The sequence below is a fragment of the Pseudorhodobacter sp. genome (assembly GCF_034675685.1).
Taxonomy (GTDB): domain Bacteria; phylum Pseudomonadota; class Alphaproteobacteria; order Rhodobacterales; family Rhodobacteraceae; genus Pseudorhodobacter.
The window spans coordinates 115,344-229,994 of sequence record NZ_JAUCDA010000019.1 but is presented as its reverse complement, the minus strand read 5'-3'; the positions used below and the strand labels follow the sequence as shown (position 1 = coordinate 229,994).

General features: G+C 59.2%; 105 protein-coding genes, 2 tRNA genes, 5 pseudogenes and 1 riboswitch (2 of these 113 running past the window's edge). Of the genes and pseudogenes, 57 read left to right on the top strand and 55 right to left on the bottom strand.

What is annotated here, in order from left to right; all coding sequences use genetic code 11:
• Positions 1–208 carry the 3' portion of a LysR substrate-binding domain-containing protein gene (locus VDP61_RS17710; protein ID WP_323008181.1) on the top strand. The gene continues 680 nt to the left of window position 1, outside the view, so 208 of the gene's 888 nt are visible here — the last part of the coding sequence; the start codon falls outside the window, past its left edge; the stop codon is at positions 206–208.
• A gap of 84 nt (positions 209–292) precedes the next feature.
• Here the strand turns inward: VDP61_RS17710 and VDP61_RS17705 are convergent, their stop codons facing one another.
• A complete protein-coding gene (locus tag VDP61_RS17705) occupies positions 293–1,294 on the bottom strand; it encodes a hypothetical protein (RefSeq protein WP_323008200.1) in 1,002 nt (333 codons plus the stop codon).
• 559 nt (positions 1,295–1,853) lie between these two features.
• On the opposite strand from VDP61_RS17705, the gene VDP61_RS17700 reads away from it, so the two are divergent.
• From VDP61_RS17700 to VDP61_RS17665, 8 genes are all read left to right on the top strand, one after another.
• Positions 1,854–2,597, top strand: coding sequence for a DsbA family protein (locus VDP61_RS17700; protein ID WP_323008180.1), 744 nt, complete (start codon positions 1,854–1,856; stop codon positions 2,595–2,597).
• Positions 2,598–2,911: 314 nt separating this feature from the next.
• Positions 2,912–3,796, top strand: a complete 885-nt coding sequence (locus VDP61_RS17695) for an SPOR domain-containing protein (protein WP_323008179.1) — start codon at positions 2,912–2,914, stop codon at positions 3,794–3,796.
• Between the two features lie 42 nt (positions 3,797–3,838).
• Entirely contained in the window at positions 3,839–4,993 is a 1,155-nt protein-coding gene (locus VDP61_RS17690) for a D-alanyl-D-alanine carboxypeptidase family protein (RefSeq protein ID WP_323008178.1), read from the top strand.
• Positions 4,971–5,642: a dTMP kinase gene (gene tmk, locus VDP61_RS17685; protein WP_323008177.1), complete on the top strand. Its 672-nt coding sequence runs from the start codon at positions 4,971–4,973 to the stop codon at positions 5,640–5,642. Before VDP61_RS17690 ends, tmk begins: the two co-directional genes overlap by 23 nt.
• On the top strand, positions 5,639–6,778 hold the full coding sequence (locus VDP61_RS17680) for a DNA polymerase III subunit delta' (protein ID WP_323008176.1): 1,140 nt from the start codon (positions 5,639–5,641) through the stop codon (positions 6,776–6,778). The genes tmk and VDP61_RS17680 overlap by 4 nt, the downstream gene beginning before the upstream one ends.
• A gap of 4 nt (positions 6,779–6,782) precedes the next feature.
• Positions 6,783–7,586, top strand: a complete 804-nt coding sequence (locus VDP61_RS17675) for a TatD family hydrolase (protein WP_323008175.1) — start codon at positions 6,783–6,785, stop codon at positions 7,584–7,586.
• The gene (locus VDP61_RS17670; protein ID WP_323008174.1) at positions 7,583–8,389 is read left to right on the top strand and encodes an MBL fold metallo-hydrolase; all 807 of its coding nucleotides are present in this window, start codon (positions 7,583–7,585) and stop codon (positions 8,387–8,389) included. Before VDP61_RS17675 ends, VDP61_RS17670 begins: the two co-directional genes overlap by 4 nt.
• The gene (locus tag VDP61_RS17665; protein WP_323008173.1) at positions 8,386–9,321 is read left to right on the top strand and encodes an AEC family transporter; all 936 of its coding nucleotides are present in this window, start codon (positions 8,386–8,388) and stop codon (positions 9,319–9,321) included. Before VDP61_RS17670 ends, VDP61_RS17665 begins: the two co-directional genes overlap by 4 nt.
• A gap of 178 nt (positions 9,322–9,499) precedes the next feature.
• On the opposite strand, the gene VDP61_RS17660 is transcribed toward VDP61_RS17665, so the two are convergent.
• From VDP61_RS17660 to VDP61_RS17630, 7 genes are all read right to left on the bottom strand, one after another.
• Positions 9,500–10,411 (bottom strand): ABC transporter permease, encoded by a 912-nt coding sequence (locus VDP61_RS17660; RefSeq protein WP_323008172.1) that lies wholly within the window; start codon positions 10,409–10,411, stop codon positions 9,500–9,502.
• A gap of 7 nt (positions 10,412–10,418) precedes the next feature.
• A complete protein-coding gene (locus VDP61_RS17655; protein WP_323008171.1) occupies positions 10,419–11,681 on the bottom strand; it encodes an ABC transporter permease in 1,263 nt (420 codons plus the stop codon).
• 121 nt (positions 11,682–11,802) lie between these two features.
• Positions 11,803–12,873, bottom strand: a complete 1,071-nt coding sequence (locus VDP61_RS17650; RefSeq protein WP_323008170.1) for an ABC transporter substrate-binding protein — start codon at positions 12,871–12,873, stop codon at positions 11,803–11,805.
• Positions 12,874–13,013: 140 nt separating this feature from the next.
• Positions 13,014–14,090: an ABC transporter substrate-binding protein gene (locus VDP61_RS17645; RefSeq protein ID WP_323008169.1), complete on the bottom strand. Its 1,077-nt coding sequence runs from the start codon at positions 14,088–14,090 to the stop codon at positions 13,014–13,016.
• 58 nt (positions 14,091–14,148) lie between these two features.
• On the bottom strand, positions 14,149–15,258 hold the full coding sequence (locus VDP61_RS17640) for an ABC transporter ATP-binding protein (protein WP_323008168.1): 1,110 nt from the start codon (positions 15,256–15,258) through the stop codon (positions 14,149–14,151).
• 415 nt (positions 15,259–15,673) lie between these two features.
• Positions 15,674–15,759, bottom strand: a tRNA-Leu gene (locus VDP61_RS17635).
• Positions 15,760–15,918: 159 nt separating this feature from the next.
• Positions 15,919–17,253: a peptidoglycan-binding domain-containing protein gene (locus VDP61_RS17630; RefSeq protein WP_323008167.1), complete on the bottom strand. Its 1,335-nt coding sequence runs from the start codon at positions 17,251–17,253 to the stop codon at positions 15,919–15,921.
• 136 nt (positions 17,254–17,389) lie between these two features.
• Between VDP61_RS17630 and lipB the strand changes: the two are divergent.
• From lipB to VDP61_RS17610, 4 genes and pseudogenes are all read left to right on the top strand, one after another.
• Positions 17,390–18,052 (top strand): annotated as a pseudogene (gene lipB / locus VDP61_RS17625) (lipoyl(octanoyl) transferase LipB); the annotation flags it as partial.
• A 263-nt stretch (positions 18,053–18,315) separates the two neighbouring features.
• Entirely contained in the window at positions 18,316–18,735 is a 420-nt protein-coding gene (locus VDP61_RS17620; RefSeq protein ID WP_323008166.1) for a cytochrome C, read from the top strand.
• Between the two features lie 156 nt (positions 18,736–18,891).
• Positions 18,892–20,565, top strand: a complete 1,674-nt coding sequence (locus VDP61_RS17615) for a cytochrome c oxidase subunit 1 (protein ID WP_323008165.1) — start codon at positions 18,892–18,894, stop codon at positions 20,563–20,565.
• Between the two features lie 129 nt (positions 20,566–20,694).
• Positions 20,695–21,195 carry a DUF2244 domain-containing protein gene (locus VDP61_RS17610; RefSeq protein WP_323008199.1) on the top strand — a complete coding sequence of 167 codons (501 nt, stop codon included), beginning with the start codon at positions 20,695–20,697 and terminating at the stop codon, positions 21,193–21,195.
• A 192-nt stretch (positions 21,196–21,387) separates the two neighbouring features.
• On the opposite strand, the gene VDP61_RS17605 is transcribed toward VDP61_RS17610, so the two are convergent.
• Positions 21,388–21,846 (bottom strand): GatB/YqeY domain-containing protein, encoded by a 459-nt coding sequence (locus VDP61_RS17605; protein ID WP_323008164.1) that lies wholly within the window; start codon positions 21,844–21,846, stop codon positions 21,388–21,390.
• Between the two features lie 180 nt (positions 21,847–22,026).
• On the opposite strand from VDP61_RS17605, the gene carA reads away from it, so the two are divergent.
• Together carA and VDP61_RS17595 are read left to right on the top strand one after the other, a co-directional pair.
• Complete coding sequence (carA, locus tag VDP61_RS17600; RefSeq protein ID WP_323008163.1) at positions 22,027–23,193, top strand: glutamine-hydrolyzing carbamoyl-phosphate synthase small subunit; 1,167 nt, start codon at positions 22,027–22,029, stop codon at positions 23,191–23,193.
• A 148-nt stretch (positions 23,194–23,341) separates the two neighbouring features.
• Positions 23,342–25,276, top strand: a complete 1,935-nt coding sequence (locus VDP61_RS17595) for a glycosyltransferase (protein WP_323008162.1) — start codon at positions 23,342–23,344, stop codon at positions 25,274–25,276.
• Here the strand turns inward: VDP61_RS17595 and VDP61_RS17590 are convergent.
• Positions 25,273–25,908: a GntR family transcriptional regulator gene (locus VDP61_RS17590; protein WP_323008161.1), complete on the bottom strand. Its 636-nt coding sequence runs from the start codon at positions 25,906–25,908 to the stop codon at positions 25,273–25,275. The genes VDP61_RS17595 and VDP61_RS17590 overlap by 4 nt on opposite strands.
• Before the next feature lie 129 nt (positions 25,909–26,037).
• On the opposite strand from VDP61_RS17590, the gene VDP61_RS17585 reads away from it, so the two are divergent.
• Together VDP61_RS17585 and VDP61_RS17580 are read left to right on the top strand one after the other, a co-directional pair.
• Complete coding sequence (locus VDP61_RS17585; RefSeq protein ID WP_323008160.1) at positions 26,038–26,685, top strand: pyrimidine 5'-nucleotidase; 648 nt, start codon at positions 26,038–26,040, stop codon at positions 26,683–26,685.
• Positions 26,686–26,856: 171 nt separating this feature from the next.
• Entirely contained in the window at positions 26,857–28,056 is a 1,200-nt protein-coding gene (locus VDP61_RS17580; protein WP_323008159.1) for a UbiH/UbiF family hydroxylase, read from the top strand.
• 76 nt (positions 28,057–28,132) lie between these two features.
• Here the strand turns inward: VDP61_RS17580 and VDP61_RS17575 are convergent, their stop codons facing one another.
• The 3 genes from VDP61_RS17575 to VDP61_RS17565 form a co-directional block, all read right to left on the bottom strand.
• Positions 28,133–29,260 (bottom strand): aminotransferase class V-fold PLP-dependent enzyme, encoded by a 1,128-nt coding sequence (locus VDP61_RS17575; protein ID WP_323008158.1) that lies wholly within the window; start codon positions 29,258–29,260, stop codon positions 28,133–28,135.
• Between the two features lie 63 nt (positions 29,261–29,323).
• A complete protein-coding gene (locus tag VDP61_RS17570) occupies positions 29,324–29,782 on the bottom strand; it encodes an Lrp/AsnC family transcriptional regulator (protein ID WP_323008157.1) in 459 nt (152 codons plus the stop codon).
• Positions 29,779–30,237: an Lrp/AsnC family transcriptional regulator gene (locus VDP61_RS17565; RefSeq protein WP_323008156.1), complete on the bottom strand. Its 459-nt coding sequence runs from the start codon at positions 30,235–30,237 to the stop codon at positions 29,779–29,781. The genes VDP61_RS17570 and VDP61_RS17565 overlap by 4 nt, the downstream gene beginning before the upstream one ends.
• 142 nt (positions 30,238–30,379) lie before the next feature.
• Between VDP61_RS17565 and ilvC the strand changes: the two genes are divergently transcribed.
• Both ilvC and VDP61_RS17555 read left to right on the top strand, forming a co-directional pair.
• Positions 30,380–31,402 carry a ketol-acid reductoisomerase gene (ilvC, locus tag VDP61_RS17560; protein WP_323008155.1) on the top strand — a complete coding sequence of 341 codons (1,023 nt, stop codon included), beginning with the start codon at positions 30,380–30,382 and terminating at the stop codon, positions 31,400–31,402.
• Positions 31,403–31,463: 61 nt separating this feature from the next.
• Entirely contained in the window at positions 31,464–32,333 is an 870-nt protein-coding gene (locus VDP61_RS17555; RefSeq protein ID WP_323008154.1) for a DMT family transporter, read from the top strand.
• 5 nt (positions 32,334–32,338) lie between these two features.
• Here VDP61_RS17555 and folP read toward each other — a convergent pair whose 3' ends face one another.
• The 8 genes and pseudogenes from folP to VDP61_RS17515 all read right to left on the bottom strand — a co-directional run bounded on the left by folP (position 32,339) and on the right by VDP61_RS17515 (position 41,740).
• The gene (gene folP, locus VDP61_RS17550) at positions 32,339–33,349 is read right to left on the bottom strand and encodes a dihydropteroate synthase (RefSeq protein WP_323008153.1); all 1,011 of its coding nucleotides are present in this window, start codon (positions 33,347–33,349) and stop codon (positions 32,339–32,341) included.
• Entirely contained in the window at positions 33,349–34,245 is an 897-nt protein-coding gene (locus VDP61_RS17545; protein WP_323008152.1) for a dihydroneopterin aldolase, read from the bottom strand. Before VDP61_RS17545 ends, folP begins: the two co-directional genes overlap by 1 nt.
• Positions 34,246–34,366: 121 nt before the next feature.
• Positions 34,367–35,011: a cell wall hydrolase gene (locus VDP61_RS17540; RefSeq protein ID WP_323008151.1), complete on the bottom strand. Its 645-nt coding sequence runs from the start codon at positions 35,009–35,011 to the stop codon at positions 34,367–34,369.
• 183 nt (positions 35,012–35,194) lie between these two features.
• Positions 35,195–37,748 (bottom strand): annotated as a pseudogene (locus tag VDP61_RS17535) (putative PEP-binding protein).
• Between the two features lie 140 nt (positions 37,749–37,888).
• Positions 37,889–38,413, bottom strand: a pseudogene (locus VDP61_RS17915) (DALR anticodon-binding domain-containing protein); the annotation flags it as partial.
• Between the two features lie 333 nt (positions 38,414–38,746).
• Positions 38,747–40,235, bottom strand: a pseudogene (gene glyS / locus VDP61_RS17910) (glycine--tRNA ligase subunit beta); the annotation flags it as partial.
• Between the two features lie 3 nt (positions 40,236–40,238).
• Positions 40,239–40,757, bottom strand: a complete 519-nt coding sequence (locus VDP61_RS17520; protein WP_323008150.1) for a DUF6446 family protein — start codon at positions 40,755–40,757, stop codon at positions 40,239–40,241.
• 26 nt (positions 40,758–40,783) lie between these two features.
• Entirely contained in the window at positions 40,784–41,740 is a 957-nt protein-coding gene (locus tag VDP61_RS17515; protein ID WP_323008198.1) for a glycine--tRNA ligase subunit alpha, read from the bottom strand.
• A 215-nt stretch (positions 41,741–41,955) separates the two neighbouring features.
• Between VDP61_RS17515 and VDP61_RS17510 the strand changes: the two genes are divergently transcribed.
• Positions 41,956–43,848, top strand: a complete 1,893-nt coding sequence (locus tag VDP61_RS17510; RefSeq protein ID WP_323008149.1) for a serine protease — start codon at positions 41,956–41,958, stop codon at positions 43,846–43,848.
• A gap of 125 nt (positions 43,849–43,973) precedes the next feature.
• Here VDP61_RS17510 and VDP61_RS17505 read toward each other — a convergent pair whose 3' ends face one another.
• The 8 genes from VDP61_RS17505 to VDP61_RS17470 all read right to left on the bottom strand — a co-directional run bounded on the left by VDP61_RS17505 (position 43,974) and on the right by VDP61_RS17470 (position 53,100).
• Entirely contained in the window at positions 43,974–45,428 is a 1,455-nt protein-coding gene (locus VDP61_RS17505; protein ID WP_323008148.1) for a TrkH family potassium uptake protein, read from the bottom strand.
• A gap of 57 nt (positions 45,429–45,485) precedes the next feature.
• The gene (locus tag VDP61_RS17500; protein ID WP_323008147.1) at positions 45,486–46,934 is read right to left on the bottom strand and encodes a TrkH family potassium uptake protein; all 1,449 of its coding nucleotides are present in this window, start codon (positions 46,932–46,934) and stop codon (positions 45,486–45,488) included.
• 79 nt (positions 46,935–47,013) lie between these two features.
• Positions 47,014–48,102, bottom strand: a complete 1,089-nt coding sequence (folE2, locus tag VDP61_RS17495; RefSeq protein WP_323008146.1) for a GTP cyclohydrolase FolE2 — start codon at positions 48,100–48,102, stop codon at positions 47,014–47,016.
• A gap of 200 nt (positions 48,103–48,302) precedes the next feature.
• Entirely contained in the window at positions 48,303–49,484 is a 1,182-nt protein-coding gene (gene metZ / locus VDP61_RS17490; protein ID WP_323008145.1) for an O-succinylhomoserine sulfhydrylase, read from the bottom strand.
• Between the two features lie 48 nt (positions 49,485–49,532).
• Positions 49,533–49,610: riboswitch (SAM riboswitch) on the bottom strand.
• Between the two features lie 103 nt (positions 49,611–49,713).
• Positions 49,714–50,322 (bottom strand): inner membrane-spanning protein YciB, encoded by a 609-nt coding sequence (locus VDP61_RS17485; protein ID WP_323008144.1) that lies wholly within the window; start codon positions 50,320–50,322, stop codon positions 49,714–49,716.
• Between the two features lie 3 nt (positions 50,323–50,325).
• On the bottom strand, positions 50,326–51,225 hold the full coding sequence (locus VDP61_RS17480; protein ID WP_323008143.1) for a DMT family transporter: 900 nt from the start codon (positions 51,223–51,225) through the stop codon (positions 50,326–50,328).
• A 100-nt stretch (positions 51,226–51,325) separates the two neighbouring features.
• Complete coding sequence (gene ftsY / locus VDP61_RS17475; protein WP_323008142.1) at positions 51,326–52,405, bottom strand: signal recognition particle-docking protein FtsY; 1,080 nt, start codon at positions 52,403–52,405, stop codon at positions 51,326–51,328.
• Positions 52,406–52,467: 62 nt separating this feature from the next.
• Positions 52,468–53,100: a lysoplasmalogenase gene (locus VDP61_RS17470; protein ID WP_323008141.1), complete on the bottom strand. Its 633-nt coding sequence runs from the start codon at positions 53,098–53,100 to the stop codon at positions 52,468–52,470.
• Positions 53,101–53,202: 102 nt separating this feature from the next.
• On the opposite strand from VDP61_RS17470, the gene VDP61_RS17465 reads away from it, so the two are divergent.
• On the top strand, positions 53,203–54,237 hold the full coding sequence (locus tag VDP61_RS17465) for an alkane 1-monooxygenase (RefSeq protein ID WP_323008140.1): 1,035 nt from the start codon (positions 53,203–53,205) through the stop codon (positions 54,235–54,237).
• Positions 54,238–54,299: 62 nt separating this feature from the next.
• Positions 54,300–54,695: a hypothetical protein gene (locus VDP61_RS17460; RefSeq protein WP_323008139.1), complete on the top strand. Its 396-nt coding sequence runs from the start codon at positions 54,300–54,302 to the stop codon at positions 54,693–54,695.
• Between the two features lie 320 nt (positions 54,696–55,015).
• Here VDP61_RS17460 and xseA read toward each other — a convergent pair whose 3' ends face one another.
• On the bottom strand, positions 55,016–56,608 hold the full coding sequence (xseA, locus tag VDP61_RS17455) for an exodeoxyribonuclease VII large subunit (RefSeq protein WP_323008138.1): 1,593 nt from the start codon (positions 56,606–56,608) through the stop codon (positions 55,016–55,018).
• A gap of 70 nt (positions 56,609–56,678) precedes the next feature.
• Between xseA and purD the strand changes: the two genes are divergently transcribed.
• From purD to lhgO, 7 genes are all read left to right on the top strand, one after another.
• Positions 56,679–57,950 carry a phosphoribosylamine--glycine ligase gene (gene purD / locus VDP61_RS17450; RefSeq protein ID WP_323008137.1) on the top strand — a complete coding sequence of 424 codons (1,272 nt, stop codon included), beginning with the start codon at positions 56,679–56,681 and terminating at the stop codon, positions 57,948–57,950.
• Between the two features lie 137 nt (positions 57,951–58,087).
• The gene (locus VDP61_RS17445) at positions 58,088–59,338 is read left to right on the top strand and encodes an aspartate kinase (protein WP_323008136.1); all 1,251 of its coding nucleotides are present in this window, start codon (positions 58,088–58,090) and stop codon (positions 59,336–59,338) included.
• Between the two features lie 31 nt (positions 59,339–59,369).
• A complete protein-coding gene (gene ptsP, locus VDP61_RS17440; protein WP_323008135.1) occupies positions 59,370–61,616 on the top strand; it encodes a phosphoenolpyruvate--protein phosphotransferase in 2,247 nt (748 codons plus the stop codon).
• 159 nt (positions 61,617–61,775) lie between these two features.
• Complete coding sequence (locus VDP61_RS17435) at positions 61,776–62,732, top strand: TAXI family TRAP transporter solute-binding subunit (RefSeq protein ID WP_323008134.1); 957 nt, start codon at positions 61,776–61,778, stop codon at positions 62,730–62,732.
• Between the two features lie 78 nt (positions 62,733–62,810).
• Positions 62,811–64,895 (top strand): TRAP transporter permease, encoded by a 2,085-nt coding sequence (locus VDP61_RS17430; RefSeq protein WP_323008133.1) that lies wholly within the window; start codon positions 62,811–62,813, stop codon positions 64,893–64,895.
• Positions 64,892–65,248, top strand: a complete 357-nt coding sequence (locus VDP61_RS17425; protein ID WP_323008132.1) for a DUF1850 domain-containing protein — start codon at positions 64,892–64,894, stop codon at positions 65,246–65,248. Before VDP61_RS17430 ends, VDP61_RS17425 begins: the two co-directional genes overlap by 4 nt.
• Before the next feature lie 120 nt (positions 65,249–65,368).
• On the top strand, positions 65,369–66,580 hold the full coding sequence (gene lhgO / locus VDP61_RS17420; RefSeq protein ID WP_323008131.1) for an L-2-hydroxyglutarate oxidase: 1,212 nt from the start codon (positions 65,369–65,371) through the stop codon (positions 66,578–66,580).
• A gap of 25 nt (positions 66,581–66,605) precedes the next feature.
• Here lhgO and VDP61_RS17415 read toward each other — a convergent pair whose 3' ends face one another.
• Positions 66,606–67,445, bottom strand: coding sequence for an EcsC family protein (locus VDP61_RS17415; RefSeq protein ID WP_323008130.1), 840 nt, complete (start codon positions 67,443–67,445; stop codon positions 66,606–66,608).
• Positions 67,442–67,930, bottom strand: a complete 489-nt coding sequence (locus VDP61_RS17410) for an N-acetyltransferase (protein WP_323008129.1) — start codon at positions 67,928–67,930, stop codon at positions 67,442–67,444. Before VDP61_RS17410 ends, VDP61_RS17415 begins: the two co-directional genes overlap by 4 nt.
• 163 nt (positions 67,931–68,093) lie before the next feature.
• On the opposite strand from VDP61_RS17410, the gene VDP61_RS17405 reads away from it, so the two are divergent.
• Together VDP61_RS17405 and VDP61_RS17400 are read left to right on the top strand one after the other, a co-directional pair.
• The gene (locus VDP61_RS17405; protein WP_323008128.1) at positions 68,094–68,954 is read left to right on the top strand and encodes an S-methyl-5'-thioadenosine phosphorylase; all 861 of its coding nucleotides are present in this window, start codon (positions 68,094–68,096) and stop codon (positions 68,952–68,954) included.
• A 312-nt stretch (positions 68,955–69,266) separates the two neighbouring features.
• On the top strand, positions 69,267–69,800 hold the full coding sequence (locus VDP61_RS17400; RefSeq protein ID WP_323008127.1) for an adenine phosphoribosyltransferase: 534 nt from the start codon (positions 69,267–69,269) through the stop codon (positions 69,798–69,800).
• Between the two features lie 393 nt (positions 69,801–70,193).
• Here VDP61_RS17400 and VDP61_RS17395 read toward each other — a convergent pair whose 3' ends face one another.
• The 8 genes from VDP61_RS17395 to dapF all read right to left on the bottom strand — a co-directional run bounded on the left by VDP61_RS17395 (position 70,194) and on the right by dapF (position 76,638).
• Positions 70,194–70,994: a substrate-binding domain-containing protein gene (locus VDP61_RS17395; RefSeq protein WP_323008197.1), complete on the bottom strand. Its 801-nt coding sequence runs from the start codon at positions 70,992–70,994 to the stop codon at positions 70,194–70,196.
• Positions 70,994–71,710 (bottom strand): ABC transporter ATP-binding protein, encoded by a 717-nt coding sequence (locus VDP61_RS17390; protein WP_323008126.1) that lies wholly within the window; start codon positions 71,708–71,710, stop codon positions 70,994–70,996. The genes VDP61_RS17395 and VDP61_RS17390 overlap by 1 nt, the downstream gene beginning before the upstream one ends.
• Positions 71,704–72,408 (bottom strand): ABC transporter permease, encoded by a 705-nt coding sequence (locus VDP61_RS17385; RefSeq protein WP_323008125.1) that lies wholly within the window; start codon positions 72,406–72,408, stop codon positions 71,704–71,706. The genes VDP61_RS17390 and VDP61_RS17385 overlap by 7 nt, the downstream gene beginning before the upstream one ends.
• Before the next feature lie 241 nt (positions 72,409–72,649).
• On the bottom strand, positions 72,650–73,339 hold the full coding sequence (locus VDP61_RS17380) for an amino acid ABC transporter permease (RefSeq protein ID WP_323008124.1): 690 nt from the start codon (positions 73,337–73,339) through the stop codon (positions 72,650–72,652).
• A 10-nt stretch (positions 73,340–73,349) separates the two neighbouring features.
• Positions 73,350–74,042: an amino acid ABC transporter permease gene (locus tag VDP61_RS17375; RefSeq protein ID WP_323008123.1), complete on the bottom strand. Its 693-nt coding sequence runs from the start codon at positions 74,040–74,042 to the stop codon at positions 73,350–73,352.
• A 96-nt stretch (positions 74,043–74,138) separates the two neighbouring features.
• Positions 74,139–74,939, bottom strand: a complete 801-nt coding sequence (locus VDP61_RS17370) for an ABC transporter substrate-binding protein (protein ID WP_323008122.1) — start codon at positions 74,937–74,939, stop codon at positions 74,139–74,141.
• Positions 74,940–75,004: 65 nt separating this feature from the next.
• Positions 75,005–75,745 carry an amino acid ABC transporter ATP-binding protein gene (locus VDP61_RS17365; RefSeq protein WP_415233732.1) on the bottom strand — a complete coding sequence of 247 codons (741 nt, stop codon included), beginning with the start codon at positions 75,743–75,745 and terminating at the stop codon, positions 75,005–75,007.
• Positions 75,746–75,753: 8 nt separating this feature from the next.
• A complete protein-coding gene (gene dapF, locus VDP61_RS17360; RefSeq protein WP_323008120.1) occupies positions 75,754–76,638 on the bottom strand; it encodes a diaminopimelate epimerase in 885 nt (294 codons plus the stop codon).
• A gap of 345 nt (positions 76,639–76,983) precedes the next feature.
• On the opposite strand from dapF, the gene VDP61_RS17355 reads away from it, so the two are divergent.
• Both VDP61_RS17355 and VDP61_RS17350 read left to right on the top strand, forming a co-directional pair.
• Positions 76,984–77,682 (top strand): CoA transferase subunit A, encoded by a 699-nt coding sequence (locus VDP61_RS17355; protein WP_323008119.1) that lies wholly within the window; start codon positions 76,984–76,986, stop codon positions 77,680–77,682.
• A 2-nt stretch (positions 77,683–77,684) separates the two neighbouring features.
• Positions 77,685–78,314 carry a 3-oxoacid CoA-transferase subunit B gene (locus VDP61_RS17350; protein WP_323008118.1) on the top strand — a complete coding sequence of 210 codons (630 nt, stop codon included), beginning with the start codon at positions 77,685–77,687 and terminating at the stop codon, positions 78,312–78,314.
• A gap of 235 nt (positions 78,315–78,549) precedes the next feature.
• On the opposite strand, the gene VDP61_RS17345 is transcribed toward VDP61_RS17350, so the two are convergent.
• A complete protein-coding gene (locus VDP61_RS17345) occupies positions 78,550–79,428 on the bottom strand; it encodes a lytic transglycosylase domain-containing protein (protein ID WP_416236556.1) in 879 nt (292 codons plus the stop codon).
• Between the two features lie 379 nt (positions 79,429–79,807).
• On the opposite strand from VDP61_RS17345, the gene VDP61_RS17340 reads away from it, so the two are divergent.
• From VDP61_RS17340 to VDP61_RS17255, 18 genes are all read left to right on the top strand, one after another.
• Positions 79,808–80,020: a hypothetical protein gene (locus VDP61_RS17340; RefSeq protein WP_323008116.1), complete on the top strand. Its 213-nt coding sequence runs from the start codon at positions 79,808–79,810 to the stop codon at positions 80,018–80,020.
• Positions 80,021–80,238: 218 nt separating this feature from the next.
• The gene (locus tag VDP61_RS17335; protein WP_323008115.1) at positions 80,239–80,430 is read left to right on the top strand and encodes a hypothetical protein; all 192 of its coding nucleotides are present in this window, start codon (positions 80,239–80,241) and stop codon (positions 80,428–80,430) included.
• 38 nt (positions 80,431–80,468) lie between these two features.
• Positions 80,469–81,314 (top strand): Flp pilus assembly protein CpaB, encoded by an 846-nt coding sequence (gene cpaB, locus VDP61_RS17330; protein ID WP_323008114.1) that lies wholly within the window; start codon positions 80,469–80,471, stop codon positions 81,312–81,314.
• A 254-nt stretch (positions 81,315–81,568) separates the two neighbouring features.
• A complete protein-coding gene (locus VDP61_RS17325) occupies positions 81,569–82,990 on the top strand; it encodes a type II and III secretion system protein family protein (RefSeq protein WP_323008113.1) in 1,422 nt (473 codons plus the stop codon).
• A 4-nt stretch (positions 82,991–82,994) separates the two neighbouring features.
• The gene (locus VDP61_RS17320; RefSeq protein ID WP_323008112.1) at positions 82,995–83,636 is read left to right on the top strand and encodes an OmpA family protein; all 642 of its coding nucleotides are present in this window, start codon (positions 82,995–82,997) and stop codon (positions 83,634–83,636) included.
• A 277-nt stretch (positions 83,637–83,913) separates the two neighbouring features.
• Positions 83,914–85,197 (top strand): AAA family ATPase, encoded by a 1,284-nt coding sequence (locus VDP61_RS17315; RefSeq protein WP_323008111.1) that lies wholly within the window; start codon positions 83,914–83,916, stop codon positions 85,195–85,197.
• 36 nt (positions 85,198–85,233) lie between these two features.
• Positions 85,234–86,691 carry a CpaF family protein gene (locus tag VDP61_RS17310; RefSeq protein ID WP_323008110.1) on the top strand — a complete coding sequence of 486 codons (1,458 nt, stop codon included), beginning with the start codon at positions 85,234–85,236 and terminating at the stop codon, positions 86,689–86,691.
• 9 nt (positions 86,692–86,700) lie between these two features.
• Positions 86,701–87,669, top strand: coding sequence for a type II secretion system F family protein (locus tag VDP61_RS17305; RefSeq protein WP_323008109.1), 969 nt, complete (start codon positions 86,701–86,703; stop codon positions 87,667–87,669).
• A gap of 13 nt (positions 87,670–87,682) precedes the next feature.
• Positions 87,683–88,657, top strand: a complete 975-nt coding sequence (locus VDP61_RS17300) for a type II secretion system F family protein (RefSeq protein ID WP_323008108.1) — start codon at positions 87,683–87,685, stop codon at positions 88,655–88,657.
• 12 nt (positions 88,658–88,669) lie between these two features.
• Entirely contained in the window at positions 88,670–89,236 is a 567-nt protein-coding gene (locus VDP61_RS17295; RefSeq protein ID WP_415233416.1) for a tetratricopeptide repeat protein, read from the top strand.
• A gap of 36 nt (positions 89,237–89,272) precedes the next feature.
• Entirely contained in the window at positions 89,273–90,130 is an 858-nt protein-coding gene (locus VDP61_RS17290; protein WP_323008107.1) for a tetratricopeptide repeat protein, read from the top strand.
• Positions 90,130–90,621 carry a prepilin peptidase gene (locus VDP61_RS17285; protein ID WP_323008106.1) on the top strand — a complete coding sequence of 164 codons (492 nt, stop codon included), beginning with the start codon at positions 90,130–90,132 and terminating at the stop codon, positions 90,619–90,621. Before VDP61_RS17290 ends, VDP61_RS17285 begins: the two co-directional genes overlap by 1 nt.
• Positions 90,622–90,690: 69 nt before the next feature.
• On the top strand, positions 90,691–92,007 hold the full coding sequence (locus VDP61_RS17280) for an ATPase (RefSeq protein ID WP_323008105.1): 1,317 nt from the start codon (positions 90,691–90,693) through the stop codon (positions 92,005–92,007).
• 218 nt (positions 92,008–92,225) lie between these two features.
• Complete coding sequence (locus tag VDP61_RS17275) at positions 92,226–94,403, top strand: OmpA family protein (RefSeq protein WP_323008104.1); 2,178 nt, start codon at positions 92,226–92,228, stop codon at positions 94,401–94,403.
• A gap of 225 nt (positions 94,404–94,628) precedes the next feature.
• A complete protein-coding gene (locus VDP61_RS17270; RefSeq protein ID WP_323008103.1) occupies positions 94,629–94,922 on the top strand; it encodes an SH3 domain-containing protein in 294 nt (97 codons plus the stop codon).
• Between the two features lie 167 nt (positions 94,923–95,089).
• Positions 95,090–96,439 carry a glutamine synthetase family protein gene (locus tag VDP61_RS17265; RefSeq protein ID WP_323008102.1) on the top strand — a complete coding sequence of 450 codons (1,350 nt, stop codon included), beginning with the start codon at positions 95,090–95,092 and terminating at the stop codon, positions 96,437–96,439.
• Positions 96,439–97,749, top strand: coding sequence for an FAD-binding oxidoreductase (locus tag VDP61_RS17260; RefSeq protein WP_323008101.1), 1,311 nt, complete (start codon positions 96,439–96,441; stop codon positions 97,747–97,749). The genes VDP61_RS17265 and VDP61_RS17260 overlap by 1 nt, the downstream gene beginning before the upstream one ends.
• Before the next feature lie 230 nt (positions 97,750–97,979).
• A complete protein-coding gene (locus VDP61_RS17255; protein WP_323008100.1) occupies positions 97,980–98,480 on the top strand; it encodes a nuclear transport factor 2 family protein in 501 nt (166 codons plus the stop codon).
• A 219-nt stretch (positions 98,481–98,699) separates the two neighbouring features.
• Here the strand turns inward: VDP61_RS17255 and VDP61_RS17250 are convergent, their stop codons facing one another.
• The 3 genes from VDP61_RS17250 to rpe are packed head-to-tail and all read right to left on the bottom strand — an operon-like array spanning position 98,700 to position 100,841.
• Entirely contained in the window at positions 98,700–99,494 is a 795-nt protein-coding gene (locus VDP61_RS17250; protein WP_323008099.1) for an arginine deiminase family protein, read from the bottom strand.
• Between the two features lie 4 nt (positions 99,495–99,498).
• Complete coding sequence (gph, locus tag VDP61_RS17245; RefSeq protein WP_323008098.1) at positions 99,499–100,155, bottom strand: phosphoglycolate phosphatase; 657 nt, start codon at positions 100,153–100,155, stop codon at positions 99,499–99,501.
• Entirely contained in the window at positions 100,152–100,841 is a 690-nt protein-coding gene (gene rpe / locus VDP61_RS17240) for a ribulose-phosphate 3-epimerase (protein WP_323008097.1), read from the bottom strand. The genes gph and rpe overlap by 4 nt, the downstream gene beginning before the upstream one ends.
• 397 nt (positions 100,842–101,238) lie before the next feature.
• Between rpe and VDP61_RS17235 the strand changes: the two genes are divergently transcribed.
• A complete protein-coding gene (locus VDP61_RS17235; protein ID WP_323008096.1) occupies positions 101,239–101,397 on the top strand; it encodes a hypothetical protein in 159 nt (52 codons plus the stop codon).
• A 69-nt stretch (positions 101,398–101,466) separates the two neighbouring features.
• Here VDP61_RS17235 and VDP61_RS17230 read toward each other — a convergent pair.
• The 5 genes and pseudogenes from VDP61_RS17230 to VDP61_RS17210 all read right to left on the bottom strand — a co-directional run bounded on the left by VDP61_RS17230 (position 101,467) and on the right by VDP61_RS17210 (position 106,827).
• Positions 101,467–102,865, bottom strand: a pseudogene (locus VDP61_RS17230) (aspartate aminotransferase family protein).
• A 160-nt stretch (positions 102,866–103,025) separates the two neighbouring features.
• Positions 103,026–103,700, bottom strand: coding sequence for a GntR family transcriptional regulator (locus tag VDP61_RS17225; RefSeq protein WP_323008095.1), 675 nt, complete (start codon positions 103,698–103,700; stop codon positions 103,026–103,028).
• A 110-nt stretch (positions 103,701–103,810) separates the two neighbouring features.
• On the bottom strand, positions 103,811–105,190 hold the full coding sequence (locus tag VDP61_RS17220) for an oligosaccharide flippase family protein (RefSeq protein ID WP_323008094.1): 1,380 nt from the start codon (positions 105,188–105,190) through the stop codon (positions 103,811–103,813).
• A 160-nt stretch (positions 105,191–105,350) separates the two neighbouring features.
• Positions 105,351–106,463, bottom strand: a complete 1,113-nt coding sequence (locus VDP61_RS17215; RefSeq protein WP_323008195.1) for an S-(hydroxymethyl)glutathione dehydrogenase/class III alcohol dehydrogenase — start codon at positions 106,461–106,463, stop codon at positions 105,351–105,353.
• 280 nt (positions 106,464–106,743) lie between these two features.
• Positions 106,744–106,827, bottom strand: a tRNA-Tyr gene (locus tag VDP61_RS17210).
• A 161-nt stretch (positions 106,828–106,988) separates the two neighbouring features.
• Here VDP61_RS17210 and rlmB point away from each other — a divergent pair.
• Together rlmB and VDP61_RS17200 are read left to right on the top strand one after the other, a co-directional pair.
• Entirely contained in the window at positions 106,989–107,774 is a 786-nt protein-coding gene (rlmB, locus tag VDP61_RS17205; RefSeq protein WP_323008093.1) for a 23S rRNA (guanosine(2251)-2'-O)-methyltransferase RlmB, read from the top strand.
• A 161-nt stretch (positions 107,775–107,935) separates the two neighbouring features.
• Entirely contained in the window at positions 107,936–108,361 is a 426-nt protein-coding gene (locus tag VDP61_RS17200) for a CoA-binding protein (protein ID WP_323008092.1), read from the top strand.
• Positions 108,362–108,364: 3 nt separating this feature from the next.
• Here the strand turns inward: VDP61_RS17200 and VDP61_RS17195 are convergent, their stop codons facing one another.
• The 3 genes from VDP61_RS17195 to hisA are packed head-to-tail and all read right to left on the bottom strand — an operon-like array spanning position 108,365 to position 110,205.
• Complete coding sequence (locus tag VDP61_RS17195) at positions 108,365–108,676, bottom strand: phosphoribosyl-ATP diphosphatase (RefSeq protein WP_323008091.1); 312 nt, start codon at positions 108,674–108,676, stop codon at positions 108,365–108,367.
• Complete coding sequence (hisF, locus tag VDP61_RS17190) at positions 108,673–109,434, bottom strand: imidazole glycerol phosphate synthase subunit HisF (protein WP_323008090.1); 762 nt, start codon at positions 109,432–109,434, stop codon at positions 108,673–108,675. The genes VDP61_RS17195 and hisF overlap by 4 nt, the downstream gene beginning before the upstream one ends.
• A gap of 51 nt (positions 109,435–109,485) precedes the next feature.
• Positions 109,486–110,205, bottom strand: coding sequence for a 1-(5-phosphoribosyl)-5-[(5-phosphoribosylamino)methylideneamino]imidazole-4-carboxamide isomerase (hisA, locus tag VDP61_RS17185; protein WP_323008089.1), 720 nt, complete (start codon positions 110,203–110,205; stop codon positions 109,486–109,488).
• 153 nt (positions 110,206–110,358) lie between these two features.
• Here hisA and VDP61_RS17180 point away from each other — a divergent pair, with 153 nt between their 5' ends.
• Together VDP61_RS17180 and VDP61_RS17175 are read left to right on the top strand one after the other, a co-directional pair.
• Positions 110,359–110,742, top strand: coding sequence for a DUF2147 domain-containing protein (locus VDP61_RS17180; protein WP_323008088.1), 384 nt, complete (start codon positions 110,359–110,361; stop codon positions 110,740–110,742).
• A gap of 72 nt (positions 110,743–110,814) precedes the next feature.
• The gene (locus tag VDP61_RS17175) at positions 110,815–111,729 is read left to right on the top strand and encodes a DMT family transporter (RefSeq protein WP_323008087.1); all 915 of its coding nucleotides are present in this window, start codon (positions 110,815–110,817) and stop codon (positions 111,727–111,729) included.
• A gap of 88 nt (positions 111,730–111,817) precedes the next feature.
• On the opposite strand, the gene hisH is transcribed toward VDP61_RS17175, so the two are convergent.
• From hisH to VDP61_RS17160, 3 genes are all read right to left on the bottom strand, one after another.
• Positions 111,818–112,465 (bottom strand): imidazole glycerol phosphate synthase subunit HisH, encoded by a 648-nt coding sequence (gene hisH, locus VDP61_RS17170; RefSeq protein WP_323008086.1) that lies wholly within the window; start codon positions 112,463–112,465, stop codon positions 111,818–111,820.
• Positions 112,466–113,053 carry an imidazoleglycerol-phosphate dehydratase HisB gene (gene hisB / locus VDP61_RS17165; RefSeq protein WP_323008085.1) on the bottom strand — a complete coding sequence of 196 codons (588 nt, stop codon included), beginning with the start codon at positions 113,051–113,053 and terminating at the stop codon, positions 112,466–112,468.
• A gap of 164 nt (positions 113,054–113,217) precedes the next feature.
• Positions 113,218–113,691, bottom strand: coding sequence for a lytic transglycosylase domain-containing protein (locus VDP61_RS17160; RefSeq protein WP_323008084.1), 474 nt, complete (start codon positions 113,689–113,691; stop codon positions 113,218–113,220).
• A gap of 248 nt (positions 113,692–113,939) precedes the next feature.
• Between VDP61_RS17160 and VDP61_RS17155 the strand changes: the two genes are divergently transcribed.
• Positions 113,940–114,651, top strand: partial view of an O-acetylhomoserine aminocarboxypropyltransferase/cysteine synthase family protein gene (locus VDP61_RS17155; protein ID WP_323008083.1) — the 5' portion only. The gene runs 575 nt beyond the window's last position; the window shows 712 of its 1,287 coding nt (coding positions 1–712); it begins with the start codon at positions 113,940–113,942; its stop codon lies beyond the right edge, outside the window.

Below are 114,651 nucleotides of genomic sequence, written 5' to 3'. Positions count from 1 at the left end.
TGTCGCCTCGGGGGCCGGGGTCGGGTTTGTATCGGCTGCCGAATTCGGCGATGACCCCCGGCTGCGGCGCATCCCGCTGGAAGACGAGGCCCAGATGATGATGGACGAAACCCTGATCTGCCTGCGCGAACGCCGTGGCGGCAAACTCGTCAGCGCGTTTCTGGCCATTGCCCAAGAGCAGGCCAACGAAATGGAGAGCGATGGGTAGGGGTTTGCGCCTTGGCGCATGGCGTGTTTTCTGTGTCTGCCCTGCCACCGATCCGTGAACACGGCGGGTTGGTGGCGCGGGCGCTTAGCGCACCCATAGCCCTTGGCGTTTGATCTGGTTGCGGATCATCTGCTCTTTGCGCGGTAAATCATTGCGGTCAAACATCGCGCGCACCGCGTGGCCCTTGCCCTGATAGACCATCTTTTTGAATGGCAGATAGTCTTTCAACACTTTTTTCACCGCTTGCGGGGCCAGAACCTGTTCCACCACCGCCACCGCGCGGTCACTTTCGCGGGCATAAAACAGCGGCATCAGGCGCCAATGGCAGGTCACATCGCCATCAAGCCCCGCCAGCGCAGCACCCGGACGCCCGCCGCCAAAACTATGGATCACCAAGGGCAGCGCCACCTGATCAAGCCAGGGGGTCAACGGCTGACAGACCAATTCACGCGGCGCATCATCACGGATCACGCGCGCATATTCGGCAAACCGCTGCCCGAACGCCTGCGGGCTGGCATGAAAAAACCAACCCGCGTTGAAATACAGGTAGCGCTTCCAGTATTCATCGGGTTGGCTGGTATCAAGGCTGCTGGCAAAATCCAGAGCGAAACGATCATAAAGCGATTTCCAGATCTGGGTATAGCCGGGGCCATATAGCTCCAGCACAGGCCAAGTGCCTTCACGCTTCATCGAAGCCGAGGGCCGCGCGAAATCAAACCCCACGTCGGACAGCGGGCCGATGAACACCGTGTCAGTATCGACAAATAAAAACGGCTCATCCGGCAGGGCTGAAAGACACTCTATCTTGTTGCCATAGGGGTAATCGGACCCAAAGATCCTTAACTCAAACGGCAAGATCTCGGCCCCGAACGCCGCCAGCAGGCCAAGGATGGCTGCATCGTGGATCACTGGGTCCTCCCGCCAGAGTGGCCCGTTTTGCGGCACGGCGATATACAAGCGGCCCTGAAAGTCGGGGTTGGTGGCGCGCAGGCTGGCTGCAAGCAGCACCGCCTCATATTGCAACCGACCGGATTGCCCCACCGCGACAATATTAAACCGTTGATTGCCCGACCTGCCTTGCACCATAATCATACCGCCCAGTCTGCTTGTGAAACCCGCTACCCGTTTTGAAATCACTATAGGGGGGCCGCAGGCATTTGAAAACATGGGGACAGGCCAGAGGCATAAATCCCTTTTTGCCGTGACTTTTCTTGCCAATCGCCCCGTCATGCAACGCCCGACAGCCTGCAACTGGTCTTTGATGCACAAAACCACCAGGCCGCCCGATACTGCGCCGCTCTGGCGCATAGGCCAAGCCCCCGGACGCCAAGCAAAAGCTACGCTATATTCAGTCTGGCATGGTTTCGGTCTGGCATGGTTTCAGTCTGGCACTGGCTTTTTGCAATCCACGCCGCAGCCACGCATTGCCCCGAAAGGCGCCCCCTTGGCAGCCCAAGCAAACCCCGCACGGACAAGCCGCAAAACCCCAAACCCGGCGACCACCTGCTGCAAGAGGCCCGCCTTATCCTTGGCTGTCACGGGGGCGGTCACGGGCAATTGGGTTGCCCTGCCCCCCTGCAATCGGGCATGAGGGGGAAAAGATCAACCACACAGGTCACGCAGCCCGTGACAATGGAGCAGATGCATGAAGAACCTTATCGCCACAACCGCCCTTGTCCTGGCAATCGCCAGCCCAGCCTTTGCGCAAAGCAAACTTTCAGATGCCGAGCGGGCGGATTTTCGCGCCGAAGTGCGGGCCTATCTGTTGGAAAACCCCGAGGTCTTGATGGAGGCGATCAGCGTGCTGGAGGATCGCCGGACGGACGATGCCGCTGCCAGCGATATCGCCCTGCTGCAATCCAACGCGGATGAGATTCTGAATGACCCGGCAAGCTGGGTCGGTGGAAACCCGGATGGCGATATTACGGTTGTTGAATTCATGGATTACCGCTGTGGCTATTGCAAAAAGGCGTTTGAAGATGTGGCGGAATTGATCGAATCGGATGGCAATATCCGCTTTATTGTCAAGGAATTTCCGATTCTGGGACCGCAGTCTGAATTGGCGTCGCGTTTTGCCGTGGCCGTATTGCAGATCGAGGGGGCCCAAACCTATGAAACCGCGCATGATGCTTTGATGGGGATGAAGGTTGATGTGACGGAGGCAAGCCTTGCAGCCCTTGCAGCAGAGATCGGGATCAAGGACATGGCGGCAGTGACCGAGCGAATGAATGCACCAGAGGTCACAAGCGTGATCGAGGCCAATCGGGCTTTGGCACAGCGCCTTGATATCAACGGCACGCCAACCTTTGTAATAGACCAGACTTTGGTGCGTGGCTATGTGCCGCTGGAGGGAATGCGCCAGATCGTGGATGGCCAGCGCAAAGGGTGATGTAAAGACGCTCTGCCCATGGCCGCGGCCCCCCAGAGGGAACCGAAAGCCGGGGGGCCAGCGCCCCGGACCCCCCGGGATATTTGTGCCGAAAAGAAAGCGCTGCCGGGTTTTGACAATTTGCATCGGCTTTGCGGGCCTGGCCAGGACGCAGGAGTGCCAATTTTTGCCGAATAAAGGCCGGGCACTTCCCACCGGGCGGCCGTCGCGATATGATGCGAAAGAGCGATCTTCCGCTTGAGAGGCAGAGTGCCGTCAAACTGGCGGCAAAGGGAAAGCGCGGCATAGAATTCGCGCGGCAACAAGGGCAGACAATGGCACGGGCAACGCTTGAGATTCTTCTTTTGGCAACAACTGCATTTTTGGGGCTTTCGGCGTGCCAAAGCACATCCAACCCGTTTTCGACAAAGGATAATCCTGCCACATCCGAGCAGCGCGTTTCCAGTGAAACATCAACCCGTTTGATTGACCGCGATGTCGAGGCACCGCAGGTCTTTCAGGTCAGCGATGACGCATTGTGGGATGGTCGCCCCTCGCTTGGTGGTGTTTGGGTCGCATCGCCCGATGCCCAGGACCCCGAGCGGGTTATCCTGCGCAACCCCACAAATGGCAAATTTGTGATCGGCGCGTTATTTCGGCGTGAACGCAACAACCCCGGCCCGACCTTGCAGATTTCATCTGATGCGGCGGCCGCTTTGGACATTCTGGCTGGCCGCCCGACCAAGATCAATGTCACTGCGCTGCGGCGCGAGGAAGTACAGGCCGAAACCCCGAATGCCGCGCGCCCGATCCTTGATGCGAACGAGGCAGTCATGACCACGGCGCTTGACCCGGTCGCAACCGCAAGCGCCGCGTTGGACAAGGCCGCTACCCCGCCCATGCCGCCGCCACAAGCAAGCGCCGCCCCGCGCGCGGTAAACGCCACAGGTAATCCCACAGGTAATCTTGCTGCGAAACCGGCGGCGGTTGCTGGCAAAGACCTGATCCAGATCGGCATCTTCAGCGTCGAGGCAAATGCCAACCGCGCCGCTGGCACCCTGACCAAGGCCGGCATCCCGGCAACCGTGTTCAAAGACAGCAGCCAGGGCAAGGCCTTTTGGCGGGTTACGGCTGGCCCTGCACCCGCCAATGCCCGCAGCGCCACCCTGACCAAGGTCAAGGGGCTTGGCTTTACCGATGCCTATTTCTTGTCACGATGACCGCACGCCACCAGCCAAAGACGTAATCTGAAGGAGCCTTCGATGTTGTTCAAACGTTTTTTATGCCTGCTTGTTCTCTTGCCATTCATTGGCCAGGCACAGGCCTTTGAAACGCGGGCATCGGCGGCTTGGGTCTATGATATGGCGACCCAGACCGTTTTGATGGATAAAAACGCCGATACGCCGCTGCCCCCTGCCTCCATGTCCAAACTCATGACCTTGAACATGCTGTTCGAGGCGTTGCGCGATGGGCGCGTGACGATGGATACCGAATTCAATGTCTCGACCCGCGCCAAGGAAATGGGCGGGTCTACCATGTTCCTGAATGAGCGTGACCGCCCGACGGCGCGCGACCTTCTGCACGGAATCATCATCAATTCAGGCAATGATGCCTGCGTGGTGGTTGCCGAGGGGCTTGCCGGTACCGAAGAAGCATTTGCGCGGCAAATGACAGAACGTGCGGTGGCACTGGGGATGACAAATTCCCAGTTTGCCAATGCCTCGGGTTGGCCCGACCCGATGCAACGCATGTCAATGCGCGATCTTGGCATTCTTGCCCGCCGCCTGATCGAGGAATTTCCAGAATATTACCCCATCTTTTCGGAAACCGAATTCAACTATGCAGACCGTGCCGCCGCGAACCGCCACAACCGCAACCCGTTGCTTAAACTTGGGGGCGGGGCCGATGGGCTGAAAACCGGCCATACGACCGAGGCGGGCTATGGGCTTGTCGGCTCGGCCAAGCAGGGGGATCGCCGGGTGATTTTTGTCATCACCGGGCTGACATCTGAAAAAGAGCGCGCCGAAGAGGCCGACCGCATGATGAACTGGGCCTTTCGCCAATTCGTTCTGAAAACCGTTGTCAAAGCCGGCACACGGCTGGCCGAGGCGGATGTCTGGCTGGGGGCAACCAAGACCATCGGCCTTGTGGCCGCGCAAGATGTGTCAATGCTGGTGCCCGCGCTGGTTCAGGACGGGGTCAAGGCCGAGGTCAGCTATACTGGCCCTTTGAAGGCCCCATTGGCAGCCGGGGCCGAGGTGGGTCACCTTGTCATCACGGTGCAAGGCCTGCCCGAACGCCGCATCCCGCTGCTGACGGAAATGGCTGTGGAACCGGGCGGCGTCATGCAACGTCTGCAGCAGGCTGCTTTGGTCTTGTACACACGCTTGCGCAATGATGCAGAGCCGACCGGTTGACATGCGCCACGAAACCGGACTTTTCATCAGCCTTGAAGGCATCGACGGCTCTGGCAAAAGCACACAGGCGCAGTTGCTGGCCGAGGCCTTGCGCGGGCTAGGCCATCGCGTTTTGCTGACGCGCGAACCGGGTGGCAGCCCCGGCGCCGAGGAAATCCGCCGCCTTGTGCTGGAAGGGGACGCCGAGCGCTGGTCACCCGAAACGGAAATCCTTTTGTTCACCGCCGCGCGCCGCGACCATCTGGAAAAAACCATCCGCCCGGCCCTTGCGCGTGGTGACGTGGTGATAACCGACAGGTTTGCCGATAGCACCCGCATGTATCAAGGCATCCGCCGTGGCACCGGCGCCGACCTGCGCGCCATGGTTGATGATCTGCATACCCGCATGATCGGGGTGGAACCGGACCTGACGCTGCTTATTGATATTGATGCCGAAACCGGCCATTCTCGCGCGGTCAGCCGTGCGGCTTCCTGTGCTGGCGCAGAACAGCGATTTGAAGATATGGGAACAGCCCTTCAAGCCCGGATGCGCGCAGGTTTCCTTGCCCTTGCCCGCCAAGAGCCGCGCTTTGCCGTGATTGATGGTGCCCGCAGCCCGGCAGAGGTTGCCGCCGATGTCCTTGCCACAACGCTGACGAAACTGGCATGAGCCGGGCACCGAAAACCGCCATCGAGGACCGCCCCGAACCTGACCGGGTAACAGGGGCGCCGCACCCGCGCGAAACCACAAGCCTGATCGGCCACCATGCCGCCGAGCAGACCTTTCTTGATGCCTACCGCGCCGGAAAGCTGCACCACGGCTGGATGATTACCGGCCCGCTTGGCCTTGGCAAAGCCACCCTGGCCTGGAAAATTGCCCGTTTCTTGCTGGCCACACCACAGAGCAATGGCACGATCCTTGCGGCCCCGGCACCTGAAACATTGGATATTTCGCCAGATCATCCCGTCTCGCACCGCCTTGCCGCCTTGTCCGAGCCCCGGCTGTTCCTGCTGCGCCGTAGCTGGGATGATACCGCGCGCAAACTGCGCTCCATGATCACGGTCGATGACCTGCGCAAAATGAAAACCTACTTTTCGCTGTCTGCGGCCGATGGCGGCCACCGCGTCGCGATCATCGACGCCGTGGATGAGATGAACGTCGCCGCCGCCAACGCCCTTTTGAAACTGCTGGAGGAGCCGCCGCCAAACGTGACGTTGCTGCTGGTCAGCCATCAACCGTTCCGCCTTTTGCCGACCATCCGCTCTCGCTGTCGGGAATTGCGGCTGTCACCCCTAAGCGCCGATGATATGGCCACGGCCCTTGCGCTGACGGGCGATGCCCCCGAAAATCCGCTGCCCCTGGCAGAGCTTTCAGGCGGCTCGGTTGGTGAGGCGATCCGCATCATGAACCTTGACGGAATGAAGCTTTACGCCAGTCTGATCACCCTGTTCGCCACCCTGCCCCGACTGGATCGTAGCCGCGCCCTGGCGCTGGCCGACCTTGGCGCTGGCCGCGGCAATGAAGAAAAATTCGACCTGATCTTGATGTTGATCGACCTTTTTCTTGCCCGCCTCGCCCGGGCCGGCACCCTTGGCTATTGCCCGACCGAGGCGGCAAAGGGTGAAGCGGAACTGATAGCGCGGCTCTCACCCCATCCCCAAGCGGCCCGCCAATGGGCCGATTTGGCGCAAGGTCTGGCCACCCGCGCCCGCCGGGGTCGGGCAGTAAACCTTGACCCTGCCGCCCTTCTCATGGATATGGTCCTGAAGATTGACGAGACGGCGGGATTGCTCGCCCAGAGGTGAGCCTATGACCATCCCCCCCAAGACCATCGCGGCCGACATCGTAGACAGTCATTGCCATCTGGATTTCCCGGATTTTGAGGGGGAGCTGCCCGACCTCATCGCGCGGGCCCATGCCGCAGGCGTGACCCGCATGGTCACCATCTGTACCAAGTTGAAAAATGAGCCCGCCGTTCGCGCAATTGCCGAGACCTATCCATCGGTGTTTTACGCCGCAGGCACCCATCCAATGAGCGTGGCAACCGAACCCCTGGCCCGGATTGACCAACTGGTCGCCCTTGCCCAGCACCCGAAATTCATCGGCATTGGCGAAACCGGGCTGGATTACCATTACACCGCCGACTCGGCAGCGGCGCAGCGGGAAAGCCTGCGCATCCATATCGGCGCCGCGCGTGAAACCGGGCTGCCGCTGATCATTCACGCCCGCGCTGCCGATGATGATATGGCCGAGATCTTGACCGAGGAGTACCGCAACGGCGCCTACAGCTGTGTCATGCACTGTTTTTCCTCGGGTGCCGAACTAGCGCGCGCCGCCCTCGACCTGGGGTTTTATCTGTCAATGTCCGGCATTGTCGCCTTTCCAAAATCGACCGAATTGCGCGCGATTTTCGCCGCCGCCCCGGTTGACCGGATTTTGCTGGAAACCGACAGCCCCTATCTTGCCCCGCCGCCCCATCGCGGGCGGCGCAATGAACCTGCCTATACCGCCCACACGGCCCGCGTCGGTGCCGATATCTTTGGCCAGTCTGTGCCAGAGTTCGCCGCCACCACCAGCGCCAATTTCGACCGCCTGTTCTGGAAAGCAAAATGACTGCGAAACTGCGCTTCACCATTCTCGGCTGCGGCTCATCGGGCGGGGTGCCGCGTCTGGGCGGGTATTGGGGCGATTGCGACCCCGCCAACCCCAAAAACCGCCGCCGTCGCTGTTCCTTGCTGGTTGAGCGTATCACCGGGGCTGGCACCACCCGCGTCTTGATAGATACCTCGCCCGATATGCGCGAGCAATTGCTGGATGCCGGTGTCGGCTGGCTTGATGCCGTGGTGTTCACCCATTCCCATGCCGATCATACCCACGGCATTGATGATCTGCGCCAGATCGTTTTCAACATAAAGGGCCGCTTGCCAGTTTGGGCCGACCTGCCCACACAGGCCGCGTTGCGCGACCGTTTCACCTATGCGTTTGAACAGCTTCCCGGATCGTCTTATCCGCCGATATTGGACATGCATTTGATCGACGGCCCTGTCACCGTGCCGGGGATGGGGGGCGATTTGGTGCTTCACCCCTTTTTGGCCCATCACGGCGCGATGGATGCGCTTGGCTTTCGGGTCGGTGGCCTTGCCTATCTGCCCGACGCTGTCTCTATTCCTGCGCCAGGCTGGGAGATGCTGAAAGGGCTGGAGGTCTGGGTGGTCGATGCGCTGCGCCGCAGGCCGCACCCCACCCATGCCCATCTGGCGCTGACGCTTGAATGGATCGCCCGCGCCAACCCCAAACGCGCGGTGCTGACGAATATGCATATCGACCTTGATTATGAAACCCTGGCCGCCGAGACGCCCAACCACATCACACCCGCCCATGACGGCATGGTAATCGAGATCGACGCGCCTGCATGAACGCGCTGCTTGATGTCATATTGCCGGTTTTTCTGATTCTGGGGGCCGGCTATTTCGCAGCCTGGCGCAAGATTGTAGATGCGGCGGCGATTGATGGGGTGATGAAATTCGCCCAGAATTTTGCGGTTCCTTGCCTGCTGTTCCGTTCGATGAGCACGCTGGATCTGGCGCAGAGCTTTGACCCGGCGCTGCTTCTCAGCTTTTATATCGGGGCGCTAAGCGCGGGGGCGCTTGGCTATTTCGGGGCGCGTCTCATATTTGCCCGCCCCCCTGCCGATGCGCTGGCGATTGCCTTTGTCGCAAGCTTTTCCAATACGCTGCTGTTGGGCCTGCCCATCACGGAACGCGCCTATGGGGCGGCGGCTTTGGCGGGGAATTACGCGATCATCGCGATTCATTCGCCGCTTTTATACGCCATCGGAATCAGCCTGATGGAGATTGTGCGCAGCAAGGGCCAAGGCCTGCCCAAGCTGGCGCTGACCCGCCAAGTCTTGAGTGCGATTTTACGCCAGCCTTTGGTGATCGGGATCGTGGCGGGTTTTGCGGTCAATCTTTCGGGCCTGACCCTGCCGGGGGCGATGTCTTCGGCGGTGGATATGATGGTCAAAGCGGCAATTCCGGCGGCGCTGTTCGGACTGGGTGGGGTGTTGCTGCGGTATCGGCCTGAAGGGGATATGAAAACCATAACCTTCGTTTCCCTGCTGACACTGGTTGTACATCCGATGATCACCTACGGGCTGGGCAAGCTGTTCGGGCTGACTGTGGATCAGATGCGGTCGGCGGTGTTGACGGCGGCAATGGCACCGGGCGTCAATGCCTTTCTCTATGCCAATATGTATGGCGTGGCGAAAAGGGTCGCGGCATCAACGGTGTTGCTGGCCACGGCGGCAACGGTTGTAACCGCTTGGGGCTGGCTGCATATTTTGCCCTGAAACGGTTTCTGCCTGCGGCACTGGTCTTTTGCCAAGCTGATGCGGGCGGTTCCGGGACAGAACCGCCCGCAAAGCGCCAGCGCTATAGCGTTTCACTTGCAACACGCCCTATCACATAACGCGTTGAAATCTTTGATTTCAGGCAGTGATCTGTGGGGCAGGTTCAAGGCGAAACGCGTTAAGCCGGGGTAACACCGCGCAAGCGTTCGGACCGGCGGCGCAGCAGTTCAACCACAGCCAGCAGGCAAACCGAGAAAATCACCAGAATTGTCGCTACAGCCAGGATAGACGGGCTGATCTGTTCGCGAATCCCGTTCCACATCTGGCGCGGGATGGTTTGCTGTTCATGGCTGCCGATGAACAGCACCACCACCACCTCATCAAACGAGGTGACAAAGGCGAATAGCGCCCCCGAAACGACGCCCGGCGTGATCAGCGGCAGTTGTACCTTGAAAAACGTGGTCACCGGCCCTGCCCCCATATTCTGCGCCGCCCGTATCAGCGAGCGGTCAAACCCCATCATCGTCGCGGTGACCGTGATGATGACAAAGGGAATCCCAAGCGTGGCATGCGCCATCACAAGGCCGAAATAAGTACCGGACAGGCCGATATCGGAATAAAAGAAAAACAATCCTGTCGCGGTGATGATGATCGGCACGATCATCGGTGAAATCAGGATCGCCATGATCAGCTTGCGAAACGGCATTTCGGGGCGCGACAGGCCCATGGCGGCAATGGTGCCCAGCACAGTGGCAACAATGGTCGCAAAAAAGCCAACGATGATCGAGTTTTTAGCCGCCTGCACCCATTTCGCATTGTGCCAGACATCCGACCACCAACTGCTGTCGCGCAGCGCATCGGGGGCAGCCATGCCAAAGGTAAGCAGGTTTTCATACCAGCGCATTGAATACCCCGCCGGGTCAAACCGCAGCATGTCCTTGGTAAAGGTAAAATAGGGTTCCGCGTTGAACGAAAGCGGCATGATGATCAGGATCGGGGCGATCAGAAAGACAAAGATAATCGCACAGATCACCCGGTAGGTATAATACCAGATGCGTTCCAGCGGGTCTGCATAGATGGGAAGTGCCATGTGTCGATTACCCCAGCTTCATGTTGTCGATGCCAATGATACGGTCATAGGCCCAATACAGGATAAGCACAGCCGCCAGCAGCATCGCCGCCAGGGCTGCGGCCAATGACCAGTTCAGCGATTTTTGCATGTGGAACGCGATCTGATTGGAAATCAGCGTACCATCTGCGCCACCGACCAAGGCCGGCGTGATGTAATAACCCACCGCCAGGATGAAACACAAAATGCCCCCGGCCCCGATGCCCGATACGGTTTGCGGCAGGTAGATGCGGCGAAAAGTGGTCCAGGACGTTGCCCCAAGGCTGCGCGCGGCGCGGGCATATGACGGCGGAATGGTTTTCATCACTGAATAAAGTGGCAAGATCATGAAAGGCAGCAAGATATGCGTCATCGCGATGATGGTGCCGGCCTGATTGTACATCAACTGAAGGCGGCCATCATCGGACACAATGCCAAGGGCCACAAGCACATCATTGATCACGCCCTGACTTTGCAACAGTACCATCCAGCTTGTGGTGCGGACCAAAAGCGACGTCCAGAACGGCAGCAGCACAAGAATCATCAGCAGGCTGGCATGGCGCAGCGGCAAAACCGCCAGCAGATGCGCAATCGGAAAGCCCAGAATCAGGCAAAGCCCGGTGATCAGGATCGAAAGCACAAAGGTACGGATAAAAAGTTTGACATAGATCTGCGATTCTACGGGGGCGGCCTCAAAGCGGCCATCGGCCCCGATTTGCCGGTCAAGCGCGGCTTGGTAAAAATTCAACGTGGCGGCGGCAGAGGCAGAGCGCATGGCCGCCCAGAGATCGGCGCGCGCCCAGTCTTTATCCAGGGCGATGATCGCCTCTTTATAGGGCGGCTCCAGCGATTGTGCTTTGCGCGCGGCCGAGGTGAACAGCGACCGGGTGCCGGGCAGCTCATAGTTGATACGGGTGCCGATACTGCCCGCCGTCCGTTCCTCAGAGGCGGTTGCAAGATCGGCGACAAGGGCCGCATAGGCCGCCTCATCGGGGGCGGCCTTGCGATTGGCGTCAAACCACCGTCCCAGCTCAACCATATTGCCCGAGAATTTATCATCGGTGAAAGAGCGCGCCAGCATTTGCCCGATCGGGACAGCAAAGGTCAGCAGGACAAAGATCAAAAGCGGCACAACCAGAAAGAAAGCGCGGATGCGGGCGCGGCGCGAGGCCACAGCCAATGCAACCTTTAGCGGCACACCATCAACGGTGCGCAACACTTCGGTTTCGGCGGGCAGATGAGGAGAGGCCATGTCGGTTCGTCCTGTCGGTTGGAGTCTTGTCGGGTGGCGTTTTGGTGGCCCTCTGGCGGGGCTTTGGCAAAGCGTCTGGGAAAAGGGGGCGCCAGATTTGCGCCCCCTTTGTTGGGTTGGATCAGTTCAGCAGCCAAGCGTTGAAACGCTCATTCAACTGGATGCTGTGGTCTGCCCAGAATTCAACATCGGACGCCAAAGCGTTTGTAAGGTTCGCTGCCGATGTCGGCATATAGGGGGCCATCTCGGTTTTGCCGTCTTCATACAGACCAACCAGCGGGCCCGAGGATTTGCGAGCCGGGCCATAGCTGATGTATTTGGCCTGATCCGCAAGCGCCTGGGTTGACGTGGCGAAAGTTAGAAACTTCTTTGCGTCTTCCATATTCTTTGCCCCTTTGGGAATGGCAAAGCCATCATATTCGTAAACCTGACCGTCAAAGATGGATTTGAAGGGCATACCCTCTGCCACGGTCGCCGCAAAAATCCGGCCATTATAGGCGGTGGTCATCGCCACTTCGCCATCGGCCAAAAGCTGCGGTGGTTGCGCGCCAGCCTCCCACCAAACGGTTTCAGCCTTGATTTCATCCAGCTTGGCAAAGGCGCGATCAACGCCAGCGTCGGTCGCCAGAACACTGTAGACATCTGCCGCAGCAACCCCATCGGCCATCAAGGCCATCTCCAGATTGACTTTGGCAACCTTGCGCAAACCGCGCTTGCCGGGGAATTTTTCGAGGTCGAAAAAATCCGAAATCCGTGTCGGCCCGTCAGGGAACTTGGTGCTATCATAGGCGAACATGGTTGAGAAAACGATGGTAGCGACAAAGCAATCCGTTATCGCGCCGGGCAAGAAATCATCTGCCGCAGCTGTACCGTCAGGCGCTGGCGAAAGGATGGATGTATCCAGACGCTCCAGCAGGCCCTCATCACACAGGCGCAGGGCATCAGCATATTCCAGGTCAACCACGTCAACGGTGACATTATTGGCCTGAACCATCGCCTTGACGGGGGTGGCGGGATTATCGGTATCAACCATCGTCATCTTGACGCCGGTCTTTTCGGTGTAGGGCTTCAAATAGGCTTCGTTCTGGCTTTTGCCATAGGCGCCACCCCAGGACATCACCACAACCTCTTGCGCCGAAGCGGCGAAAGCGAAAGTGGTGAGCGCGGTGGTCAGACTAAGAAGTTTCATCATAAGTTCCTGTTGAACCTTTTTATGTGGCGGCGTTATTTGTGCCGCCTTGGGTTTTGGCACAGCCCCGTTGCAACCGCATCGGGACCGTGCCGGCGTCAGAGCCCTTGGGTGCCTGCGTCAGACGCCGACACCCAGAGAGATCATTTCAAGAGCCAGGCGTTGAAACGCTCATTCAGATCACTGTCACGATCTGCCCAGAACTCCAGATTGGAGAACAGCGCATTGGTGAGGTTTTCCGGGCTCGTGGGCAAGTTGGGGCCCATTTCTGTTTTGCCATCCTGATACATGCCAACCAACGGGGCCGAAGATTTGCGCGGCGGGCCATAGCTGATCCATTCCGCAGCTTTTGCCAGCGGTTCTGTTCCCGTGGAATAGGTGATGAAATCCATGGCGTTTTGCAGGTTCGGCGCGCCTTTTGGCACAACCCAGCCTTCAACGTCATAGACCTGACCATCCCAGATGATCTTGAAGTCTTTACCTTCTGACACATTCGCATTGAAAATCCGGCCGTTATAGGCAACCGTCATTGCAACTTCGCCATCAGCAAGCAGTTGCGGCGGTTGCGCACCAGCTTCCCACCAGACCATCTGCGCCTTGATCGTATCAAGCTTGGCAAAGGCACGTTCTACGCCTTCGGGCGTTTCAAGCATTGCATAGACATCGGCGGTCGGCACGCCATCCCCGATCAGCGCCATTTCCAGCAACACTTTGGCGTTCTTGCGGGCGCCACGTTTGCCGGGGAATTTTTCAAGATCAAAGAAATCGGCCATCATGGCCGGGGCCTCTTTGCCTTCATATTTTGCGCCGTCAAACGCGATGACAGTGGCAAACACATCGGTCGCCACAAAACATTCGGTCACGGTGCCGGGCAAAAAGTCATCCATCGCCGCGGTGCCGTCGGGGGCAGGTGTCAAGATTGCCGGGTCAATGGTTTCCAGCAACCCTTCATCACAAAACCGCACGGCATCGGCAAATTCAACCGAAGCAACGTCAAAAGTGACATTGCCGGCCTCAACCTGCGCCTTGATCGGGGTTGCAGGGTTGTCGCTGTCAATCGAGACAACCTTGATCCCGGTCTTTTCCGCGAAAGGTTTGTGATAGGCTTCAATCTGGCTGGTGGTATACGACCCACCCCACCCCATGATATTTACTTCCTGCGCCATGGCAGGCAGGCCAAGGGCCCCCAATGCCGTGGTCAAAATCAGCAACTTCTTCATCGAAGGTTCTCCCTTTAGGTTACGTGTGTTTTGATCTTTTCCGTTTAAGGAAAGCTAATCAAGCAGATTGAGGCTGAAGCGCGCGCGCATCTGCGGGCGCCCAGCCGATCCTGATCTTTTCACCGGGGCGCAACATGGTTTGCCCCTGCGTGTTGCGCGATTTGATCACGAAATCATCATGCCCTGCGACACGAAGCCGCGTGCGGAACAGATCGCCCATATAGATGAATTCCAGCACTTCGGCCTCGATCATATGGGCGCCTTTCGGCATCATGGATTCTTTGAATTCGACCCGTTCGGGGCGAATGGACACAAGGGTTTTTTCGCCCTTCTTGCCCACATTCACCGCGGTCGCGGCGATAAGCTCGCCGGTGCCAAGCCGCACCATCGCCTCATTGCCTGAAATGCTTTCGATAATTCCGTCCAGCTTGTTGTTTTCACCGATGAATTGCGCGACGAATGCATTGTCGGGGCGCTCATACAGCTCATTCGGGGCGGCAAGCTGCTGGATGCGACCATCATTGAACACGGCCACGCGGTCGCTCATCGTCAGCGCTTCGCCCTGATCATGGGTCACATAAACCACGGTGATGCCAAGGCTTTCATGCAGGTGCTTGATTTCAAACTGCATATGCTCGCGCAATTGTTTATCCAGGGCACCCAGCGGTTCATCCATCAACACCAGACTGGGGTCAAACACCAAAGCGCGGGCCAGCGCGATGCGCTGTTGCTGACCGCCCGAAAGCTGGGCAGGACGGCGGTTGATGAAGCTGTACATCTGCACCATATCCAGCGCGCGCTTGATCTTGGTTTCGCGTTCAGTCTTGCCCATGCCGCGCACTTCCAACGGGAAGGACAGGTTTTCGCCAACGGTCATATGCGGGAACAGCGCGTAATTCTGAAAAACCATGCCGATACCGCGTTTATGGGGCGGAACGGAATTGATCGGCCGCCCATCAAGACGGATATCGCCACTGGTCGCGGTTTCAAACCCCGCCAGCATCATAAGACACGTGGTTTTGCCCGACCCCGATGGCCCGAGCATGGTCAAAAACTCGCCCTTGCCGATCGAAAGGTTCAAATCTTTGACAACAAGCGTTTCCCCGTCATAGCTTTTTTGCACATGATCGAAGACGACGAAACCGTCGTTCTGGGGTTGTGTAACCACCCTTTTCTCCCTGATCGTTCCGGCAGGTGACCTGCACTTTATTGTTTGTGACTAAAGCGAAATGTCAGTCACTTTGCAACCGCTTGACGTCGATCAACAGGAATTCCCTGCAAATGCAGGAATATAAAGGGCAATCACCGCCTTTTTCAGCCAAAGCGCCTTTTATCCGACGATTGTGCAATAGTATGGTAGCGACCCAATGGCGCCCGTTACCGCCCCCCAAGGCCACCAAAGCGATTCTTGGGCAGATCATTTTACACAAGCGCGCCCGATAGATTTGGCGAGGCACGAGTTTGGATGCAGATGCAGGCCGCAGCCAAAGGTCAACGCAAGCTGCGGCTGCGAGCCTGTATCTGCGTGTAAGGTGATTGACGGTCTGTGACCCGCGCAAAGACCCGTAGTCATGCGCAAAAAATGGTGCGGTCGGGGGACTCGAACCCCCACTCCGGTTAAAGAACAGCGACCTCAACGCTGCGCGTCTACCAATTCCGCCACGACCGCACGGTCTTGACTAAAGCGGGTCTTAGCGAAGGCTGCTGCAGACCTCAAGATGAATTTTGCTGCATTGGGGGGAATTCCGTTTTGGGTGGGGCAAATAAGAAACCGCCGGGTGATGGCCCGGCGGTTTGATGGCACTTGCGCACAAAGCAGGGCGCAGGTTCAGGGGTTTGCAGCGGCGCTTGGCACGCCAAAAGACGGCAGCGTCGCGGCGGGAATCGGTGCGCCCGGCACGGTGCCCCCCGGCAAGTTGCGCCCGGCGGCAGAATAGGCCGCAAGCCGGATCAACGACGCACGATCAGCCATGCCCGGCGCAAAGACCTGCACCGTACCGTCCGACCCTGCGGAATAGCCATGATCGAACCACGGCAACGCCAAATCCAGGCGCTGCGCGGCACCGATGCCCGAGGCAAGATGATGGCCGATAAGTTCGGCATAGGCAGCCTCGCCAACCGTGGTCAGGATCAGCGCCGAACCAATGGCGACATCCATGTTATCCGTGACATAGCCCACGCCAAGACAGATTTTGGCGGTGCCGGCCAATTGCGCTGGCGCCATGCCGGAAGACAGCACAAAGCCCGACACGCCCTGCATCACCTCTTCACGCGATTTCAGCGACAGCGCCGAGACATGCTCTTGCATCACGGGGCCAAAGCCTTCGCATTGCTGGGAAATCTGCTGCGGGGTGAAGCCGGAAACCTTGGAAACCAGCTCTTCTCCTTGCGCGATGGCATAGGTGCGCGCCAGGCAGAACTGTTCTGACAGCGCAAAGGCCGGGTCTTTCATGGTGACCTGCGTAACAAAACCGCCGTTGGAATTTGTGACAAGTGACACCTTGTTGCAATGGCTGGCAAGCGAGACTTGCGCCGCCCCCTGCCCCATGAAGGACGGCAGCGTCGAGGCTGCGGGTGCGCCGAATTGCGGAACCGAGGCGGCAACTGCCGAGGGTCCGGCGGGTGCAAAGCCGGCCTGCGGCGCGGCCGAGGCCATTTGCCCACCCGGCGCCGCAACCCCCAGCTTTTCATCGCGATAGGTGAACAACAGGCCTTTGGTGCCGCGCGGATCGGTGGCAACCTGCTGCGCCGTCAACGGGCCGCCCGCCTGTGCGCGATAATAGGATTGCACCAGCAATTCCTGTTCCCAGCTATTCAGCGCGCCGGTTGGGGCAAAGCCCAGCAACGCCTGATATTGCGAAATCGCGCTGCGCGATTTGGGGCCAAGCGCCCCATCGGGCGTACCCACCGGAAAGCCGAAGTAATTCAGCGCGACCTGCACCTCGCGGTTGGCCTCGCGCTGCCCCGAAGATACCGTGGACTTGCGCTGCGTGGATTTGCGCGTGGTGGTAGCGCGCCGATTGTTGTTCGCACCGTTTACAATCGCACCACCGATGATGCCGCCAATAATACCGCCCACCAATCCGTCACCGGCGCTGGCGGCCACGGGGGTTATGACCAAAGCCGTCGCAATAAGGGCCGTGGAAATATGTTTGAATACCATTTGAAAACTCCGTCTTCAGGGAATAAGTCGACTCTATCCATTTTAAAGTATCACACGTTCGGGATGTGTCTAAGCATTATTGACTTGAATGCCGGACATCCCGGCCAAATATACAAAGGGGCGAGGTTTGGACGAATTGACGCAGACGCAGCCAAATGCCGTCGAATGGCGTGTGCTGGACGGTTTGGCCCCCTACGCCCAGACGCTTGCCGCGATGGAGGCCCGCGTGGCCGCGATTGCGCAAGGCAGCGCCCCCGAGGCGGTCTGGCTGCTGGAACATCCGCCGCTTTACACCGCAGGCACCAGCGCCAAACCCGTTGATCTGGTGCAGCCTGACCGCTTTCCCGTTCATCTGGCCGGGCGCGGTGGGCAATACACCTATCATGGCCCGGGGCAGCGCGTGGCCTATGTGATGCTGGATCTGAACAAGCGCGGGCGTGATGTGCGCAAATTTGTCTGCGCGCTGGAAGATTGGGTTATCAAGACCTTGGCAGAGTTCAATATAAAGGGCGAACGCCGCGCGGGCCGCGTTGGTGTTTGGGTTGTGCGGCCTGATCGTGCCTTGGGCAGCAATGGCCAACCCGCCGAAGACAAGATTGCAGCAATCGGGATAAAACTGCGCAAATGGGTCAGCTTTCATGGCATCTCGATCAACCATGAACCCGATCTGAGCCATTTTGACGGCATTGTGCCCTGCGGTATCGCCGACCATGGGGTGACCAGCCTTGTTGATCTGGGCTTGCCGGTAACAATGGCTGATCTGGATCTGGCCCTGAGACGGCAATTTGATGCCGGGTTTGGTGCCGGGGGGGGCGCTGATGCCGGCACCAGCGGGCCGGCCCTGCGCCGAACATGCCAAGCCGCAGAACCATGGCAGACGATGCGCGCCACCCACCCCTTGTGACACGGATATTCAACCGTTTCTCGACATCGTGATTGTCTGGCCTATGTCAAGTTTGGCACAATCAGGTTATAAAAGCGCATTGCGTTGTAACGCCGAAAAAATCTGCTAAAAGGCAGTGCCAAGACCAACAGACCAAGCCAAACTGACAAGGAAAGACAATGAAACTCAGCCTTATCGCAACCGCAGCCCTTCTTGCCCTTACCGCGCCCGCATTCGCCGGTGACGCCGTAAAAGGCGAAAAAGAATTCAAGAAATGCAAAGCATGCCATGAAATCGTTGCCGATGACGGCACCGCAATTGTCAAGGGCGGCAAAACTGGACCTAACCTGTATGGCATCATTGGCCGTCACGCCGGCGCTGTCGAAGGTTTCAAATATTCCGACGTGATGCGGGAAGCGGGCGAAAAAGGCCTTATCTGGGAAGAAGACGTGATGGCGGAATACCTGCCCGATCCGACCAAATTCCTGGAAGATTTTTCCGGCGACCCCAAGGGCAAGTCCTTGATGACCTTCAAGTTGAAAAAAGGCGGCGATGACGTTGCTGCTTATCTGGCATCGGTTGTCCCTGCGGCCAATTGACACGCTAAAATGTGGCTTTGACGTAGATTTTCTTGATCTATGTCAAAGTCAGCAATTGCCGCCGCCGCTTGGGCATTCTAGAACAGGAATACAAGTGGCGGCGGGATTCTGTTTATCCCCGTGCGCTGGAACGTATAACGCAAACGGGAGGCAGGCATGGCCGACGCAGCCATTCATGGCCACGAGCATGACAAACGCGGATTCTTTACCCGCTGGTTCATGTCAACCAATCATAAAGATATCGGTATTCTATACCTGTTCACCGGCGGCCTTGTTGGCCTGATTTCGGTTATCTTCACCGTATACATGCGCATGGAGCTGATGCACCCCGGTGTACAGTATATGTGTATGGAAGGCGCGCGGTTCTTTGCCGCAGGGGCAGGTGATGCCTGTACCCCGAACGGCCATTTGTGGAACGTGATCATCACCGCGCATGGCATCTTGATGATGTTCTTTGTGGTGATTCCCGCGTTGTTTGGCGGCTTTGGCAACTACTTCATGCCGTTGCAGATCGGTGCGCCGGATATGGCGTTTCCGCGGATGAACAACCTTTCGTACTGGATGTATGTTGCGGGCACCTCGCTGGCTGTGGCTTCGGTTATCTCACCGGGCGGCAATGATCAGATGGGGGCGGGCGTCGGTTGGGTTCTGTACCCGCCACTCTCGACCAATGAGGGTGGCTATTCGATGGATCTCGCGATTTTCGCGGTGCACCTGTCGGGGGCCTCGTCTATCCTTGGCGCGATCAACATGATCACCACCTTCTTGAACATGCGCGCACCGGGCATGACCCTGCACAAGGTGCCGTTGTTTGCCTGGTCGATCTTTGTGACCGCCTGGATGATTCTGTTGGCGCTGCCGGTTCTGGCAGGTGCAATCACCATGCTGCTGACCGACCGCAATTTTGGCACCACCTTCTTTCATGCGGCTGGTGGCGGTGACCCGATCTTGTATCAGCACATCTTGTGGTTCTTTGGCCACCCGGAAGTGTATATCATCATCATCCCCGGTTTCGGCATCATCAGCCAGGTTATCGCAACCTTCTCACGCAAGCCGATCTTTGGTTACCTGCCAATGGTTTACGCGATGGTGGCCATCGGCGTTCTGGGCTTTGTTGTCTGGGCGCACCACATGTATACCGTTGGCATGTCGCTGACCCAGCAATCCTATTTCATGCTGGCCACGATGGTTATCGCGGTGCCGACCGGCGTTAAAATCTTCTCATGGATCGCAACCATGTGGGGCGGCTCGCTGGAAATGAAGACCCCGATGTATTGGGCCTTTGGCTTTATCTTCCTGTTCACCGTTGGCGGCGTGACCGGCATCGTGTTGTCACAGGCGGGTGTGGACCGTGTGTATCATGACACTTACTATGTGATCGCGCATTTCCACTATGTAATGAGCCTTGGTGCCGTGTTTGCGATCTTTGCCGGTATCTACTTCTGGCTGGGTAAAATGTCGGGGCGTCAATACCCGGAATGGGCTGGCAAGCTGCATTTCTGGATGATGTTCATCGGCGCAAACCTGACCTTCTTCCCGCAGCACTTCCTTGGCCGTCAAGGCATGCCGCGCCGCTATATCGACTATCCCGAGGCGTTCTCGCAGTGGAACTATTGGTCGAGCCTTGGTGCGTTCCTGTCCTTCGCGTCTTTCCTGTTTTTCATTGGTGTGCTTGTTTACACCCTGCGCTACGGCAAGCGTATTACGGAAAACAACTACTGGAATGAATACGCGGATACGCTGGAATGGACCCTGCCCTGCCCGCCGCCCGAACATACGTTTGAGCAGCTTCCAAAACAGTCGGATTGGGATAAAGGCCACAGCCACTAACCCCGTCCAATGAATGATAAAACGGCCCCGGATTGCTTCGGGGCCGTTTTTCTTTGGGCGCAGGGCTGACATCGCCTTTTGTGCAAAATTACCCTTTCCTGGCTGCAGCGCCGCGTCTATCCTGACGCCATGCCCTATGAATGGACCCAAACCAACAGCGGAAATGTGCTGCACTTGTGGCCCTATCGCTCTTTGCCCCGGCGCGGGTTTGTGGCGTTTATCGGCGGTACGGCGCTGCTGTTCGCGCTGCCCTTGCTGGCGGTGCTTGGCTCTCCCGTGCTTTGGGGGTTACTGCCGTTTTTGATTGTTGCGGTGTCGGCGCTTTACTGGGCCTTGCAGCGCAGCTACCGCGATGGCGAAATCATCGAGACACTGACCCTTCAGCAAAACCGCCTGCATCTGACCCGCCTCGGCCCGCGCGGCAAACGGCAAGAGTGGGAGGCAAACCCGCATTGGGTGCGCGTGGACCTGCATGCCAAGGGCGGGCCGGTGCCGGATTATATCACGCTGTCGGGCGGCAAGCGCGTTGTGGAATTGGGGGCATTTTTATCGGAGGAGGAGCGCGTGGCGCTGGCCGCTGAACTCCGCCAGGTGCTGCGCAACCATAACACACCGCAGCTGACGCAATAGGCCGGGCCAAACCCATGATGACATGCGCTTAGCGGCGCAAGCCGGACCCCATGCAGCGGCCCGAGCACCCAACCTGCGTTTCGGTTGCGCTATAGCGTTTCGCCTTTGGTTTGAAACAAGGCTTATCACCTAACGCATTGAAACCTTGGGTTTCTGGCTGCAATATGTCAGCCAGGTTCAAGGCAAAACGCTTCAGCTCAACTGTTCTTTCACCCGTGGGCCGACCGCGCCAAAATCCATCTGGCCGGTATGCTTGCCTTTCAGCACCGCCATCACCTTGCCCATATCACGGATCGAGGAGGCCCCCGCCTCGGCAATCGCGGCTGCAATCGCGGCATCCACCTCTGCACCGTCCAACTGGCGGGGCAAGAATTCTTCAATCACCTTGATTTCGTTCAGTTCCTTCTCGGCCAATTCAAGCCGCCCGCCCTCTTCATAGACGCGCGCGCTTTCTTGCCGTTGCTTGACCATCTTTGACAGAATCGCGGTGATCTCGCTATCCGTCACGACGGCCTCACCACCCTCACCGCGCAGGGCGATTTCGCGGTCTTTGATCGCGGCATTGATCAGGCGCAGCGTCGAAAGCCGCTCCGCTTCCCGTGCCCGCATCGCATCTTTCAGGGCCGTTTGCAGCCGATCGCGCAAAGTCATACTGTGATCTTTCCCATGGGTTTAGCAACTGCCCACAGTAGCGCGAAGCCAAAGCCGAGGCAACCGAGGATGATTTTTGCAAGCCCTTGAAATAACGTGAAATTCCATTTCAGCCCTTCCCTTGACCCCGGCCCCTATGGCCCGTAATGTCCCCCAAATCCGGCCAGAGAGAGTCGTACCATGCCCAAAATCGCACATATGACAGATAAACCAACCGCCTGCCTTGCGCTGGCCGATGGAACAATTTTTTACGGTCGCGGCTTTGGCGCAACCGGGCAAACCGTGGCCGAGCTGGTGTTCAACACGGCGATGACCGGCTATCAGGAAATCATGACCGACCCGTCTTATGCAGGGCAAGTCGTCACTTTCACCTTTCCGCACATCGGCAATACCGGCGTGACCCCCGAGGATGACGAAACCGCCGACCCTGTGGCCGCCGGCATGGTGGTGAAATGGGACCCGACAGAGCCTTCGAATTGGCGCGCCACCGCCGAGTTGACCGAATGGCTGACCCAAAAAGGCCGCATTGGCATTGGTGGTCTGGATACCCGGCGCTTGACCCGTGCAATCCGCCAGCAAGGGGCGCCGCATGTGGCGCTTGCCCATGATCCTGACGGCAATTTCGATATTGAGGCGCTGCTCGCCTCGGCCCGTGCCTGGCAAGGCCTTGAGGGTCTGGACCTTGCGCGTGAGGTGTCATGCACGCAAAGCTATCGTTGGGATGAAATGCGCTGGGCCTGGCCCGATGGCTATAGCAAACGCAGCGGTGCAGGCTTGCGCGTTGTTGCCGTGGATTATGGCGCAAAACGCAATATTCTGCGCTGCCTGGCCTCCGCAGGTTGTGATGTCACCGTGTTGCCCGCAACCGCCACTGCGGCGGATGTGCTGGCCTTGAACCCCGAAGGCGTATTCTTGTCAAATGGTCCGGGCGACCCGGCGGCGACCGGTATCTATGCCGTTGACATGATCAAGGGGGTGCTGGCGGCCGACCTTCCCGTTTTCGGAATTTGCCTTGGGCATCAGATGCTTGCGCTGGCTTTGGGGGCAAAAACCGTGAAGATGAACCACGGCCATCACGGCGCCAACCACCCGGTGAAGGATTACGACACCAACAAGGTGGAAATCACCTCGATGAACCATGGCTTTACGGTAGATGCGCAAAGCCTGCCTGCTGGCGTGCGCGAAACCCATGTCAGCCTGTTTGATGGGTCCAACTGCGGCATAGCCCTGACCGGCAAGCCCGTGTTTTCGGTGCAATACCACCCCGAAGCAAGCCCCGGCCCGCAAGACAGTTATTACCTGTTCGAGCGATTCGCCGATGCAATGAAGGCCCGCCGCGCCGCCTGATTTCCCTTGGCTGGATGACCTATATGTAGTGGGGGGGCCGGCCAAGGCACCCACAGCTATCAGGCTTTTTCAGAAAATTCATTTAAAGTCCAATGGTTAACCCCCTGTTAACCTCGTCTTGCCAAGGCTTGGTTCGACAGGGGGGACCATGACCGCACCGCTTCGCTTTCTTGCTGCCGAGATCAAGCCTTCAAAGGTCGAAAACGATATTATCGGCTGGCCCGCCGAAAGTGCCAAGAACCGTCCGGGCGGGCGTTGGATCGCTGTTACAGCCCCATCCATCCACAGCCTTGGCCTGTCTTTATTGCAAGAGGGGTTGCTGTCATCCGACGATTTACTGACGGCGCTGGCGGTACAAAAGCGGCACCGCGGGCGGTTGTGCGATATCTTGCTGTCGCGGCAAATGGTAGACGAGTCGCGGCTTTATGCCGCTCTTGCGCGGCATTGGAATGTCCGGGTGATTGATCCGATGGCAAGGCAAGCCGATCCGCGATTGATCGACCGTTTCGGGGCCTCCACCTGCCTGCGCGAGGGGCTGATGCCCTGGCAACGGGTCGGGCAAGCGGTGGTTGTGATCACCGCTTATCCCGAAGAATTTTCAAAACATTACAAGCATTTGAAAGAGATTTTTGGGTCGGTGGTGATGGCAATGGCCCCCGCCTCACAAATTCAGACAGCCGTGATGAAGGCCCGCTCCAGGGTGCTGATCCATGCGGCCGAAAACCGGGTGCCCGCCTCTGAAAGTTGCCGCGATTGGGGAAGCGAGCGGAGGAACATCAAGGTCGCACTTTGCTGTACGATTTTCGGCCTGGGGCTGTGGGTTTCTCCTGGTGGCATGGCGCTGGCCTTTACGTTTTGGGCAACGCTGACCCTTGCCTTTTCAACCGCGCTGCGCGTCGGCGCGGCCCTCATGGCGCTACAACAGCCAAAACCGCAGTTACCCCCGGAAAATACCCCGTGCCTTCCCGTCGTGTCGATCATGGTCGCCTTGTTCAAAGAGCCTGAAATCGCTCATCGCCTGATCAGGCGTTTGGACCTGCTGGAGTATCCGCGCGATTTGCTCGACATTCTGCTGCTGGTCGAGGAGCAAGACACCGAAACGCGCGATGCGCTGAAAGCCGTTGAAATCCCGCCATGGATGCGGGTTGTGGCGGTGCCTGATGGGCCGCTGAAAACCAAGCCGCGCGCACTGAATTTCGGGCTGGATTTGTGCCGGGGGTCCATCATCGGGATTTATGATGCCGAAGACGCGCCCGAACCAAGCCAGATCCAAAAAGTGGTGGCACGGTTTGACCAGCGGCAAGACGACGTGGCGTGCCTGCAAGGCGTGCTGGATTTTTACAATCCCGAAACCAACTGGCTGTCACGCTGTTTTACCATGGAATATGCGGCGTGGTTTCGGATCATTCTGCCAGGCTTGCAAAAGCTTGGCCTTGCCATACCGCTTGGCGGCACCACCCTTTTCTTTCGCCGCGCCGCGCTGGTGGAATTGGGCGGATGGGATTCACATAACGTGACCGAGGATGCCGATCTTGGGATGCGCCTTGCCCGGCATGGCTACCGCGCCGAACTGCTTGACACCGTGACCGAAGAAGAGGCGAATTGCCGCGCCCTGCCTTGGATCCGGCAACGCTCACGCTGGCTAAAAGGCTATATGATGACTTGGTCGGTGCATATGCGCGACCCGGTTTTGTTGTGGCGTCAACTCGGCGCCTGGAAGTTTTTCGGGTTTCAGGTCTTGTTCCTCTGCACCCTGTCGCAGTTTATGCTGGCGCCGCTGCTGTGGTCCTTTTGGCTGGTGCCGCTGGGGGTGCCACATCCAGTGGCCGCCGCTTTGCCACCGATCATCATGTTTGGGCTGATCGGGCTTTACATGTTCACCGAGGCGGTCAATGTCACGTTGAATATCATGGCGTTGCGCAAAACCCGGCACCGTATCAGCCCGCTTTGGGTTCTTAGCCTGCACTTTTACTTTCCACTTGGGGCGCTGGCGTCTTACAAAGCGGCGTGGGAACTGGTGGCAAAGCCGTTTTACTGGGACAAAACCAGCCACGGCCATTTTGACAAATCCGCACCGGATTAGCGGGTTTTCACCTCGCCGGCATCAATCCGCAGCCGTGTCTCAAACGCTTTGGAAATATGCCCACGCAGCGCTTGATAGGCAGCCTCGCTATCGCGGGCCTCAATCGCTGCAACAATCGCCTCATGTTCAGCCAGCCCAACCGAATCGCGGCCCTCGGCGGCAAAGGATGTCGTCGCCATAAGCGCCATTGAGCGATGCACCAAATCAAGCTGCTGCACCAAAAACCGATTGTGAGAGGCCAGGTGGATCTGCTTGTGAAACCGCTTGTTCGCCCGGCTAAGCGCGCGCGGGTCCCCCCCCAACAGCGCCCGATCTTCAATGACCATGGCGCGCAGCACCCGCATTTCTTCCTCGGTTGCATGCCGGGCCGCCAATCGGGCCGCAAGCCCCTCAAGCTCTGTCCTCACAGCATACAGCTCGGCGAGTTGGTTGTGGTCAAGCGAGGCGACGATCAGGCTACGGCCATCGCGCGTCAGCATGGATTGGGTTTCCAACCGTTGCAGCGCCTCGCGCACCGGGGTTCGCGAGACGCCAAAGCGATCAGCCAACTCCGATTCGACCAGCCTGTCGCCGGGTTTGTATACTCCGGCATCAATCGCCTCGAGAATCAGGGTATAGGCATCTTTTTGCACAGGCCGCGCCTTTCGTGTCATCCGGGGGCAAGGGTAGCGGGCTGGTGGCGGCACCTCAACCGTAAACGCACCTGAAATCGGGCCTGCGACCACATTGTCAAATATCGCGCGGTCCTTTAACTTAGGGCCATGCCAGCACAAGATTTCTCACACGTTCGCGCCTGGGTTTTTGACCTCGACAACACGCTTTACCACCCGTCAGCCCGTCTGTTTGATCAGATTGAGGTCCGTATGACCGCTTGGGTCATGCAAAGCCTGAAGGTGGATCGCGCCGAGGCAGACCGCCTGCGCCGCCATTATTGGGCGCAATATGGCACCACGCTTGCCGGGCTGATGCATGAACATGGCGTCGATCCGGCCCCCTATCTGACCGATGTGCATGATATATCGCTTGCCCATCTGGAGCAGGACCAGCTTCTTGCCGCCCGAATCCGCGCCCTGCCCGGCCGCCGGATCGTGTACACCAATGGCTCTGGGCCCTATGCGGAACGGGTTTTGGCCGCACGCGGCCTTTCCGGGATATTCGATGCGGTTTACGGCGTTGAGCATGCAGGTTTTCGGCCCAAACCGGAACGCCTTGCTTTTGAAGCCATTTTTGCGATTGATAAGCTTGACCCAATCATCGGCGCCATGTTTGAGGATGACAGCCGCAACTTGACGGCGCCACATGAAATGGGGATGCGCACGGTGCATGTCACCCCAACGGCCGCACCTGCCGATCACATTCACCATCACACCGATGACCTTAGCGGATTTCTGGCCAAGCTGATCGGGTAGGCCCACCGCACTGAAAACGGCCGGTCGCAAGGGGAAATCACCAAGAATTACACTGCAAACCAGCAGCTTGCATGATACCAAACGGCACGCACCGCGGTTAGGGGGCATCGCTTTGCCCCTTGGACCTGCGCCGCCAAATAGCCTATTCAGACAAAAATGCATGAGGCAAAAATGATCCGTCAAACTGTAGATATCCTGATTTCTGGCGGCGGTGTTGCCGGGCTTGCGGCTTCCATTGGCTTTGGCAGCGCTGGCTTTTCGGTTCTGTGCGTCGATCCGGCGGCACCTGTGACCGATCGCCTCAGCGCTGGCGCTGATCTGCGAAGCACTGCGTTCTTGATGCCATCGGTAACGCTTTTGCAAGAAATCGGCTTGTGGGACAGGCTGTCCCCTTTTGCTGCCGCCTTGCAAATCATGCGCATCGTCGATGCAGGCGGCGCTGCGGGTGAGGCGCGGCTGTCGCGTGATTTCGACGCAGCCGACCTCTCTGAACACCCTTTCGGCTACAACCTGCCCAACTGGCTGCTGCGCCGGGAAATGCTGGCGCATCTGGATAGTCTGCCCAATGTGCGCTTTCGCCCCGGCCTTTCAACCACCCAGCTCATAACCCGAGAGTCCGAGGCGCTGGTTGGCCTTTCTGATGGCAGCAATTGGCGCGCGCGGCTGGTGATCGGGGCTGATGGCCGCAACTCTGCTGTGCGTCAAGCGCTTGGTATTGATGTGAAAACCACGCGCTACGGGCAAAAGGCGCTGGCCTTCACCACCACCCATCCCATCCCGCATCAGAATATCTCAACCGAGGTGCATCGCTCGGGCGGCCCTTTCACCATGGTGCCGCTGCCCGACCATGAAGGCCAGCCCGCTTCGGCCGTGGTCTGGATGGAAAAGGGGGCCGAGATTGCGCGGCTTGCCGCCCTGCCCCAACCCGCATTTGAGGCTGAAATGACCCTGCGGGCCTGCCATATTCTGGGGCCAATGACCCGTATCAGCCCGCTGACCATCTGGCCGATCATCAGCCAGATCGCCACCCGCATGTCCGGCCAACGCACCGCCCTGATGGCCGAGGCCGCGCATGTCGTGCCGCCCATTGGCGCGCAGGGTTTGAATATGAGCCTGGCTGACCTGACAACATTGCGCGCGCTGGCCGTAGCCGACCCAGCGGCGCTTGGCTCGGCCAAAATGCTTGCGGCTTACCACGACCGCCGCCACCGTGACGTGCAGATCCGCGTCGCGGGGATCAATGCACTGAACCGCGCGTCGATGATGGGCGCGCCGATCTTGCGGGATTTGCGGGCCTCAACTCTTGGGGCGCTTTACTCTGCCGCGCCAATCCGCAAAACCTTGATGAAGGCGGGGCTTGGCTTGCGCTGACCCTACCTTCATCTTGGTATAAGAATGCCTATGGCGTTTCGACGTCAGGGCAAGGCGCCCTGGTCAAACGCCGGGGCTAAAAAACCGCCTCGACCGCCCGTTCCAACCGGGCAACCGTTGCCGGAACATCGGCCAGTTTATCCAATCCGAACAACCCGATACGGAAGGTTTTGAATGCGGCCCCCTCGCCCACCTGCAAGGGCACACCGGCGGCGATTTGCAGGCCTTCCTCTCGGAATTTCGACCCGTTCTGCACGCCCGGATCATCGGTATAACACACAACCACACCCGGCGCGCCAAAGCCCTCAGCAGCAACAGACATCACCCCACGCGCCGCAAACAACGCGCGCACCGCCGTTCCCAGGGCCCATTGCGCGGCTTTTGCCTTGGCAAACCCCATGGTCTTCGTCTCGCGCAGCGCCTCAAGAAAGCCGACCAACGCATCTGTAGGCATCGTCGCGTGATAGGCGTGGCCGCCCCCCTCATAGGCCGCCATGATGCTGCGCCATTTCTTCAGATCCAGCGCGAAACTGTCCGAAGTTGTCGCCTCCAACCGCGCTACGGCAGCGGGTGACAGCATCACCAACCCCGCCGAGGGAGAGGCCGACCAGCCCTTTTGCGGTGCCGAAATCAGCACATCGACGCCGGTTTCCACCATATCAACCCAAACACAGCCGCTGGCGATACAATCAAGCACCAACAGCGCGCCCACGTCATGCGCGGCCTGCGCCATCTGGCTGATATACGCATCCGGCAAGATAATCCCGGCACTGGTTTCCACATGCGGGGCGAAAACCACCTCGGGCTTGACCTCATGGATACGGGCGACCACTTCGGCAATCGGCGGCGGCGCATAGGGGGCACGCGCATCATTGCCGGTTTGCCGCGCCATCACCACATCGACCCCGGCCGCAAAACCGCCGGCCTCAAAAATCTGGCTCCAGCGATAGGAAAACCAGCCATTGCGCACGACCATCACCCGCGCCCCGCGTCCAAATTGCCGCGCCACCGACTCCATCGCATAGGTGCCGCCACCCGGCACCACAGCTACGGCTTCGGCGTTATAAACCTCACGCAAGGATTCTGAAATTTCGCGCATAACAGCTTGAAATTTCGCAGACATATGGTTGAGTGATCGGTCGGTAAAAACCACCGAAAATTCTTCCAATCCCCCCGGATCGACGGTGCTCAGATATGACGCCATGATAAAACTCCCATAATTGCTTGCCCTATGGTTAGTCTGTTGGCGCGCCAAATGCAAAATGCTTTATCCCAAAGGGCCGGGCCGCGCCTCTTCGGTCAGCAACACATTCGCCTCTACCTGCCCCACGCCCGGCAGCGTCATGATGCGCCGCCGCAAAACGCGCTCAAAATCAGCGATGTCGCGGGCGACAACCCGCAGGCGATAATCAAACATGCCAAGCACATGCTGCACCACCTGCACCTCGGGTATCGCCGTCACCGCGCGCTCAAAATCCTCTAATGAAACCCGGCCCTTGGTCGCCAGCTTTACCCCCAAGAACACCGTCACCCCAAAGCCAAGGGCAGGGCGATCCACCGCGACCCGACGGCCTGCGATGATCCCCGCCTCCTCCAGCCGCTTTATCCGCCGCCAGGTTGCAGGCTGGCTCAGGCCAAGGCGGCGTCCCAAAGCACCGGCGCTGGTCGTCGCATCGCGCGACAAGGCGCGCAGCAAAGCGCGATCCAGATCATCCAGATCAATCATAATGGCAACGCGCTTTCCTCTTTGATGGTGGCGATCAACATCAATGCCTCAATATCGGCGATATGCGGCAGGGTCAGAATCCGTTTGCGGTAAATTTCCTGATACTGCGCCATATCGCGGGCAATCACGTTCAGCCGCAGGTCCACTCGGCCCAAAAAGGTTTCAATCCCAATGACTTCCGGCACCTCTCGCGCGGCTTCGATAAATTCATCAAAGGCGCGGGGTTCGGTTTTATCCAGGTTGAAACGCAAGCTGACCTCGACCTCATACCCCAGCGCCCGCCAGTTGATCACCGCCACAGGGGCCGAGAGGATGCCAGCCGCCTGCAAACGCTCCAACCGCCGCCAGCACGTCGCCGCCGTTACGCCTGCACGTTCGGCAAGCTCGGCGTTGGGCAAAGAGGGGGCGGCCAACAACTGCCGCAAGATCCGCCTATCGGTATCGTCTATTTGCATGAATTTTTCACTTACCAGACATATTGCAAATGATCTTTTGCACAGCAGTACTAAAACGTCAAATAATGCACGCGATACGCCACCGCAGCCCCTATTATGCCCTCATCCCTGGCCACTGGCCTGTAACCCGAAAGGACCTATCATGCGCGTGTATTATGATCGTGATTGCGACATCAACCTGATCAAAGACAAGAAAGTCGCCATTCTTGGCTATGGCAGCCAGGGCCACGCCCATGCGCTGAACCTGCGCGATTCTGGCGCGAAAAACCTTGTTGTGGCGCTGCGTGAAGGCAGCCCTTCGGCGAAAAAGGCCGAAGGCGAAGGCCTGAAAGTGATGGGCATTGCCGAGGCGGCCGCCTGGTGTGACCTGATCATGTTCACCATGCCCGATGAATTGCAGGCCGAAACCTATAAGAAATATGTGCATGACAACCTGCGCGAAGGTGCTGCGATTGCGTTTGCCCACGGGCTGAACGTGCATTTCGGCCTGATTGAGCCGAAACCCGGCGTTGATATCATCATGATGGCCCCCAAAGGCCCCGGCCACACAGTGCGCGGCGAATATACCAAGGGCGGCGGCGTGCCGTGCCTTGTGGCCGTGCATCAAGATGCGACCGGCAAAGCGATGGAGCTGGGCCTGTCCTATTGTTCGGGCATCGGTGGCGGTCGCTCCGGCATCATTGAAACCAACTTCCGTCAGGAATGTGAAACCGACTTGTTTGGTGAGCAAGCGGTGCTGTGTGGCGGCTTGGTCGAGCTGATCCGTATGGGCTTTGAGACGCTGGTCGAGGCGGGCTATGAGCCGGAAATGGCCTATTTCGAATGTCTGCACGAAGTAAAGCTGATCGTCGATCTGATCTATGAAGGCGGCATCGCCAACATGAACTACTCGATCTCGAACACTGCTGAATATGGTGAATATGTATCCGGCCCGCGCATTCTGCCCTATGCTGAAACCAAGGCCCGTATGAAAGAAGTGCTGGCCGATATTCAATCCGGTAAATTCGTGCGCGACTTCATGCTGGAAAACGCGGTTGGTCAACCGTCGTTCAAAGCCACCCGCCGCATCAATGACGAGCATCAGATTGAAAAGGTCGGTGAGACCCTGCGCGCCATGATGCCGTGGATTTCCAAGGGTAAGATGGTCGACAAGGCCCGCAACTAAATTTGCATAAATCGAACATCAAGGGGGCCAAATCGGCCCCCTTTTGCATCGGAATTGACAAATGCCAACACCAACCCGCCGCGACTGGCTCTCTATCCTGTTTCTTGGTGTCATTTGGGGTGGCACCTTTATGGTGGTGTCCTTCGCGCTGCAAGGCTATGGCCCGGTAACGGTTGCCACCGCGCGGGTGGTTTTGGGCGCCGTGGCACTGGCCGCTTTGGCCGCCGCGATGGGCCGCAGCCTGCCCGCATGGGACGCGCGACTTTGGGCCTACCTGGTGCCGATCGGGCTTTTGGGGTCTACCCTTCCGTTTACGCTGCTCAGCTGGGGGCAAAGCCATGTGCCATCGGCTTTTGCCGGCTTGTCCATGGCCTCGGTTCCCTTGTTCGTGCTGCCGCTGGCCTATCTGCTTTCAGCCGAGACTTTGACCAAGCACAAGGCGATGGGGTTCGGGCTTGGCTTCATTGGCACGCTGATCTTGCTTGGGCCAGAAATCCTGACGGGCGGCGCGCTTTTGATGCCGCGCCTTGCCTGTATCGCTGCCGCGCTGTGTTATGCGTTTTCATCTATCCTGACCCGGCGCTGCCCAAAGATTGACCCGATTACGCTGGCCGCCACCTCGCTGGTGATCGGTGCGATCCCCCTTATTCCCCTCATGCTGCTGACCGAAGGCTTCCCCACCTGGCAAGGCACCACCCCCGGCACGGCGATTGTGCTTCTTGGCCTGATCCCGACGGCGCTGGCCGCCTATCTGCGCGTGTCGGTAATTCGCAGCGCAGGATCGGGTTTCATGACGCTTACCAGCTATCAAGTCCCGGTCTGGTCAGTCATTTTCGGTGGGCTGGTTTTAGGGGAAACGCTTCCCCTGCGGTTTTTCGCGGCACTTTTGCTGATTCTGGCCGGGTTGTTGCTGTCGCAGCGCAAGCCCTGATCTGTTCACTCCGCGCGATGTATCGCCTGCCACAGCGCCAGCGCCTGCGCTGTCTCGGCGACATCATGCACCCGCAAAATCTGCATCCCCATCGCAGCCCCGTGCAGCGCCACGGCAAGCGATCCGGGCATCCGATCCTTTGCCACGCCGGCCCCGCCGATCGTGCCAATGAATTTCTTGCGCGACGCGCCCAGCAGCACCGGCAGGCCCAGATCATGCAGTGCCGCCAAAGCCTTTAACAAGGTAAGGTTATGCGCCTGGGTTTTGGCAAAGCCGATGCCCGGATCAACGACAATCCTGTCGCGCGCCACACCGCGCCCACAGGCAAAGGCCACCCGCTCGGCCAGATGCTCCAGCACCTCATGCATCACATCACCGTAGCGCGGATCTTGTTGCATCGTCGCCGGATCGCCTTTGGAATGCATCAGACAGACCGGCACCGCGCGCGCCGCAACCAGATCGGCCAATTCCGGGTCATAGCGAAACCCCGAGACATCATTGACCATATCCGCGCCCGCCTCCAACGCCGCCTCGGCGACAGCGGCCTTGCGGGTATCAATGCTGATCGGGGTGGTTATCCCCGCCTCGCGGATCGCAACGATCACCGGGACGATGCGACGGATTTCTTCGGCGACGGCCACAGTTTCTGCCCCCGGCCGGGTACTTTCGCCGCCAATGTCCAAAATATCCGCCGCCTGCATCGCCTGCGCCCGCGCAACCGCGCCCCGCACGGTCGTCACATCACCGCCATCGGAAAAGCTGTCAGGCGTGACATTCACAATTCCCATGATCCGGGGCCGGTCAAGTGCCAGGCCACACAGCAGCGCGCGCGGGGCCGAAAGCCGGGCGCGATCGGGTTCGGAAAGGCTGGACGCCCGCAGCACATCGCCCCCTTGCCCGTCTTCAGTCTGGGTCACGGCATCAAACCGCACATAGGCGCTGCCCGCCAGCGCGTAGTCATCTTCGCTTGCAACGCGCGGCCCAAGCCGCGCCAGGGGGCAATATCTGACCGTCATCACCCCAACACCCGCACCGGAACCCCGGCCTTTGGCATATCGGCCCCGATCACCAGCAGTTCGACAGCCTGCATCTGCTCGGCCAGCCAAACCGCCAACGCCACCCCACCACCTTGCGGGCCGTTCACCGCATCCATCACCATACGCGACGGTGCCCAGATGCTGATCTGGTCGTTCTTCATCGCCCAATCCAGTTCGGTCCGCGTTGCCACCACAAAGCAGCGCGCATCCTGCGAGGCCAGCCCCCAGGCCGCCTGCTCTATCGCCAGCAGGTCAATCCGGCGTTGCGCCTCTGGCGTCTGCGCGTGCGGGCGGGGCAAAAGCGGGGGGCCCAGCGCCAAGATCAAAGGCGAATCGGTGCCCAGCTTTTCTATCCAGGCGCGCGCATCCCCCGCCATCTCTGGCGCCAGATACACCACCCGTGGGCGCGGTGCAGACTGCGCCTGCGCCCGTGTGACGGCGGCCTTTGACCGAACAATCTCTACCCCCAGATCATAGGGGCCGCGATCAATCTTTTCGATCCGCACAAAGACCCGCATCGCCTGACGCTCTTGCAAGATCCGCAAGGCCACCCGTTCGGCCAGGGTTTCCAGCAGGTTGATACGCTCGGCCTGCAGCTCATGGCCCACCGCTTCGGTCAAACGATCATAGGACAGGATCAGATCAACATCGTCATCCAATGGCTGCGCAACCGGCGCAACCTCTGCCACGATGTTGAAACGCACCTTTTGCAGCAGGCCCCGCTCTTGCGCAAAAGCACCGATTTCCACCTCGACCACATAATCGCGCACCGAAATGCGGTCAAACGGGTCGGCACCGGCCATTGCGGCTGCGCGGTCTGTCAACGGACCAAAGACGGGCAACTGGCCAAAGGCGGGGCCGGTTTCAGGTGTCATAACGTCTCCACGGGCCTCGGGTCGGGCTTTGCGGCAAATAGCACGCAATCCGCCCCCCGGCCAAGCCCCATAGCGACGCCTGAGGCCAAGGGTTCGACATCCCCGCTTTTACGCCAGAGACTCAGGAAGGTTGACGGTAAAACAAGTGGCTGCCGATTTTCGCTGTATTGGGAAAGCGGCGGGCCCAACCGGGCCGAACATTGGTGGTATGGAAATGCGTGGCCCCGCCGGTCAGCGCCCGAGGTGCGCCGTCGATCATCAAACGCGCAATCTTGCCGGCATCGGAAAAGGCCGCCTTTTCGCCGACAGTGTCCGCCCGACCATCGCAGGCAAAGGAAAACTGGCACCCTTTGACCCGATCATTGGCCCCTTGATTGACCACAGCACAAACCGAGTTGGGGTAGGCGCGGCTGTCAACGCGGTTCAAGATAACTTCGGCCACTGCAAACTGACCCTTCACGGTTTCGCCACGCGCCTCGAAATACAGCGCTTTGGCAAGGCAGGCCCACTGTTCGCCGCCTTGGGCGCCGGGCTGTGCGGCAATCCAGCTTGGGTCATAAGAAACTGGAACAGGCGTGCCTGTCTGGCGCAGGTTGACAAGAAGTGCCTCGGGCAGCGCATCGAGGGCCTGCTGTTCGGCACCGATCAAAGACCCAAGCTTTTCGGTTGGGTTGTTGGAGCGGCTTACCGATGTTTCGGCAGCCCCGGCCCCAGCCAAAGCAACCAAAAAGGCAAACCCGCCCAAGCAGCTTAATCGCACGTTCATTGCTATCGTCCCGGTATCATTTCATCACTGCCACCCTGCGCCGGAACCTCCGACGCCTGTGGGCAACAGGGCGGACTCATAGACAAAATATTTCCGCAAGTCTACTCGCTGTTGCATTTTTGCAACTAAACTAGGCGGAAAATGGAGCATGCCTTGCAGCCAAAGCAAGCAAGCCATTGATTATTATTGATCTTCTTCAACGCGGTCCAACAGTGCCAAATGCGCTGCAGCAAGCCGTGCAAGGGGCACCCGATAGGGTGAGCACGACACATAGTCAAAGCCCGCCTTGCGGCAAAAGGCGATTGATTTGGGGGTTACCGCCATGTTCACCACAGATCGAAAGGGTCAGCTTTTCGCGCGTTTGCCGCCCGCGCTCTGCCCCGATCAACAGCAATTCGCCGACGCCATCCACATCCAGAATATGAAACGGATCTTCGGGGTACACGCCTTGCTGAACATAGGTGTTCATGAACCGCCCCGCATCATCGCGCGACAGGCCATAGGTCATCTGTGTCAGATCATTGGTTCCGAACGACAGGAACGCCGCGTGCTGCGCAATTTCCCCCGCCCGCAACGCCGCGCGCGGGGTTTCCACCATCACCCCCAGCTTGAAGCTGAAATCCACGCCATTCGCGGCACGGACCCTGGCCGCAACCGCGTCCATCCGGGCCTTCACCAGCTCCACCTCACGCTTGGCCGACACCAGCGGAATCATGATTTCGGGCACGATTGCACCGCCGCGCCGCATCACCTCTACCACCGCCTCAAAGATCGCCTGCGCCTGCATGTCGTAAATTTCAGGCAGCACAATGCCCAGCCGTACACCGCGCATGCCCAGCATCGGATTGAACTCGGCCAGGGCCTCGGCGCGGCGCGTGACCTCGGACAACGGGCGGTCAAGCGCCTCGGCCAATTCGCGCATCCCCTCACGGGAATGGGGCAAAAACTCATGCAAAGGTGGGTCGAACAGGCGAATACACACAGGTAAACCCTGCATGATTTCAAATATTTGCACGAAATCGGCGCGTTGGATCGGCAATAGGCGCGCCAGTGCCGTGGCCCGATCGGCAGGCGTATCGGCAAAGATCATCTCGCGCATCACCACCAGGCGGGCTTCTTCGAAAAACATGTGTTCACTGCGGCACAAGCCGATGCCCTGCGCCTCAAAATCGCGGGCGGTCTGGGCATCGGCCGGTGTGTCGGCATTGGCCCGGATGCCAATATCGCGCACATCATCGGCCCAGGACAGCAAGGTCCGAAACGCCTCATCCAGGGCGGGGGGCAACATTTCTGCCGCCCCGGCCAGCACCTCACCCGTGGTGCCATCCACCGTGATCAAATCGCCTTCCACAAAAACGCGACCAGATTTCGTAACGATTCTAAGGTCTTTCGGCTCAAAGCTAAGGTCCGACGCGCCCACGATGCAGGGCAGGCCCAACCCTCGGCCAATCACCGCCGCGTGGCTGGTCATACCGCCTCGTTCGGTCAAAACCCCCACCGCCGAATGCATGCCGCGGATATCCTCGGGGGCCGTTTCGCGCCGCACCAGAATGCAGGGCTCGCCCCGCGACGCGCTGGCCTGGGCCGCAGCCGAGGAAAACACGATCCGCCCCGTCGCCGCCCCCGGGCTGGCCGCGATACCACGCGCCACCACGTCACGCGGGCCGCGCGGGTCCACTTGCGGATGCAAAAGCTCTGACAACGCGCGGGGCTCCACCCGCAAAATCGCCTCCTCGCGGCTGATGATGCCATCCTTGGCCAGATCCACCGCGACCCGCAAACCGGCCCGGCTGGAACGCGGCACCCGCAGCGCATCAATCACCGCCAACCGACCGTCATCAATGGTAAACTCTATCTGCATCTCTTCGCGCAGTTTTTCCCGGCAGGCCGCGCCCTGACGCGCAAGGTTTTCAAAAATCTCTGGCGCGATATCTTCCAGCGAGGGGCCACGTTGGTCACGCGTCAGGTAGATCGCATCGGCGCCGCGCGATTTGAAATCGCTGCCTTGGCTTTGGCCCAGAAAGCGGCCTGTCACCTGTTCCAGCCCCGTCACCGGGTCGATGAATTGAATCATGCCGCTGCCCGAAATACCTTGGCCGAAGCCCTGCGCCATTTCCTGTACGACAAGGCCCAAGGCCGCATCCTCGGGCGCGCCTTTGGATTGGCGCAGCAGGCGGGCCGAGGTGCCCTCCCATGCGCGCGCCATCGAGCGCAGCACGTCTGCAAGCTGCTGGGCCGGGCTTTCGGGGAAATCGGCGTCCATTTCATCGCGGTAGGCGCGCAGGGCATCGCGCAGCGCCTGCGCGGAAGGCTCGGCAATTTCGAACATATCCGGGTCCAGCCGGGCCACGTTTATGGCGTATCCTTGCACAAATCGAAGATAAAGCGCATCAGCGGCAGCTAGGCCCTGGGTTTTCACCAAATCCGCATGGCGGGCCGCATTCATCCCGATGTTCAACACGGTGGAGGGCCCGCCCCATTCCGGTTGCGCCGGGCTGGGCCGGACGGAAACCAAAGGCGCGTTGCCAAAATGCGTCAAAACCCCCGGACAATCCAACGCCCGCCCCGCAGCAATCCCCCGCACCGCCGATACCGGAAGCGCCACCGTGCGCGGCACCGGCATGTCAAGCCTTATCAGCCGTTGCAGGCATTTCGCCCGCCAGCCATGGATGGGCGTGGCGATATCTGCCGAAGGTGTGATCTCGGTAAAATCGGTGATCGGGTCGAGTTTCTGCACTGCGGCACCTTTTTGGTTTCAGGCGCAGCATACGCAGATCGGGGTGTCACGCAAGGGATAGGATGCGCGCGTGGCCAACGGCCGGGGGTTTCACACCCCCGGACCCCCGTGGGATATTTGGGCCGAAAAGAAAGCGGGGGTCAGCCTTCGATTTTGGTCAGGTCGGCCACGGGGGCGCAGGCCGCGCGGATGCGGTGGAGCAGGTTCAGGCGGTTGCGGCGGATGATTTCTGACTCGGCGTTGACCTGCACGGTTTCGAAAAAGGCGTCGATGGGGGCGCGGAGTTTGGCCAGCGCGGCCATGGCGCCAGCGAAGTCTTCGGCGGCCATCGAGGGTTGAATGGTTGTTTCGGCGGCGTCGAGGGCGGCAAACAGCGCGCGTTCTTCGTCGGTTTCGGCGAATTTGATATCGGCCCCGTAGGAATATTCGACGCCATCCTTGGTTTCGGCCTGGGTCAGGATGTTGTTGGCGCGTTTAAAACCTTGGAGCAGGTTGGTGCCATCGTCGGATTGGATGAAGGTATTGAGCGCGCGGGCGCGGTTGACCAGCAGTGTGAGGTCATCATTGCCGGGCATTGCGATGCAAGCGTCGATGATGTCGTGGCGGATGCCTTCGTCGCGCAGGAAGACTTTTAGGCGGTCGTGGAAGAAGGCGAGGAGGTCGGAGGCAACGCCCATGGCAGACCGAATTTCGTGGATAGTTTCATCAAAATATTCAACGATACCAGACTATTTTGGAGCATGTAATGCCTCGAAATCTTTCCGAAAGACAAGTCCGTAAAGAAAATACCTCTCTACCGCCAAGGCTATCGGCTCCCATCGCTTGAGTAATCATCGTAGGAAGAGGAAATATGGCCACTCCCCTGATTCCTATTCAGACGACCCCGCTCTACGGAAAGAGTTCCTCGCCATTAAGCCAACCTTATGCGCCAAGGCCCACTGGGAAACGAACTCTTTAAGATTGTTATTTATTAGGAGCAAGAACATGCCGTCAGCAAACCGCACCCCATTCCCCAAAATCAACCGAATAACACCCAGCGCCGCCCTCCGCAGCGCATAGGGGTCCTTTGACCCCGTAGGCTTTTCGTCAATCGCCCAGAAGCCGGTCAGCGTGTCGATCTTGTCGGCCAGTGCCACGGCCACCGAAACCGGATCAGTCGGCACATCATCGGTGGGGCCAAGGGGGGCGTAATGGGCTTTGCAGGCCGCCGCTACGGGTTCGGGCAGGCCCGCCGCGCGGGCGTAATAGCCGCCCATGGTGCCTTGCAATTCAGGAAATTCGCCGACCATCGCCGATTGCAGATCGGCTTTGGCCACGCGGGCGGCCTGTTCGGCCAGATCGGCATCCGCGCCGACCATCGGTGCGATTTCACGCGCAAGGGCGGCGATGCGGGTGATGCGGTCGGCCTGAGAGCCCAGCTTGTTGTGGAAGGTCACGTTTGCCAGCCCCGCGCCCATGCCATCCAGCCCCTTGGCCGCAACCACGCGCAAATCATTCTCCCAAAAGAATTTCGCATCCGACAGGCGGGCCGACAGCACCTTGTTGTTGCCCGCCAGAATTGTCGCACCCTGATCGGCGGTTTCACGGTTGGCCACGGTCACAAAGCCTTCAATCCGGCCGGTTTTCGGGTTGCGCACCGAGAAAAACTTCTGATGTTCGCGCATCGAGGTTTGCAGCACCTCGGCAGGCAGGCCCAGAAACGCCGCGCCAATCCGCCCCATCAGCACGACCGGCCATTCGACCAGCCCCGCCACTTCCGAAAGCAGCCCCGCATCCGGCACAATTTCCAGCCCTGCCGCAAAGGCCTGATTTTGCGCATCCTGCCAGATGGCGGCTTCACGTTCTGCTGGGTCCAGCATCACGAAGGCGCGGCGCAGTTTGGTGGTATAATCCTCAAACCCGTTCACGGCAAAGCGACCGGGGGCCATGAAACGGTGGCCTTCCGTGCTGTTACCGGATGTCAGATGATCGACGGTCAGCGGCACAACCTCGGTGCCGCCCTCATCCGACAGGGTGCACAGGATCGAATGCAAGGGCCGCACCCAACGCAAAGACCCCTTGCCCCAGCGCATCGACTTTGGCCAGGGGAAGTTGCGGATAGCCGCTTCGACCACTTCGGCGATAATCGCGGGGGCGGCACGCCCCGGCTTTTCGATCACGGCGAAAAACACCTGGCCCTTTTTTATCGTCGCGCAGTTGCAACTGATCGCGCGTCAGCCCGGTTGACCGCAAAAACCCCTGCAAGGCTGCATCGGGCGCGTCGGCTTTTGGGCCTTTGCGTTCCTCGCGCACAGGTTTGCTTTCCCCCAGCAGCCCCTCAACCGTCAGCACCAAGCGGCGCGGCGTGGAAAACACCCCGGCGCTGGCATAGGTCAGCCCCGCCTCTACCAGCCCATCCGTCACCAGCTTTTTCAGATCGGCGGCGGCACGGGCCTGCATGCGGGCCGGGATTTCTTCGGAAAACAGTTCAAGCAGCATATCGGGCATGGCTTATTCCTTAGGCTGTGCAACAGGCGGCACGACTGGTAGTGGCGGGCAGCCTTCGGGTGCAGGCTGACCGTTGAAGACGACAGCGCCGCAAGGGTTGATCTGATTCCAGGCATAGGCGCGGCCATCATCCATGATGGCGATCACGCGGTCGATGCCGTATTCAATGTTTTTCTCGCCCAGATAGGCCACAGCGCGGCCCTGCTCCAGCGCCTCACCGATCGCAGCCGCATCAAAGCAGCCAAACCAGCCGGGCGCGACCAGCGGCGTTGCCCCTTCATAGACGCGGTAGGTTTCGGTCAGCATTGCCATGCTTTGGGGGGTGCGGAAACAGGCACGAAAGCGGATGGGCGAGCTGTCAGCGTCAATCCCCTCGAACGCTTCGATCAGCAGCGGTTCGGCCACGCCTTCCACGGTCGTCATCCTGATCTCGGCGGCAGGCGAGCTTGCCTCTAGCGTTTGATAATAGCCGTAGATTTGCAGATAATAGATGGCAGCGCCTGCCAGTAATGCCGATATCACGATAGCCCCTACAAAGATTTTACCCGTCACTGGTGCGCGACCTCAGGCGCGTCGGCCAAAGGCCTGGCCCCCGCCGCTTCGGTCTGCACAAAGGCATCGGCGCAGGCGCGGGCCAAGCTGCGCACCCGGCCAATATAGGCTTGGCGTTCGGTAACCGAGATTACCCCGCGCGCATCGAGCAGGTTGAACAGGTGGCTGGCCTTGATGCATTGATCATAGGCCGGATGCGCCATGATGATATGCCGCCCCGCCGCGTCCACCGGATCCGCGGCAAGGATGCGGCCACATTCGGCCTCGGCATCGACAAAATGCTGGAGCAACATGGCCGTATCGGCCTGATCGAAATTCCAGCGGCTATATTCCTGTTCGGTCTGGCGAAACACATCGCCATAGGTCAGCGCAATGTCAGCATCCGGGTCGTTATAGGGCATGTCCATTACATGATCGACACCAAGGATATACATTGCCAGCCGCTCCAACCCATAGGTCAATTCGCCGGACACGGGGTGGCAATCATGGCCGCCAACCTGTTGGAAATAGGTGAATTGGCTGACTTCCATACCATCACACCACACCTCCCAGCCAAGACCCCAAGCGCCAAGCGTCGGGCTTTCCCAGTCATCCTCAACAAAGCGGATATCATGCAGGCCCATGTCAATGCCAATGGCCGCCAGTGACCCCAGATACAGCGCCTGCAAATTCGGCGGGCTGGGTTTGATCAGCACTTGATATTGGTAGTAATGCTGCAAACGGTTCGGGTTTTCACCATAGCGCCCATCGGTCGGGCGGCGTGAGGGCTGCACATAGGCTGCCGCCCATGGTTTGGCCCCCAAAGACCGCAATGTGGTGGCCGGGTGAAAGGTGCCCGCCCCCACTTCCATGTCATAAGGTTGCAGCACGGCGCAGCCTTTGGACGCCCAATAGCTCATCAAGCGCAAGATGATTTCCTGAAAACTGCGTGGGGCGTCGGGCGATATGGTCATGCATCCCTCTGGGGCTTGGGCGTCGGGCTTGGGTTTGCGCTTTGCATAGGCAAAGGGGCGCAAAGGGTCAATGGACCGCTTGCGCCAAAGATGCACCGCCATGCAGCACCCCGCCCATCGAAATCACGTCAAAAACGCGTGATACTCTGGTAAACTGTGCGGATTTGTGGTTTCGAAAACCGATTGCCGATTGATTTCACCAAAACGGGATGCCCATGCGACATTACCTTTCACTTTTCACCCTGCTGTTTGTTTTTGTGTTCGGGGGTGTCGCTGCGGCGCAAGACCGCGCCTGGGTTCAAATAGAGGCACAGCCAACGCTTAATCAGGCCCAGGAACGGGCCCGCGCCTATGCAGCCGCCTTTCTTGATGTTGCCGGGTTTCGGATGGCCTCGGGTTGGTATGCCATCGCCCTTGGCCCCTATGGCCCCGATGCCGCCCTTGCGCGGCTGCGCGAATTGCGCCGCGACAACCTGATCCCGGCCGATAGTTTCATCGCAGGCGGTGAACAGTTTCGGGATGCGTTTTGGCCAATCGGCCTAGACCCGGCGACCGGGCCAGTTCTTGATGCGACCGCCCAAGCAAGCGCAGACATGATGGCCGGGCAAACCGCAGCGCCGGGCAGCGTAATGCCCGAAACGGTGACGACAGCGCCCTTGGCACCGCAACCCCCGGCACAGGCGGCCCCGATAGCGCCGCTGCAAGATATGGCTGCAGCCGCACCATCCGTGGTTGAACCCGTTGCCGAACCCGTCATCACCCTTCCGGCACCAGAGCCAGAAGAAACCCTTGCCGAGGCACAACGCAGCGAAACCGCCCTGTCGCGGGATGAGCGCAAAGACCTGCAAACCGCGCTGCAATGGTTCGGTTATTACGATTCCGCCATCGACGGCGCCTTTGGCCGGGGAACCCGCGCCTCCATGGCGGCCTGGCAAGAGGCAATGGGCCATGAGCCCACCGGCGTCATGACGACCAGACAGCGCGCCCAGATCATTGCCGAACGCGGCGCAATCATTGCCGAACTTGGCCTTGAAACCATCACCGAGCAAGAGGCCGGGATTGAGGTCACCCTGCCCCTGGCCCTGGTCAGTTTTGACCATTACGAGCCGCCTTTCGTGCATTTCGAAGAAAAGAACAATTCCGGCCTGCGTGTGGTGCTGATCTCGGAGCCAGGAGATCGCGCCACCTTGCGCGGGCTGTATGACATTTTGCAAACGCTGGAGGTGATGCCCCGCAGCGGTGAGCGCGCGCTTTCAGACAGTGGCTTTACCATCAATGCCGCCAATGCAGAGGGGGCCGCGCATGCGTTTGCGGAACTTAGTGGCGGGTTGATCAAAGGCTATATGCTTGTCTGGCGGCCAGAGGCGGCCGCCAAGGCGGCCAGGGCGCTGGCCGCCATCCAATCCAGCTTCAAGACCATCGGTGGGCGCGCATTGGACCCGGGGCTGGTATCGCTGAATGACGCACAGCGCCGCAGCCTGCTGGCCGGGATGGAAGTGCGCAAACCCTTGCTGTCACGCAGCGGATTCTTTGTATCCGGCAGCGGCGCGGTGCTGACCACGGTTGAGGTGCTGCATTCGTGCCGCCGCATCACCATCGACCGCGACATCGAGGCGACAATTGCCGCCCAAGACCCCGCAACCGGGCTTGCAGTACTGACCCCCGCCCGGCCGCTTGCCCCGCGCCATATCGCCGCCTTTGTCGGCGACAGCTTGCGCATCGGCACCGAGGTGGCGCTGGCAGGCTATAGCTATGAAGACGCCCTGCCCTCACCCACCCTGACCTATGGCGCGGTAGAAGATACCAAGGGTTTGGCCGGCGAGGTGGGCATTGCGCGGCTGTCGCTATCTTCATTGCCAGGGGATGCCGGCGGGCCGGTGGTTGATGGCACGGGGGCGGTGCTGGGCATGTTGATACCCGCAACGGCCAATGCTGGCCGGGTGCTGCCAGGAGAGGTTTCGTTTCTGGCCGATGCCGCCAGCATCAAGACCATGCTGGCCACCGCAGGCATCACGCCTGAAACCGCCATTCGCCAAGGGGCCTTGCCGCCCGAAGATTTGACCGATCTGGCGACATCCATGACGGTTCTGGTATCGTGCTGGGAATAAAGGCATAGTGCAGGGGTTGGGCAGGGCTGGGGCGTGCCCCCGGCCCCATGCCTGAACCTGCGCCCTCTGACCGGCGCCTTGGCTTCAGGTATTCATGTCAAGATGAATGGCGGGCCTTGCCCCTGTCAGTTCCGCCAAAAGCGGGCAAGAAACAGCACATAGACCGACAGCAATTCCAACCGCCCCACCAACATGCCCGCAATCATGATCCAGCGGGCGGTTGCGGGAAACGCATCCACCGCCCCCGTCGGCCCGACCTCGGCCCCAAAGGCCGGGCCGATATTGGCCACCGCCGTCCAGGATGCCGTAAAGGCGGTTTTGGTTTCAAGCCCGGTCAGGGACAGGGCCACGGCCACCACGCCAAAGGTCAGGATGAACAGCGTGAAAAACACGATGACCGAGTTGATCACATCATTCCCGACGCGCCGCCCTTCATAGCGCACCTCAAGGATCGCAGACGGGCTGTGCAACCGGCGGATCTGTACGCGAATCGCCTCAAACAGAATGAGATATCGAAACACCTTGACCGAACAGCCGGTAGAAGAGGTGCAGCCCCCGATCAGCCCCACCATGATCAGCAAGACAAAAGGAAAAGGGCCCCAGGTTGACAGATCAATCGAGGCGTAACCGGTGCCCGAAAAAGTAGAGACAATGTTGAAACTGCTCTCACGCAGGGATTCCAGAAACGGGCGGTTGAAGTGATACATTTCATAGGCTGTCACCCCCAGCGCTGCATAGGCATTCCAGCGCAGATAGGCCCGCACCTGCGGATCGCGCCACAGCGGCGTAAAGTTTCCCTGCGTCACCTGCACAAAACGAATGAACGGCATCGACGCCAGCAGCATGAATATGATCGCCACAATCTCCATCGAATGGGCGAATTTGCCAAACGAGATATCAGAGCTGGAAAAACCACCCGTGGAAACGGTGGTCAATGCGTGCACCACCGCGTCAAACCCGCTCATTCCCAGCGCGAAATAGCTGGCCGCACAGGCAATCGTCAGCACGATGTAGATCTGGATCAGCGCGCTTGAAATATCCAGCGCGCGGGGCAAGATTTTTCCCAAGGTATCAAAGCCTTCGGACCTGAAAAACTGCATCCCGCCGACCTTCATCACCGGCAAAAAGATCAAGGCGACAATAACAATCCCAAGCCCCCCCAGCCATTGCAGAATGCCGCGCCACAGATTCACCCCCGGCGGCAGCGCATCCAGCCCGGTAAACACCGTGGTTCCCGTGGTGGTCATCCCCGAAACCGCTTCAAACATCGCGTTGGTCACGGTTGCATCCGGCATGCCCAGAATGAACGGCAAGGCCCCGAATGCCGGCAAGGCCACCCATGTTCCCGTCGTCAGAACAAAGCTTTGGCGCAGCGTGATACCATCGCCCTTTTTGGTGCTGTTGGCACAAGACAAGGCCAGCAATGCCCCCGCAAGACAGGTCACGACCGAGGCTTCCAGAAAGGCCATCCAGTTGCGATCCCCTGACATATAATCCAGCGCCATGGGAAACAACATCATCGCCCCCAAGGTGGCAAGAAGCAGACCGATGATATATCCGACGGGGCGAAGATCCAGCATGTCGCAGACTTGAAGCGCCAACGCGCGGCTGTCAACTGCTTGCCGCATATCAGGCGCTCAGCTGCGGTAAAAGCTGGGCAGCACGATCACCAGAATCGCCAATAATCCCAACCGCCCCAGCAGCATCGCCACCGTCATGATCGCAATCGCGCCTTGCGGAAAATCAATGAACGTCCCGGTGCGCAACACCAGGGGGCCAAACCCGTACCCCACATTCCCCAATGTGGTCCAGGCCGCAAACAGCGCCGATACGGTATCGACCCCACTTAGCGAGATCCCCACAGTCATTATCCCCATCAGCAAGATATACCCGGTAAAAAACAGGATCAGCCCGTTCAGCACGTCATTTTCCACGCGCCGCCCATCATATTTCACCGATGCAACCATGTTTGGGCTGGTGATCTGTGCCAGATGCACGCGCAGGGCTGCCAAAGCAACCTGCACCCGAAACACGCTTAACCCCGCAGCCGATGACCCCGAACACGCGCCGATCGTGCCAATCACAAAGGCAACGATCATCATGAACCCGCCCCAGGCGGGAAAAGACCCCGAAAAGAACCCGGTGCTTGACATGATCGAGGTCAGGTTGAACAAGGATTGGCGAAACGCCGGTTCCCACGCCATGCCGCTATGGGCGATCTGCCACAGCGTCACCACGCCGACCGCCAGTGCAAGCCAGCGCAGATAGGCCCGCGCTTGCGCATCCCGCCACAGCGGCTTGGCATCGCCCTTTATCAACTGCACATAGCGCAGATAGGGCAGCGACCCCAACAGCATGAACACCGTACCAACATATTCGCCCGCCCCCGAATATTTCTCAAATGACAGGTCAGACGGCGAAAAACCACCCGTGGCTATCGTCGCCGCGCCGTTTACAATCGCATCCAGCGCGGTCATGCCGACAAGCCCATAACTGATCATACAGGCGACGGTCAGCAGCATATAAACCCGCGCCAGCTCTACCGCCAGGTCAGTCGCACGGGGCAGCTCTTTGCCAAAGGTTTCAAACCCTTCGGTGCGAAAAAACTGCATACCGCCCACGCGCATCAGCGGCAGAAAAATCATCGCGATAAAGGCAATCCCCAACCCGCCAAGCCAATTGAGCATACCCCGCCACAGGTTCATGCCGGCAGGCAGCTCGTCCAGCCCAAAAATCACCGTGGCCCCGGTGGTCGTAATCCCTGAGACTGCTTCAAAATACGCATCACTGAATTGCAGATGCGGCGCGCCCAGATAAAACGGCAAGGCCCCGAATGCGGGCACCACGGTCCAGATGCCCGTGGTCAACAGATAGGCTTGTTTCACGGAAAGGGTGGTTCGCAAGGCGTTTTGCGTGGTCATCACCACACAAACCCCGACAAATCCGGTGACAAGCGCAGCCTCACAAATCCGCCAGCCATTGCGCAGGCCATCGTATAAATCAACCAACGCCGGCGCCATCATCAAAATGGCCAAGACGATCAGGATACGCCCGATCACATAGGCAACGGGACGTATTTCTATCATGATGCGCCAAGCGGTAGCGCTGCGCCATCAAAACGTCAATTGGTCAATTTCGGCATGATCAGCCGACATGAAACCCCGATCAACCGATATGAAACAATGTCGTGAACAGCTTGGGGTCAAGACTGGTGGCGGCGAACGTTTCTCCGATCGTCAACACGCTGACGGCGTCATGGCTGTGCAGGCTTTCCTGGTGGCTGGCGACAATCCGAAAATCGCCAACGCGCGGATCGGCCTGCAACTGGGCGCAAAAACTGCGCGCGGCGTCTTCGACAAAAATCGGATGGGCGGCGTTCAACTCGGCAAAGGCCTGTTCGTCCTCACGCTTTACCATCACTTGCGTTTCCGTCGGAACCCCTGCCCGCGCCAGATCAATAAGGTCTTCGAACCACAAGCATTTATCCCCCACCAACTCGACCGAGATCCGCGCGACCGACCGTTGGCTGTGCGGCGTGGCAAGCTGGCCCCGTGTCCGGCGCGCATGTTCCGACAGTTCCAGCGAACAGGGACATGTGCTGGAATACACATAATCCAGATGCATGATGGTTTTGCGCGTGCCCCCCACATCGACCAATTCCAGCGCAATATCGTAATACTGCCACCCCGACAGGCCCGAACGCAGGCTTTCAATCTTCATCGGAAAGGAAAATCGCATCTGGATTCGGGCATCAAAACTGTCAAGATCCCGCTTGTAATCCTCCAAAGCGCGTTCTATCACTTTGTAACTAAATGATTTTTCAGCATAGACATAAAACGACCGCATGATGCGGCTCATGTTTATGCCCTTCTTTTCTGCTTCAAGGCTGACCGTCCCTGTAACGCTGGTTTCCAGCATCACATCGGCCCCATCGCGGGTATGGTAACGGATCGGCAAGCGAAAATTGGAAATGCCGACATGCTGGATCAAGGTTTTCTCGCCAACAATCAGGCTGGACGGGCCATTCTGCAAATCCGGCAAATCGGCCTTATAGGCTGCGTCAACCTTGAAATCCTCTGGATAGACCGAGCAAAGCGCCGGGTAACTGCCCCCCAATAGCGCGCGCGCCGCAGGGCCCATGGCCGCGATATCGGCGGCGCTGGCCCGGCCGGCCCAAGCCCGCAGCACCGCCAAAGCGGCCTCTGCCGCGTCACGGCTTGGCGTTTGCTCTGCCTCAGGCACCTGAATGTTCATGGCATCCCCCAACCGGATTGCGGCCCAATAGAAAGCCCTGTCGTGACGACTTAGGTTCGCTTCGTTGAAATTGCAAATCAAAGTCCTGAATTCGGCCCGCAAACGCGGCACATGCAAAACACCGGGCCCCGCACGCTTTCACCATAGCAGGCCGCGCCCTGCAGCGAAAGAAAATCAGCCCATCGCCCGCAATGCCCCGCTCACACCGCCGCCAAACCCTGCATCAGATCACTGATCAGATCCTCCGGGTCCTCCAACCCGACCGACAGCCTGATAAGCCCCGGCGAAATGCCCAGATCAGCCTTTTGCGCCGGGGGCAGGCGTTGATGGGTCGTCGTGTAAGGATGCGTCACAATCGTTTTGGCATCGCCCAGGTTGTTGGAAATCTTGATAATCTCCAGCGCGTTCATAAACCGGAACGCTGCGTCCTTGCCGCCCTTGATGTCAAAGGCCAGCATCGTGCCGCCAGAACCCAGTTGCCGGGCCGCCAAATCGGCCTGGGGGTGGCTATAGAGGCCCGGATAAATCACTCGCTCCAACCGCGAATCGCCCTCCAGCGCCGCCGCTACCCGCGCCGCCGCCTCGGCCATCGCCCGGCAACGCAGATCCAGCGTCGCCATCCCGTTCAGCATGATCCAGGCGGTAAACGGGCTCATGGAGCCGCCGGTATGCTTGACATAGGGCTCGACCACCTTGCGAATAAAGTCGCGCGTGCCACAAATCACCCCGCCCAGCGCCCGGCCCTGCCCATCCACATGTTTTGTCGTCGAATACACCACCACATCCGCCCCCTGCGCCACCGCCTTGGAGAAAATCGGCGTGGCAAAGACGTTATCCACAACAACAACCGCACCAACCCTATGGGCAATCGTGGCAACCGCTTCAATATCAACCAGTTCCAGCATGGGGTTCGACATCGACTCAAAGAACACGGCCTTGGTGCCCGGCACACAGGCCTTTTCCCACGCCACAAGATCTGCCCCATCAACAAAGGTCACCTTGACGCCAAACCGCGTCAGCACATCTTCCAGAATATACAGGCATGACCCGAACAGCGCCCGCGACGACACCACATGATCGCCTGCCTTCAGCATCGAGGTCAGCGCCCCCGACACCGCCGCCATACCGCTCGCGGTTGCAAACGCGTCTTCGGTGCCCTCGATCGCGGCAATGCGGTCTTCGAACATCCGCACCGTGGGGTTGCCATAGCGCGCATAAATAAACTCATCCGGGCCGGCCTTTATGAACCGTGCTTCGGCGGCTTCCGCGCTGTCATAGGCAAAGCCCTGGGTCATGAAGATAGCCTCGGCCATCTCGCCATATTGGCTGCGGCGGCTGCCCTCATGGACCAGTTGCGTGCGTGTTTTCCAGTTTTTCGTCATCGGCCCTGCCCTTCATTCAATGAAAAACCCGGCAACCCAAAAGGCGCCGGGGCAAAATCCGAAACCTCTTTAGCGGAGTTTTTAACGTGGCCCGCAATCCAGTACCAAAGCGCCACGAAAACCCAATTACGCCCAAGCTGCAGCAAGGTCAACGCCCGCCGGTATTTGCCGCCCGCCCGGGTTCAGTACCGCACCTTCAATCGGCCCCAAGCCCCGGCATGCAGGCGGCTCATGGCTTTTCATCGGTTTTCTCAACCCCGTATTTTGCGAAAACCCGGCTTTGGGTCATGAAAAACAAAAACAAGGCGGCGGTCAGCCCGAAGGTCTTGAAGTTGACCCAGATCTCGGTTGAAAATCCGCGCCAGATCACCTCATTCAACACTGCAAGGATGGCGAAAAACAAGGCGAGCCGTTTGGTCAGTATCAGCCAGCCCGTCTGTTCCATCGGCAAAAGCTCTCCCATCAGGGTCTTGAGATAGGATTCGCCCCGCAGCAGGCCAAAGCCAAGAATCGCTGCGAAAAGCGCGTAAATCATCGTCGGTTTCATCTTGAAAAACCGCTCGTCATTCAGCCAAACCGAAAGCCCGCCAAAAATCACGACCAGAACCACGGTCAATATCTGCATCCTTGACAGCTTGCCGGTCAGCGCCCATAGAATCCCGGTTGAAACCAGCATCAACGGAATGAAGGCCGCCGTAACGACGATGAAGCCTGCGTAATCCGTACCGCCAATGGTGAAAACCTGATCTTTCAGTTTGATGTAGCCGATAAAGAACGCGGCCACCGGCCCCAGTTCCAAAAGCAATTTCAGCCCGCCACTGATTTTTCGTTCCGCCATGTCTTATCCCATCATTTCCACAATCACGGCCCCGGCCGCGATCAGGGCCATCAGCCCCAGTTGCCCCCGTGTTACCCGTTCTTTCAGCACCAACCAACCAATCAATGCGGCAAAAACCGTCGAGGTTTCGCGCAGCACCGCCGCCTCGCCCACCTTGTCCAGCCGCGTCGCCATCAAGATCGAGCCAAAGCTGAAAAATGCCACAAACGCCCCCAGCAGGCCGCGCCGAAACAGCGGCCCCGCCACAGCACGCGTCAGGCCCATCAATTCGCGCCGCATCACAATCGGCATGAAAAACCCGTCCAGCATGAAAAACCACGCCAGAAAGGTAAACGGGTCATAGGTCGCGCGGATGCCGTAAGCGTCATAAGTCGTATAAAGCGCCACAAACGCCCCGGTTGCCACCGCAAAGCCCAGCGCCTGCACCAATGTTTCACGGGCCACCACCACATAGCGCAGATTATAGGCCGCCAGCCCGAAAATTCCCGACAGCAACACCGCCAGGCCCAGCCATTGCCCCAGTGTAAAATGCTCGCCGAACCAGACCATAGCGCCCAAAACGGCAAACAGCGGCCCGGTGCCGCGCACCACCGGATAAACCACGGTATAGGCCCCACGGCTGTAGGTCATGGCTTGCAGATATTTATAGCCCGCGTGGATCAGCATCGCTCCGGCGAAAATCACCCACATATGCGGCTCTGGCCAAGGCACGACAAACAGCGCAAAGGGGGCCGCGATCAGCGCGTAGCAAATATCAATCGCGGCACGCGACATCCAGGGATCATGTTTGCCCTTTTGCAAAGCGCCAAAAAGCGCGTGCAAGACAGCGGCGAGCAACGCCAGCGCCAGTGCCAGATCATGGCCTGCCGGCGTGCCTTCAAGGGTGCGAATCCAATCGCTCAACCGTAGCGGTGGGGGGCCAGCCCCCGCCCTCCATCGGGCTTGAACCGATGCTGCCCGATGGTCGGCCCCCCAAGATATTTGAACCGAACAGAAAGGAGGTTCATTTATCGACCCCAACAAGGGCGGCGGCAAAGTCTTCGGGATCAAAGGCGGCGAGATCGTCAATTTGTTCGCCCACGCCGATTGCATGGATCGGCAGGCCGAATTTATCCGCCAGGGCCACCAACACACCGCCCTTGGCCGTGCCGTCCAGCTTGGTCATCACAAGGCCCGACACATTGGCAAGGTTGCGAAAAATTTCAACCTGATTGACGGCATTCTGGCCGGTGGTAGCATCAAGCACCAGCAAGGTGTTATGCGGGGCCTCGGGGTCTTTCTTGCGGATCACGCGAACAATCTTGGTCAGCTCCTCCATCAGATCAGCCCGGTTCTGCAATCGGCCCGCGGTGTCGATCAGCAGCAAATCGGCGCCGCTTTCCTGTGCCTTTGTCATCGCGTCAAAGGCAAGGCTTGCCGGGTCCGACCCTTCGGGTGCAGTCAGCACCGGCACCCCCGCGCGCTGGCCCCAGACCTGCAACTGTTCCACCGCTGCCGCGCGGAATGTATCGCCCGCCGCGATGACCACTGATTTTCCAGCCGCCTTGAACTGGCTGGCAAGCTTGCCGATGGTCGTGGTTTTTCCTGAACCATTGACCCCCACAACCAACACCACCTGCGGGCGCTTGGCATAAAGCGGCATTGGCCGCGCAACCGGCTCCAGGATACGGGCGACCTCGGCGGCCAGCGCTTGTTTTATTTCTGTCGCGCTGACGCGCCTACCCATCCGGCCCTCGGCGATATTGGCGGTGACACGCAACGCGGTTTCCACGCCCATATCGGCCTCAATCAGCAGTTCCTCCAGGCTTTCCAGCATGGCATCATCAAATTCACGTTTGGCCTCGGCGGGGCCCTGCCCCATGAACCGGCCAAGGATACCGGGTTTGGGCGCATGTGGCTTTGGCGGTTGGGGGCCGGCCGCAGGGGCAGAAACCGAGGGGATGGCCGCGCGGGCTTGCTCGGGCAGCGCGGCCTTTGCCACCTTGTCCGCCACTGCATCCTCGGCAACCAGCGCCTCCAGCCCTTCCGAGATTTTATCCGAAGAGCGGAACATCTTGTCGCGGAGTTTTTTGAAGAACGACATCGCTGCCCCCAGAAAAATGGCTTTCCCCTCACCTAATCAATCCGACCGTGCAGGGAAAGGGCTTAAGCCGCCCAAAGCGCGCCTTGCAAGATAAGAAACTGGCCCATCCAATAGGCCACCCAAAGCGTGACCGCCAGAATCCAGCGCTTTGACGCGGTGGGGAAAACGAACAGGGCCAGCGCCAGCAACACATCCGACAGGATGAACAGCCCCGCCCCGGCCAGGACAAGGGGCGCAGATTGGCCAAGCGCCGCGATCCCCATCGCCGTGATCACCGCCACATAGCCACGCACCGGCCAGCGCAGCGCGCCGGTGTGCGGTGCAAGCCACAGCTCGGTCGAGGCGGCAAGGGCGATCAGCACCAGCGCCAAAGGCACCGCATAGGGGGCCGCCGCGCCCGCCAACCCGATGAAATAAACCGTATAGGCCAAATGCCCCGCAGCAAAGGCAGCCATACCTGCCAGAAAAGCCCTGGTTCCGGGCCGCGACAGAAAAAAATCCCCCAACGCCCCAAGGCCAAGCCCGGCCACAACCCAGATCGGGGCATCCAGCGCTGCGGCGGCAAGCGCCAGAAACGCCATGGCGCCGGTTTTGATCGCACTGCGTGGCCAGTTTGACCCCGCCCGCCAGCAATAGCCCGCGCCATAAACCACGGCAAGCCCTGCCGCCGCACCCATCCAATACTGAAGGATCATTTCACTTTCCTCTCACCGTCCTGTCGCTATGTTAGGCGCGAATACCCGTGGCTTGCCATGCAAAAGGCGCCCCCCCAAGGAAAGCAAGGCTTGATGCCGCGAATGTTCCTCTTTGCTCTGGCCGCCCTGACGCCCTTTGGGCTGCTATGCCTCGCCGTGCCGTTTGGCGGCGGGTGGGGGCTGTTGGCACTTGGGTATATGGGGCTGTTTACCGTGTTAATGGACCAATTCGTGCCGGTGGTCATGCCTGATGCGCCCGAAGGGGCAGAGTTTCCTGCGGCGAATGTCTTGCTGGTCGCCTTGGCACTGGCGCATCTGGTCGCTTTTCCGCTGGTCACATGGGCGGTTGCCGGGCCAAGCGGGCTTGCGCTATGGGAACGCGGGCTGTTGGCACTCGCGGCGGGGCAATGGTTCGGGCAGGTATCCAACCCCTGCGCGCATGAATTGATCCACCGTGGCAACCGCGCGCTTTATGCCTTGGGCGTTACCGTTTACGCGACGATGCTGTTTGGCCATCACAGCTCGGCGCATCGCTTGGTGCATCACCGCCATGCCGCAAGTCTGGCCGACCCCAACACCGCGCGGCGTGGCGAAAGCTTTTACCAATTCTGGCCGCGCGCCTGGGCCGGCTCGTTCCGTGCAGGCTGGCAGGCCGAAGCCGCATTGCGGCGGGGCAAGGCTGTGCATCCCTATTATATCTATGGGCTGATATCGGCGGCCTCTTTGGCACTGGGCTTTGCGCTGGCAGGGATTGGCGGGCTGCTGGTCTGGCTGGGCCTTGCGATTTACGGCCACAGCCAGTTGTTGCTGGCCGATTACGTCCAGCATTACGGGCTGCTACGCGCCACGCTGCCCAATGGCAAACTGGAACCGGTGAATGAGCGGCATAGTTGGAACGCGCCGCATTGGTTTTCCTCGGCGCTGATGCTGAATGCGCCGCGTCATTCCGACCATCACGCCCACCCCAACCGCCCCTACCCGGCGCTGCGCCTGCCCGCACAGGAAAAGGCACCCTACCTGCCCTATCCCTTGCCGCTTTGCTGTGCGTTGGCCCTTGCGCCGCGCCGCTGGCAGCGCATCATGGCGCGGCCTTTGCAAGGCTGGCAAGACAACAGCGCAGCCCAAACGGAGCTGTGACTGGAAATCCCTGGCGCTTTCAGGCATCCTGCCCAAATCCAGATCGCAATGAGAGGCCCCCCATGCGCGCTTTCACCCTGTCCCTTGCCCTGCTGTCCGGCGCGGCCGCCTCTGCCCAGACCACCATGACCGGCAAAGAGTTTGAGGCCTACGCCACCGGCAAAACCCTTACCTATGCGTCGGAAGGTCAGGTTTACGGGGTCGAGCAATACTTGCCCAACCGCCGGGTTCGCTGGGCGTTTGTGGATGATACCTGCCATATCGGCCACTGGTACGAAGATGCCGGCGAGATTTGTTTTGTTTATGAGCATGACGCCACCCCGCAATGCTGGACCTTTCAGATCAGCGAAGGCAAGCTGATGGCGCGGTTTGTGTCAAACCCACCAGACACCCAATTGAAAGAGGTCAATCAAACGTCAGAGCCTCTGGCCTGTACCGGGCCGGATGTCGGGGTATAAAGCCGCTCTGGCCCCCGCCCCGCCCCCTTCGCATCGTCCCTCCCCCAAAGGCGCTGCTTGGTTGGCCATTGGGGGATCGGTTCTTTTGTGCAAAACTGCACTTGCGTTCAACGCCGCACGCGCCCCCCAGGTGCCAGGTGATTTTTCGTAGAAAAATCGGGGCGCTCATGCGGCAAGCTGACAGGTATCAACCACGCCAATGCGTTTCGCCTTGAACCTGAATCACAAAGCGCTGTCTGAAATCATGGATTTCACCGCGAACTGTGTCCGTCCTTTTTTCAAGCCAAGGCCGAAACGAAGCGGATGGGGCGCGACACGCTTTAGAACAGACTGCCCTGTTCGCCGGGTGATGCAGGCGGGGTTTTCGGCGGGGTGGGTTTGCTCGGCTTGGCAGGTCCGTCTGCAAGCGCCAAGCGCCCGTCATGGAACTCGATTTCCAGTGGCCCTGCGCTCTCGGCCTCGGCTTTGGACGTGACCACCCCTGCCGCACCGCGCACCACCGCATAGCCGCGCAACAAGGTTTCGCGGTAGCCCAGCGTTTGCCGGGTGCGGTCCAATGCCTCCAGCCGTTTGCCCAGATCGGCAAGGCGCTGCGCGGGGGCGGTTTCCAAGCGCGCGCCCAGCCCCGCCAGTTTCTCACGCGACCGCACAAGCTCGCGCGCGGCATCGGCAAAAGCCCGGTCCAGCGCAGGCGGCAACCGCGACGACAGCAGGCCAAGGCGCTCGTTTACCCGCTCCATCCGCCGCGTCTGGACCTGCGCCAGCGCACGGCCGCGCTCCTCCAGCCGGTCGCGTCGCCGCGCCACCAGATCCAGCAACAACCGGGGTCGCATCGGGGCCGCCACCCGGTCCAGCGCGCTGTGCTTGGCACTGGTCGCAAGCACCAAAGCCCCGCCAAGCCGCCCCGACCACAAATCAAACCGCTGTGCTGCGCCTTGTGTCAAACTGTCCAGCCGTGGCAAAGCGCGGCCAAGATCGCGCAGGCGCTGGCCCCGCAGCCCCACCCCCTGCACGATCGCCCGGCTCAGCCGCGCGCCCTGCCCATCAAGGCCCGCAATCAATTCCATCCGTACCGGCACCGCCATTTCGGCGGCAGCCGTAGGGGTTGGTGCCCGTCGGTCACTGGCGTAATCAATCAGCGTGGTGTCGGTTTCATGCCCGACAGCCGAGATCAGCGGAATCTGGCTTTCCGCCGCCGCCCGCACCACGATTTCCTCGTTGAAGCCCCACAGATCCTCCAAAGACCCACCACCGCGCGCCACGATGATCAGGTCTGGGCGTGGCACAGGCCCCCCCGGCTTGATCGCGTTGAAACCACGGATCGCCGCGGCCACCTCGGGTGCGCAGGCCTGCCCCTGCACCGCCACCGGCCAGATCAGCACATGGCGCGGGAAACGGTCGCGCAAACGGTGCAGAATATCGCGGATAACCGCCCCGGAAGGCGAGGTGATCACCCCGATAACCTTGGGCAAATACGGCAAGGCCCGTTTGCGCCCCGCGTCAAACAGCCCTTCCGCCGCCAGTGCCTTGCGCCGCGCCTCCAGCATCGCCATCAAGGCGCCAGCCCCTGCGGGGACAACGCTTTCCACGATCAACTGATATTTTGACTGGCCCGGAAAGGTGGTCATGCGGCCCGTGGCCACGACCTCCATCCCTTCCTCGGGCCTGACCTCCATCTTGGAAACCTGGCCTTTCCAGCTGATCGCGGCAATCACCGAACGATCATCTTTCAGGTCGAAATACATATGCCCGGAGGCGGGGCGCGACACCCGCCCGACCTCACCGCGCACGCGCACAAGGCCGAATTCGCCCTCGATCATGCGTTTTACCGCGCCGGACAGCTCCGACACCGTGAATTCAGGTGAATTGCCGCCAAGATTGCCACTGGGGGCGTCTTCGAACAGGTCAGACATATGCACCCTTCTTGTGATCCGCACCGACAGACTTTAGAACGCCTGCCAACAAAGGCCAAGCGGGGATGCCATGAATATCTTGATTTTGGGAAGTGGCGGGCGCGAACACAGCCTTGCCTGGGCGATAAAGCAAAACCCGAAATGTGATCGGCTGATCGTGGCGCCAGGCAATGCGGGCATTGCGATGCTGGCCGAATGTGCCGATTTCGACATTATGGACAGCGCGGCGGTTGTAACCTTCTGCGAAGAAAACGCCGTCGATTTTGTGGTGATCGGCCCCGAGGCCCCCCTGGCCGCTGGCATTGCCGATGCGACCCGCGCCGCAGGTATCCTGACTTTTGGCCCCTCGGCAGCCGCCGCACGGCTAGAGGCATCCAAGGCCTTTACCAAACAGATTTGTGATGCCTGTGCGGCCCCGACCGCTGGCTATGCCCATTTTGCCGATGCCGATGCCGCAAAGCGCTATGTGACCGAAACGGGCGCGCCTTTGGTCATCAAGGCCGATGGCTTGGCGGCTGGCAAAGGCGTGATCATGGGCATGACATTGCCCGAGGCACTGGCCGGTATTGACGAGATTTTCGGCGGGGCCTTTGGGGCTGCGGGCGCGGAAGTGGTGATTGAGGAGTTCATGGAGGGCGAGGAGGCCAGCCTGTTCATCTTGTCGGATGGGGTGAATTGCCTGCCCATCGGCACCGCCCAGGACCACAAGCGCGTGGGCGACGGCGATACTGGCCCCAATACCGGCGGCATGGGGGCCTATAGCCCGGCGCCGGTGCTGACCGATGCGATTATGGAACAGGCGATGGCGCAGATCGTGCGGCCCACCGTGGCAGAAATGGCACGGCGCGGCACACCGTTTCAAGGCGTGCTTTATGCCGGCTTGATGATCAAGGACGGCCACGCCCGGCTGGTGGAATACAACGTGCGCTTTGGCGACCCGGAATGTCAGGTCTTGATGATGCGTCTGGGCGCGCAGGTGCTGGATTTGCTGCTGGCCTGCGCCCAGGGGCATTTGGCGCGCGCAAAGGTGAAATGGGCCGAAGACCATGCGCTGACGGTTGTCATGGCCGCGAATGGCTATCCGGGCAAGGTTGAAAAAGGCAGCGTGATTGCGGGATTGGGCGATTTGCCCGAGGACAGTTTCAACATGGTGTTTCACGCAGGCACCGCCACAGAGGCGGGCCAGATCACGGCTATCGGCGGCCGCGTACTGACCGTAACCGCACGCGGAGACAGCCTGCACGCCGCCCACCGCCGCGCCTATGCAATGGTTGATGCGATTGACTGGCCCGGTGGCTTTTGCCGCCGCGACATTGGTTGGCGTGCATTGGACCTTGGCTGAACCGCTTTGGCCGATCACGGGGTGCAGGTATTTTTCCAAAATGAAATCAGCAGGGGTCTGCGACAAGACGCGCCCCTTGCACCCGCCACAATTGCCGCATAAAAGCGCGCAAAGTTTAGGGGCCGAAAGAGGGATCTATGCCGGTTCTTGTCATGAAATTTGGGGGCACCTCGGTTGCCGATCTGGCGCGCATCAAAAATGTCGCGCTAAAGGTAAAGCGTGAGGTGGATCGCGGCTATGACGTTATTGTCATCGTCAGCGCGATGTCGGGCAAAACCAATGAGTTGGTTGGCTGGGTCGAACAGACCTCGCCTTTGTTCGACGCGCGCGAATATGATGCCGTAGTGTCCTCGGGCGAGAATGTCACCGCAGGGTTGCTGGCGCTGACCTTGCAGGAAATGGATGTACCCGCCCGCAGTTGGCAGGGCTGGCAAGTGCCGATCAACACCACCTCGGCGCATTCGTCGGCGCGGTTCAAATCCATCCCGACCGATAATATCAACAGCAAGTTTGCCGAAGGTTTCAAGGTTGCCGTGGTCGCCGGATTCCAAGGTGTTTCCCAAGAAGGCCGCATCACCACGCTGGGGCGCGGCGGATCGGATACAACCGCCGTGGCCTTTGCCGCCGCCTTCAAGGCAGAGCGCTGTGATATTTATACCGATGTTGATGGTATTTATACCACCGACCCGCGCATCACCGACAAGGCCCGCAAGCTGGACCGTATCGCCTTTGAAGAAATGCTGGAGCTTGCCTCGCTTGGTGCAAAGGTGCTGCAAACCCGGTCGGTTGAACTGGCGATGCGTTTCAAGGTGCCGCTGCGGGTGCTGTCCTCATTCGGGGATAGCGATGAAAATTCTGGTACTCTTCTGTGTGACGAGGATGAAATCATGGAATCGAAAGTTGTTTCTGGCGTCGCCTATTCGCGGGATGAGGCAAAGATCACCCTTGTAACCGTCGAAGATCGCCCCGGCATCGCCGCTGCGATTTTTGGCCCCCTGTCCGAGGCGGGGGTGAATGTTGACATGATCGTGCAGGATATTTCGGAAAAGGCCGCAGGCGGCGCAGTAACCGACATGACCTTTTCTTGCCCGGTCAATCAGGTTGCCCGCGCCAGCAAAGCCATGGAAGACGCCAAGGCGGCGGGCTCGATCAGCTTTGAATACCTGAACATTGACAGCGATGTTTCCAAGGTTTCGGTTGTGGGCATCGGCATGCGGTCACACGCAGGGGTTGCAGCGACGATGTTCAAGGCACTTTCGACCGAGAACATCAATATCAAGGTCATTTCCACCTCCGAGATCAAAATCTCGGTACTTATTGACCGAAAATATATGGAACTTGCCGTCCAAGCCCTGCATGATGCGTTTGAATTGGACAAGGCGGGCTGATCCGCAGCCCGCAGTTCCAATCCGGAGAGCCATGCCAGACCGCAGTGAAGACGACAGCCGCAAGCTTCTGCGACGTTTGCGTGACAGCCTTGCCGAACCGGGCCACGGCCAGGAGCGGCTGAACCGTATCACCAGCCTCATTGCAGATTCGATGCACACTGAAGTGTGCTCTATCTACCTGTTTCGCGACGAGGAAACGCTGGAGCTATGTGCCACGGAGGGCTTGCGCCCCGAATCGGTCCATAAAACCCGGCTGCGTCTGGGCGAAGGGCTTGTTGGTCGCGTCGCCCGCAGCGCCATTCCGGTAAACACCGCTAACGCGCCGTCTGAAAAAGGCTTTCGCTTCATGCCCGAAACCGGCGAAGAGATTTACTCTTCGTTCCTTGGTGTTCCCATCCAGCGCGTCGGCGAAAAGCTGGGGGTTTTGGTGGTGCAGTCACGCGCCGCGCGGCAATATTCTGACGATGAGGTCTACGCGCTGGAGGTTGTCGCCATGGTTTTGGCCGAGATGACCGAGCTGGGCGCGTTCAATGGCGAGGGAGAGGGAGAGGCCCTTGGCGCCCTGCACAAGCAACCCGTCATGATTCGCGGCGGCACAGGCCAGGAAGGCAGCGCCGAAGGCCAGGTCTGGCTGCATGAGCCGCGCGTGGTTATCACCAACCCGGTGTCGGATGATGCCGAGGCCGAACTGGTTCGCATCCGCGCCGCCGTCGGAGAGTTGCGGGTTTCGGTCGATGATCTTTTGGCCGCCCAAAGCCTTGATAAAGACCAAAAACAGGTGCTTGAGGCGTATCGTATGTTTGCCCATTCCCGCGGTTGGCTGCGCCGGATGGAAGAGGATATTCAGGCCGGCCTATCCGCCGAGGCCGCAGTGGAAAAAGAGCAATCTGCCACCCGTGCGCGCCTGTCGCAGGTGCCCGACGCCTATTTGCGTGACCGCCTGCACGATCTTGATGACCTGTCAAACCGTCTGCTGCGCATTCTGACCGGGCAAGGCCGCGATACCGGGGCCGAGTTGCCGGAAAACCCGGTTCTGGTTGCCCGCAATATCGGCCCTGCCGAACTTTTGGAATACGGGCGCAAACTGCGCGGTGTGGTATTGTCCGAAGGCTCGGTTGGCTCTCATGCCGCGATCGTGGCGCGGGCCTTGGCAATCCCGCTGGTGATCCATGCCGAAGGCATTACCATTGAGGCGCTGAACGGAGACCATATTCTGGTTGATGGCGATCAGGGGTTTGTTCACCTGCGCCCCGAAGAATTGGTTGCCACCGCCTTTCGCGATAAAATCGCGATGCAAACGCAGGCGCAGCAACGCTATGCCGGTTTGCGCGACAAACCTGCGCTGTCGCAAGATGGCCGTTTGATCAGCTTGCAAATGAATGCGGGGCTGATGGCCGATCTGCCCAGCCTGGAAGGCTCGGGGGCGGATGGCGTGGGCCTGTTTCGCACCGAACTGCAATTCCTGATCCGCAATAAAATGCCAAAGCGGGATGAATTGGCCCGGCTCTATGCCCGCGTCATGGATGCTGCCAATGGCCGCCGCGTGGCCTTCCGCACGCTTGATATCGGGTCTGACAAGGTGCTGCCCTATATGAAACCCCAGGATGAGCCGAACCCCGCGATGGGCTGGCGCGCGATCCGTGTGGGTCTTGATAAACCCGGTGTATTGCGGATGCAGGCCCAGGCGCTTATTCGCGCGGCGGCGGGCCGCCCTTTGTCGATCATGTTCCCTTTTATCGCTGAATATGCCGAATATCTTGATGCCCGCGCCCATGTTCTGCGCCAGGTTGACCGCGAGGCCGCGCTTGGCCATGCGATCCCGGCGCAGCTTGAAATAGGGGCCATGCTGGAAACCCCCAGCCTCGCCTTTGCCCCGCGCGCATTTTTCGAAGCGGCAGATTTCATTTCCATTGGTGGCAATGATCTGAAGCAATTCTTCTTTGCCGCTGACCGCGAAAACGAACGGGTACGCCGCCGCTACGACACCTTGAACGCCTCGTTCCTTGATCTCATCCGCCATATTGTTGCGCGTTGCGCTGAAACCGGCACCACCCTTTCGTTTTGCGGCGAAGATGCGGGCCGCCCGGTTGAGGCGGTGGTTCTGGCCGCAATGGGTTTGCAAAACCTGTCGATGCGCCCCGCCTCTATTGGCCCGGTAAAAAGCTTGATCCGCCGCAGCGATCTTGGCGCCTTGCACCGCATCATCGACGCTGAATGTGCAAAGGGCGTCGAAACCGTGCGCCCCGCGGTAATGGATTTTCTGGCAAAACAAAGCTGATCCTGCCCCTTGGCACGGTTTTGCCACCGCTTCAGGCATCTCTTGGCCGTCTGCGTGCATTTTTTTGCCAATAGCCATTGAGCATTGCGCCCGACTTGCCCACACTCGGGCATGATCACGCGCTTGAACCGTGACAGTTACATCCAGGAGGAGGACCCTATGTCAAAAATGACCGCAACCTTGCGCAGCCTTTTGGCCGGTGCCGTTATTGCATCCGCCCCGGCAGCATCGCATGCTCAGGAATTCATCAACGTTCTGACCGGCGGCACCTCGGGCGTTTACTACCCCGTCGGCTCTGCCCTTGCCACGCTTTACGGCGCGAAAATGGACAATGTGCAGGCACAGGTGCAGTCGACCAAAGCCAGTGTTGAAAACCTGAACCTGCTGCAACAGGGCAAGGGCGAACTGGCGCTGGCGCTGGGCGATTCGGTGAAATTTGCCTGGGAAGGCAATGCCGACGCCGGCTTCAAGGCGCCGCTGTCCAAGCTGCGCGGGATCGCTGCCGCCTATCCAAACTATATCCAGATCGCCGCAACCGCCGAAAGCGGCATCAAGACCCTGGCCGATCTGAAAGGCAAAAGCCTGTCGGTTGGTGCGCCGAAATCCGGGACCGAGCTGAACGCCCGCGCCATTCTTGAAGCGGCAGGAATGAGCTATGAGGACATGGGCAAAGTCGAATATCTGCCCTTCGCAGAATCGGTAGAGCTGCAAAAGAACCGCCAGCTTGACGCGTCGTTGCAATCCGCAGGCGTTGGCGTGGCCTCGATCAAGGATCTTGCAACCTCGATGGCGACCACAATCGTTTCGGTTCCTGCCGAGGTCGTCGACGTGCTGGGCGCGCCTTTCGTGGCAGGCATCATCCCCGCCGGAACCTATGAAGGCCAGGCCGAAGATGTGCCTACCGTGGCCGTCATGAACTTTTTCGTGACGCATGAGGATGTTTCGGATGAAACCGCCTATCAGATGACCAAACTGATGTTTGAAAATCTGCCAACCCTGGTTGCGGCCCATAAATCGGCCGAGCAGATCACGCTTGATACCGCACTGAACGGCATGCCGATTCCGCTGCATTCCGGCGCCGAACGGTATTACCGCGAAGTTGGCGTGATCAAGTAAGCCAGACGATTCAGTCACGGGGGCGGCCTTTCACAGCGGGGGCCGCCCCCTCTTTGTCACTGGAAAAGGGCGCAAACCGTGCAAGACACCCAATCACAAACCGATGGCGCAGTGGCGCATCACGACCCGCTGTCTTCGGGTTTTCCGCCGGGCACCGAAGGGCGTATCCTGTTCTGGATCGCCGTTACATTTTCTGCCTTCCAGATCGCCACTGCCGCCCATCTTATTGATTTCGCAAGCCAGATCACCCGCGCCTTTCATGTGGGTTTCCTGATGCTGCTGGGCTTTCCGCTGCTCGCCATCCTGAAAAGCGGCTCCAACACCGCCCGGACGATTGGGTGGGCGATGGCCGCCCTCGGCGTTACGGTGGCGCTGTATCAATGGTGGGAATATGTGCCGCTGATCATGCGCGCGGGCGACCCCATGACCCGCGACATCATCATTGGCTGCATCGCCTTGTTCACCGTGTTTGCCGCCGCCTGGGCGCTGATGGGGCCAGCCCTGCCAATCATTTCCGGCCTGTTCCTGTCATACTGCCTGTTCGGCCAATACCTGCCGCGCCCGTTCAACCATCGCGGCTATGATTTTTCTCAGGTCGTCGACCACATGGCCTTTGGCACCGAAGGTATTTACGGCATCCCGATCTATGTCTCCTCCACCTATATTTTCCTGTTCATCCTCTTCGGCTCTTTTCTGGAAAAAGCCGGGATGATCAAATTGTTCACCGATGTTTCGCTTGGCCTTGTCGGGCACAAGCAGGGCGGCCCGGCCAAAGTGTCGGTACTGTCCTCTGGCCTGATGGGCACCATCTCTGGCTCGGGCGTGGCCAATGTGGTGACCACTGGCCAGTTCACCATTCCCCTGATGAAATCCTTTGGCTACCGCCCCACCTTTGCCGGCGGGGTCGAGGCGACAGCCTCCATGGGCGGCCAGATCATGCCCCCCGTCATGGGCGCCGTTGCCTTCATCATGGCCGAAACCTTGGGCGTGGAATATTTTGAGGTGGTCACCGCCGCGCTCATCCCCGCCATCCTCTATTTCGCCTCCGCCTTCTGGATGGTGCATCTGGAGGCAGGCCGCGCCAACCTGTTGGGCATGGCCATCGCTGATCTTCCCTCGCCGCGCCGCGCGATCCGCGAAGGCTGGCATCTGATCTTGCCCCTCACGGTCTTGGTTTACCTGCTGTTTTCGGGCTATACACCGCTTTATGCAGGCACCATCGGCCTTGCCCTTACCGCGCTGCTTATTCTCGGTGCGGCCGCCGTTCTGAACCTGCCCAAAGGCATCATCCGCGTCCTTTTCTGGATCGCCCTTGGTCTGGTCGCAGCCGCCTTCTTCAAGCTCGGTATCTGGGTCGTCATGACGGCAATCGCCGCCCTTGTCGCAGGGAACGCCCTAAACAAAGGAGGGCGCGAAACCCTTGGTATCTGCCGCGATGCACTGGCAGAAGGGGCCAAAACCGCGCTGCCCGTCGGCATCGCCTGCGCGCTGGTCGGCATCATCATCGGCACCATGACCCTGACCGGCGTCGCCAATACTTTTGGCAGCTTCATCGTCTCGGTCGGTCGTGACAGCCTGATCCTGTCACTGGTGCTGACCATGATCACCTGCATCATCCTCGGTATGGGCATCCCGACCATCCCGAATTACATCATCACCTCGGCCATTGCAGGCCCGGCACTGCTGGAACTTGGCGTGCCGCTGATTGTCAGCCATATGTTCGTGTTCTACTTCGGCATCCTCGCTGATCTGACCCCCCCGGTGGCGCTTGCCTGCTTCGCCGCCGCCCCGATCGCCAAGGAAAGCGGGCTGCGTATCTCCATGCAAGCCATCAAAATCTCTGCCGCCGGCTTTGTGATCCCGTTCATGGCAGTCTATACCCCGGCGCTGATGTTGCAACCCGGCGGTGCGCTGGCCGAAGCAATCGGCTTTGCCCCGGCCGTGGCCTATATCGTGCTGAAGGCCGTGCTTGCGATCGGGCTCTGGGGCACTGCGGTCATTGGCTGGCTCGGCAGGCCGCTGGCCCTGTGGGAACGCATCCTGGCCGTCGCCGCCGCAGGCAGCCTGATCGCCGCGCTCCCCGCTACAGGTGAAATCGGCTTCGCCCTTGTCGCGGCATTCATGGCGCTGATCTGGCTGCGCCGAAAACCGGCCAGGCCATGACCACTTGCCTGATGGTGGGGGCAGCCCTGCTCACCCTCTCCTCCCCAGACTTTACCCTGCGCTGGACCCATTCGGTCGAAAAAATTGACTGGGTCGAATCGTGGCAAATCACCGGCCCGACCCTGACCCTGACCCACGTCGCGATCAAAGGCTCGGGCGCGGGCATGGAGCCTGCCGATGACGCCACCCTGGAAAACGGCTGGTGGGTCTGGCGCCCCGATCAATCGGTCCCGCGCCTTACGCTGGCTGCCTCGGGCGCCACTGGCGCGGGCTGGCATCTTTGCACCACAAGCGGCTGCCAAGATCTTGGCACCAAACCCGGCCCCCCCCTCACCTTGAAACCCTGCCCCTAGCCCGCGCGCCCTCCCCCTAGTCTGCCCCGCTTTCTTTTCGGCAAAAATATCCTGGGGGGAATTGCCGTCAGGCAAGGGGGGCAAGGCCCCCGCTACCCGGCCCCAAACAAAGTGATCCCCATGCCAACCTCATCCACCACAGATTTCGCAATCATCGGCGGCGGTATCGTCGGCCTTGCCACCGCGCTTGACCTGCAAACCCGCCACCCAAAGGCAAAAATCACCCTGCTGGAAAAAGAGCAAAACCCCGCGCTGCACCAAACCGGGCGCAATTCGGGCGTCATCCACGCCGGCGTCTATTATGCCCCCGGCAGCCTCAAGGCCCGGTTCTGCGCGCTTGGCGTCAAGGCCACCCGCGCGTTTTGCGCCGAACATGCAATCCCCACCCACATCTGCGGCAAGCTTATTGTCGCCACCGACGCGTCTGAACTTGCCCGCATGGTCACTCTCGAATCCCGCGCCCGCGCCAATGGAATAGAGATTGAGCGCCTGACAGCCGAGGAGGCCAAGAGGCTGGAACCCAATATCACCACCACTGGCGCGCTGCTCTCGCCGTCTACCGGGATCGTCGATTTTGCCGTGGTCGCGCTGAAAATGTCCGAAATCTTTACCCGTTGCGGCGGCGAGATTCGCCTGAACACCCGCGTCACCGGCGGGGATGAAACGGCGCAGGGCGTCACCTTGCACACCAGCCAAGGCGTGCTTTCAGCCGGTAAGGCGGTGTTTTGTGCGGGTCTGCATGCCGATCGCATGGCCCGCCGCTTTGGCGCAGACATCAATTTCCGCATCATTCCCTTTCGCGGCGATTATTTCGCGATCCAAAACCAACCGGATGATCTGGTTCAACACCTGATCTACCCCGTCCCCGACCCAGAGCGCCCCTTTCTTGGTGTCCACCTGACCCGCAAAATGAACGGCGGCTTTACCGTTGGCCCGTCAGCGGTACTGGCCGGCGCGCGCGAAGGCTATGGCAGGTTCAGCCTGAACCCCGCCGATCTCGGCTCGGCTCTCAGCTATGCCGGTTTTTGGAAACTCCTTGCCCGGAATGCAAGGTCTGCGGTGGATGAACTGGGCTCATCCCTGTCCAAACAACGCTATCTGAAAAAGGTACAGAAATACTGCGCCCGCATCACGCTTGCCGATCTTGCCCCCTATAAATCAGGGGTGCGCGCCCAGGCTGTGACCCCGGATGGCAAGATCATCGACGATTTCCTGTTTGTCGATACACGCCACAGCCTGCATGTCTGTAACGCCCCCTCGCCCGCGGCCACCTCGGCAATTCCCATCGCGCGCCACATCACCGACCGTCTGCTGGGGGACAGCAGGCCGTAATCTGCCCGCCCCAAGTATCACCGCTTCAGGGGGCGATTTCCCGCACCTTCAATTCCTGTTCGAACGCAGCGCGTACTGGTTCGGCCCCATGCAAAACCGTCAGCCGCAGCAGGCCAAAACGAATATGCGCCAATTCGCGGTAATGCGTCAAAAATGCCGCATTCAGCCCGGCGCCCGACAACGCCCCCAGCACCGGCACCGATTGCGCCGCCAGCTTCTGGCCAAGCACCGTAGCGAATCCGGGAACAATCTTGGCCAGCAGACTGTGCAAGGCCGGGCCCGTCAGCGTCATGCGCGCACCGATGAATGAGGTGTTGATACCGTCATCCTCCGCCAGCGGCCCGCCAGACATCAACACACGCAGCGCCTCGGCCCGCACCTCGGGCAGGCCGGTGTCAAAGCCCTCGGCCTCGGCTGCGCGCAAGATCGTGTGCAAGATCACGGTAACGGTCACCGGAAGTTCGGCCAGCGCGGTGACAATTCCGCCCGCGCCCCCTATCGCCCCGGTCAGCGCCGCCAGCGCCGGGGCCGCGCGTGGCCCGAAATCGGGCGCATGCCGCCCATGGCCCGCAACCGTAACTGCACGCGTCAATGCCTCGGTGGTGATGCGTTCAATCTGACGGCGCAGACCAACCGGCAAATGATCCATCTGGTCTTCAATCTTGCCGCCGAATTTGTTGAGAAGTCGAATCAAGGGCCCATTCGCCTTGAGCTGCCGCGCGGCAAGCCTGGAAATCTCTGGCCCCGGATCGGGGGTCAGCAGGCTGGGCAACGGGTAAGTGATTTCTTGGTCCATCGCATAAAGATAATGCGCCGCCTTGTGCAAAACAAGCGGCGGCGAACAGCCTTGCGAAAGCGCCCTCATGGTAGGGCGCGGGTCACCTCGCCGATAACGCCGTCCCAGGCGCCTTCGTCCAGCGCAATTCCCAGAACCCGGTCAGGGTTGGTCGGCGGCGGCATCACCACGCCCTGCAGCTTGGCAAAACCAAAGCGGCTGTAATAGGGGGCATCACCGACCAGCAGCACCCGTGCTGCGCCCAGTTCCCGCGCCCGTGCCAGGCTTTCAGTGATCAGCAATGCCCCCAACCCCTCGCCTTGCCGGGTTGGATGCACTGCAATCGGCCCCAGCAGCAAAATATCCCAACCGGCAACCCTGGCCGGCCAAAACCGGATGGCAGCAGCCAAAACCCCCGTTGCATCGCGCAGCACAAGGCAAAGCGGTGCAACCGTTGGCACGCCCTCACGCAAGCGATACGAGGAAAGCGCCGTGCGGCCCGGTGCAAAACACAGGTCATACAGGGCCTCGACCTCCCAACCATCGGCTTCGGTTTCTACGCTCAAACGGTACAAAACCGGCACCCTCCGTCAAATCCATTCGCGCGACACCGCGCCAGCGACGCGCATGCAAACCCTAAACCCAGCAATTTCGCAAGTCGGTTTTTGGCCTTTCCCACCCGCAGCTTGCACCCTATTCTAACCTGAAAGGCAATGGTGCCACCAAAAGGGTGATCAAATGCAAACAATGCTTGGCGTGATCGGTGGCTCTGGCTTGTATGAGATTGATGGGCTGGAAAACGCAACCTGGCTAGAGGTCGAAACCCCATGGGGGCAACCGTCGGACCAAGTGCTGGTCGGGCGGTTGAAGGGCGCTAAAATGGCATTTTTGCCGCGTCATGGGCGCGGGCATCGCCTGTCGCCCACCGATATTCCCTACCGTGCCAATATCGACGCGCTCAAACGGTTGGGCTGCACCGATATCCTCTCGGTTTCTGCCTGCGGCTCGCTGCGCGAAGATTACGCACCGGGCGATTTCGTGATTGTCGATCAATTCATCGACCGCACCTTTGCCCGCGAGAAATCCTTTTTCGGTCCGGGTTGCGTGGCGCATGTCTCGGTGGCGCGGCCCACTTGCCCACGTCTGGGGGCCGCCTGCGCCCAGGCCGCCGCTGGTGTAACGCTGCATCCGCGTGGCACCTATCTGGCCATGGAAGGGCCGCAGTTTTCCACCCTTGCCGAATCGCAGCTTTATCGCGCCTGGGGTGCCGATGTGATCGGCATGACCAATATGCCCGAGGCCAAACTCGCCCGCGAAGCCGAGCTTTGCTATGCCTCGATTGCCATGGTCACGGATTATGATTGCTGGCACGAGGCGCATGGCGCGGTGGATGTGGCGCAGGTCATTGCCACACTTGCCACCAATTCCAGCCATGCAAAGGCGATGGTTGCGGGCCTGCCAGCCTTTTTGGCGCAGAACCGCGCGCCCTGCCCCCACGGCTGCGACCACGCGCTGGACAATGCCATAATGACCGCCCCCACCGCACGCGACCCCGCACTTTTGGCCAAGCTCGACATCGTGGCAAAACGGGTGCTATAGCCAGCCGCCTTCCCGGCAGTCCCTGATCGCCAAAGGAGTTTTCTTTGAAAACCACGCCAAGTGCTGCCCTGTTCATCCTGTCTCTGCCGGTGTTTGGCTGTAAAAGATTGCGTGCTATCGCAATGCCCGTCAGGCAGGCTGGCTGCGCAGCACAAGGAACAGCGCCTGTTGGGCCGGTGGCCTTATCGGGCGTCACATTGGCTTGGCACCAAAACCGATTTTGCCCGCCTCAGCCGCGCAGGCTGATGCCGCCAGCGGGCCTGTGCCCCCCACCACCGACCTGTTCTAACCGCCTTTTTACAAGGAACGACCATGACCAAGACCGTCAAAGACTATATTCGCACCATCGTCGATTTCCCGCATGAAGGGATCTTGTTTCGGGATGTCACCACCCTGTTCGCGGACCCGCGCGGGTTTCGGATGGCGATTGATCAGTTGCTTTCGCCCTATGCCGGGATGCGGATTGACAAGGTGACCGGGCTGGAGGCGCGCGGTTTTATCCTTGGCGGTGCCGTCGCGCACCAGCTTTCCACGGGGTTCGTTCCGATCCGCAAAAAGGGCAAGCTGCCGGGGCGCACCATCGCGCAAGATTACAAGCTGGAATATGGCGATGCCGTGATAGAGGTGCATGACGACGCCTTTCTTGCCGGAGAAAAAGTGCTGCTGGTCGATGACCTGCTGGCCACTGGCGGCACCGCCGAAGCCGGGATCAAACTGATTGAGCGTTTGGGCGCCGAGGTTGTGGGCTGCGCCTTTGTCGTGGATCTTCCCGCCTTGGGTGGGCGCGAGAAGCTGGAGAAAATGGGGATGGAGGTACACACGCTATGTGCCTTTGACGGGCTTTGACAAAAGCAGGGTGATGGTAACCTTTTGGTAAGGGAATCACTCTAGAACAAAGGAACCGGGAAGACCGGTCGCTGCTTGCAAAACACGTGACCACTCAACCCCAAACCCCAGCCCCGCCGGTTCACCCCGGCGGGGTCTTTCGTTTTATTGTCACGCGCCCACGCAGAGGGCCTGCCAAAGCGCTTCACCCTTAACCTGAAACAGGGTCTATTGCATAACGCGTTGAAATCTTTGATTTCAAACCGCGATAGGGGGGGGCCGGTTCACGGCATATTGCTATAGATCACAATTTGCTTGCGCGCTGATGGCGTGCAAAAATCCGCCTGCACATCCGTCTGGCCAGTCTTACAGTGGCAACGCACCCCGCCCCCCCCCTTTCACTCCAGCCTCAAGCTACTCAGGCGCGGCGTTGAAAACAAAAAGCTGTTGATCTGCGATTTTATAGCCCTCGATCAACCCCTTGGCTGTGTCACTCACCAGCCAATCTTCCAGGTTCTGAACCAGTTCGGCCTTTACATGCGGGTGTTTTTGCGGGTTCACCGGCAAATAGGCATATTGGTTGAACAAGGCCGGGTCACCCTGAAAATCAATAGCAAGGTCGGCCTTGTTGCCAAAATTCAACCAGCTTGCCCGGTCCGACAGAATATAGGCATTCATGCCCGCAGCGGTATTCAGCGCGGCCCCCATGCCCTGCCCCACGGCACGATACCAATCGCCTGCGGGGGCCACACCGGCTTGCTGCCATAGCGCCTGTTCCATTTTATGGGTGCCACTGTCATCGCCCCGGCTGACAAAGGCGGCCTCGGCTGTTGCAATCGCCTTGAACGCTTCGGTTGCCAGTTTTGCCGTACCAGCGCCCGCCGGGTCCGATGCCGGGCCAACAATCACGAAGTCATTATACATGATTTCACGCCGATGGGTGCCATTTCCTTCGGCCAGCCATTTTTCTTCGGCGGCGCGCGAATGAACCAGAACCGCATCCACATCGCCCGCAGCGCCCAGCGCCAAGGCCTGCCCGGTGCCGACAACCAAAAGCTGCACGGTAATGCCGGTATCTTTTTCGATCTGCGGCAGCAGCACCTCGGCCAGCCCGGAATTGGCGAAAGATGTGGTCACGGCCATCTTCAGGTCTTGCGCCCAGGCGCCACCTGAAAACAGCGCAAGGCTGGCGACAAATGTAAGCGATCTCAGCATCATGGTAACAAGTCTCCTTTAAGGAATGTCGCGATTTCCGGCGCGGCCGGGGATTTAAGCAGGGTTGATTTTGGCCCGGATTCCACCAAAAGGCCATTGTAAAGAAACACAATTTCATCGGCCAGCCGCCGGGCTTGCCCCAGATCATGCGTAGACATCACAATGCGGGTGCCCGCATCGCGCGCAGTGCACAAGATCGCCTCTATTTCACGCGTAGAGCGGCCATCCAGATTGGCGCAAGGCTCATCCAGAAACAGCAGCTCTGGCCTGCGTATCAAGGCCCGCGCCAGCGCCAGCTTTTGCTTTTCACCGCCCGAAATCACCTGCGCCGGATGGTCCAGCAAAGCGCCCAATCCCACACGCCCCGCCATTTCGGCTGCCCGTTCCCGCGCCTGCGCGCGCGGCACACCCTCAAGCAAAAGCGGGTAGGCGATGCAATTCACCACCGAACGCCGCATCAAAATCGGGCTCTGAAACACAAAGCTCTGCTGCGCCCGCACCCTGTCTTGCGTATTGGCCCAGTGCAAGCGGCCCGAACTGACCCGCTCCAACCCGTGCATCGCCCGCAAGAAGGATGTTTTCCCCGACCCGTTTGGCCCCAGAATGATGGTAATACCCGTACCACCCAGCACCCAGGAAATCGGGCCCAGAATGGTTCGGCCCTTGCGCCGCAGCGAAATCTCGATAATCTCTAACGGCAAGATTGACGTTACCATCGGCCACTGCTTTCCGTGCGCGACAGAAAATGCACCGACAAGTTGACTGCAACGGCCAACGCAATCAACACAAAGCCCAATGCCAGCGCCATGCCAAATTCACCCTTGCCGGTTTCCAGCGCAATCGCGGTGGTCAACACCCGTGTCAGATGGTCGATATTGCCGCCAACGATCATGATGGCGCCCACCTCGCCAATTGCGCGGCCAAACCCCGCAAGCGCGGCCGTCATCAACGCCCGCCTGCCGTCCCAAAGAAGCGCGGTGATCCGTTGCCGGTGACTGGTGTTCAGCGAAATCAGCAAATCGTGGTAATCGGCCCACAGCTCTCGTATGGTTTGATGCGAAATGGAGGCGATGATTGGGGTAATGATGATAACCTGCGCAATCACCATGGCGGTAGGGGTAAACAAAAGGCCCAAAACGCCCAACGGCCCCGAGCGTGAAAACAACACATACACAAACAGCCCCACCACGACCGGCGGCAAGCCCATCAGCGCATTCAAAAGGGCGATCACAACGCGCCGCGCCCGAAAGCGGTTTACAGCCAGCCACGCCCCAAGCGGAAGGCCGATCAGCGCGGCAACCACCGTCGCACCAACGCTTACCCGCAGCGACAGGCCCGCGATTTCCATCAAATCCGGGTCCAGGTCAGCGATAAGACGCACGGCCTGCGTCAGGCCGTGCCAAATATCATTCATGCCGCCTCCACTCCACAGCGCGCGCCTTCATGCGTAGGCGCTGTCTAACAGCACAGGGCCGGCACGAGAAAGGGCAAAGTGGCGCCCGGGCCAAAGGCGAAGCGCGGCTGCCAATCCGCGCCGGCCTAGCTTTCCAAAGCACGGCAACACCGGGCCAGACCAAAGCTGGCAAGGGGGCGCCACGCCCCACGATAAACCTTGCGGTCAAGCGCTCGACGGCGCGCCAATTCGGGCGGGCGGCTCACTTCACATCGACGCCAATACTGCCGAACCGGGTCTCGGCCCATTTGGAAAAGCGCAGGACCGGGTAGCAATAGATGAAATAGAACACGGCGATCAGGCTGTAGATAAACATGATGTCGCCGGGCATCCGCATAATCGCCACCTCGCCCTGACGCGTCAGCTCGGCAATGCCGATCACCGACAGCACGGCCGTGCTTTTGATCACGATTACATAGACGCTGGCCATGGGCGGGATCGTCATTTTCAAGGCCTGCGGCAAGATGACATAGCGATACGCCTGCGCCTTGGTCATACCGACCGACCGCGAGGCCTCGGCCTGCCCGGTTGGCACGGCAAAGATGGCCGATGCAACGATTTCGGTCACATAGCTGGAGGTGTAAAGCGAAAGCGACACCACCGCGGCCATGAAGCTGTCAAATTTCAGCCACTCAATTTCAAGCGAGGGCAGCACGAAATAGATGATGTAAAGCTGCACCAGATAGGGTGAACCGCGCAGAATATGCAAATAGCCGTTGATCAGCTTTTCCAACGCATAGATTTGCAGCGTTTTCAGAATCCCCAAAATCGCCCCCAGCGTGGAGCCAAGGAAAATCGCGATGATGGACACCTGAAACGTGACCCAAAGCCCCTGCAGCAAGAAAGGCGAGAGTTGGTCAATGATGCCCCAGTGATGCGCAAACCATTCCATGCGATATTCCCTAGTTCTGCTGCCAGGCGGAACCGCCCAGCTTGCGTTGAACCATGCCAGACAAGACAAGCATCATGGCATAGATGGCAAGGTAACACACCGCAGTCGTCACATAGCTTTCCGTGGCGATGACCGTTTCCGAAAACATCCGCAGGCCTGCGCCCATCAACTCAAACACCGCGATGATACTAAGTAGCGACGTGTCCTTGATCAGAACCGCCGTTTGCCCCAGCAAGGGCGGCACGACATTTGCAACCGCTTGCGGCAACACAACATTCGTCATGGTTTGCCGGGGCGTCATGCCAACCGATAACGCACCCTCTACCTGCCCGCGATCAATCGATTCAAGCCCCGAGCGGATGATCTCGCCCATGTAGGGCGTGGTGTGGATGGTCAGCGCGATGATGCCGGTTTGCGTTTCATCCAGAAAATTGCCGAATGGCAGGATGGCCGGCAGCCCGTAATAGATCAGATAAATCTGGATCAGCAGCGGGGTTGACCGGATCGCCTGAATGTAACCGGCGACCGGGCGCCAGAGAAAGGGATTGCTGGACCGGCGCGCCAGCGCCACAAAGATGCCAAACGTCAGGGACAGCACCAGACAGATTGCCGAAATCCAGATCGTATTGAAAATGCCTTGCGCAAAGACTTCCCAATACTGCCCGACAATCCGAAAGTTGAAAATACGTTGGAGCCAATCCATTAACCCATCCGGTCTTGTATGCAGAGATGATATGCGATTGCCCAGGATGTGCCCCGGCGGCACGAACGCCGCCGAGGCACATCGCGGGGCCAGATCTTACTTGTGATCAGCTTCCCAATTGGTGCTGTTCCACCAGTAGTCCAGCTTTTCTTCCAAACGGCCATCGGACCGGATCAGGCCCATATAGTTGTTCAACGCGGCCAACAGATGCAGCGAATCCGGGCGAACAGCAAAGCCCAGCGGTTCGCTGCTGATGGTCCCGTCAAGCATGACAAGCCCGTCAATCGACGACATGAAACCCGCAATCGTCCCGCGATCCGACACGCCGGCATTGATGCGGCCCGAAACCAGCGCTTGCACGGTTTGCGCCGTACCGCCAGCAAATTCCTTCAGCTCTGCATTCGGGATTTTCTTGCGCGTAATATCCGCCCAGGATGATGCTTGCGTTGCCCCGACCGAAACACCCGCAACATTCAGGTCTTGCCAGGATGTATAGCCGGAATCTTTCATTGCAAAGGCGATGGTTTCCGAGAAAAACACCGGTTCGGTAAAGACCACCTGCATGCTGCGCTTGGCGGTCGGGGTCATATCAGCCGCAATGAAATCGGCCTTGCCCGACAAAAGCGCGGGAATAAGCCCCTTCCAGTCATAATCCTGAATGACCAGCTCAACTTCCATATCGTCGGCCATCAACTGCGCAAGCTCTATCGCCAGACCCGTTCTTTTGCCGTCCTTGTCGATAAAGCTGACGGGCGGGCCCTGGGTTTGTACCGCAATGGTCATCTGCCCGGTTCTGACAATCTTTTCCATCGTGGTTTCGGCAAACGAAGCCGTGGCCGCCAAGGCCAGCCAGGCCCCGCTGACGGTTGCAACGGCGAGTTTGGTAAATGTTCTCATTCTTTCCTCCGGTTTTGTTGGTTTGGTGTCGCTTCCGATTTCGTTTGCGATTTCGTTTCTGCGGGCTACAGGATTTGACGCAAAAAATCCTGCGCGCGTTCTGATTGTGGGTTGTCGAAAAACTGATCGGGGGTGTTTTCTTCAACAATCGCCCCGGCGTCCATGAAGATCATGCGGTCTGCCGCCTCGCGGGCAAAGCCCATTTCATGGGTCACAACCGCCATCGTCATGCCATCCGCCGCAAGCCCGCGCATCAATTCCAGCACGCCGCCCACGGTTTCGGGGTCAAGCGCAGACGTGGCCTCGTCAAACAGCATGACTTTGGGTTTCATCGCCAAAGATCGCGCAATCGCGACCCGTTGCTGTTGGCCGCCCGACAGCATTGACGGATAATTTCCGCCAAGATCCGGAATCCCGACCTTGGCCAGAAGGTCATTGGCCACCGCTTCCGCCTCGGCGCGGCTGCGTTTCAGCACGACGGTTTGCGGCAAGACGATGTTTTCCAAGGCGGTTTTGTGCTGATACAGGTTGAAATGCTGAAACACCATGCCCACCTGCGACCGCAGCTTGTTCAGATCGGTTTTCTTGTCTGTCACGCTGACGCCATCAATGAAGATAGAGCCGCTGTCGATTTCCTGAAGCCCGTTCAGTGACCGCAAAAGCGTCGATTTCCCCGACCCCGAAGGCCCGATAATCACCACCACCTCGCCACGATCAATGTGATTTGTCACATTGTCCAAGGCCCGAATCGGATCGGGCCGGGATTTCATGTGATAGGTTTTGCATACTTTGTCGATTTTTATCATAACGTCAGTCATGCCGAATTCCGTTCTGGTCCTGGCAGCGTTCCACTGAAACAATACTCTACCGGGCCGGTCAGCACAGCAGAATTGTCGGATTTGATCTCTACGTCCACCAGGCCTGCGGGCATTTCAACCGTGACGCGGTTTTGGCTGGTCAATCCGCGCAACTGCGCCGCGCGCACAGCAACACAGGCCCCACTGCCACAGGCCCGCGTCAACAACCCCGGACGTTCATAAACACCCGAGCGGATATAATCATCGCGCACAACCTGCGCAGCGCCCACATTGACCTTATTCGGAAAGATCGGGTTGTTCTGGATACTGGGGGCCACCGATTCCAAGTTAACACTATCAAGATCATCGACGAAATACACCACATGCGGGTTACCGATATTCAGCGCAATACCGTCAAAAAGCGGGCCAGCAGAAATATCAAGATGCACTGTGTCGGTGGCATGTTGCAGCGGAATACGATCCCATTGCGTCGTAATCCGCCCCATTTCAACGCTGACAATCTTATGGCCCTTGCGCTGACACCGCAGCGGGCCGACGACCGTTTCCAGAACAATCGCGTCCAGCCCGGTTTCCTCCAGCATCAACCACGCAAAACAGCGCGTGGCGTTTCCACAGGCCTCGGCGTCTTGCCCGTCAATATTGATGATGCGCATAAAAGCATAGGCGCCCGCCTTTGCCCCCCGCTCGGTGGGCGGTTGAATAATCAAAAGCTGGTCGGCACCAATGCCGGTTCTAGGATTGCAGATATGTGCCGCCTCATCAGGGCTGGGGAAATAGCCCGTCTCGCGCCCATCCACGATGACAAAGTGATTTTCCAACCCCTGCATCTTGAGAAATGGCCTGCCCGGCTCGGGTGTGAATTCGGCCCATGTCTTTACCAACGGTAACGCCGCCCCCATTTGTCGCCTTTATGCAATAGACGGCCATCTCGCAGGCCAAATTCATCAATGCCTGCAAGATACACGCTTGCCGCCATATCCATGCCGAACCCGCTAAAAACCGTATCTGTCAGGGTGCAGCATACACAGCCCCCCGAAATCATCAACAATTTATGCATATGGAACCACGGCCCCCCCATAATCGCGCGCAGCAAAACGCCCAGCCCGCCCATTTCCCTGTGAATGTTTCGACAAGGCCTGAATTTCGGGAAGGCGCTGCGCTGCGGCAATTGACTTCACCGCACGGGTCAGCCAGAACTTTTGCATAACATTGCGGGGAGAGTTTGCGTGAAGAAGATTTACAAGAATGCATCTGCAGCGCTGGACGGCGTGCTGTTTGATGGCATGCTGATCGCTGCGGGGGGCTTTGGGCTCTGCGGTATTCCGGAACTGCTGATCGCGGCCATCCGGGACGCAGGCACCAAGGGGCTGACGGTTGCGTCGAACAATGCCGGCGTTGACGGATTTGGCCTTGGCGTGCTGCTTGAAACCCGACAAGTGAAAAAGATGATCTCATCCTATGTCGGTGAAAATGCCGAATTCATGCGGCAGTACCTGTCAGGAGAGCTGGAGCTGGAGTTCAACCCGCAAGGAACATTGGCCGAGAGAATGCGCGCAGGCGGCGCGGGCATCCCCGGCTTTTACACCAAGACCGGCGTGGGCACCGTGATTGCCGAGGGCAAGGATGTCAAACTATTTGACGGGCAGGAATATATTCTGGAAACCGGGATTGTTGCAGACCTGTCGATCGTGAAAGCGTGGAAGGCCGACCCTTCGGGAAATCTGATCTTCCGCAAAACCGCCCGCAACTTCAATCCACCCGCTGCCACCTGTGGCAGGATTTGTGTGGCCGAGGTCGAGGAGATCGTGCCACTCGGGTCGCTTGACCCCGATACGATCCACCTGCCCGGCATCTATGTGCATCGCATCGTACAGGGCGATCACGAAAAACGCATCGAACAGCGCACCGTCAGAAAGGCGTCTTGATCATGGCTTGGGACCGGAACCAAATGGCCGCACGCGCGGCGCAAGAATTGCAAGATGGCTGGTATGTGAATCTCGGCATCGGGATTCCGACCTTGGTGTCGAACTATATCCCCGCGGGTATCGAGGTAACGCTGCAGTCGGAAAACGGCATGCTGGGCATGGGGCCGTTTCCGCTGGAAGGCGAGGAAGATGCCGATCTGATCAACGCAGGCAAACAAACCATCACCGAGCTGCCGCAAACAGCCTATTTCGATTCAGCGCAAAGTTTCGCGATGATCCGGGGTGGCAAGATTGCAATGGCGATTTTGGGCGCGATGGAAGTGGCCGAAAATGGCGATCTGGCGAATTGGATGATCCCCGGCAAGCTGGTCAAAGGCATGGGGGGGGCCATGGATCTGGTCGCAGGTGTCGGCCGGGTTGTGGTGGTGATGGACCATACCTCCAAACATGGCGAGTCCAAGCTGCTGAAGGAATGTACCCTGCCACTGACAGGCAAGGCCGTGGTCGACCGCATCATCACCAACCTTGGCGTGCTGGACGTGGTGGATGGCGGTTTGCGTATTGTCGAATGCGCCGAGGGCGTATCAGAAGCCGAATTGCGTGCGGCGACCGAGGCAACCATCGTCGGCTAAAGCAGCCAATACACGCCGAACGAACCCAAGCCGAAACCAAAACCGAAACCGCCCGCAAACCCGCTTTCTTTTCGGTGTAAATATCCCGGGGGGTCCGGGGGGCTGGCCCCCCGGCTTTCGGCTTGGTCCGGGGGGCCTGCCCCCCGGCTTTCGGCTTGGTCCGGGGGGGCTGCCCCCCGGCGCCCCCCTGCGTTTGGCGCGAACATGGCGATCAGGCGGGGTTTTCAAGCGCGCATCACCCCCCCGCTGAAATCACCTTGAACACACAAGGGTCGCTGACCAGTTCCGGCGGGGTCATGCACAGACCCTGGGCAACCTGCCATGCGGCAAGAACCTTGGGCACATAATCACGGGTTTCGGAATAGGGCGGCACGCCGTCATTGGCACGAACCGCCCCCTCACCTGCGTTATAGGCTGCCAGAACCATCAGCGGGTCGCGGTCAAACTGCCCCATCAACCAATCCAGATAGGCCACCCCGCCCTTGATGTTTTGCACCGGATCAGTCGCATCGCTTACGCCAAATCGTTCCGCTGTCGCCGGGATAAGCTGCATCAAGCCAAGCGCCCCGGCCGTGCTGACAGCGGCGGGCTGGCCTGAACTTTCAATCCCGATAACCGCCAAAACAAACGCGGGCGAAACATTGGTCCCGATCGTCGCCTTCAATATCTCTGTGCCATATTTGCTTGCCATCTCTTGCATCTGTTGCAAACGCGGCGCGCGGACGGTGGCCCCCGCCGGACCCTGCGACAGGCTGGCCATAGCCAGGGCATAGCGGCCATCCTTGGCCCCTTGCGCGGCCGGCACCTTATCCCAATACCAGCCATAGACAGCCAAAGGGGCCATGGGCGCAAGCGGCGTAACTGTGGCGACAGCCGTCGCAACAGCCAGTTCTGGCGTGCTGGCTTTTGGCGCAACGGCCAGGCGCCTTGCCTGCTCTACCGGGTCAATCTGCACGGTAATGCGCGGCCCTTTCGGGTTTTTCGAAACCTTGACCCAGCGCGCCGAGAAATCATCTTGATAGGGCGGCGTTTGCGCGATCACCGGGCCAACACTGGCCCACAGGCCAAGCGCCAACACAATCACCACCGGGGCTATCACCCGTATATGCGCCATCTTTGGCATTTCGATTTACTGCTCTTTTACGTTTCTTTTGCAAAGCATTGCAGGAATCATTCAGCCTGACCACTGATTTACCCCTTCAAATACGGCCAAGCCGCCCAAATTGGCCGGAATACCACAGCAACCCGGCCGATTGCAGCAAGTGATCATCCGCGAAATTTCCAGGAAACCCTGTTGATTTGGAAAGTCTGGGCAAATTTCCGAAAAAAGCTCTGTCCCAAAAAAGCCATTATTCCTTCAAGCGGTCGCCACATTCTGGGTGTTTAACAAAGTCATACCGCGTCGGGTATCGGGACGGAACAGAGGCCAGGCCGAGTTGATCTGAAACGGTTATGAAACCTGAATGTAGAACTTCCTTGAAGGGGAACACACCATGACACTGAAGAGCATCTTCAACAAATTCTTTAACGACGAATCTGGCGCCGTGACCGTTGACTGGGTTGTGCTGACCGCAGCCATCGTTGGCCTGGGCATGGTTGTTATGACCACTGTCGGCGGCGGTATCGAACTTATGGGCGGCAATATCTCGGATACCTTGGACACGCGGGGCATTGGCTACTCTGGTGAGGAAACACCCCCATCATAACAGGCCCTTAGGGTAATAATACAACCGACGGGCCGCATCTGAAAAGGTGCGGCCTATTGTTTAGGGTACCTGCGCAGCAAAGGTTAAAATTGCAGTTTTTTTCATACCAAAGGCACCGGATTACAAAGCTGCCACCCGATTATTGCCACATTCGGACGATATCCAAAAGCAGACCCTAAAGCGCACGCGGGCAGCGAAACACCAAAGGATTGGCCAGAATGATTCCCCCTCTGCTTAAATTCTTACGCTGCGAAATAGGTGCGGTCACTGTGGACTGGGTTGTCTTGAGTGCTGCTGTCATCGGTGTGGGCATGTTGGTTTTGATGCCTGTCGCATTTGCCACCGATAGCAGTGCCGTGGTTATCGCCGATGCCATCGCAGATTTTGAGATCGGTTATGAAAGCGACTAACGACATGGCTTGTAGACCTGAAATTTGAGGTGAATGTGATGCGTATGGTGTTTGGACTTGTTCTTGTCGTCGGCGTGATGCTGGCCGGGGCCGCTGTGTGGATGGTTCAGGGCTTTGTCAGCCAGGCAACCAACGAAGTGGCCCGTGAAAAGGCAGCGCGGCTGAAACTGGGGGATTTGGTTGATGTTTATGTCGTCAACAAAGCCATGGCCTATGGCGCAGCCATCACCAAAGACGATGTGCAACTGGCGACTTTTCCGGTGAAATCCCTACCCAAAGGGGCCTATACAGACGAATCCGCCTTGTTTCCGGGTGACTATAAAGAGACTCGGTATGTGATCCGCCAGATGGAAAAGATGGAAGTCATTCTGGGCGTCAAAGTCACCGAACCGGGGGCGGATATTGGCCTGACCTCGCGTCTGGCCAAGGGCAAACGTGCCTTTGCGATCAAGGTTGATGTGGCGTCGGGGGTTTCGGGTTTTGTGCATCCGGGTGACAATGTGGATATCTACTGGACCGGCTCGACCCAAGGCAACAACAGTGATTTCACGCAACTGATAGAAACCGCGATCAACGTGGTGGCTATTGATCAGGCGGCCAACAGCGACCGGGCGACATCGGCCACGATTGCGCGCACCGTGACGGTCGAGGCAACCCCGCAACAGGTGGCCCGCCTTGCGCAGGCACAGGCCACAGGTCGTCTGGCCTTGTCCTTGGTTGGCACTGGCGATGACACGGTTGTAGACGCGGTCGAGGTCGATAGCGCCGCGTTGCTTGGCATTCAGGTCGCAAAACCGGCACGGGTCGAACAGGCCCGCGAATGTACCATCAAAACCCGGCGCGGCGCGGAAGTTGTGGAAATGCCGATCCCCTGCACCAATTAAATCGCCCCAGCCATTCATGCCCAGGCAGCGCACCTACCCGATTTAGCGGTTTGGCCCGAAAAAACACGAGAGCTTGCGGCCAAGCCCGCCTGCTGCAACGCATCTCCATCAAGAACAGCCATTTAGGTTTTGATTCTTGCAAAAAAGCCCGAAACCCTGCAATGTAACGCATAATACGGGCAAGAGACCCGTTTCTGAGGCGTGCCCGGGTTTCAGGTATGCCCGCGTTTTAGGCGTGATCGAAAGGCAGTGATATGAGAATGTGGACCCTAATTGGGGCTACGGCGCTTGGGCTTGCTTTGCTTCAGCCGGTCGTAGATCAGGCCGAGGCGCAAACCCTGCGCGTGATGACCGGCGCACCGGCAAGTGCGCTTCAGGTGCCAATGAACCGCGCCGTCGTTGTGGAAAGCGATACCGCCTTTGCCGAGCTTTCAATTGCCAACCCCGGAATCGCCGATATTTCCACGCTTTCCGACAAGACGATCTATGTGCTGGGCAAAGCACCGGGCCGCACAACAATGACTTTATTCGACGCCAATGGGCGGCTGATTTCCAACGTCGAGGTGCATGTCACCCCCGACATCGCCGAATTCAAAGAACGTCTGCGCCAGATCTTGCCGGGCGAGCAAATTGAAGTGCGCACAGCAAATGACGGTATCGTCTTGTCAGGGACGGTTTCCAGCACCGCAAAACTGGATCGCGCGCTGGATTTGGCCAATCGCTATGCCCCGGAACGGGTTTCCAATTTGATGAGCGTGGGCGGCACCCAGCAGGTGATGTTGAAGGTGCGTTTTGCGGAAATGCAGCGTTCGGTTTCCAAAAGCCTTTCGGCCTCACTTGGGGTAAGTGGGTCGGTTCTGGGGGGTAAACTCGGCACCAAAGGCGGCTCTACCGTTTTTGCAGATGGCGCACAGGTGGCCGGGGCAATCGGTGGCGGTAATTACACACCGGCAACGGGGACCAATGGCGCGATGACCTTGGGCTTTTCCGCGGGCAGTTTGCAATTTGCCGTGCTTTTGGAAGCGCTGGAAAGCAAGGGCGTGGTGCGAACCCTGGCCGAACCCAACCTGACAGCCCTGTCGGGGCAAGAGGCCAAGTTCCTGGCGGGGGGCGAGTATCCGATTCCAGTGGCGGGGGGCGATAACTCTATCACCATCGAATACAAACCCTTTGGCGTCGAGATGAATTTCACCCCGGTCGTGGTGGACGGCGACATCATCAACCTGACCATCAACGCCAGCGTATCGTCGATCGACAGCACAATCACGCTGCAAGCGGGTGGCTTTACCATCAACGCATTCAAACGCCGCGAAACCTCTACCACCGTGGAAATGCGCGATGGCGAAAGCTTTGCCATTGCAGGTCTGTTGCAAGATGATTTCCGCAATCTGAACGGCCAAGTGCCGTGGTTGGGCGATATTCCAGTTCTGGGTGCCTTGTTCCGCAGTGCCGAATATGCCCGCGCTCAATCCGAACTGGTGATTATCGTGACGCCGCATCTGGTCACCCCGACCCGAGGCGAGGCGCTGGCCCTGCCGACGGACCGGGTAAAACTGCCGACCGAACGTGATCTTTTCCTGTTTGGCAATGTCACCGGCAAGAACGCCCCGAAAGGTGCCGCAGGCGAAGTTGCCCGGCAAGATTTCAGCGGGTCTTACGGCTATGTGATGGAGTAAGCAGATGCGGATTTCGACTTTGTTCTTAAGCGTTTCGCTTCTGGCCCTTGGTGCCTGTGGGCCAGAATTCGGCCGAGAGGCCGGCGCCGACAATACCGACAACTTTGGCAATGCCACCATGAACAACACCCTGATCCATTCGGGTCAGAAAGATTATACGATTGCCTTGGCCAAACGCTTTTCAAGCGAAGTGCCGCCCACGATTACCTTTGCCTTCAACTCTGCGCAGTTGGATCGCAGCGCGATAGATATTTTGCGCCTGCAGGCTGATTGGATAAAGACCTTCCCCGAGGCGCGGTTCCGCGTCTATGGCCATACTGATCTTGTCGGCTCCAGCGCCTATAACAAGGCGCTGGGATTACGCCGCGCCCAGGCGGTTGTCGCCTATTTTGCAAGCCAGGGCATCAGCCGCAACCGGTTGGAGGCGCTTGCCTCTTTCGGCGAAACCCGCCCTGTGGTGCAAACCCTGGCACCCGAGCAGCGCAACCGCCGGACCGTCACCGAAGTATCGGGATTTGTGCAAAACCACCCGACGGTGCTGAACGGAAAATATGCGCAGGTGATTTTCCGCGAATATCTGGATCTTGCAAAGCGCCCGCATCCACCAAATCAGGTCATTGCGACCCAGACGAATCCCGGCCAATAGCGGCTTTGCGCCCCTGCCAAAAGCGGGAAAGCGGCCCAACGCATAGATTCGGGCGTGAAACGAACCCAATTGATCAAGCCTGTGTTCACCACCGCATAAAAATCCAAGAATAACGGCTTTTCAGCCCCATTCTCGCCACCATTGCACGCCATCTTGTAACCAATGAGACAATTGCGCAGCGATTGGTTGCGTTTGGGGTTTCGGGGGCTGTGCCAATTCTCTTGCCACAATGGCAAGCGTGGCGCAGGCCCCCCCGCCATTGAAGGGCCTGATCTGAATGACGAGCGTTGCAAATCTCCACCCCGATCCCGCACCGATTGTGGCCTGCACAATTTCGCGCGATGTGCAGAATTTCGACCTGCTGATTGATGACATGGAAATAGAGCTGGGCGAAAACTGGGGGGATCTATCGTTTGACGACGCGCCGGTGTTTCTTGATCAGCCCGAAGCCTCTATGCTGGAATTCGTGGCCATTGCGATTGATGCCGAAGATGCGCTTGATCTGGTGCCGATCACTGACCTGATCAAATTGGCAAAATCTAAAAATATCAAGGTGATGCTGATCGCCTATGAGGTAAGCCCCGTCGCCCTGCACCAGCTATTGCGGCTTGGGGCGGATGATTTTGTGCCCTATCCACTGCCTGAAGGTGCGCTGCATGACGCAATCACGCGCATCCGGGCCACGCCAGAACCGGCCCCGGCCCCTGACCTTGCCCCCCTTGCACTTTCCGAATTCGAGCACGCGCCACGGCGCTCGCCCAGCTTCAAGCCCAAGGGCGACCGTGAAGCAGTGGTTTTGCCCGTTCACGGCATGGCGGGTGGCGTTGGTGCGTCAACCTTTGCCTGCAATCTTGCCTGGGAATTGGCCACAATCTCTAAAACCGATGCGCCGCGCGTGTGCTTGCTGGATTTCGATTTTCAGTTTGGCGCAATCTCGACCAACCTCGATTTGCCCCGCCGCGATGCCGTATTCGAGATTTTGCAAGACACTGCCAGCGCTGACAGCGAATCCTTTCTCAAATCCATGTTGACCTTCAACGACAAGCTGTATGTGTTTACCGCCCCGCCGGATATGTTGCCGCTGGATATTGTGCAGGGCGAAGATATTGACCGCCTGATCGACATGGCGCAGCAAAACTTTGACTTTGTTGTGATTGATATGCCGACAACCATCGTCAGCTGGACGGAAACCGTGCTGAACCGGGCGCATGTCTACTTTGCGCTGATGGAGCTGGATCTGCGATCGGCACAAAATGTGCTGCGTCTGGTGCGCGCCTTGAAGGCCGAAGCGCTGCCGTTGGACAAGCTGCGCTACATCTTGAACCGCGCCCCCAAATTCACCGATCTGTCAGGCAAAAGCCGGGTCAAGCGGATGGCCGAAAGCCTGGATATCGACATCGAGGTACAACTGCCAGATGGCGGCCCGCAGGTAACGCAAGCCAATGACCACGGGCTGCCGCTTGCCGAAACCTCGGCCAAAAATCCTATGCGCAAAGAGATCCAAAAGCTCGCCAAGTCTCTGTATGATCTTAATAAAACTTCAGAAGCAGCAAAGCTCTGAAGTCCGAAGCGATAGATATCAAGGGGCAAAAAGCACATGTTCTCGCGTTACAGGAAACCTTCGGAAACTGCTGCCAGAACGGCGCCCGCGCCTGCGATTTTGGCAACACCCGCTGCCAAGAAAGCCATTGCGCCCGAAAAGCGGCCCGGCGCACAAATGCGCCCGCTTGCCGATGTCACGGTCAAGACCTCGGCGGAACTTATTGCGGCGGATAAGGAACAAAAGCGCAAGAACAGGTTGATGGAACTGAAGGTCGAGTTGCACAAGAAGCTGCTTGAAAACCTCAACCTTGCCGCCCTGGAAACAGCAACCGAAGCCAATCTGAAGGCCGAAATAGCCGCGATTGTTTCCGAAACACTGGATGAAATGTCGGTCGCGCTGAACAAGGATGACCGCGTTGCGCTGAATCAGGAGTTGTATGACGAGGTCATGGGGCTTGGCCCGTTGGAAACCTTGCTGAAGGACGATTCCGTCAACGACATTCTGGTGAACGGCCCCAAGCGCATTTTCATCGAACGTGCCGGCAAGCTGATTCTGACCGACATCACCTTCAAGGATGAACGCCATCTGTTGCGGATCATCGACAAGATTGTTTCGGCTGTGGGGCGCCGCGTGGACGAATCAAACCCCTATTGCGATGCCCGTCTTGCCGATGGATCGCGCTTTAACTGCATGGTGCCGCCCGTGGCCGTGGACGGCAGTCTGGTTTCCATCCGCAAGTTCAAGAAAGACAAGCTGAGCGTGCCCGATCTGGTGGATTTCGGCGCTTTCACCGAAGAAATGGCGGCCTATCTGCAAGCGGCGGTTTCAACCCGTCTGAACATCATCGTCTCGGGCGGGACGGGGTCGGGCAAAACCACCACGCTGAACGCACTGTCATCCTTCATCGACAATACCGAGCGGGTGCTGACGATTGAGGATACGGCCGAATTGCAACTGCAACAGATTCACGTGGGCCGGATGGAAAGCCGCCCCGCCAACGTCGAAGGCAAGGGCGCTGTGACCCAGCGCGACTGTTTGCGCAACGCGCTGCGGATGCGGCCAGACCGGATTATCGTCGGCGAAACCCGTGGCGAAGAAGTTATCGACATGTTGCAGGCCATGAACACCGGCCACGATGGATCAATGACCACCATCCACGCCAACTCTGCCCGCGATGCGGTGTCGCGTTTGGAAAACATGATCGCCATGGCCGGAATCGAAATGCCGCTGAAAGCCGTGCGCAGCCAGATTTCCTCGGCGGTGAATCTGGTTGTACAGGCCAGCCGTTTGCAAGACGGGTCGCGCCGCATGACCTCAATCACCGAGATCACCGGGATGGAGGGCGAGGTAATCTCGATGCAGGAGCTTTTTCGCTATGAACGGCTTGGCCTGGCCCCGGATGGCAAGATTATCGGCCGTTTCAACGCTACTGGCGTGCGTTCGCATTATTCAGAACGGTTCCGCCAGTGGGGCTACGATCTGCCCGCCTCTATCTATGAACCCATCGTGTAAGGAAACCCCATGCAGCTAAGTGCAGCGCCCCTTATCTATATTCTGATCTTCGTGGCGGTTCTTGTGCTGGTCGAGGGGCTTTATCTGACGGTATTCGGAAAATCCATCAGCCTGAATAACCGCGTCAGCCGCCGCCTGTCCTTGCTGGAAAAATCCGGCAACCGCGAGCAGGTGCTAGAACAGCTTCGCAAAGAGATGGGCCAGCATTTGAAGGCCCGCGGCATCCCGCTGTATTCGATCCTTGCGACCAAGGCGCAAAAGGCCAATATCGCCTTTTCGCCCAGGCAATTGATCATGATCATGGCGGGGCTTGCGATATTTGCCTTTGTCGGCCTGACCGTTGGCACCAGCGCCGACCCTGCGGTACGGGCGCTGATTGCCATCGCGATGGGGGTTGGCGGCGTCTATACTTGGGTCGCAAGAAAAGCCAAAAAGCGCATGGATCTGATGGAGGAACAACTGCCCGATGCGGTTGAACTCATGGTGCGGTCCTTGCGGGTGGGCCATCCGTTTTCATCAGCCATCGGTATCGTTGCGCGTGAGGTGGCAGACCCGTTGGGCACCGAATTTGGCATCATTGCCGATGAGGCGGCCTATGGGCGTGACGTGGCAGAATCGCTGAAGGAATTTGCCGAACGGATGGACAGCCAGGATTTGCGCTTTCTGGCGGTTGCGGTGACGATTCAGCAAACCTCGGGCGGCAACCTTGCCGAGATCTTGCACGGTCTGGCGCAGGTGATCCGCGCCCGGTTCAAACTTTTTCGCCGGGTGCGCGCCATCACCGCCGAAGCAAAATGGTCAGGTATGTTCCTCTCTGCCTTTCCGCTGGGGGCGTTGGTGATGATCCAGATCATTCAGCCAAACTATTATGACAAGGTCAAGGACACGCCGGAATTCATTCCCGCAGCCTTGATTGTTGGGGTTCTTCTGGTGATCAACGTGATTTTCATGAAAGTCATGGTTAATATCAAAGTATAAAGGGTTCGGCCAAATGCTTGCTTCCATCAATCACTTTCTTGTTGATCAGCTTGGCCCCATGGGCCCGCTTATTGCCATTGGCGGGCTTGGGCTATTGCTCATCTTGCTGACGCTTCCGACCATGCTCAAGAAAAAGCCAGAGCCGTTTGACAAGATCAAAAGTCAGCGCACAACGCAAAAATCCCCCAAGGAACAGGGGTTGCGCATGGGCGCCAAAGGCGGTGCCAGCGACAAGTTGCAGAAGTTTTCAACCTTTCTGGAACCGCAGAATGCTGATGAGTTGTCTGCCTCCAGGCTGAAACTGCAGCGGGCGGGCTATCGCGCCAAAAACGCTGTGCAACTGTTTCACTTTTCCCAGCTTGTGCTGGGGGTTGGCTTTTTGATCTTTGGCGTGATTTATACGCTCTATGCGCAAACTCAAGGCGAGGTGACGACCCAGATGATGGTCATTTCCACCATCGGGCCGGGGGCTGCGGGCTATTACCTGCCGCAATATTGGGTGCAGCGCCGCATGCAGCTGCGCCAGGAAGAAATCATCTCAGGCTTTCCTGATGCGCTTGACATGATGCTGGTCTGCGTCGAGGCCGGGCAATCGCTTGATCAATCCATCATGCGGATCGCCAAGGAAAGCCGCGCGGGTTATCCGGCCCTGGCTGATGAATTTGATACCGTCGCGCATGAGGTGAAGGCCGGCAAGGAACGGGTTGCCGTGTTGAAGGATATGTCTGATCGTGTTGGTATACCCGATGTGTCGTCCTTCGTGACCACCTTGGTTCAATCGGCCACGTTCGGCACCTCGATTGCCGAGGCCTTGCGTGTCTATTCTGCCGAAATGCGGGATAAACGCGTGATGCGGGCCGAAGAAAAGGCAAATACCTTGCCGACCAAGCTGACGCTTGGCACAATGCTGTTCACCGTTCCGCCTTTGATGATCATTCTGATCGGGCCTTCGGTACATGGTATTTCAAAAGCGCTGGGCGGGGGCTGAACACAACGGATGATAAGGCGGGCACCGGTTTTAAGCGCGGCTTTGGCCCTGATGGCGGCCTGTCAGCCAGTGGGGGGGCTTTCACCTGCCGCAATGGCCCGCAACGCGCCCCCTGCTGCCGATGGCAGCGAAAGGGGGGTTGATGGCCTGCTGGTCGGGCACCGCCTTATGGAGGCGCGTGAGTATGAGCTGGCCTTGCGGGCCTATCTGCGGGCGGCAAGCGAACAGGGGATGACCGCAGATGTGCTGTCGGCGCTTGGCTCGGCCAATCTGCGGCTAGGCCGCCTGGGGCAGGCAGAAACCCTGCTGCGTCAGGCAATCAAGGCCGATCCGTCCTCGGTTCCCGCACAAAACAACCTTGGCGTTGTGTTGATGGAACGCGGAAAGCTGGGCGAAGCGCGCGCCGTGTTTCAGCAGGCCTTTGCGCTGGATAGTGGCAGTTCAGACTCTATTCGCGAAAATCTTCGGCTTGCTATCGCCCGGAGCGATGCGGCGGTGTATGCTGACGAAGCACAAAGTCACGATTTCATCCTGGTGCGGCGCGATGAAGGGCAATATGCCCTGCTCTCGCAGCTTTAAGGCCAAAGGACGCCGAGCAGTAAAAAAGGACGCAAAATGCGCCACCCAGTCTTTCTTGCGCTGTGCCTTGGGGGTGCAGTTGGCCTTATGGGCTGCCAAAAAGCTTCGGACGCCGAGGTGGATCGCGCCCTGAAATCGGTGAACGTGATTGATGAATCCAATCTGAATGACATCATGTTGACGGTAGGTGACCCGAATAAATCGGTCGCCTATTTCCGCAAGACCGCCGCCGAAAACCCCGATCGCACCGACCTGAAGCGCGGCTTGGCGCAATCGCTTGTGCGTGCGCAAAAACCGCAAGAGGCGGCCGCAGTTTGGGCAACGGTGGTCGCCGACCCATCCGCGACCAATAATGACCGCGTGGCCTATGCCGATGCGCTGCTGCGCTCAAACGAATGGAAGCGCGCCGAGGCAGAGCTGAACAAGATCCCGCCAACCTATGAAAGCTTTGAACGCTACAAGCTGGAAGCGATGGTCGCCGACAGCAATAAAAACTGGAAAAAGGCCGATAGTTTCTATGAAATCGCTGTGGGTTTGACGACAACCCCGGCCGGTGTCTACAACAACTGGGGCTATTCCAAGCTGACGCGCGGCGAATATGCCGGCGCAGAAAAGCTGTTCTTTGATGCGATCACCTATGATCCGCAACTGTTTACCGCCAAGAACAATCTGGTTCTGGCCCGCGGCGCACAGCGAAAATATGATATACCCGTCATCAAGATGACCCAGACTGAACGGGCGCAATTATTGTACACCATGGCCCTGACCGCGATCAAGCAAGGCGACGTGCAGATTGGCAAAGGCCTGTTGCAAGAGGCGGTTGATACCCATCCGCAGCATTTTGAAGCCGCCGTGCGCTCGCTGGATGCGCTGGACGCCAAGGTGACAAACTGATGCCCGTGGCCGCGCCCCAGTTGCTGTGGTTTTTGCCCTTCACGCTGCCAATCGCGATTTGGGTGGCGTGGTCGGATATGAAATTCATGAAAATCCCGAACAAGGCCGTATTGGCGCTGCTGGCCGTCTATCTTTTGATCGGGCTTTTCGTGTTTCCGCTACAGGTTTGGGGCTGGGGCTGGGCTTTGGCAGGGAGTGTTCTGGCGGTCGGTTTTGTCGCTACCTCGGCCGGGCTGATGGGCGCGGGCGATGCGAAATTCGCCGCAGCCATGGCGCCGTTTTTCGCCACATCTGACAGTCGCGTGGTGTTGGCGCTGTTTGCCGCTTGCCTTTTGGGTGCCTTCACCAGCCACCGGATGCTGCGCGCCCTTCCCCCCTTTCGCGCCGCCACCGCCGATTGGCAAAGCTGGACGAACAAGGACTTTCCTATGGGGCTCGCGCTTGCCGGCACCCTGATTTTCTATCCGCTGCTGGGCGTTTGGCTTTCCTGAACCCCGGTTCATTCTTTTGAAACGCCCGGTGGGCCATAGTGCAACCGACCACAACCATAGGTGCGCCCGATGAACGCTCAGACACCGCAGCCAAATGTGCTTGCGCCGCCCGCCTGCAAAACGCTGGCCGAGGTTGGGCTGTCGCTGGTGATGATGCGGGATATCTTGTTGAAAACCATATTTCGCACCAACCTTGATCTGACATCCGCTCTGGCGCGGGCAGTCTGTTTGCCGGTGCAGTTGACGCAAGAGTTGATAGACCTTGCCCGCAGCCAACGCCTGCTGGAGGCAACCGGCACGCTGCACGCCACCTCGGGCACAGAAATGGGCTATCAGTTGACCGAAGCGGGCAAGGCGCGGGCGCTGGATGCGCTGTCACAATCGGAATATTACGGGGCCATGCCCGTACCGCTGGCCGATTACCAGGTGCAGGTCAAACGCCAGTCTGTGCGCAATATCCGCCTGACCCGCGAACAGCTTATCGGCGCGATGGGCCACCTGATCTTGCCTCCCGACCTGTTGGGCAACCTTGGCCCGGCGATTACGTCAGGCCGCTCGATCTTGATGTATGGCCCACCGGGCAACGGTAAGTCCTCTATCTCAAACGGTATTCGGGATGCGATGGGTGACAGGATCTATGTGCCGCGCGCGCTGGAATATGCCGGGCAGGTGATCACGGTCTATGACCCGATCGTCCATTCCACTGCCGAGGAGGCGGTGGATGACCCAAACTCCCTGCGCCGCACCTCGAACCGGTTTGATAACCGCTATGTCTATTGCGATCGCCCCACGGTGATCACCGGAGGAGAGCTGTCACTTGACATGCTTGACCTTACCTATAACCCGACCGCGCGCACCTATCAGGCCCCGTTGCAGCTAAAATCCACCGGCGGCATCTTTATCGTCGATGACCTTGGCCGCCAGGCCGAACCGCCGCAAAAGCTGATCAACCGCTGGATTGTGCCGCTGGAAGAGGCGAAAGATATTCTTGCGCTACAATCGGGCGAAAAATTCACCGTGCCGTTTGACACGCTGGTCATCTTTTCGACCAACTTCCACCCGAATGAAATCTTTGACGGCGCCGCGTTGCGCCGGATTTTCTTCAAGATCAAGATTGATGGCCCCAATCAGGAAAACTTCCTGAAAATTTTTGCCATGGTGGCGCGGGCAAAAAAGATGCCGCTGGATGAGCGTACGCTGGTGCATCTGATGAAGGTGAAATTCCCGACCATCCAGAATGTCTATGCCAATTATATGCCCAGGTTTCTGATTGAACAGATGATCGCCGTTTGTGAGTTTGAGAACATTCCTTATCAAATGACACCCGATCTGATTGATCGGGCCTGGGGCAACATGTTCGTCCGAGAGGAATCAATCGCGCATTGACCTGCCACCCCCGCTGCGCCGCGCCCGGCCGGGTATTGCAGCAAATCCGAAAATGGAACCTTTCGTCAGCCCAGACGTTTAAAGCCCGAGGTAACATCACTGTCAGAAGAGCGCTTGGGCACTATGCGTCCTTGCTATTGCGCATCATGATGGATTGATACGTGGAACAACGGGCGCCCTGACCTACGCACGCGCGCACACCCTTGGAGGGATAGTCTATGAAGCGACTTCTAAACTCGACTGCGGCCTTGTCGGTCGCCTTGATGAATATCCACCCCTGGCCTTTGATGGCCCAAAGCCTGACCGATACCGGAGCGGTTATCGCGGCCGATGGGACCATACTTTGTACGCCGAGCGCTGATGCAGCTTGCGATCCGAATGACCCCGATTTGATCGCGCAATCTGAAAAGATTGACGCGCAGATAGCAAAGGCAGCAGCCGATGCTCAGGCAAAGGCTGATGCAGAGGCCGCCGCAGCAGCAGACGCTCAAGCCAAGGCCGATGCAGAGGCCGCAGCAGCAGATGCTCAGGCAAAAGCTGATGCAGAGGCCGCAGCAGCAGCAGACGCTCAGGCCAAGGCCGATGCAGAGGCCGCAGCAGCAGATGCTCAGGCAAAAGCTGATGCAGAGGCCGCAGCAGCAGACGCACAGGCCAAGGCCGATGCAGAGGCCGCCGCAGCAGACGCACAGGCAAAAGCTGATGCAGACGCCGCCGCAGCAGACGCACAGGCCAAGGCCGATGCAGACGCCGCAGCAGCAGACGCACAGGCCAAGGCCGATGCAGACGCCGCCGCAGCAGATGCTCAGGCCAAGGCCGATGCAGAGGCCGCCGCAGCAGACGCTCAGGCAAAGGCCGATGCAGAGGCCGCAGCAGCAGACGCTCAGGCAAAAGCTGATGCAGACGCCGCCGCAGCAGACGCACAGGCAAAGGCTGATGCAGACGCCGCCGCAGCAGCAGACGCACAGGCAAAGGCTGATGCGGAGGCCGCAGCAGCGGCAGACGCACAGGCCAAGGCTGATGCAGACGCCGCAGCAGCAGACGCACAGGCAAAAACTGATGCAGACGCAACAGCAGCAGACGCTCAGGCAAAAGCTGATGCAGAGGCCGCCGCGGCAGCGCTGGCAAAAGCGGAAGATGAACTCGGGGTCAAAGAAGATGGCCTGGTTTCAGACGCATCCGCCGGTTTGAAAACTGCGGATGAGGTCATCGACCCGAACGCCGCCCCGGTTGCGGCGCCAGAAGTGACAGACGCCGAGATAAAGTCGCTCGCGGATCTGCTGGCCGGAGAAACCACCATCACCGGCGAACAAGCCCCTGCAACGGCGCTGCCGCTTGCCTCTGCAGACAAAGCCGCCACTGCAGAGCCTTCAAGTGCCGCCGTGACCACCACATCGGAAACCGTGACAGACGAAACGACCCGCAGTGCGACCCAGGAATTTGCTGCCGTTCCGCAGGTCGTGGCCCCTGGCAAGAAAAACAAACTGTCAGATCTGGAAAAAGCCGGGCTTGTGGTTCTGGGGGCGTTGGTTGTTGGTACGGTGATCAATGCAAACAAGAACGCGGCGACGGCCCAACAACAACAGCCGCAGCAACAGCAGGTCGTCTCGAACACCGGGGACCGGGTTGTTGTTTTGCAACCGGATGGAAGCTATCAGGTTTACAAAGATGACAATGCGCTGCTGCGCCGCCCTGGCAATACCCTGCGCACCGAGACGTATAGCGATGGCTCTACCCTGACAACGGTTGATCGGCCCGATGGGTCGCAGATCGTGACGGTTCGAAACGCGACCGGGCGTGTCCTTAGCCGCACGCATTATGACAGCCAGGGGCGGGAACGGATGCTGATCAACGACCTTGAGCCAGAGCGTCCGATCATCGTATCGACCCTGCCAAAACCCAAAAGCCGGCCCGTGATAATTTCACCGCAAGACACTGATTTTGCTATAAAAGCTGCACTCGCCAAGCGGCAGGCCGAAAATCTGGGGCGCAGTTTCAGCCTGCGTCAGGTGCGCAGTATTCCGCAGGTGCGCCATCTTGCGGCGCTGATCAGCGTCAAGGACATTACCTTTTCTTCGGGCTCCTCGGCACTTTCGCCAAGCAAGGTCGATGCCTTGGCAGACCTGGGCGAGATGATGCAAGATATGCTGGCGAGCAATCCGGGTGAGATGTTCTTGATCGAAGGCCATACCGATGCCGTCGGCAAGAGCGCGATGAACCTGGCCCTGTCGGATCGGCGGGCCGAAACGATTGCGCTGGCCCTGACGCAGTATTTTGACATTCCGCCGGAAAATCTGGTGGTTCAAGGTTACGGCGAAACCGAATTGCTGATCGAAACCCAGGCAGATGAAGCGCGCAACCGCAGGGTTGCGGTGCGCATCATCACGCCCTTGCTTTAAGCAGCCGAAAAAGCGACGGGCGGGCAAAGCAGCCCGCCCGGATCACGCCTGCCCCCCTTTACCCCTCAGGGCGCGGCCATGCAGATTGCAAAGCGGCGGGGCGCCCTGTGACAGGGGCCTGTACCGCGCGCGCCCTGCGCCGGGGCAGGTTTTCCTTTATCATTGGTTGCCACCCGATCATCGGATCGCATAGATTGGCGATGAGGCAATAAACAGGAAAACATCATGCACAAAGCCATGCTTGCGGCCGCAATCCTGGGCGGGCTTTCCGCCTGTGTTCCCTCGGATACCGGCTTGAATGACGACTACAGGGTCGCAGGGGTTGAGGCGGATGATATGTTGAAATTGCGCGCGGGCCCCGGAACGGGCTATCGCGTCATCGCCGGGCTTCCGAACGGAACCATTTTGCGCATATCTAGCTGCCAGCAGACCGGCGGCACACGCTGGTGCAAGGCCAGCTTGAAGCAGTCGCTTGGGGTCAATGGCTATGTTTCCTGGGCTTACTTGAAAAAAACATAAGGCCCCCCTCTACCCTCGTTCGCGGCCCCGCGCACAAAGCCAGGTTGAGTCGTTTTTGTCTCGTTGTGTCTTGGCCGGTAACCGTCCTATGCTCTCGGCTATGGGTTGTGGCCACGATCCAACGGATGACGCAACACAAACGCACAGCACGGGGGAGGTTTTTTAAAATGACGAAAAGTAAAATCAGGAAATGGCTGCAAGAACGACCAGAGATTAAATCCGTGTTCGCCTGTGTATGTGATCTAAACGGCACGATGCGCGGCAAGCGTTTGCCGATCGAAAAAGCCAAGGAAATCATGGATGACGGCCTGCGCATGCCGCTTTCGGTGCTAAGCCTCGATATTTGGGGCGAAGATATCGAAAACAGTGAACTGGTGTTCGAAACCGGCGATGCCGACGGAATTTGTGATTACACCGGGCGGCCGATTGTATTGGTCAACTGGACCAGCAGGCCGTCGGCACTTGTGATGTTCTGGATGGAAACCGAAGATGGCCAGCCATTTCCCGGTGACCCCCGCCACGCGCTTTCCAACATCGTCAATCGCTACAAGGCCCTGGGCTTGACGCCGGTTGTCGCAACCGAACTGGAATTTTACATTTGCGATCCGAGCGGGGCGCAACCGCTGCCCCCATGTTCGCCGGTGACGGGCAAGCGGCTGGATTCGGATGGGGCGATGTCGCTGGATGAATTGCAGCATTTCGATGCGTTTTTGAACGATGTCTATGACGCCTGCCACGAACAGGGTATTCCGGCCGATGCCGCGATTTCTGAAAACGGGGCGGGCCAGTTTGAAATCAACATGGTCCATGTTGCAGACCCGCTGCAAGCCGCCGATGACGCAGTGCTGTTCAAACGCCTGGTGCATGGCATCGCGCGCAAGCACGGTTTTGCCGCGACCTTCATGGCCAAGCCTTATGGCAACCGATCGGGCAGCGGCCTGCACGTCCATTTCAGCCTTGTCGATGAAAACGGCGTGAACCTGTTTGACAATGGCGGCCAAGAGGGCACGCCTTTGATGCTGCATGCCGTGGCCGGCCTGCTGGAAACCATGCAGGAAAATACCCTGACCTTTGCGCCCCATCAAAACTCTTACCGTCGTTTGTTGCCCGGTGCCCATGCGCCGACCAGCGTTGCCTGGGGGTATGAAAACCGCACAGCCGCAATTCGTATTCCGGGCGGCAGCCACAAGGCCCGCCGCATTGAACACCGCGTGGCGGGCGCCGATGCAAACCCCTATCTGGTCTTGACCAGCATTCTGGGCGGCGCATTGATTGGTATCGAACGCAAGATGCAGCCGATGCCCCCCATCACCGGCGATGCCTATAGTCAAAAACTGGATCACCTTCCGCTTGACTGGGCCACTGCCATTCAGGCATTCCGCAACGGCAAACATGTGCAAAGCGTATTTTCCAAACGCCTGCAAACCATGCTGGTCGAATGCAAGCTACAAGAATTGAAGCGCTTCTCGCGACACGTCACCGATTTTGAATACGACAGCTATCTGGAGTCCGTATAATGGCCATCGAAACCTTTGCCAGCAATGGCCCCACCAAACACACCACCAGCTATTATGCCGCAAGCGCCAACCCCTCACCGCCGCGCCCCGCCCTGAAGGGCAATCAGCAGATAGATATCTGTATTGTGGGTGCGGGTTACAGTGGGCTTTCGACCGGGCTTCATCTGGTCGAAAAAGGTTATAAAGTCGCGATCATCGAAGGCGCGCGCGTCGGCTGGGGCGCCTCGGGGCGCAATGGTGGGCAAGTGGTGAACGGGCTGAACGCCAGCTTGCAAACGATCAAGAAACGCTATGGCCAGGATACCGCAAATTTTGTTGCGGGTCTGGTGCAAGAAGGCGGCGAAATCATTCGCGAACGGGTTGCGACCTATGACATCAAATGCGACCTGAAGCCGGGCAATATCTTTACCGGCCTCACCTCGGCGCATATGAAAGAACTGGAGGCGCGGCGCGCGCTGTGGGCCAGCTATGGCATCCACAACCAGGATATGCTGGACAAGGCGCAACTGCGCACGCATATCGGCTCGGATGTCTATGCTGGGGGGATGATCGACCACACCGGCGGCCATATGCACCCGCTGAACCTTGCCCTGGGCGAGGCTGCCGCCTTTGAGAAGCTGGGCGGCGTGATCTATGAACAATCTGCGGTGATTGATTGCGATACCGCGGCTGCCAAACCCGTCGTGAAAACCGCCGGCGGCACGATGACCTGCGGCACGCTTGTGCTGTGCGGCAATGCCTATCTTGGCCATGTGGTGCCTGCGCTGACGGCCCGCGTCATGCCGGTTTCAACGCAGATGATGGCGACCGAACCTTTGGGCGAGGCCCGCGCCAACGCCCTGCTGCCAACGGATAAATGCGTCGAGGATATACGCTATATTCTGGATTACTTTCGCCTGACCGCTGACAAACGGCTGATTTTTGGCGGCGGAACGGTTTACGGCGGCACCGACCCGCATGATGTAGAGGCCAAGCTGCGCCCCGCGATGGAGAAGGTTTATCCAAGCCTGAAAAACGTCAAGGTCGATTTCGCGTGGAGCGGCAACTTTGCCCTGTCCTTCAGCCGGGTTCCGCAACTGGGGCGTTTGGGCACCAACACCTATTTCGCGCATGGCTATTCCGGTCATGGTGTCACGGGGTCCCATACCTTTGGCAAAATCCTTGCGCAGGCCATCGACGGTGACAAAACCCGCTTTGACGTGTTTGCCAAGGTGCCGTGGTATCCTTTCCCTGGTGGTCGCATGCTGCGGGTCCCCTATTCGATGGTTGGATCATGGTATTATGCGCTGCGCGACCGCCTGGGGGTCTGACCGGATTGCCCCCGACAGGCGCACTGGTCTTGCCCCGGTTTGGTCCCGGCCTTCTTTCACGCAAGATCTTTGATGCAGGCGCCAAAGTCCGATAACGCGCGACACAGGCCCCTGCCTCTCTTGGTTCTGGAATCAGGCCGCCGGCTGGCCGGTTGCTTGGGTCATTGACATTTTCGGCAGGGGCGATAACCATTACCCTTTTACTATAGACTTTTCGGAATAGCATTAGCATGATCGACGACGCGCGGCGCATTGCGCAGGACTTTCTTGATCGCACGGGTGAGGCGACGATCCGCGGGGATGTCGACGCCACCCTCGACTATTGCGATATCCCTTGTACCCTTGAAAGCATGCAAGGACGCGCCGTTGCAACCAACACGGCAGAAATGCGCGCCATCTGTGTGGCCTTCATCGACAGGGTGAAGCTGAAGCGGCTGACATATATGGTGCGCAATTGCCTTGAGGCGGTTTTCAAGGATGAAGAAACCATCTGGGCCAGGTATCAGACCCGCTATGTCACTGACGGCAATTTGTTGACAGAAGACCCGTATTTCGGCTCTGTCATTCTCCGACGCAAGGGGGACAGGTGGAAAGTCAGTGCCATGCAATTTGCCGCAAGCAGCGACAGCCCAGTAAACGCCGTGTTAAGCAATTGTACCCCCAAAGGGGAAGCCAGCGCAGAAAACAAGCCCAGTGACGGGGCCATGAGCACGACAAACAAAGCCGGCTGAAGCCAGCGATTTTGGCCAGGCTGGCGCGGCGAACCTCTCGGACAATCCTCCGCTCGGCGGCCCCACTGCGCCGGATAGGGCTGTGGCCCGTGCCGCAAGGGGGCCGTTCAAGACAACAACGCGGGACCTACAGCCTTTGGAAAAACCCGAATCGCCCACACAGCCAACCCGCCCGCCCGGTTCGCTGGTTTCGTTTCTTTGCGCTGCACAGGAAGGCGGTCAGGCGCGCGGGGTGAACCGCAGGCTCAGGCAGGACATGCCGCCATCAAGCTTGGCACATTCGCTATTGCCAATTTCGCGCAGCTCATAGCCAGCCTTTACCAAGGCATCCCGCGTTTTGGGAAAGCCTGCGGGCATGATCACCAGATCATTGAAACGAATAGTATTGGCGCAGGCCTCCTCGCCTTCGGCGGTATGGATAATCTTGTACCCGTCAAAACAGCCCGAGGCCGCCAGCCGTTTGGTGGACAGCACCGTTTCACCATCCAACAGCGAGCAATCGGTTTTGAAATGCAAAACCCCCGGCGGCGTGAAAACCTCGCGCAGCTTATGGCCCCAATCGCTGACCACAGCGGCCAGCTCCTTGATCCCCGCAGCATTGGTACGCGCCGAGCGGCCAACAAGGATCTCGGTTTCCGTGGTCAGAATGTCACCGCCCTCGATAAAGCTGTCGGCCCCTGAAATCTGGCGGGTATCGGCGTAAAGGGCGGCCAGATGCGGGGCCATCGCCGCCGCCTCGCCCAAACGGCTGGGCGCGCCGGGCCGCATGATGATCGCGGCTTCGGGCAGGCAAAGCGCCGTATCCTCCACAAAAACACTATCCGGAAATGCCTCAAGCGCGTCCAGCTCTACCACTTGCGCCCCGGTACTGCGCAGCGCCGCGATATAGGCGGCGTGATGCGCCTGCATCACCGCCAGATCGGGCGTGCCGATATCCATCGCGCGCAGCCCTGCCGTGATGCTGGTGCTGGGTTTGCGGGTGATCGCATGGGTGAAGCGGTAAGAGACAGACATGGGTTTACCCTTTCATCAGGCTGGCAACCAACCCTGGCAATTGTTTGAAATCATTGAAGGCGGCATCATGTGGCAAATCATGCACCGGCGTCTTGCGATAGCCTTCGGTATAGATAAGAAAGGGCAGCTTGGCATTGGCCGCCGTTTCGGCATCCACCTCGCTATCGCCCACAAAAACAACCTGCGCGCGCCCCAGATCACCCGCCGCCGCAAACACCGGTGCCGGGTCTGGTTTGCAATGCGCAAGGCTGTCGCCGCCATAAACCGCCGCAAAATGCTGGTCCAACCCCAGATGGCGCAGCACGGCGCGGGTTGGGGCAATGGGTTTATTGGTGCAAATACCCAAGGCGCAGCCCATCTTGGCCAGTTGCACCAAGGCTTTCTGCACGCCGGGGTAAATCACCGTATGCTCGAACGCCGTCTCATAGCGTTCGTTGAATCGCCGCAGCATTGGCGGAAACAACGGGCCATCGGCTGCCATGCCAGAGGCCGCCAACACCTGCCGGATCAGGTTTGGCACCCCCTTGCCCACAAAGCCCGCCACCTGTGCAGGCGGCAAAGGCGCGAGGCCCAGCTCTTGCAGCACCGCATTGGCATTGGCCGCTATATCGGCAGCGCTGTCTATCAAGGTGCCGTCCAGATCAAAGATAACCGCCGTCATAGCGCGCCCTGTGCTGCGGCGCGAATAGCGGCAATGTTGCTGCCGTAAACCGCCGGGTTATCAACCGAGCCGCCCTTGAACACCGCCGAACCCGCCACCAGCACATCTGCCCCTGCGGCCGCCACCAAAGGCGCTGTCTGGGTGGTCACCCCGCCGTCAATTTCAATATGCACGGGCCGGTCGCCGATCATCGCCCGCAAACGCGCAACCTTGGCAACCTGAGACTGGATGAACGACTGCCCGCCAAAACCGGGGTTCACCGTCATCACGCAAACCAGATCCACCATATCCAGCAAATACTCCAACGCCTCTACCGGCGTGCCGGGGTTGATCGCCAACCCCGCCTTTACCCCTGCCCCCCGAATGGCTTGCAAACTGCGATGAATATGCGGCCCCGCCTCCAGATGGGCCGAGATCACATCCGCACCCGCCGCAGCAAAGGCCTCAATATAGGCGTCCACCGGCGCGATCATCAAATGCACGTCCATCACCCCCTTGATATGGGGCCGGATAGCGGCACAAGTGGCAGGGCCAAAGGTCAGGTTTGGCACAAAATGCCCGTCCATCACATCGACATGCACCCAATCCGCGCCCTGCGCCTCAATCGCGCGACATTCTGCGCCGAAACTGGCAAAGTCTGCCGACAATATGGATGGGGCGATCTTGATCTTGCGCGAAAACGTCATGACACTTCTCCTTGGTCTGCGCCCCTTTCTACTGTGCAAAGAGCAATCAGGTAAAGGACCGAGTCCCCGCTTTGTGTTCGGCATGAATATCCCTTGGGCAAAGGTCGCCTTGCCTTGCAGCCTGACCGCAAGGCCTGTCGGGCAGGCCAACACCGCGCCCGACAGGCCCGCCCGCGCCAGCTATTGCATTTTCACCGTTACCGCGCGCCCAAGTCATGCGCCCGGCGCAATGCGGCATTGCAGCATTGTCCATCGCCCTCAACCGCCAATCCCTGTATATAATACTGTAACGGCAAGGGGTTGGCCAAGCCACCCAGCGCCCAGAGAATCACCATACCGGGCCAAACTGTCCGCAACCGAAACGGCATACCGCTGTTTCGACCCAAGGAGTTATGAAATGACCAAAACATCACTGTTCGCCCGCATCTTCAACTTCTTTGCGGGCGCTAGCACGCTGTCGCGCCATGACTATGCGGCCCAAGCCTTGCATCGCGATGCGTGGCTGGGCAAACAGACCCGCGCGATCAGAACACCGGCCTGTTTCTACAGCTTTTGAAATCAGGCCTGATGGCTGCGTTAAAAAGGCCCGGCATATTGCCGGGCCTTTTTTACCTTTCGCCCCCCCTCATGCTGAAACGAACAACCCGTCCTTGATCAGCGACTCATAGGTTTCATCCAGCGATTTACGGGCGCGCGTTATCAATGTGTCGATCTCGGCATGGGTAATGACAAAGGGTGGTGCAATGATCATCCGGTCGCCAACATGGCGCATCACCAGCCCATTGGCGAAACAGCGGGTCCGGCAGCGCAGCCCGACAGCGCCCTCTGGCCCCTTGAATTTGGCGCGGCTTGCCTTGTCTGGCGTAAGTGCCAGCGTGGCCATCAGACCCACCGAATTCGCCTCGCCCACCAACGGGTGATCCAGCAGCGTCTTCCACTTGGCGGCCAGATAGGGCCCAACATCCTCGCGCACCCGCTCGACCAATTGTTCTTCCTCAATGATCCGCAGGTTTTCCAGCGCCACCGCCGCGGCAACCGGATGGCCGGAATAGGTGTAACCGTGGTTGAAATCGCCTGCCTCGGCAAGTGTGTTGGCAATTTCATCGCTGACCAGCGACCCGCCCATCGGAATATAGCCCGAGGTCAGGGTTTTCGCGATGGTAATGATATCGGGGCGGATGCCAAAAGTCTGCGACCCGAACCAGTTGCCAGTACGGCCAAACCCGGTAATCACCTCATCCGCAATCAACAAAATCTCATATTTATCGCAGATGCGCTGAATTTCAGGCCAATAGGTGCTGGGCGGAATTATCACCCCCCCCCGCGCCCTGAACCGGCTCGCCGATAAAGGCGGCAACATTGTCTTCGCCCAATTCCAGAATGGCGGCCTCAAGCTGGCGCGCACGTTCCAGCCCGAATGCCTCGGGCGTCATATCGCCGCCCTCGGCCCACCAATGCGGCTGATCAATATGGTGAATACCGGGAATGACCGGGCAGCCCTGAGTGTGCATCGGGGCCATGCCGCCAAGGCTGCCACCGCCCAGAGTTGAACCGTGATAGCCATTCTTGCGGGCGATCAGCGTGGTTTTCGTGGGCTTGCCCTTGGCCGCCCAATAATGCCGCACCAGCCGGATATTGGTGTCATTGGCCTCAGAGCCAGAGCCAGTGAAAAACACATGGTTGATATTGTCCGGGGCCAGTTCGGCCAGCTTTGCGCTCAGCGCAATCGCGGGCACATGGCTGGTCATGAAAAACGTGTTGTAAAACGGCAATTCCTGCATCTGGCGCGCGGCGGCATCGACCAGCTCTTGCCGGCCATAGCCCACACCAACGCACCACAGCCCCGACATGGCGTCCAGAATATCATGGCCTTCGCTGTCGGTAATGGTCACCCCCTTGGCCCGCGTGATGATCCGCGCACCTGCCGCGGTCAATTCCTTGCTATCGGTAAAGGGGTGAATGTGATGGGCGGCATCCAGCGCCTGAAGCTCTTTTGTCGGCATGTGGTTGGTTATCGCGCTCATGGTGGTGTCTTTCTGGCGGTGCCGGTCAGGGTTTCAGCAGGTATTTTTTTTGCGGATCAGTCGGTCTTTCACGCCCGGCACGCACCGCACAGCCCCGTGCCCGGTCATTGCTCAAGGCGGGCAAAACCATGCCTTACAGATCGCATATAATATGATCATATTATACCCTGTCAACCAAATTCGCCGCGCCCACACCTGCCTCGGCAAGGGCCTCGATGATCTGATCCTGGCCCTGCAGGATATCATCGCGAATGGCGGCGGCGACATCTTGCCCGTGGCCGCTGCGCAGCGCCGAAATTGCCTCGGCATGTTTATCGGGCAGGTTCAGCGTGCCATAGCGCCCGCAGACGATGCGCAGCGATGGCCCTACCCTTAGCCACAACCCCTGCACCATCGAACACAGGATATCGGCACCGGAATGGGCGTAAAGCACTGTGTGAAAACGATAATTATGCTCAAGATAGGCGCGGATGTCGCCCTGTTGAATCGCGGCGTTGACCTGTGCGTCAATGGCCTCCAATGCATCAATATCGGCAGGCCGCACCTTGGCAGCAGCGATTTCCGCCAAATGCGGCTCTAGCGCGCCGCGGGCAAAGCCCAGCTCGGCCAGATGCGCGGGCGTCAGTTCTGGCACGCAAACCCGGCGATTTCCCTTGAATTCCAACGCCCCTTCAGCCGTCAATCGGCGGATCGCCTCACGCACCGGGGTAATACCACTGGCCAACGCCTCAACCAGCCCTTGAATGGTCACGGCCTGACCGGGTGCCAATTCACCAAACAGCACCATATCGCGAATGCGCCGATAGACGGTTTCATGGGCCGGCAGTTTTTCCATTGTCTTGTCTCTCCGAAAGCCAGATCAGGGTCGCATTGTAATGATTTCGGCGGCACTGACCATGAAGAAACTTATGATCATATTGTCAAGGGCTTTTACTGCCGCGCCTGTCAGCCAGTATGAAACCCACCGCCAGAGCCGGGAAACAGCAAGGCCACATCTGCCCAGTTCAGCCAAAGCGCCAACACGCCAAGCCCCAACGCCACCCCCAGATAGATCAGATCATGCCGTGCGTCCCAAACCCCGTGCCGAAAGGCCAGCCGGGCAATAACCGGCATATACAGCAGCATGCCGATCGCCTGCCCCAGCATCGCGCCCCCTAGCCCCATCACTTGCGCCCCGATCAAAAAGCCAAGGGTTTGCAACACCGCCTTGGCCGCCGAGACCACAAAGAACCCCCGGCTGTCGCCCCGCGCCAGCGCCGCCTGATCATAGGTCAAGACCACCACCACGATCATCTGCACCGCACAGATCGCCACCATCACCCCGCCCGCCGAACGATAGCGCACATCATACAGCACATCGACAATCAGCGGCCCCGCCAGCGCCAGCACCGCCAACGCAAACATCAGCCCGCCGGTCACGATAAACCGTATCCGCTCCAACCGCTGCCGCGCCACAACATCGCCTTGCGCATGCGCGCGGTAGATCGGAATCAGCACCCGCGCCGTGACCGCTGATCCGAGCATGATCGGAAACATCGCCAGAAAAGCGCCGATGTTGTAGATGCCAAGCCCTTCTATCGACAGGTATTTCCCCAAAACCGCCCGGTCGCCCTGCGACACCAGAAACCCGCACACCGAGGACAGGAAAATCCAGAACCCGAAATGCAGCAACTCTCGGCCCGCCGCCGCCTCCCAGCGCAGGCGGTTGCGATGCCCCGGCAGCAACAGCGTCATCAGCATCAGCCGCACCAAAGCCGTCACCACCCCGCCAACGGCCAAAGACCAGACCGACCGCGTGATCATCGCCAAAACCAGCATCACCGCAATCCCGATCAGCGTTGCGATCAGGTCCAGCACCGTCAGCCGCCCCAGCAACAGATGCCGGTTTGCGGTATCGACCCGCGTCGGCACAAACCCCGCAATCAGCAGCGACAGCGCCGCCACCGGCAGCAGGCTGGCTATCAGCGGCTGGTCGTAAAACAGCGCCGCCGGATAGGCCAAAGCGCAGGCCGCCAGCCATAAAATTCCACCGCGCAAAATCTGAATGGTCCAGGCCGTATCCAGAAAATCCGCCTCATCACCGCGCTTGCTTTGCATGATCGCGGGGCCAACCCCCATATCGGAAAACAACGTCAGCCCCACCAGCAAAACCGTGACCAAAGCCATGATCCCGAAAGCCTCGGGAAACAAAAGCCGCGTCAGGATCAGGTTGGAAATCAGGCGAAACCCCTGCGCCGCCACAAAAGACAGTGCCGTCCAGGCCCCCCCCCCGCGCCGCGCGTGATAAAATTCCGGCCTGCGCCTGACTGCCTGCCATTGGTTCACCGCTCATGCGTCACCACGTTTAACCATCCTTGAACCGCGCTCTCATCCGCCAAATGCCAAAGCGATATGGCGATATCATGGCCGCCGCCAAAGCCGCGCATGAAAAAGGGCCAGAAGCATTTGCCCCCGGCCCAAACTTTCTTACCCCGGCATCCCGAAATCAGAACTCGACAACGGCGCGAATACACTCGCCCTTATGCATCAACGCAAAGCCTTCGTTGATCTGGTCAAGCGTCAGCTTGTGGGTGATCATCGGGTCAATCTCAATCTTGCCGTTCATGTACCAATCGACAAATTTCGGTACATCGGTGCGCCCCTTGGCCCCGCCAAAGGCGGTGCCGCGCCACACCCGCCCCGTCACCAATTGGAACGGCCGGGTAGAGATTTCAGCACCGGCTGCGGCCACGCCGATGATGATGCTTTCCCCCCAGCCTTTATGCGCAGCCTCCAGCGCCGTGCGCATGACCTTGGTATTGCCGGTGGCGTCAAAGGTATAATCGGCGCCGCCCTTGGTCAGCTCCACCAGATGCGCCACCATATCGCCATCAACCTTGGTCGGGTTCACAAAATCGGTCATGCCAAAATACCGCCCAACCGCCTCTTTGTCGTCGTTCAGGTCAACGCCGACAATCTGGTCTGCCCCCGCCATCCGCAAACCCTGAATCACGTTCAGCCCGATGCCGCCCAACCCGAAGACAACGCAACGCGCCCCAATTTCAACCTTGGCCGTGTTGATCACCGCCCCGATGCCGGTGGTCACCCCGCAGCCGATATAGCAAATCTTGTCAAACGGCGCATCCTTGCGCACCTTGGCCAGCGCAATTTCTGGAATCACGGTATGGTTGGCAAAGGTCGAGCAGCCCATGTAGTGATGAATCGGCGTGCCATCGAGCATCGAAAACCGCGTGGTGCCATCCGGCATCTGCCCGCGCCCTTGGGTGATACGGATTTTCTGGCACAGGTTGGTCTTGCCCGACAGACAATACTCACACTCCCTGCATTCGGGCGTATACAGCGGGATCACATGATCGCCAACCTCCAGCGTCGTCACCCCCTCACCGACCTCAAGCACGATGCCCGCGCCCTCATGCCCCAGAATCGCCGGAAAAATTCCCTCTGGGTCATCGCCCGACCGGGTATATTCATCGGTGTGGCACAGGCCCGTAGCCTTGATTTCCACCAAAACCTCACCGGCCTTCGGGCCTTCAAGGTTCACCTCCATAATCTCCAGCGGTTTACCGGGGGCAACAGCGACAGCGGCGCGGGTTCGCATCATTTGGGTGATCCTCTTTCAAACACAAATCTGTAAGGCATCATGCCCGCTCAAACCACGCCCCGCAAGACCAAGCCACGCCAGGCTTGGCGATAGCTTCCGATTTCATCTTGGGAAAAATACCTGATCCGCCCTTGGCCCCATGAAACACAACCAAAGACCGGGATCAGACAAAGCTCTCGGGCATAACAGCCGGGAATCAGCCGCGACGGTGCAGAACAGAAAAAGCCGGTGGACCAAACCACCGGCTTTTTCTGTTCATCCTTCCCGAAAGGAAAGATGGTGGGCGATCCTGGAATCGAACCAGGCGTGAGTCGCCTCGAGGGAGTTACAGTCCCCTGCCACACCTTGCGGCCTATCGCCCACTAAGCGGCTCAATAATGTGCGGGCATGAGGGCGTCAAGCGCAAAGCGGCGGATTTTTCGCCCAAACATCGCAAACCCGCGCCGGCCCGGTTTTCCCCTTGCACCGCCGCGCCCCATTGACCATTCTTGGTGCCAATCGCGCGCTTAAAGGTAAAATCACATGGCAACGCAAAAACCCACCTGGGTCATCGACAAGGAACGCGCCAAGCGGCAGGCCGCGAATGAAACGGTCTGGCTTTTCGGCCTGCATGCCGTGCGCGATGCGCTGATGAACCCGGCCCGCGACAAGCTGCGCCTTGTGCTGACCAAGAACGCCGCCGACAAACTGGCCGAGGCGATAGAGGCCAGCGGGATGCAACCCGAAATCGTCGATCCGCGCAAATTCGACGTGCCGATTGATGACGGTTCGGTGCATCAAGGTGCCGCCCTGGAGGCGAAGCCGCTGAACTGGGGCAAGCTGGATGATGTGGCGATTTCCGGCACCGGTGCGCCGCTGGTTGTCTTGCTTGACCGGGTAACCGACCCGCATAACGTCGGGGCCGTGCTGCGCTCGGCCGAGGTGTTCGGGGCCCGTGCCGTAATCGCCCCGCACCGCCATTCCGCCCCCGAAACCGGCGCGCTGGCCAAAACCGCCAGCGGTGCGCTGGAACGCCAGCCCTATCTGCGGGTCGGCAACCTTTCGGACGCGATGGAGGAACTGCGGGCGATGGGTTTTTTCCTGATCGGCCTTGCGGGTGAAACCAAGACCGATCTTGCCGCCGCGCTGGTGCAGGCCGGCAGCCGCCCCGTGGCCTTGGTGCTTGGCGCCGAGGGGCCCGGTCTGCGCGAAAAAACCCGCGATACCTGTGATGTTTTGGCGCAAATTCCGGCGGCGGGTGGGTTTGGCTCGCTCAACGTCTCAAACGCGGCGGCGGTTGCGCTTTATGCCGCTGTCACACGGGCCTGAATCACAGATGCGCGAGCAGGGCTTTAAATCACACTTTCAGTCCCCATATCGGTTGCATGGCGCGGGCATGGAACTCCCGTCGCTCCTTTACTGTCCCTCGTTCCGCGACTCGCGCCCCGGCCATTTTGGCACGGGCGCTTTTTTATTGAAGGATGGTTTTGATGACCGTTGATGATGCCCGGATTCGTGAGATTTTGCAGAACACCAAGGTAATAGCCATGGTCGGCGCCTCGATGAACCCAGATCGCCCCAGCTATGGGGTGATGCAGTTCTTGCTTGGCAAGGGCAAGCGCGTGATCCCGGTCAACCCCGGCCATGCAGGCAAAGAGTTGCTGGGGCAGCCGATTTATGCGACGCTGCAAGACATCCCAAAGGGCGCGGCTGTGGATATGGTCGATGTGTTTCGCAGATCTGATGCCGTGGTGCCGATTGTCGAACAGGCCTTGGCCGATCTGCCGCATCTGCGCACGATCTGGCTGCAACTGGGGGTCGAAAGCGCTGCCGGGGCATCCCTTGCGCGTGCCCAGGGCGTGACCTTGGTGCAAGACCGCTGCCCAAAGATCGAATATGCCCGGCTGCGGATGTAACCTCTAGCCGCGCGCGGCCTTCTCGGCCACACCCGAGGTGCCTTCCCGCTGCGCGAGTTCGGCCAGCACATCTTCTAGCGTGACATCGCGCGCCGCCAGCATGACCAGCAAGTGGTAGATCACATCTGCCGCCTCGGACGTCAGCCTGTCACGATCGCCCTTGACCGCTTCGATGATGGCCTCAATTGCCTCCTCGCCGAATTTCTCGGCGCATTTCTCGGGGCCTTTGGCAAGCAGTTTGGCGGTCCAACTGGCCTCGGGGTCACTGGCCTTGCGCGCGGCAATGGTGGCGGCAAGGCGGTGCAGCACGGTCATGTCAGCCTCATGGGAATGCCGGCGGCAGCCATATGGGCCTTGGCCTGTCCGATGCTGTAATCGCCAAAATGGAAAATCGAGGCGGCCAGCACGGCAGAGGCCCCGCCGATGGTGACCCCTTCGACCAGATGGTCCAATGTGCCAACCCCGCCCGAGGCAATGACGGGCACCGGAACCGCATCCGAAATTGCACGGGTCAGCGGCAGGTTGAAGCCCGCGCGCGTGCCGTCCCGATCCATCGAGGTCAACAAAATTTCCCCCGCCCCTTTGGCGGCAACCGTGCGGGCAAATTCGACGGCATCAATGCCGGTTGCCTTGCGCCCGCCATGGGTAAAGATTTCCCATTTTCCGGGCGCGACGGTTTTGGCGTCAATCGCCACCACAATACACTGGCTGCCGAAACGGTCCGCCGCCTCGGCCACCACATCCGGGTTGGCAACCGCCGCCGAATTGAAGCTGACCTTGTCGGCCCCGGCCAATAGCAGCGCGCGCACATCTTCATGCGTGCGCACCCCACCGCCAACCGTCAGCGGCATAAAACACTGCTCGGCGGTGCGGGTCACCAGATCGAACATGGTGCCACGGTTTTCATGGGTGGCGTGAATATCCAGAAAGCACAGCTCATCTGCGCCGGCAGCATCATAGGCGCGCGCCGCCGCAACCGGGTCGCCTGCATCGCGCAGGCCGACAAAATTCACGCCCTTGACCACGCGGCCATCGGCGACATCAAGGCAGGGAATGATACGGATTTTAAGCATGCGGGTTTTCTAGGCCTTGATCACAGGACGGGCAAGCAAAAAGGCAGCAGATCAGGCGGCAAGCGCCTTCAGGGCCGTCGCAAGATCAATCGCGCCATCGTAAAGCGCGCGCCCCGAAATGGCACCGGCAATGGCATGGGTGTCGCGCAAGGCGGTCAGGTCAGCCATGGTAGACACCCCCCCCGAGGCAATGACCGGGATAGAGATAGCGCGGGCCAGAACCGTCGTTGCAGCAATATTGGGGCCTTGCATGGCACCATCGCGGTCAATGTCAGTGTAGATGATCGCGGCCACGCCCGCATCTTCAAAACTGCGCGCAAGATCTGTCACCATCACATCGGTTTCATGCGCCCAGCCTTTGGTTGCAACCCGGCCGTTACGCGCATCAATTCCCACGGCAACCTTGCCCGGAAAGGCCAGCGCCGCCTCGCGCACCAAGGCCGGGTTTTCAACCGCCACGGTGCCAAGGATAACGCGCGCAAGCCCTTTGGACAGCCAGCTTTCAATCGTTGCCATATCGCGAATACCGCCCCCCAGTTGGCACGGCACGTTGACACGGCGCAAAATCGCCTCGACTGCGCGGCCATTGACCGGCTGGCCTGCAAAAGCGCCGTTCAGGTCCACAAGGTGCAGCCATTCGCAGCCTGCCGCCTCAAATGCTGCGGCCTGGGCGGCCGGGTCATCGCCAAAGACGGTGGCCGCGTCCATCTCGCCACGCAGCAAGCGCACGCATTGGCCGTCTTTCAGATCAATGGCGGGGTAGAGGATCATGGCGTTCTCCGGTCCTTGGCTATGGCTGCGTCTTTGGCACAACACAGCGGGAATGCCAAGATACGAGCGGCACCGCGTTGAACCCCACGTCACGCTTGATTGGCGCCGGATTTCACCGCAATGCTGATACATCACGCTTTGGGAGGAGTAGACATGAAAAAATTCATAATGGCCGCCGCTTTGACATTGGTGGCAGGGATGGCACAGGCCGCAGACCCGGTTATGGGTGTTTGGAAAACGCAGGTGGATGATGGCGCCTATGCCCATGTGAACATCGCGGGTTGCGGCACCAAGATTTGCGGTGTGATTACCAGAACCTTCAACAACACCGGCGAATACAAATCCCCCAATATCGGCAAAAATCTGCTGTGGGATATGTCGCCGAATGGCGGCGGTGCCTATTCAGGTGGCAAAATCTGGCAGCCCTCCACCGGGAAAGAGTACAAGTCAAAGATGGCGCTAAGCGGCGATACGTTGAATGTATCAGGCTGCTGGGGGCCGATTTGTAAAAAGCAGGTTTGGAGCCGCGTGAAATAAGCGCAGGTTTCGGGTCGCGCCGGGGGTCTGGTTGCTGCTAACGATGGCAGCAACCCAACGCAGGAGCCCCGGATGCAAGTTGAAATGAAGATGAGCGGCCTTGACTGGTTGCTGCTTGCGGCCCTGTCCCTGCTTTGGGGCGGGGCGTTTTTCTTTGTGCAACTTGCCGTGGGGCATTTGCCCGCCTTCACCATCGTTTTTCTGCGGGTGTCACTGGCGGCCCTGGCGCTGGGCATTGTGCTTTGGGCAACTGGCACGGCATTCCCCAAGGGCTGGCCGGTCTGGCGGGCGCTGGTGGTGATGGGGCTTTTGAACAACGCCCTTCCCTTCAGTTTCTTCGTGCTGGCGCAGGGCGAGATTGGCAGCGCCCTGGCCGCGATCCTGAACGCGACCACACCGCTGTTTACGCTGCTGGTCGCCCATTTTGGCACCGCGGATGAGCGATTGAACGGGGCCAAGCTGTTGGGGTTGGGGCTGGGCTTTGGCGGGGTTGTGGTGATGATGGGCGGGGCCGCATTGCTGGGAAGCGGCGGCGCGACGGTGCTGGCACAAGGGGCCTGCCTTGCGGCTGCGCTGTGCTATGCCTTTGCCAGCGTGTGGGGGCGGCGGTTCAGGCAGCTGGGCCTTGCGCCTTTGGCCACGGCTTTCGGGATGCTGGTCTCCTCCTCATGCATGTTGTTGCCCTTGGTTCTCGTGGTCGATCAGCCCTGGGCATGGCCCATGCCGGGCGCGGTGACGCTGGCCGCAATTCTGGCGCTGGCCGTGCTGTCAACCGCGCTTGCCTATCTGATCTATTTCCGGCTGCTGGCCAGTGCGGGGGCCGTGAATCTGGCGCTGGTGACATTTTTGATCCCGGTCAGTGCGATTGGCCTGGCTGTGTTGGTATTGGGCGAAACGCTGGCCCTGCGGCATGTGGTCGGAATGGGGCTGATCGGGTTGGGCCTTGCGGTCATTGACGGGCGGTTGCGGCGAAAATTCCTGCTTTAGCAAGGGGAAAGATGGCACCCGACGCAGGCCGGCCTGACAGCTATGGCTTTTCGACCGCGCTGCTTGGCCGGGTTCTGACAAAGCCGCGTCACGGTCTCCAGCGCAGAAAGTTGCCGATCAGCCGCAAGCCGTTCGCCTGACTTTTTTCTGGATGAAACTGCATGCCGACCATGTTTTCACGTCCAATGATCGCGGTGATTTCGCCACCATAGGCCACATGGGCCAGCCGCTCGGCGGGGTTGCTGACGCGAAAATGGTAGGAATGGACGAAATAGGTATGGTCGCCGGTTTGCAGCCCCGCCAGCACCGGATGCGCCAGCCCCAATTCGCTTATCACAAGGTCATTCCACCCCATATGCGGCACTTTCAGCGATGCATCGGCAGGGTTGATTTTCACCACTTCGCCGCCGATCCAGTCAAAGCCCTGGGTATCCGTATATTCGCGGCCCCATGTCGCCATCATCTGCATACCCACGCAGATGCCCATAAAGGGCACGGCGCGGCGGGTTACGCTGTCTTCAATCGCCTCGAACAACCCGCCAAAGCTGCCAAGCGCGCGGCGACAGGACGGAAACGCGCCATCACCGGGCAACACAATGCGGTCGGCGCGGGCCACGTCTTCGGGGTTGGAGGATACCAGAACCTCGCCGCCGCCCACCTCTGCCGCCATGCGCTGAAATGCCTTTTCAGCCGAATGCAGGTTGCCGCTGTCGTAATCAACCAGAACTGTCAGCATTCACAGGCTGCCTTTGGTTGACGGAATCGCATCGGTGCGGCGCGGATCAGGCTCTACCGCCTCGCGCAGGGCGCGCGCGACCGCCTTGAACCCCGCCTCGGCGATATGGTGGCTGTTGATGCCGTGGATCATGTCCACATGCAGGGTAATACCGCCATGCGTCGCAAGCGCCTGAAAGAATTCGCGCACCAATTCGGTATCAAAGCTGCCGATCCTGGCAGTGGGAAAGGGCATATTCCACACCAGAAAAGGTCGCGCCGACAAATCAAGCGCACAACGGATCAGCGCATCATCCATTGCCAGATGAAAGCTGCCGTAGCGGCGGATGCCGCGCTTGTCGCCCAAGGCAGCCGCCAGCGCCTGACCAAGCGCGATGCCGCAATCCTCAACCGTGTGGTGATCGTCAATGTGCAGGTCACCCACGGCCTTTATATCAAGGTCAATCAGTGAATGCCGGGCCAATTGATCCAGCATATGGTCAAAAAAGCCAACCCCCGTCTGGATATCGGAATGGCCTGTGCCATCCAGATTGATCGCTACGGTGATTTTGGTTTCATTGGTATTGCGGGAAAGGCTGGCCTTGCGCATCGCGGGCTCCGGTCTTGTGGCTGTGTTGCGCGGTTATAGGTGGCGCGGGGCCAGTTGGAAAGGGCCAGTTGAAAGCGGCCCAGCCACCCGGATCTGCGCGAAAACGCCTGGCGCCAGCGCGGCCAAAAGGCAAAGGGAACGCCGTTCAGGCGGCACAAGGCCCCTTAGCCGCGCAGCCCGGTTTCCACCAGCATGCCCCGGCGCTTGGCCTCGTAATAATAGCCTTTCGAATACCATTTTACCGCCGTGTCATGGCTGCCATTCGACAAAAGCCACGCGCCGCGCAGGTATTTGACGGCATATTTCAGGTTGGTTTCGGCATCCAGCAAGGCCTGATCGCTGCCACGAAAGCCCATGCCACGCGCCGTCTCGGGCATGATTTGCATCAACCCATAATAGGGGCCATTGCGCGCACCGGGGCGGTGCTGGCTTTCGCGGGTTATGATCCGATGCACCAATAGGCGCGGCACTTTGTTCTTGTCGGCATAGGTATTGATAAGCCGCCGCAGTTGCGGGGTTTCGTTGACATGCAAAGGCGGGTCAAAACGGCCAGTCTCGCGGCTGCTGTGGGGGTCGCCGCAGGCCGCAACCAAAGCGACAAAGCCAAGCAAAGCCGCACGGCGGGTCATGGTGGACATCAGATTCTCCTTGCGTCAACGCGCCTCTTTAACTTTGTGAATTTATTCTGGCAAATGCTTGTTCCCGGCACAGGCTTTTTCCCGCCTATGGGTTTGGCGGAATATTGTCCCGCGCGCGGCCTGCCCGCCCGGAAAAATCACCCCGCGCAGGCCGGGCAACGCGCCACACCGCCGATTGTGCTGCTGCCGGCTTTGCCCTAACGTCGCGCGGGACAAGACTTCACGTGCACCAAATCAGGGGAAAACGCATGTCAGACGCAAAAGAACACGGTTTTGATACTTTACAGATCCACGCGGGCGCACGCCCCGACCCGGCGACCGGCGCGCGGCAAATTCCGATTTACCAGACCACAGCCTATGTGTTTCGCGATGCCGACCACGCGGCGGCCTTGTTCAATTTGCAAGAAGTCGGCAACATCTATTCGCGGCTGACCAACCCGACCGTTTCGGCACTGGCCGAACGGATCGCAGCCCTGGAGGGTGGTGTGGGCGCGGTGTGCTGCTCATCAGGGCATGCGGCACAGTTGATGGCGCTGTTTCCGCTGATGCAGCCCGGTTGCAACATCATTGCCTCGACCCGGCTTTATGGCGGCACGATTCAGCAATTCACCAACACTATCCGCAAATTTGGCTGGTCGGCAAAATTTGTCGATTTCGATGATCTGGCGGCGCTGGAAGCGGCGGTGGATGACAACACCCGCGCGATTTTCTGCGAGAGCATCGCAAACCCCGGCGGCTATATCACCGATATTCCTGCCGTGGCGCAACTGGCCAACAAGGTTGGCCTGCCGCTGATCGTTGATAACACAACCGGCACGCCATATCTGTGCCAGCCGATCAAACTGGGGGCGACGCTGGTGGTTCATTCCACCACCAAATACCTGACCGGGAACGGCACCGTGACGGGCGGCTGTGTGGTTGACAGCGGCAAATTTGACTGGTCGGCAAGCGGCAAGTTCC

What these genes read in the sequence shown, in the direction of transcription:
- ilvC (WP_323008155.1), top strand. Translation starts at nt 30,380, where the DNA reads ATGCGCGTGTATTATGATCGTGATTGCGACATCAACCTGATCAAAGAC.
- VDP61_RS17415 (WP_323008130.1), bottom strand. Translation starts at nt 67,445, where the DNA reads ATGAGGGCGCTTTCGCAAGGCTGTTCGCCGCCGCTTGTTTTGCACAAG.
- VDP61_RS17585 (WP_323008160.1), top strand. Translation starts at nt 26,038, where the DNA reads ATGCCAGCACAAGATTTCTCACACGTTCGCGCCTGGGTTTTTGACCTC.
- VDP61_RS17545 (WP_323008152.1), bottom strand. Translation starts at nt 34,245, where the DNA reads ATGACACCTGAAACCGGCCCCGCCTTTGGCCAGTTGCCCGTCTTTGGT.
- VDP61_RS17460 (WP_323008139.1), top strand. Translation starts at nt 54,300, where the DNA reads ATGCGCGCTTTCACCCTGTCCCTTGCCCTGCTGTCCGGCGCGGCCGCC.
- VDP61_RS17655 (WP_323008171.1), bottom strand. Translation starts at nt 11,681, where the DNA reads ATGGCCTCTCCTCATCTGCCCGCCGAAACCGAAGTGTTGCGCACCGTT.
- VDP61_RS17225 (WP_323008095.1), bottom strand. Translation starts at nt 103,700, where the DNA reads ATGGAAAAACTGCCGGCCCATGAAACCGTCTATCGGCGCATTCGCGAT.
- ptsP (WP_323008135.1), top strand. Translation starts at nt 59,370, where the DNA reads ATGCCAGACCGCAGTGAAGACGACAGCCGCAAGCTTCTGCGACGTTTG.
- VDP61_RS17570 (WP_323008157.1), bottom strand. Translation starts at nt 29,782, where the DNA reads ATGATTGATCTGGATGATCTGGATCGCGCTTTGCTGCGCGCCTTGTCG.
- VDP61_RS17285 (WP_323008106.1), top strand. Translation starts at nt 90,130, where the DNA reads ATGCCCGTGGCCGCGCCCCAGTTGCTGTGGTTTTTGCCCTTCACGCTG.
- VDP61_RS17670 (WP_323008174.1), top strand. Translation starts at nt 7,583, where the DNA reads ATGACTGCGAAACTGCGCTTCACCATTCTCGGCTGCGGCTCATCGGGC.
- VDP61_RS17615 (WP_323008165.1), top strand. Translation starts at nt 18,892, where the DNA reads ATGGCCGACGCAGCCATTCATGGCCACGAGCATGACAAACGCGGATTC.
- VDP61_RS17325 (WP_323008113.1), top strand. Translation starts at nt 81,569, where the DNA reads ATGAGAATGTGGACCCTAATTGGGGCTACGGCGCTTGGGCTTGCTTTG.
- metZ (WP_323008145.1), bottom strand. Translation starts at nt 49,484, where the DNA reads ATGACGAAAAACTGGAAAACACGCACGCAACTGGTCCATGAGGGCAGC.
- VDP61_RS17575 (WP_323008158.1), bottom strand. Translation starts at nt 29,260, where the DNA reads ATGGCGTCATATCTGAGCACCGTCGATCCGGGGGGATTGGAAGAATTT.
- VDP61_RS17345 (WP_416236556.1), bottom strand. Translation starts at nt 79,428, where the DNA reads ATGGCGCATATACGGGTGATAGCCCCGGTGGTGATTGTGTTGGCGCTT.
- VDP61_RS17250 (WP_323008099.1), bottom strand. Translation starts at nt 99,494, where the DNA reads ATGTCTGTCTCTTACCGCTTCACCCATGCGATCACCCGCAAACCCAGC.
- hisH (WP_323008086.1), bottom strand. Translation starts at nt 112,465, where the DNA reads ATGCTGACAGTTCTGGTTGATTACGACAGCGGCAACCTGCATTCGGCT.
- VDP61_RS17680 (WP_323008176.1), top strand. Translation starts at nt 5,639, where the DNA reads ATGAGCCGGGCACCGAAAACCGCCATCGAGGACCGCCCCGAACCTGAC.
- VDP61_RS17565 (WP_323008156.1), bottom strand. Translation starts at nt 30,237, where the DNA reads ATGCAAATAGACGATACCGATAGGCGGATCTTGCGGCAGTTGTTGGCC.
- VDP61_RS17510 (WP_323008149.1), top strand. Translation starts at nt 41,956, where the DNA reads ATGCGACATTACCTTTCACTTTTCACCCTGCTGTTTGTTTTTGTGTTC.
- VDP61_RS17385 (WP_323008125.1), bottom strand. Translation starts at nt 72,408, where the DNA reads ATGAATGATATTTGGCACGGCCTGACGCAGGCCGTGCGTCTTATCGCT.
- VDP61_RS17400 (WP_323008127.1), top strand. Translation starts at nt 69,267, where the DNA reads ATGACCAAGACCGTCAAAGACTATATTCGCACCATCGTCGATTTCCCG.
- VDP61_RS17405 (WP_323008128.1), top strand. Translation starts at nt 68,094, where the DNA reads ATGCAAACAATGCTTGGCGTGATCGGTGGCTCTGGCTTGTATGAGATT.
- hisA (WP_323008089.1), bottom strand. Translation starts at nt 110,205, where the DNA reads ATGATCCTCTACCCCGCCATTGATCTGAAAGACGGCCAATGCGTGCGC.
- VDP61_RS17485 (WP_323008144.1), bottom strand. Translation starts at nt 50,322, where the DNA reads ATGGCGGAACGAAAAATCAGTGGCGGGCTGAAATTGCTTTTGGAACTG.
- VDP61_RS17175 (WP_323008087.1), top strand. Translation starts at nt 110,815, where the DNA reads ATGCAAGTTGAAATGAAGATGAGCGGCCTTGACTGGTTGCTGCTTGCG.
- VDP61_RS17445 (WP_323008136.1), top strand. Translation starts at nt 58,088, where the DNA reads ATGCCGGTTCTTGTCATGAAATTTGGGGGCACCTCGGTTGCCGATCTG.
- VDP61_RS17340 (WP_323008116.1), top strand. Translation starts at nt 79,808, where the DNA reads ATGACACTGAAGAGCATCTTCAACAAATTCTTTAACGACGAATCTGGC.
- VDP61_RS17605 (WP_323008164.1), bottom strand. Translation starts at nt 21,846, where the DNA reads ATGACTTTGCGCGATCGGCTGCAAACGGCCCTGAAAGATGCGATGCGG.
- rlmB (WP_323008093.1), top strand. Translation starts at nt 106,989, where the DNA reads ATGGCAACGCAAAAACCCACCTGGGTCATCGACAAGGAACGCGCCAAG.
- VDP61_RS17395 (WP_323008197.1), bottom strand. Translation starts at nt 70,994, where the DNA reads ATGCTGAGATCGCTTACATTTGTCGCCAGCCTTGCGCTGTTTTCAGGT.
- VDP61_RS17675 (WP_323008175.1), top strand. Translation starts at nt 6,783, where the DNA reads ATGACCATCCCCCCCAAGACCATCGCGGCCGACATCGTAGACAGTCAT.
- VDP61_RS17290 (WP_323008107.1), top strand. Translation starts at nt 89,273, where the DNA reads ATGCGCCACCCAGTCTTTCTTGCGCTGTGCCTTGGGGGTGCAGTTGGC.
- VDP61_RS17580 (WP_323008159.1), top strand. Translation starts at nt 26,857, where the DNA reads ATGATCCGTCAAACTGTAGATATCCTGATTTCTGGCGGCGGTGTTGCC.
- VDP61_RS17280 (WP_323008105.1), top strand. Translation starts at nt 90,691, where the DNA reads ATGAACGCTCAGACACCGCAGCCAAATGTGCTTGCGCCGCCCGCCTGC.
- VDP61_RS17255 (WP_323008100.1), top strand. Translation starts at nt 97,980, where the DNA reads ATGATCGACGACGCGCGGCGCATTGCGCAGGACTTTCTTGATCGCACG.
- VDP61_RS17500 (WP_323008147.1), bottom strand. Translation starts at nt 46,934, where the DNA reads ATGATAGAAATACGTCCCGTTGCCTATGTGATCGGGCGTATCCTGATC.
- VDP61_RS17180 (WP_323008088.1), top strand. Translation starts at nt 110,359, where the DNA reads ATGAAAAAATTCATAATGGCCGCCGCTTTGACATTGGTGGCAGGGATG.
- VDP61_RS17275 (WP_323008104.1), top strand. Translation starts at nt 92,226, where the DNA reads ATGAAGCGACTTCTAAACTCGACTGCGGCCTTGTCGGTCGCCTTGATG.
- VDP61_RS17435 (WP_323008134.1), top strand. Translation starts at nt 61,776, where the DNA reads ATGTCAAAAATGACCGCAACCTTGCGCAGCCTTTTGGCCGGTGCCGTT.
- VDP61_RS17595 (WP_323008162.1), top strand. Translation starts at nt 23,342, where the DNA reads ATGACCGCACCGCTTCGCTTTCTTGCTGCCGAGATCAAGCCTTCAAAG.
- VDP61_RS17260 (WP_323008101.1), top strand. Translation starts at nt 96,439, where the DNA reads ATGGCCATCGAAACCTTTGCCAGCAATGGCCCCACCAAACACACCACC.
- VDP61_RS17515 (WP_323008198.1), bottom strand. Translation starts at nt 41,740, where the DNA reads ATGACCATATCGCCCGACGCCCCACGCAGTTTTCAGGAAATCATCTTG.
- VDP61_RS17705 (WP_323008200.1), bottom strand. Translation starts at nt 1,294, where the DNA reads ATGGTGCAAGGCAGGTCGGGCAATCAACGGTTTAATATTGTCGCGGTG.
- VDP61_RS17630 (WP_323008167.1), bottom strand. Translation starts at nt 17,253, where the DNA reads ATGGTATTCAAACATATTTCCACGGCCCTTATTGCGACGGCTTTGGTC.
- VDP61_RS17375 (WP_323008123.1), bottom strand. Translation starts at nt 74,042, where the DNA reads ATGGATTGGCTCCAACGTATTTTCAACTTTCGGATTGTCGGGCAGTAT.
- purD (WP_323008137.1), top strand. Translation starts at nt 56,679, where the DNA reads ATGAATATCTTGATTTTGGGAAGTGGCGGGCGCGAACACAGCCTTGCC.
- VDP61_RS17505 (WP_323008148.1), bottom strand. Translation starts at nt 45,428, where the DNA reads ATGCTGGATCTTCGCCCCGTCGGATATATCATCGGTCTGCTTCTTGCC.
- VDP61_RS17365 (WP_415233732.1), bottom strand. Translation starts at nt 75,745, where the DNA reads ATGATAAAAATCGACAAAGTATGCAAAACCTATCACATGAAATCCCGG.
- VDP61_RS17465 (WP_323008140.1), top strand. Translation starts at nt 53,203, where the DNA reads ATGTTCCTCTTTGCTCTGGCCGCCCTGACGCCCTTTGGGCTGCTATGC.
- VDP61_RS17305 (WP_323008109.1), top strand. Translation starts at nt 86,701, where the DNA reads ATGCAGCTAAGTGCAGCGCCCCTTATCTATATTCTGATCTTCGTGGCG.
- folE2 (WP_323008146.1), bottom strand. Translation starts at nt 48,102, where the DNA reads ATGAACATTCAGGTGCCTGAGGCAGAGCAAACGCCAAGCCGTGACGCG.
- lhgO (WP_323008131.1), top strand. Translation starts at nt 65,369, where the DNA reads ATGCCAACCTCATCCACCACAGATTTCGCAATCATCGGCGGCGGTATC.
- VDP61_RS17265 (WP_323008102.1), top strand. Translation starts at nt 95,090, where the DNA reads ATGACGAAAAGTAAAATCAGGAAATGGCTGCAAGAACGACCAGAGATT.
- rpe (WP_323008097.1), bottom strand. Translation starts at nt 100,841, where the DNA reads ATGACGTTTTCGCGCAAGATCAAGATCGCCCCATCCATATTGTCGGCA.
- VDP61_RS17380 (WP_323008124.1), bottom strand. Translation starts at nt 73,339, where the DNA reads ATGGAATGGTTTGCGCATCACTGGGGCATCATTGACCAACTCTCGCCT.
- VDP61_RS17300 (WP_323008108.1), top strand. Translation starts at nt 87,683, where the DNA reads ATGCTTGCTTCCATCAATCACTTTCTTGTTGATCAGCTTGGCCCCATG.
- folP (WP_323008153.1), bottom strand. Translation starts at nt 33,349, where the DNA reads ATGACGGTCAGATATTGCCCCCTGGCGCGGCTTGGGCCGCGCGTTGCA.
- VDP61_RS17650 (WP_323008170.1), bottom strand. Translation starts at nt 12,873, where the DNA reads ATGATGAAACTTCTTAGTCTGACCACCGCGCTCACCACTTTCGCTTTC.
- VDP61_RS17425 (WP_323008132.1), top strand. Translation starts at nt 64,892, where the DNA reads ATGACCACTTGCCTGATGGTGGGGGCAGCCCTGCTCACCCTCTCCTCC.
- VDP61_RS17470 (WP_323008141.1), bottom strand. Translation starts at nt 53,100, where the DNA reads ATGATCCTTCAGTATTGGATGGGTGCGGCGGCAGGGCTTGCCGTGGTT.
- VDP61_RS17195 (WP_323008091.1), bottom strand. Translation starts at nt 108,676, where the DNA reads ATGACCGTGCTGCACCGCCTTGCCGCCACCATTGCCGCGCGCAAGGCC.
- VDP61_RS17270 (WP_323008103.1), top strand. Translation starts at nt 94,629, where the DNA reads ATGCACAAAGCCATGCTTGCGGCCGCAATCCTGGGCGGGCTTTCCGCC.
- VDP61_RS17700 (WP_323008180.1), top strand. Translation starts at nt 1,854, where the DNA reads ATGAAGAACCTTATCGCCACAACCGCCCTTGTCCTGGCAATCGCCAGC.
- VDP61_RS17215 (WP_323008195.1), bottom strand. Translation starts at nt 106,463, where the DNA reads ATGCGAACCCGCGCCGCTGTCGCTGTTGCCCCCGGTAAACCGCTGGAG.
- VDP61_RS17610 (WP_323008199.1), top strand. Translation starts at nt 20,695, where the DNA reads ATGCCCTATGAATGGACCCAAACCAACAGCGGAAATGTGCTGCACTTG.
- VDP61_RS17310 (WP_323008110.1), top strand. Translation starts at nt 85,234, where the DNA reads ATGTTCTCGCGTTACAGGAAACCTTCGGAAACTGCTGCCAGAACGGCG.
- xseA (WP_323008138.1), bottom strand. Translation starts at nt 56,608, where the DNA reads ATGTCTGACCTGTTCGAAGACGCCCCCAGTGGCAATCTTGGCGGCAAT.
- VDP61_RS17390 (WP_323008126.1), bottom strand. Translation starts at nt 71,710, where the DNA reads ATGGTAACGTCAATCTTGCCGTTAGAGATTATCGAGATTTCGCTGCGG.
- tmk (WP_323008177.1), top strand. Translation starts at nt 4,971, where the DNA reads ATGATGCAGAGCCGACCGGTTGACATGCGCCACGAAACCGGACTTTTC.
- VDP61_RS17645 (WP_323008169.1), bottom strand. Translation starts at nt 14,090, where the DNA reads ATGAAGAAGTTGCTGATTTTGACCACGGCATTGGGGGCCCTTGGCCTG.
- VDP61_RS17315 (WP_323008111.1), top strand. Translation starts at nt 83,914, where the DNA reads ATGACGAGCGTTGCAAATCTCCACCCCGATCCCGCACCGATTGTGGCC.
- hisB (WP_323008085.1), bottom strand. Translation starts at nt 113,053, where the DNA reads ATGCGCAAGGCCAGCCTTTCCCGCAATACCAATGAAACCAAAATCACC.
- gph (WP_323008098.1), bottom strand. Translation starts at nt 100,155, where the DNA reads ATGACGGCGGTTATCTTTGATCTGGACGGCACCTTGATAGACAGCGCT.
- hisF (WP_323008090.1), bottom strand. Translation starts at nt 109,434, where the DNA reads ATGCTTAAAATCCGTATCATTCCCTGCCTTGATGTCGCCGATGGCCGC.
- VDP61_RS17665 (WP_323008173.1), top strand. Translation starts at nt 8,386, where the DNA reads ATGAACGCGCTGCTTGATGTCATATTGCCGGTTTTTCTGATTCTGGGG.
- VDP61_RS17335 (WP_323008115.1), top strand. Translation starts at nt 80,239, where the DNA reads ATGATTCCCCCTCTGCTTAAATTCTTACGCTGCGAAATAGGTGCGGTC.
- carA (WP_323008163.1), top strand. Translation starts at nt 22,027, where the DNA reads ATGCCCAAAATCGCACATATGACAGATAAACCAACCGCCTGCCTTGCG.
- ftsY (WP_323008142.1), bottom strand. Translation starts at nt 52,405, where the DNA reads ATGTCGTTCTTCAAAAAACTCCGCGACAAGATGTTCCGCTCTTCGGAT.
- VDP61_RS17660 (WP_323008172.1), bottom strand. Translation starts at nt 10,411, where the DNA reads ATGGCACTTCCCATCTATGCAGACCCGCTGGAACGCATCTGGTATTAT.
- VDP61_RS17320 (WP_323008112.1), top strand. Translation starts at nt 82,995, where the DNA reads ATGCGGATTTCGACTTTGTTCTTAAGCGTTTCGCTTCTGGCCCTTGGT.
- VDP61_RS17695 (WP_323008179.1), top strand. Translation starts at nt 2,912, where the DNA reads ATGGCACGGGCAACGCTTGAGATTCTTCTTTTGGCAACAACTGCATTT.
- VDP61_RS17555 (WP_323008154.1), top strand. Translation starts at nt 31,464, where the DNA reads ATGCCAACACCAACCCGCCGCGACTGGCTCTCTATCCTGTTTCTTGGT.
- VDP61_RS17370 (WP_323008122.1), bottom strand. Translation starts at nt 74,939, where the DNA reads ATGAGAACATTTACCAAACTCGCCGTTGCAACCGTCAGCGGGGCCTGG.
- VDP61_RS17540 (WP_323008151.1), bottom strand. Translation starts at nt 35,011, where the DNA reads ATGAACGTGCGATTAAGCTGCTTGGGCGGGTTTGCCTTTTTGGTTGCT.
- VDP61_RS17620 (WP_323008166.1), top strand. Translation starts at nt 18,316, where the DNA reads ATGAAACTCAGCCTTATCGCAACCGCAGCCCTTCTTGCCCTTACCGCG.
- VDP61_RS17160 (WP_323008084.1), bottom strand. Translation starts at nt 113,691, where the DNA reads ATGTCCACCATGACCCGCCGTGCGGCTTTGCTTGGCTTTGTCGCTTTG.
- VDP61_RS17235 (WP_323008096.1), top strand. Translation starts at nt 101,239, where the DNA reads ATGACCAAAACATCACTGTTCGCCCGCATCTTCAACTTCTTTGCGGGC.
- cpaB (WP_323008114.1), top strand. Translation starts at nt 80,469, where the DNA reads ATGCGTATGGTGTTTGGACTTGTTCTTGTCGTCGGCGTGATGCTGGCC.
- VDP61_RS17200 (WP_323008092.1), top strand. Translation starts at nt 107,936, where the DNA reads ATGACCGTTGATGATGCCCGGATTCGTGAGATTTTGCAGAACACCAAG.
- VDP61_RS17690 (WP_323008178.1), top strand. Translation starts at nt 3,839, where the DNA reads ATGTTGTTCAAACGTTTTTTATGCCTGCTTGTTCTCTTGCCATTCATT.
- VDP61_RS17350 (WP_323008118.1), top strand. Translation starts at nt 77,685, where the DNA reads ATGGCTTGGGACCGGAACCAAATGGCCGCACGCGCGGCGCAAGAATTG.